This window comes from Pseudodesulfovibrio thermohalotolerans (genome assembly GCF_021353295.2).
Lineage (GTDB): Bacteria > Desulfobacterota > Desulfovibrionia > Desulfovibrionales > Desulfovibrionaceae > Pseudodesulfovibrio > Pseudodesulfovibrio thermohalotolerans.
Genome location: NZ_CP120635.1, coordinates 112,930 through 226,903 on the forward strand (window position 1 = coordinate 112,930; position 113,974 = coordinate 226,903).

Annotated in this window: 99 protein-coding genes (2 of these 99 running past the window's edge); 53 read left to right on the forward strand and 46 right to left on the reverse strand. The window is 62.9% G+C overall.

What is annotated here, in order from left to right; all coding sequences use genetic code 11:
* The 3 genes in view from LF599_RS00580 to LF599_RS00590 are tightly spaced (at most 35 nt apart) and all read right to left on the reverse strand, a layout consistent with a single transcriptional unit that may run on beyond the window.
* Nucleotides 1-616 carry the beginning of an aldehyde ferredoxin oxidoreductase N-terminal domain-containing protein gene (locus tag LF599_RS00580; protein WP_279521877.1) on the reverse strand. The gene continues 1,139 nt to the left of window position 1, outside the view, so 616 of the gene's 1,755 nt are visible here — the first part of the coding sequence; the start codon lies at nt 614-616; its stop codon lies beyond the left edge, outside the window.
* On the reverse strand, nt 609-1,043 hold the full coding sequence (locus tag LF599_RS00585) for a 4Fe-4S binding protein (RefSeq protein WP_279521878.1): 435 nt from the start codon (nt 1,041-1,043) through the stop codon (nt 609-611). The genes LF599_RS00580 and LF599_RS00585 overlap by 8 nt, the downstream gene beginning before the upstream one ends.
* A gap of 35 nt (nt 1,044-1,078) precedes the next feature.
* Nucleotides 1,079-2,701 carry a glycosyltransferase family 4 protein gene (locus LF599_RS00590; protein WP_279521879.1) on the reverse strand — a complete coding sequence of 541 codons (1,623 nt, stop codon included), beginning with the start codon at nt 2,699-2,701 and terminating at the stop codon, nt 1,079-1,081.
* A 250-nt stretch (nt 2,702-2,951) separates the two neighbouring features.
* Here LF599_RS00590 and LF599_RS00595 point away from each other — a divergent pair, with 250 nt between their 5' ends.
* From LF599_RS00595 to LF599_RS00615, 5 genes are all read left to right on the forward strand, one after another.
* Nucleotides 2,952-4,448 carry a sensor domain-containing diguanylate cyclase gene (locus tag LF599_RS00595; RefSeq protein ID WP_269940738.1) on the forward strand — a complete coding sequence of 499 codons (1,497 nt, stop codon included), beginning with the start codon at nt 2,952-2,954 and terminating at the stop codon, nt 4,446-4,448.
* Nucleotides 4,449-4,679: 231 nt separating this feature from the next.
* A complete protein-coding gene (locus LF599_RS00600; RefSeq protein WP_279521880.1) occupies nt 4,680-4,970 on the forward strand; it encodes a hypothetical protein in 291 nt (96 codons plus the stop codon).
* Between the two features lies 1 nt (nt 4,971).
* Nucleotides 4,972-6,702, forward strand: a complete 1,731-nt coding sequence (locus LF599_RS00605) for a portal protein (protein WP_279521881.1) — start codon at nt 4,972-4,974, stop codon at nt 6,700-6,702.
* Nucleotides 6,695-6,925, forward strand: coding sequence for a Bbp19 family protein (locus LF599_RS00610; protein WP_269940740.1), 231 nt, complete (start codon nt 6,695-6,697; stop codon nt 6,923-6,925). Before LF599_RS00605 ends, LF599_RS00610 begins: the two co-directional genes overlap by 8 nt.
* The gene (locus tag LF599_RS00615) at nt 6,922-7,758 is read left to right on the forward strand and encodes a hypothetical protein (protein WP_279521882.1); all 837 of its coding nucleotides are present in this window, start codon (nt 6,922-6,924) and stop codon (nt 7,756-7,758) included. Before LF599_RS00610 ends, LF599_RS00615 begins: the two co-directional genes overlap by 4 nt.
* Nucleotides 7,759-7,875: 117 nt before the next feature.
* Here the strand turns inward: LF599_RS00615 and LF599_RS00620 are convergent, their stop codons facing one another.
* The 7 genes from LF599_RS00620 to LF599_RS00650 form a co-directional block, all read right to left on the reverse strand.
* Nucleotides 7,876-8,091, reverse strand: a complete 216-nt coding sequence (locus tag LF599_RS00620; protein ID WP_269940743.1) for a hypothetical protein — start codon at nt 8,089-8,091, stop codon at nt 7,876-7,878.
* On the reverse strand, nt 8,088-8,951 hold the full coding sequence (locus tag LF599_RS00625; protein WP_269940744.1) for an NAD(P)H-hydrate dehydratase: 864 nt from the start codon (nt 8,949-8,951) through the stop codon (nt 8,088-8,090). The genes LF599_RS00620 and LF599_RS00625 overlap by 4 nt, the downstream gene beginning before the upstream one ends.
* Nucleotides 8,942-9,490: a DUF3343 domain-containing protein gene (locus LF599_RS00630; protein WP_279521883.1), complete on the reverse strand. Its 549-nt coding sequence runs from the start codon at nt 9,488-9,490 to the stop codon at nt 8,942-8,944. Before LF599_RS00630 ends, LF599_RS00625 begins: the two co-directional genes overlap by 10 nt.
* Before the next feature lie 2 nt (nt 9,491-9,492).
* The gene (locus LF599_RS00635) at nt 9,493-9,711 is read right to left on the reverse strand and encodes a sulfurtransferase TusA family protein (RefSeq protein ID WP_269940746.1); all 219 of its coding nucleotides are present in this window, start codon (nt 9,709-9,711) and stop codon (nt 9,493-9,495) included.
* 9 nt (nt 9,712-9,720) lie between these two features.
* Nucleotides 9,721-10,806 carry a YedE family putative selenium transporter gene (gene yedE, locus LF599_RS00640; RefSeq protein WP_279521884.1) on the reverse strand — a complete coding sequence of 362 codons (1,086 nt, stop codon included), beginning with the start codon at nt 10,804-10,806 and terminating at the stop codon, nt 9,721-9,723.
* 160 nt (nt 10,807-10,966) lie between these two features.
* Entirely contained in the window at nt 10,967-11,914 is a 948-nt protein-coding gene (locus LF599_RS00645; protein ID WP_279521885.1) for a PA2778 family cysteine peptidase, read from the reverse strand.
* A gap of 9 nt (nt 11,915-11,923) precedes the next feature.
* The gene (locus LF599_RS00650; RefSeq protein ID WP_269940748.1) at nt 11,924-12,325 is read right to left on the reverse strand and encodes a PA2779 family protein; all 402 of its coding nucleotides are present in this window, start codon (nt 12,323-12,325) and stop codon (nt 11,924-11,926) included.
* A gap of 141 nt (nt 12,326-12,466) precedes the next feature.
* Between LF599_RS00650 and rlmN the strand changes: the two genes are divergently transcribed.
* Nucleotides 12,467-13,507, forward strand: a complete 1,041-nt coding sequence (gene rlmN, locus LF599_RS00655; RefSeq protein WP_279521886.1) for a 23S rRNA (adenine(2503)-C(2))-methyltransferase RlmN — start codon at nt 12,467-12,469, stop codon at nt 13,505-13,507.
* A 9-nt stretch (nt 13,508-13,516) separates the two neighbouring features.
* On the opposite strand, the gene LF599_RS00660 is transcribed toward rlmN, so the two are convergent.
* A complete protein-coding gene (locus LF599_RS00660; RefSeq protein ID WP_279521887.1) occupies nt 13,517-14,332 on the reverse strand; it encodes a hypothetical protein in 816 nt (271 codons plus the stop codon).
* Between the two features lie 99 nt (nt 14,333-14,431).
* Here LF599_RS00660 and zupT point away from each other — a divergent pair, with 99 nt between their 5' ends.
* The 5 genes from zupT to LF599_RS00685 all read left to right on the forward strand — a co-directional run bounded on the left by zupT (nt 14,432) and on the right by LF599_RS00685 (nt 18,499).
* On the forward strand, nt 14,432-15,262 hold the full coding sequence (gene zupT, locus LF599_RS00665; protein WP_279521888.1) for a zinc transporter ZupT: 831 nt from the start codon (nt 14,432-14,434) through the stop codon (nt 15,260-15,262).
* A gap of 134 nt (nt 15,263-15,396) precedes the next feature.
* The gene (locus LF599_RS00670; RefSeq protein ID WP_269940751.1) at nt 15,397-15,678 is read left to right on the forward strand and encodes a hypothetical protein; all 282 of its coding nucleotides are present in this window, start codon (nt 15,397-15,399) and stop codon (nt 15,676-15,678) included.
* A 16-nt stretch (nt 15,679-15,694) separates the two neighbouring features.
* Complete coding sequence (locus LF599_RS00675; protein ID WP_269940752.1) at nt 15,695-16,540, forward strand: deoxyribonuclease IV; 846 nt, start codon at nt 15,695-15,697, stop codon at nt 16,538-16,540.
* 100 nt (nt 16,541-16,640) lie between these two features.
* Nucleotides 16,641-17,309 (forward strand): HAD family hydrolase, encoded by a 669-nt coding sequence (locus LF599_RS00680; RefSeq protein ID WP_279521889.1) that lies wholly within the window; start codon nt 16,641-16,643, stop codon nt 17,307-17,309.
* Between the two features lie 77 nt (nt 17,310-17,386).
* Nucleotides 17,387-18,499, forward strand: a complete 1,113-nt coding sequence (locus LF599_RS00685) for a DUF362 domain-containing protein (RefSeq protein ID WP_279521890.1) — start codon at nt 17,387-17,389, stop codon at nt 18,497-18,499.
* Nucleotides 18,500-18,573: 74 nt separating this feature from the next.
* On the opposite strand, the gene LF599_RS00690 is transcribed toward LF599_RS00685, so the two are convergent.
* From LF599_RS00690 to LF599_RS00705, 4 genes are all read right to left on the reverse strand, one after another.
* On the reverse strand, nt 18,574-19,479 hold the full coding sequence (locus LF599_RS00690) for a TIGR01777 family oxidoreductase (protein WP_279521891.1): 906 nt from the start codon (nt 19,477-19,479) through the stop codon (nt 18,574-18,576).
* A gap of 127 nt (nt 19,480-19,606) precedes the next feature.
* A complete protein-coding gene (locus tag LF599_RS00695) occupies nt 19,607-20,602 on the reverse strand; it encodes an ABC transporter substrate-binding protein (protein WP_279521892.1) in 996 nt (331 codons plus the stop codon).
* A gap of 146 nt (nt 20,603-20,748) precedes the next feature.
* Nucleotides 20,749-22,941 (reverse strand): sensor histidine kinase, encoded by a 2,193-nt coding sequence (locus LF599_RS00700; protein WP_279521893.1) that lies wholly within the window; start codon nt 22,939-22,941, stop codon nt 20,749-20,751.
* Between the two features lie 12 nt (nt 22,942-22,953).
* The gene (locus tag LF599_RS00705) at nt 22,954-23,529 is read right to left on the reverse strand and encodes a DUF4390 domain-containing protein (protein ID WP_279521894.1); all 576 of its coding nucleotides are present in this window, start codon (nt 23,527-23,529) and stop codon (nt 22,954-22,956) included.
* 114 nt (nt 23,530-23,643) lie between these two features.
* Here LF599_RS00705 and LF599_RS00710 point away from each other — a divergent pair, with 114 nt between their 5' ends.
* Nucleotides 23,644-24,528, forward strand: a complete 885-nt coding sequence (locus tag LF599_RS00710; RefSeq protein WP_279521895.1) for a universal stress protein — start codon at nt 23,644-23,646, stop codon at nt 24,526-24,528.
* A 114-nt stretch (nt 24,529-24,642) separates the two neighbouring features.
* Here LF599_RS00710 and LF599_RS00715 read toward each other — a convergent pair whose 3' ends face one another.
* Complete coding sequence (locus LF599_RS00715; RefSeq protein WP_269940759.1) at nt 24,643-25,281, reverse strand: peroxiredoxin; 639 nt, start codon at nt 25,279-25,281, stop codon at nt 24,643-24,645.
* Between the two features lie 216 nt (nt 25,282-25,497).
* On the opposite strand from LF599_RS00715, the gene LF599_RS00720 reads away from it, so the two are divergent.
* Complete coding sequence (locus tag LF599_RS00720; RefSeq protein ID WP_279521896.1) at nt 25,498-28,407, forward strand: insulinase family protein; 2,910 nt, start codon at nt 25,498-25,500, stop codon at nt 28,405-28,407.
* A 137-nt stretch (nt 28,408-28,544) separates the two neighbouring features.
* Here the strand turns inward: LF599_RS00720 and LF599_RS00725 are convergent, their stop codons facing one another.
* The 7 genes from LF599_RS00725 to LF599_RS00755 all read right to left on the reverse strand — a co-directional run bounded on the left by LF599_RS00725 (nt 28,545) and on the right by LF599_RS00755 (nt 35,115).
* Nucleotides 28,545-29,774: a glycosyltransferase family 2 protein gene (locus tag LF599_RS00725; RefSeq protein WP_279521897.1), complete on the reverse strand. Its 1,230-nt coding sequence runs from the start codon at nt 29,772-29,774 to the stop codon at nt 28,545-28,547.
* Nucleotides 29,775-29,781: 7 nt separating this feature from the next.
* Nucleotides 29,782-30,498, reverse strand: a complete 717-nt coding sequence (locus tag LF599_RS00730) for a class I SAM-dependent methyltransferase (RefSeq protein WP_279521898.1) — start codon at nt 30,496-30,498, stop codon at nt 29,782-29,784.
* 171 nt (nt 30,499-30,669) lie between these two features.
* Nucleotides 30,670-31,215, reverse strand: coding sequence for a MarR family winged helix-turn-helix transcriptional regulator (locus tag LF599_RS00735; protein ID WP_279521899.1), 546 nt, complete (start codon nt 31,213-31,215; stop codon nt 30,670-30,672).
* Between the two features lies 1 nt (nt 31,216).
* The gene (locus LF599_RS00740) at nt 31,217-31,732 is read right to left on the reverse strand and encodes a hypothetical protein (RefSeq protein ID WP_279521900.1); all 516 of its coding nucleotides are present in this window, start codon (nt 31,730-31,732) and stop codon (nt 31,217-31,219) included.
* A 216-nt stretch (nt 31,733-31,948) separates the two neighbouring features.
* A complete protein-coding gene (locus LF599_RS00745) occupies nt 31,949-33,352 on the reverse strand; it encodes a sigma-54-dependent transcriptional regulator (protein ID WP_279521901.1) in 1,404 nt (467 codons plus the stop codon).
* Nucleotides 33,353-33,440: 88 nt separating this feature from the next.
* Nucleotides 33,441-34,604, reverse strand: a complete 1,164-nt coding sequence (locus LF599_RS00750) for an NAD(P)/FAD-dependent oxidoreductase (protein ID WP_279521902.1) — start codon at nt 34,602-34,604, stop codon at nt 33,441-33,443.
* A 25-nt stretch (nt 34,605-34,629) separates the two neighbouring features.
* On the reverse strand, nt 34,630-35,115 hold the full coding sequence (locus LF599_RS00755) for a hypothetical protein (protein WP_279521903.1): 486 nt from the start codon (nt 35,113-35,115) through the stop codon (nt 34,630-34,632).
* A gap of 149 nt (nt 35,116-35,264) precedes the next feature.
* Between LF599_RS00755 and LF599_RS00760 the strand changes: the two genes are divergently transcribed.
* Nucleotides 35,265-37,046, forward strand: coding sequence for a motility associated factor glycosyltransferase family protein (locus LF599_RS00760; RefSeq protein WP_279521904.1), 1,782 nt, complete (start codon nt 35,265-35,267; stop codon nt 37,044-37,046).
* On the opposite strand, the gene LF599_RS00765 is transcribed toward LF599_RS00760, so the two are convergent.
* Nucleotides 37,043-38,701, reverse strand: coding sequence for an NAD+ synthase (locus LF599_RS00765; protein ID WP_269940771.1), 1,659 nt, complete (start codon nt 38,699-38,701; stop codon nt 37,043-37,045). The two genes, LF599_RS00760 and LF599_RS00765, sit on opposite strands and share 4 nt — an antisense overlap.
* Before the next feature lie 100 nt (nt 38,702-38,801).
* Between LF599_RS00765 and LF599_RS00770 the strand changes: the two genes are divergently transcribed.
* From LF599_RS00770 to LF599_RS00830, 13 genes are all read left to right on the forward strand, one after another.
* Nucleotides 38,802-39,830, forward strand: coding sequence for an elongator complex protein 3 (locus LF599_RS00770; RefSeq protein ID WP_279521905.1), 1,029 nt, complete (start codon nt 38,802-38,804; stop codon nt 39,828-39,830).
* 139 nt (nt 39,831-39,969) lie between these two features.
* The gene (locus tag LF599_RS00775; protein WP_269940772.1) at nt 39,970-40,779 is read left to right on the forward strand and encodes a glycosyltransferase family 2 protein; all 810 of its coding nucleotides are present in this window, start codon (nt 39,970-39,972) and stop codon (nt 40,777-40,779) included.
* Between the two features lie 369 nt (nt 40,780-41,148).
* A complete protein-coding gene (locus LF599_RS00780) occupies nt 41,149-42,762 on the forward strand; it encodes a Gfo/Idh/MocA family oxidoreductase (protein WP_279521906.1) in 1,614 nt (537 codons plus the stop codon).
* A 133-nt stretch (nt 42,763-42,895) separates the two neighbouring features.
* Entirely contained in the window at nt 42,896-43,894 is a 999-nt protein-coding gene (locus tag LF599_RS00785; RefSeq protein ID WP_279521907.1) for a glycosyltransferase family 2 protein, read from the forward strand.
* Nucleotides 43,887-44,693: a polysaccharide deacetylase family protein gene (locus LF599_RS00790; protein WP_279521908.1), complete on the forward strand. Its 807-nt coding sequence runs from the start codon at nt 43,887-43,889 to the stop codon at nt 44,691-44,693. The genes LF599_RS00785 and LF599_RS00790 overlap by 8 nt, the downstream gene beginning before the upstream one ends.
* On the forward strand, nt 44,680-45,759 hold the full coding sequence (locus tag LF599_RS00795; RefSeq protein ID WP_279521909.1) for a GNAT family N-acetyltransferase: 1,080 nt from the start codon (nt 44,680-44,682) through the stop codon (nt 45,757-45,759). Before LF599_RS00790 ends, LF599_RS00795 begins: the two co-directional genes overlap by 14 nt.
* A 79-nt stretch (nt 45,760-45,838) precedes the next feature.
* Nucleotides 45,839-46,534: a class I SAM-dependent methyltransferase gene (locus tag LF599_RS00800; protein ID WP_279521910.1), complete on the forward strand. Its 696-nt coding sequence runs from the start codon at nt 45,839-45,841 to the stop codon at nt 46,532-46,534.
* Nucleotides 46,531-47,562, forward strand: a complete 1,032-nt coding sequence (locus LF599_RS00805; protein ID WP_279521911.1) for a DUF354 domain-containing protein — start codon at nt 46,531-46,533, stop codon at nt 47,560-47,562. The genes LF599_RS00800 and LF599_RS00805 overlap by 4 nt, the downstream gene beginning before the upstream one ends.
* Nucleotides 47,559-48,416, forward strand: coding sequence for a polysaccharide deacetylase family protein (locus LF599_RS00810; protein WP_279521912.1), 858 nt, complete (start codon nt 47,559-47,561; stop codon nt 48,414-48,416). Before LF599_RS00805 ends, LF599_RS00810 begins: the two co-directional genes overlap by 4 nt.
* Complete coding sequence (locus tag LF599_RS00815) at nt 48,413-48,991, forward strand: class I SAM-dependent methyltransferase (protein ID WP_279521913.1); 579 nt, start codon at nt 48,413-48,415, stop codon at nt 48,989-48,991. The genes LF599_RS00810 and LF599_RS00815 overlap by 4 nt, the downstream gene beginning before the upstream one ends.
* Nucleotides 48,984-50,219 (forward strand): polysaccharide pyruvyl transferase family protein, encoded by a 1,236-nt coding sequence (locus tag LF599_RS00820; protein ID WP_279521914.1) that lies wholly within the window; start codon nt 48,984-48,986, stop codon nt 50,217-50,219. The genes LF599_RS00815 and LF599_RS00820 overlap by 8 nt, the downstream gene beginning before the upstream one ends.
* A gap of 300 nt (nt 50,220-50,519) precedes the next feature.
* Nucleotides 50,520-51,698 carry a Coenzyme F420 hydrogenase/dehydrogenase, beta subunit C-terminal domain gene (locus LF599_RS00825; RefSeq protein ID WP_279521915.1) on the forward strand — a complete coding sequence of 393 codons (1,179 nt, stop codon included), beginning with the start codon at nt 50,520-50,522 and terminating at the stop codon, nt 51,696-51,698.
* 23 nt (nt 51,699-51,721) lie between these two features.
* Nucleotides 51,722-53,713, forward strand: a complete 1,992-nt coding sequence (locus LF599_RS00830) for a hypothetical protein (protein ID WP_279521916.1) — start codon at nt 51,722-51,724, stop codon at nt 53,711-53,713.
* Nucleotides 53,714-53,736: 23 nt separating this feature from the next.
* Here LF599_RS00830 and LF599_RS00835 read toward each other — a convergent pair whose 3' ends face one another.
* From LF599_RS00835 to LF599_RS00850, 4 genes are all read right to left on the reverse strand, one after another.
* Nucleotides 53,737-54,537: a hypothetical protein gene (locus LF599_RS00835; RefSeq protein ID WP_279521917.1), complete on the reverse strand. Its 801-nt coding sequence runs from the start codon at nt 54,535-54,537 to the stop codon at nt 53,737-53,739.
* Entirely contained in the window at nt 54,534-55,304 is a 771-nt protein-coding gene (locus tag LF599_RS00840) for a cytidylyltransferase domain-containing protein (RefSeq protein ID WP_279521918.1), read from the reverse strand. The genes LF599_RS00835 and LF599_RS00840 overlap by 4 nt, the downstream gene beginning before the upstream one ends.
* Before the next feature lie 108 nt (nt 55,305-55,412).
* Entirely contained in the window at nt 55,413-56,552 is a 1,140-nt protein-coding gene (locus LF599_RS00845; protein ID WP_279521919.1) for a glycosyltransferase family 4 protein, read from the reverse strand.
* Complete coding sequence (locus LF599_RS00850; protein WP_279521920.1) at nt 56,549-56,995, reverse strand: Gfo/Idh/MocA family oxidoreductase; 447 nt, start codon at nt 56,993-56,995, stop codon at nt 56,549-56,551. The genes LF599_RS00845 and LF599_RS00850 overlap by 4 nt, the downstream gene beginning before the upstream one ends.
* Nucleotides 56,996-57,285: 290 nt before the next feature.
* Between LF599_RS00850 and LF599_RS00855 the strand changes: the two genes are divergently transcribed.
* From LF599_RS00855 to LF599_RS00870, 4 genes are all read left to right on the forward strand, one after another.
* Nucleotides 57,286-58,416: an amidohydrolase family protein gene (locus LF599_RS00855; RefSeq protein ID WP_279521921.1), complete on the forward strand. Its 1,131-nt coding sequence runs from the start codon at nt 57,286-57,288 to the stop codon at nt 58,414-58,416.
* A 22-nt stretch (nt 58,417-58,438) separates the two neighbouring features.
* Nucleotides 58,439-59,368: an aspartate carbamoyltransferase catalytic subunit gene (locus LF599_RS00860; RefSeq protein ID WP_279521922.1), complete on the forward strand. Its 930-nt coding sequence runs from the start codon at nt 58,439-58,441 to the stop codon at nt 59,366-59,368.
* A 172-nt stretch (nt 59,369-59,540) separates the two neighbouring features.
* Nucleotides 59,541-60,824: a dihydroorotase gene (locus tag LF599_RS00865; RefSeq protein WP_279521923.1), complete on the forward strand. Its 1,284-nt coding sequence runs from the start codon at nt 59,541-59,543 to the stop codon at nt 60,822-60,824.
* Between the two features lie 133 nt (nt 60,825-60,957).
* Nucleotides 60,958-62,292, forward strand: a complete 1,335-nt coding sequence (locus LF599_RS00870) for an HD domain-containing protein (RefSeq protein ID WP_279521924.1) — start codon at nt 60,958-60,960, stop codon at nt 62,290-62,292.
* Between the two features lie 266 nt (nt 62,293-62,558).
* Here the strand turns inward: LF599_RS00870 and LF599_RS00875 are convergent, their stop codons facing one another.
* The 9 genes from LF599_RS00875 to LF599_RS00915 form a co-directional block, all read right to left on the reverse strand.
* A complete protein-coding gene (locus LF599_RS00875; protein ID WP_279521925.1) occupies nt 62,559-63,410 on the reverse strand; it encodes a hypothetical protein in 852 nt (283 codons plus the stop codon).
* A gap of 202 nt (nt 63,411-63,612) precedes the next feature.
* The gene (locus LF599_RS00880; RefSeq protein WP_279521926.1) at nt 63,613-64,290 is read right to left on the reverse strand and encodes an ABC transporter ATP-binding protein; all 678 of its coding nucleotides are present in this window, start codon (nt 64,288-64,290) and stop codon (nt 63,613-63,615) included.
* Between the two features lie 8 nt (nt 64,291-64,298).
* Nucleotides 64,299-65,462, reverse strand: a complete 1,164-nt coding sequence (locus LF599_RS00885) for an ABC transporter permease (RefSeq protein ID WP_279521927.1) — start codon at nt 65,460-65,462, stop codon at nt 64,299-64,301.
* 8 nt (nt 65,463-65,470) lie between these two features.
* On the reverse strand, nt 65,471-65,944 hold the full coding sequence (locus tag LF599_RS00890) for a DUF2318 domain-containing protein (RefSeq protein ID WP_279521928.1): 474 nt from the start codon (nt 65,942-65,944) through the stop codon (nt 65,471-65,473).
* 146 nt (nt 65,945-66,090) lie between these two features.
* On the reverse strand, nt 66,091-66,549 hold the full coding sequence (locus LF599_RS00895; protein WP_279521929.1) for a hypothetical protein: 459 nt from the start codon (nt 66,547-66,549) through the stop codon (nt 66,091-66,093).
* Between the two features lie 187 nt (nt 66,550-66,736).
* Nucleotides 66,737-67,597, reverse strand: coding sequence for a bifunctional methylenetetrahydrofolate dehydrogenase/methenyltetrahydrofolate cyclohydrolase FolD (folD, locus tag LF599_RS00900; protein WP_269940806.1), 861 nt, complete (start codon nt 67,595-67,597; stop codon nt 66,737-66,739).
* A 258-nt stretch (nt 67,598-67,855) separates the two neighbouring features.
* Complete coding sequence (gene eno / locus LF599_RS00905; protein WP_279521930.1) at nt 67,856-69,142, reverse strand: phosphopyruvate hydratase; 1,287 nt, start codon at nt 69,140-69,142, stop codon at nt 67,856-67,858.
* A gap of 275 nt (nt 69,143-69,417) precedes the next feature.
* Complete coding sequence (locus tag LF599_RS00910; RefSeq protein ID WP_279521931.1) at nt 69,418-70,188, reverse strand: type III pantothenate kinase; 771 nt, start codon at nt 70,186-70,188, stop codon at nt 69,418-69,420.
* Nucleotides 70,189-70,285: 97 nt separating this feature from the next.
* Nucleotides 70,286-72,466 carry a methyl-accepting chemotaxis protein gene (locus LF599_RS00915; protein ID WP_279521932.1) on the reverse strand — a complete coding sequence of 727 codons (2,181 nt, stop codon included), beginning with the start codon at nt 72,464-72,466 and terminating at the stop codon, nt 70,286-70,288.
* Between the two features lie 187 nt (nt 72,467-72,653).
* On the opposite strand from LF599_RS00915, the gene LF599_RS00920 reads away from it, so the two are divergent.
* The gene (locus LF599_RS00920) at nt 72,654-73,697 is read left to right on the forward strand and encodes a hypothetical protein (RefSeq protein ID WP_279521933.1); all 1,044 of its coding nucleotides are present in this window, start codon (nt 72,654-72,656) and stop codon (nt 73,695-73,697) included.
* Between the two features lie 3 nt (nt 73,698-73,700).
* A complete protein-coding gene (locus LF599_RS00925; RefSeq protein ID WP_279521934.1) occupies nt 73,701-76,208 on the forward strand; it encodes a multiheme c-type cytochrome in 2,508 nt (835 codons plus the stop codon).
* Between the two features lie 118 nt (nt 76,209-76,326).
* Here the strand turns inward: LF599_RS00925 and rocD are convergent, their stop codons facing one another.
* Nucleotides 76,327-77,526, reverse strand: a complete 1,200-nt coding sequence (gene rocD, locus LF599_RS00930; RefSeq protein WP_279521935.1) for an ornithine--oxo-acid transaminase — start codon at nt 77,524-77,526, stop codon at nt 76,327-76,329.
* Between the two features lie 173 nt (nt 77,527-77,699).
* Between rocD and LF599_RS00935 the strand changes: the two genes are divergently transcribed.
* Nucleotides 77,700-80,795, forward strand: a complete 3,096-nt coding sequence (locus LF599_RS00935; RefSeq protein WP_279521936.1) for a PAS domain-containing hybrid sensor histidine kinase/response regulator — start codon at nt 77,700-77,702, stop codon at nt 80,793-80,795.
* On the opposite strand, the gene selD is transcribed toward LF599_RS00935, so the two are convergent.
* Nucleotides 80,792-81,841, reverse strand: coding sequence for a selenide, water dikinase SelD (gene selD, locus LF599_RS00940; protein ID WP_279521937.1), 1,050 nt, complete (start codon nt 81,839-81,841; stop codon nt 80,792-80,794). The two genes, LF599_RS00935 and selD, sit on opposite strands and share 4 nt — an antisense overlap.
* Nucleotides 81,842-81,894: 53 nt before the next feature.
* Nucleotides 81,895-82,140: a hypothetical protein gene (locus LF599_RS00945; protein ID WP_279521938.1), complete on the reverse strand. Its 246-nt coding sequence runs from the start codon at nt 82,138-82,140 to the stop codon at nt 81,895-81,897.
* Nucleotides 82,141-83,489: 1,349 nt separating this feature from the next.
* On the opposite strand from LF599_RS00945, the gene LF599_RS00950 reads away from it, so the two are divergent.
* From LF599_RS00950 to LF599_RS00965, 4 genes are all read left to right on the forward strand, one after another.
* Nucleotides 83,490-84,296, forward strand: a complete 807-nt coding sequence (locus tag LF599_RS00950) for a YkgJ family cysteine cluster protein (RefSeq protein WP_269940821.1) — start codon at nt 83,490-83,492, stop codon at nt 84,294-84,296.
* A 1-nt stretch (nt 84,297) separates the two neighbouring features.
* The gene (gene rfaE2, locus LF599_RS00955; protein WP_279521939.1) at nt 84,298-84,780 is read left to right on the forward strand and encodes a D-glycero-beta-D-manno-heptose 1-phosphate adenylyltransferase; all 483 of its coding nucleotides are present in this window, start codon (nt 84,298-84,300) and stop codon (nt 84,778-84,780) included.
* A 409-nt stretch (nt 84,781-85,189) separates the two neighbouring features.
* The gene (locus LF599_RS00960; RefSeq protein ID WP_279521940.1) at nt 85,190-91,249 is read left to right on the forward strand and encodes a PAS domain S-box protein; all 6,060 of its coding nucleotides are present in this window, start codon (nt 85,190-85,192) and stop codon (nt 91,247-91,249) included.
* Between the two features lie 2 nt (nt 91,250-91,251).
* Nucleotides 91,252-92,307, forward strand: a complete 1,056-nt coding sequence (locus LF599_RS00965) for a response regulator (protein ID WP_279521941.1) — start codon at nt 91,252-91,254, stop codon at nt 92,305-92,307.
* A 120-nt stretch (nt 92,308-92,427) separates the two neighbouring features.
* Here LF599_RS00965 and LF599_RS00970 read toward each other — a convergent pair whose 3' ends face one another.
* Entirely contained in the window at nt 92,428-94,857 is a 2,430-nt protein-coding gene (locus LF599_RS00970; protein WP_279521942.1) for a glycosyltransferase, read from the reverse strand.
* Nucleotides 94,858-94,905: 48 nt separating this feature from the next.
* Complete coding sequence (locus LF599_RS00975) at nt 94,906-95,256, reverse strand: TraR/DksA family transcriptional regulator (RefSeq protein ID WP_269940829.1); 351 nt, start codon at nt 95,254-95,256, stop codon at nt 94,906-94,908.
* A gap of 174 nt (nt 95,257-95,430) precedes the next feature.
* On the opposite strand from LF599_RS00975, the gene LF599_RS00980 reads away from it, so the two are divergent.
* The 9 genes from LF599_RS00980 (at nt 95,431) to metW (ending at nt 102,153) form a co-directional block, all read left to right on the forward strand.
* The gene (locus tag LF599_RS00980; RefSeq protein ID WP_279521943.1) at nt 95,431-95,916 is read left to right on the forward strand and encodes a DMT family transporter; all 486 of its coding nucleotides are present in this window, start codon (nt 95,431-95,433) and stop codon (nt 95,914-95,916) included.
* A 12-nt stretch (nt 95,917-95,928) separates the two neighbouring features.
* On the forward strand, nt 95,929-96,795 hold the full coding sequence (locus tag LF599_RS00985; RefSeq protein WP_279521944.1) for a UbiA-like polyprenyltransferase: 867 nt from the start codon (nt 95,929-95,931) through the stop codon (nt 96,793-96,795).
* Between the two features lie 19 nt (nt 96,796-96,814).
* The gene (locus tag LF599_RS00990; RefSeq protein ID WP_279521945.1) at nt 96,815-98,200 is read left to right on the forward strand and encodes a mechanosensitive ion channel family protein; all 1,386 of its coding nucleotides are present in this window, start codon (nt 96,815-96,817) and stop codon (nt 98,198-98,200) included.
* Nucleotides 98,201-98,202: 2 nt separating this feature from the next.
* On the forward strand, nt 98,203-98,604 hold the full coding sequence (locus tag LF599_RS00995) for a rhodanese-like domain-containing protein (protein WP_279521946.1): 402 nt from the start codon (nt 98,203-98,205) through the stop codon (nt 98,602-98,604).
* Nucleotides 98,601-99,008 (forward strand): FosX/FosE/FosI family fosfomycin resistance hydrolase, encoded by a 408-nt coding sequence (fosX, locus tag LF599_RS01000; RefSeq protein ID WP_279521947.1) that lies wholly within the window; start codon nt 98,601-98,603, stop codon nt 99,006-99,008. The genes LF599_RS00995 and fosX overlap by 4 nt, the downstream gene beginning before the upstream one ends.
* A gap of 103 nt (nt 99,009-99,111) precedes the next feature.
* The gene (locus tag LF599_RS01005; protein WP_279521948.1) at nt 99,112-99,867 is read left to right on the forward strand and encodes an urease accessory protein UreH domain-containing protein; all 756 of its coding nucleotides are present in this window, start codon (nt 99,112-99,114) and stop codon (nt 99,865-99,867) included.
* A gap of 16 nt (nt 99,868-99,883) precedes the next feature.
* On the forward strand, nt 99,884-100,294 hold the full coding sequence (locus LF599_RS01010) for a MarR family winged helix-turn-helix transcriptional regulator (RefSeq protein ID WP_279521949.1): 411 nt from the start codon (nt 99,884-99,886) through the stop codon (nt 100,292-100,294).
* Between the two features lie 79 nt (nt 100,295-100,373).
* Nucleotides 100,374-101,561, forward strand: coding sequence for a homoserine O-acetyltransferase MetX (gene metX, locus LF599_RS01015; protein ID WP_279523124.1), 1,188 nt, complete (start codon nt 100,374-100,376; stop codon nt 101,559-101,561).
* A complete protein-coding gene (metW, locus tag LF599_RS01020; RefSeq protein ID WP_269941101.1) occupies nt 101,551-102,153 on the forward strand; it encodes a methionine biosynthesis protein MetW in 603 nt (200 codons plus the stop codon). The genes metX and metW overlap by 11 nt, the downstream gene beginning before the upstream one ends.
* Before the next feature lie 185 nt (nt 102,154-102,338).
* On the opposite strand, the gene LF599_RS01025 is transcribed toward metW, so the two are convergent.
* The 3 genes from LF599_RS01025 to LF599_RS01035 form a co-directional block, all read right to left on the reverse strand.
* Nucleotides 102,339-103,610, reverse strand: a complete 1,272-nt coding sequence (locus tag LF599_RS01025) for a glycosyltransferase (protein WP_279521950.1) — start codon at nt 103,608-103,610, stop codon at nt 102,339-102,341.
* A 1-nt stretch (nt 103,611) separates the two neighbouring features.
* Nucleotides 103,612-104,775, reverse strand: a complete 1,164-nt coding sequence (locus tag LF599_RS01030) for a glycosyltransferase family protein (protein WP_279521951.1) — start codon at nt 104,773-104,775, stop codon at nt 103,612-103,614.
* A 122-nt stretch (nt 104,776-104,897) separates the two neighbouring features.
* Entirely contained in the window at nt 104,898-106,001 is a 1,104-nt protein-coding gene (locus LF599_RS01035; RefSeq protein ID WP_279521952.1) for a radical SAM protein, read from the reverse strand.
* A 99-nt stretch (nt 106,002-106,100) separates the two neighbouring features.
* On the opposite strand from LF599_RS01035, the gene LF599_RS01040 reads away from it, so the two are divergent.
* From LF599_RS01040 to LF599_RS01055, 4 genes are all read left to right on the forward strand, one after another.
* Nucleotides 106,101-106,880 carry a polysaccharide deacetylase family protein gene (locus LF599_RS01040; RefSeq protein ID WP_279521953.1) on the forward strand — a complete coding sequence of 260 codons (780 nt, stop codon included), beginning with the start codon at nt 106,101-106,103 and terminating at the stop codon, nt 106,878-106,880.
* A 116-nt stretch (nt 106,881-106,996) separates the two neighbouring features.
* Nucleotides 106,997-107,854: a GNAT family N-acetyltransferase gene (locus LF599_RS01045; protein WP_279521954.1), complete on the forward strand. Its 858-nt coding sequence runs from the start codon at nt 106,997-106,999 to the stop codon at nt 107,852-107,854.
* A 44-nt stretch (nt 107,855-107,898) separates the two neighbouring features.
* Nucleotides 107,899-108,477, forward strand: coding sequence for a WbuC family cupin fold metalloprotein (locus LF599_RS01050; protein WP_279521955.1), 579 nt, complete (start codon nt 107,899-107,901; stop codon nt 108,475-108,477).
* Between the two features lie 73 nt (nt 108,478-108,550).
* A complete protein-coding gene (locus tag LF599_RS01055) occupies nt 108,551-109,462 on the forward strand; it encodes a DMT family transporter (protein ID WP_279521956.1) in 912 nt (303 codons plus the stop codon).
* 680 nt (nt 109,463-110,142) lie between these two features.
* On the opposite strand, the gene LF599_RS01060 is transcribed toward LF599_RS01055, so the two are convergent.
* The gene (locus LF599_RS01060; protein ID WP_279521957.1) at nt 110,143-110,472 is read right to left on the reverse strand and encodes a hypothetical protein; all 330 of its coding nucleotides are present in this window, start codon (nt 110,470-110,472) and stop codon (nt 110,143-110,145) included.
* Between the two features lie 1,908 nt (nt 110,473-112,380).
* Between LF599_RS01060 and LF599_RS01065 the strand changes: the two genes are divergently transcribed.
* Together LF599_RS01065 and LF599_RS01070 are read left to right on the forward strand one after the other, a co-directional pair.
* Complete coding sequence (locus tag LF599_RS01065; RefSeq protein WP_279521958.1) at nt 112,381-113,367, forward strand: glycosyltransferase family protein; 987 nt, start codon at nt 112,381-112,383, stop codon at nt 113,365-113,367.
* A 10-nt stretch (nt 113,368-113,377) separates the two neighbouring features.
* On the forward strand, nt 113,378-113,974 hold the 5' portion of the coding sequence (locus LF599_RS01070) for a TatD family hydrolase (protein ID WP_279521959.1). It continues 222 nt past the right edge of the window; only the first 597 of its 819 coding nucleotides appear in the window; the start codon lies at nt 113,378-113,380; its stop codon lies beyond the right edge, outside the window.

The following is a 113,974-nucleotide window of genomic DNA, read 5'->3' on the forward strand; positions in this document are numbered from 1 at the left end:
CCCGGTCGCCCAGGATGCAGATGGCCTTCAGGTTCTTGACGCCCATGGCCGTGCCGCCGCCCATGCGGCCGAAGTGGCGGAAGGTGTCCACGTTGATGCAGGCGTAGGCGGAAAGGTTTTCCCCTGCCGGGCCGATGCGCATGATGGAGCGGCGTCCCGAGCCGGGAAATATCTTGCGCAGCACGCGGCCGGTCTGGAGGGCGTCGAAGCCCCGCAGGTATTCCACGTCGCGGGTCTCCACCCGCCGCGAGCCCACGCAAAGGGCGGTCAGCCGCTCGGCCCGGCCGATGACGACAAGGGCGTCCAGGTCGGCGAAGCGCAGGGACAGGGCGGATTTCCCGCCCGCGTAGCTCTCGGTGTACTGGTTGTGGTAGGGCGAGCGGAAGGCGCAGCAGGTCTTGCTCATGAGCGGGAAATAGCCGGTCAGCGGGCCGATGGTGAAGATCAGGGGCTGCTCGGGGTCGTCCCAGTCGCGGTCGATGAAGCCGTATATTTCGAACAGCCGGGCGGCCAGGCCGGAGCCGCCCAGGAATTCGTCTCGGCCGGGGATGTTTTCGATGTTGGTTCTGCCCGTGGTCAGGTTGACCACCATGACGCGGAAGAAGTCCCTAATCATCGTTTCCCTCCTCCTTCGCCGACGTGCGCGGCAGCTCGACCATTTCGAGACAGTCGTGAGGGCAATAGGCCACGCACTGGCCGCAGTGGATGCAGACGTACGGGTTGACCTGGTGGTCCAGGAAGATGGCGTCGACCGGGCACGCTTCGGCGCACTGGCCGCAGCGGATGCACAGGTCCTTTTTCTGGATCACGCCGCCGTCCCTGCGTTGGGAAAGCGAGCCCGTCGGGCAGGCCGCCGCGCAGGGGGCGGGGCGGCAGGCCAGGCAGACGCGCGCCTCGAAGCCCGTGGTCAGGCCGCCCGAGGACGAAATGCGGATACCCGCCTTGTTCCAGGAAAGGACCTTGTGGACCTGCCTCGCGCAGGCCAGCGAACAGGAATGGCAGCCGATGCATCGTTCCATGCGGGCTGCTCTGAGAGCTTTCATCGTCATGCCTCCGGGCGGGGAAAGTCGGGTTGGGATCACTCCGTGGTTTGCAGAATATCCTGTTTGAGCGCCCACAGAATATGATTTTCGATTCGGCCGGAATCCATGTGGGGCGTCGCCTCTGAAGCCTTGCGTATCAGGGTTGCGCTGTCAACCGGCTTGCGGGCGAAAAAGGCCAGCCTGCGGATCGTCTCCAGGTCTATGGCGTCCTTCAGCCCCGCATACACGTTGGGGAAATCACGGTTTCGGTAAAATGCCTCGCCCGTGCGCCCGATGACCAGTCTCACGCCTCCCTCCAGGGTGCGCGTGGGGTAGTGGGCGAAGAGGCGGCCGTATTCGGGGGCCAGGGGGTGGGCCAGATCGCGCAGGGGCGCGACGTCGACCGGTTCAGTCCACAAGTCGTCCCACAGGGCCGTGTATCGGGCGATGACGACAGGCCAGTCAAACAGGCGGCGCACCCGTTCACGCCCTGCTATTCCCATGGAACGCCTTAGCTCCGGGTCGCGGATGAGTCGGTTCAGCGCGTCGGCCAGGGCCGGAACGTCCACCGCCGTGGCCTGGGCCAGGGCCAGGTGGTAGTGGTTGTCGAAGGTGAGCGGTGCGGCCAGGTCCACGTCCGGGGTCAGCCCCGGTCCCATGGTCGGGATGAGCAGGCCGGTCACGCCGTGCTCCACGATGTCCCGGTAGCCGTCATAGTCGGAGGCCGCCACAGGCAGGCCGAAGGCTCCGGCCTCCACCAGAGTGATGCCGAAGGTCTCCTGCGGGTTGTCCGCGATGGATACGAAGATGTCCGCCTTGCGGAACAACTCCCGCTTGCGCGCCTCGCCGGGCCGGAGCACCACGCTCGTCGGGATGCCCGCGTTGGCGGCCAGGTTGGTCAGGGTGTCGAGGACATGGGTTTCCCGCTCGGCCCATCCCGCCAGGATCAGCTCCACGGATTGCGGGTCCAGCCCGTCTCCCACAAGGCGGTGCAGGGCGCGCACGAGCGGCACCAGGTCCATTTTGGAGTGGTGGGATATCCGCCCGAAGACCAGGATGCGCACCGGCCCCTCTTTCGGCCCGTCGCCCGGGGAGCAGTCCTCGGCGTCCACGCCCAGCGGGATGCGGGAGAGCGTCGGGCCGGGGTGCGTGGTCTCGTCGATGCCGAACCCCTCGCGCAACTGGCGGAAGAAGCCTTCCACGACCCGTTTACCCGCCTCGGAAGTGCAGACGATGGCGTCGCGGCGGGTGGCCCCGGGCCACAGGTGTTGCAGGAACGCCTTGGGATAGCCCGCGTAGCTCAACGAGTGGATGGGGCCGGTGATGGGGAATATCCGTTCGCTCAGCCGGTTGCGCATCCGCGCAAGGAACGGCTGGCTCGTGATGCAGTCCGACAGGTGAAAACAGTGGTAATGCGTACTTTCCAGCCTGCCGGGCAACTCGTCCCGGAGCATGAGCCGCACACGCGCGCTCTCCAGCAAACCGGGCGTGGTGGCTTCCAGGTGCTTTTTCAGCGGAGCCAGGGCGCGTTCGCCAGGCAGGAAGAAATGGTACTCGTCATAGGGATCGGCCCGGAGCAGGGCGTCCAGAAAGGCCGTGTTGGCCACGGTCCGGCCCAGGATCGGGCCGCCCTCGAAAAAGGGGTCGAGCGTTCCCCATATGCGTTTTGTTCCTGTCATATCTAGGTCAAAACCGTTCCCGGAAGGTTTGTCAATGGCCGGTCGCGTCCTTTGGCGGGCAGACTTTTCCGTCCAAATTCCGGCCCTTGGCAAAGTCCTGTAAATTTTAAGCTGTTATATCGTGTAGTTGTATTGCATGGCGGATACCTTTTCCTTTTCGACACGCGGCATGGCCCCGTTTTTGCTCAAACTTTTTGGCGGTGGAAAAAATCGCCAAAGTTTTGACGTCGTAAAGGAGCGTGATGCAGACATGCCTAGACAGTCCATGAAGCGCGGCAGACGGCCGGAACTCATGTGGGGCCTCGGGCTTCCCGAGTCGGTCGTCCGGCAGATCGAGGAGGGCGTGGGGCCCGGCTTTCACGTGCGCAATTTCGCGGACGGGGCCTATCCCGTGGCCCGCGAGCTGGAGCAGGAGGAAAAGCCCTCGGCGGCCTGGATTCCCTGGTCCGTCTGGTCCGGCTTTCCCGAGGCCCGCAGGCAGGAGTATCGTGACCAGGACGAGACCCAGCGCATTCTCATCCGCGACAACGGGGCGGAGCTTGAGATGGACGAGGTCCTGGCCGAAGGGTTTCTTACCGTGGTGGACCTGCCCCTGACCCGGCCCAAGGTCCAGGACGTCATGTTTCGCGCGCGCGAGGTCAAGAGCCTCTATTCCGATATTTACCGGATGACCGAGGAGATCATGCTTGAGCGCGAGCTTTTGGCCCGCAAGACCGACCAGCTCATGTTCCTCAACAAGCTCATGGCCTCGGCCACTGAAAGCCTTGAGGCGGGCACCATCCTGGCCAACGCCAAGGAATCCCTCGGTCTGATCCTGCCCGTGAAGATGCTCCACGCCGCCTTTTGGAGCGTCGGCGCGAACGAGGCCGCCGACGTGGAAATATTTCTCAACGGGAAAATGGCTCCGGCTGTGGAATCCGCCTGGATCGAGCAGATCATGGCCTCTGTCGGCTCCACGGGGGCGGGCGCGGTCAACGGCTTCCAGGTCTCCCATGTGGACCCGGCCCGCAGGCCCGAGTATTCGCTGGCTCCCGACCAGGGCAGGCTCGTGACCATGCCGCTCGCCGCCGGGCACCAGACCTTTGGTTGCCTCGCCCTGCTCTGTGAATCCGGCTACCGGCTCGGCAAGGACCAGGTCGAGACCCTGCGCTCCGCCGTCAACCACATCGGGCTCGCCCTGCGCAACGCGCTGGCCTTCAAGGAGGTCAAGCTCAAGGCCGACCGCGACGGCCTGACCCGGCTCTATAACCGCCGCTCCTTTGACGAGCGGCTGGTCTACGAGATCAAGCGCCGCTCGCGTTATCATCATGATCTTTCGCTGCTCATGGTCGACCTCGATCATTTCAAGGTCGTCAACGACACCTACGGCCACAAGGCCGGGGACATGGTCCTGCGCAAGGTCGGCGAAATTCTGTCCACCGAGTTCCGCACGACCGACCTCGCGGCCCGCTACGGCGGCGAGGAGTTCGTCGTTCTGCTTCCCCATACCAGCGAGGAGTGCGCCTGGAAGCTCGCCGAGCGCGTGCGCGCCGCCATCGAGAACTGTTCCTTCCGCTTCGAGGGCAGGGACTTCGCCATTACCGCCTCCATCGGCGTCGCTTCCGTGGAAGGCGTTTCCCTTTCCTCCACGGACGACGACCTCGTCCTCAAGGCCGACAAAGCCCTGTATCAGGCCAAGAACAACGGCCGGAACATGGTCGTCGTCTCCGGGCACAAGCAGCCGGCCGCCCGCAACGCCGTCCAGTAGGACGGCCCCATAACGCCATGACGGCCCCGCCCGGAGTTTTTCCGGGCGGGGCTTTTTCGTTGTTTGCCGCCGAAGAGGGGGAGTATGGCGCGGCCGCGATCCCCGTCCCCTGTCAAGTTGATTTTTTATACCTCTCAAGCGCTTTTCCCATACATTCGCCGACATTCCGAGGGTGCCGAAAAAAACGGACCTATACTCCTCCCAAACACTTCAACAGGAGGATTTATCGTCATGGGAGGAACCGTAAGTTTGATCGGAAGCATCCTGGGAGGGCTGAACAGCCTGGGGGGAAGCGACAGTTCCGACAGTTCGGACCAGTTGGAAGAGGAGCGTCGGGCGCGGGAGCGCGAGCAGCAGCAAAAGGAGGCCGATGAGCGTCGCCGCGACCGGGAAAAGATTCTGGAGGCGCGGGAGCTGGAGTCCCGGCGCAAGTCGGAGAGTTCGCTTTCCCTCGGCTCAGCGTCGTTGGCGGACGATCCCGAGGTGTCCGCAAAGACGCTGAAGACCAAGTTGGGGGAGTAGCATGGACAGAACAGAACTGGCCCGTTCCCTGCTGAAACGCTTCTCCGGCCTGGAGGAGGCCCGCCGTCCGTGGACCGGTGCTTGGCAGGAACTGTCGGAATACATGCTGCCCCGCAAGAACAGCTTTGTCCCGTCCGGGTCGGGCGCGGCGTGGCAGGGGCGGGCGGGGGACGAGCGCATCTTCGATTCCACGCCCATGCACGCCCTTGAGCTGCTGGCCTCGTCCCTGGGCGGGCTGCTGACCAACCCTTCGCTGCCCTGGTTCGACATCTCGGTGAAGGACCGGGAAACGGGCGATGCGGACGAGGTCCGTGCCTTCATGCAGGAGTCCCGTGAACGGATGGTGGCCTTGTTCAACAGCGAGGACACCGGATTCCAGGCGCACGTGCATGAGCTGTATCTGGATGTGGCCCTGCTCGGCACGGCGGTGATGTACGTGGAGGCGGACCCGACAACCGTGGTCCGTTTTTCGTCCAGGCCGCTCGGCGAGGTCTTCGTGGCCGAGTCGGCGCGCGGCCAGGTGGATACCGTGTACCGCCGCTACGAGCTTACGGCCCGGCAGGCGGTCCAGGAATGGGGCGCGGCCTGCTCGGACGAGACGCTGCGCAAGGGCGAGGACCGGCCCGAGGAGCCCGTGGAGATCCTGCACGCGGTCTTCCCGAGGATGGACCGCGATCCGGCAGGATTCGGCTCGGCCCATTTCCCCTATGCCAGCGTGTATTTGGAGGTGAAGGGCAGTCATGTGCTGGAGGAGAGCGGTTATCTGGAGATGCCGTACATGGTCCCGCGTTGGGCCAAGGCCGCCGGCGAGACCTACGGCCGGGGACCGGGACAGACGGCCTTGTCCGACACCAGGGTTCTCAACGCCATGGCCCGGACCGCGCTCATGGCCGCGGAAAAGATGTCTGATCCGCCGCTCATGGTTCCGGACGACGGCTTTCTCGGTCCGGTGCGTTCGGGGCCGGGCGGGCTGTCCTATTACCGGGCCGGGTCCACGGACCGCATCGAGGCGCTGCCCGTGAACGTGGACCTGCGGGCCGCCGAGGAGATGATGAACGGCCGCCGGGAGTCCATCCGCCGCATATTCCTGTCGGATCAGATAGCCCCGGAAGGCCCGGCGGTCACGGCCACTGAGGCCGTTATCCGCCAGGCGGAGAAGATGCGCGTGCTCGGCCCGGTGCTGGGCAGGCTTCAAACCGAGTTCCTCAGTCCGCTGATCCGGCGGGTCTTCCGCGTCATGTTGCGCGCCGGGGCTCTGCCGCCTTTCCCCGAGGGGCTGTCCCCGAACGATCTTGAAGTCCGCTACACCTCGCCCGTAACCCGTGCCCAGAAGCAGTACGAGGCCCAGGGCCTTTCCCAGGTCATGGAATACCTCGCCCCGCTCGTGGGCGGACAGGACGCCTTCGGCATCATGGACAACTTCGACACGGACCGGGTGGCCCGGCACGTCGCCGAGTTGTTCAACACCCCTTCCGACTACCTCAAGTCCGAGGAGCGCGTGACCGAGGGGCGGGCGCAGAAAGGCCAGGCCGCGAGTTCGGCCCGGCTCGCGGCCACCGTGGCCGATGTCGCGGCCATCGCCAAGACGCTGTCCGAGGTTCGCATGGACCATCCCAGCATCCTGACCGGGGTGTGGTCCCTGCTCACGGGCTCGGCCGGTGCAGGGGTTCCGCCTACAGCCGAATCCGGGGCCGAGTCCGGTCCCGTGGAGCAGGAGGTCCCCCATGCCTGAGGTCAGCCCGCTTGAGCTGCACCGGGCCTACAGGCGGCTTTTCGATTCCGCCGACGGGCGCGTGGTCATGACCGATCTGGAGCGGCGCGGCTGCTTCATGCGGCCCACCTATTCCACGGACCGGGGACGGACCGAATTCAACGAAGGCCGCAGGTCGTTGGTCCTGCACATGAAGCACATGCTTGAACCCGAAAACTTCATCGAGAAGGAGAACAACCGATGATCGAAAAGAACGTGAAGAAATGGCAGATGACCCTGCCCGAGGAATGGACCGTCCACCAGATGGGCGAGGACGGGGTCGAGACGGATATCCCTCTGCGCGACCACCCGGCACTCGCCAAATACGCCACCAAGGACGAGGCCGTTAAGGCTCTGGTCCATGCCCAGCGTATGCTCGGCAAGACCCCGGAAGGGTACGTGCGCGTGCCCGGCGAAGAGGATTCCCCCGAGGACCGGGCCGCCTTCTACGGGGCGTTGGGCAGGCCGGACAAGCCGGACGGCTACGAACTGCCGGACATGGAGCTGCCCGACGGCTTCGAGCTGCGCAAGGACCTTGTCGGCGGCCTGCGGGAGAAGGCCTTCGAGCTGGGGCTGACCCCCGGGCAGGTGACCGGGCTGTACCAATGGTTTCTGCCCCTGGTTCTGGACACCCACCACGCCATGGAGGCCGAGGCGGCCAAACTGCGCGAATCCGAGTTGCAGTCCCTGCGCAACGTGCACCGGGGGGACACTCCTTCCCTGCTCGATTCTGCCCTGCGCGCGGCCGAGGCCGTGGGCGGCGAGGAGTTGCTGGCCGCTTTGGACGCCACGGGCGCGGGCAATCGGGCGGCGGTCATCAGCGCTTTCGCCAAGATCGCGCCTTTGGTCCTGGAGAGCGGCCTGCGCGGTTCGGCCCGAGGCTGGGGCGAGGATCTGAGCATCGAGCGGCTGCGCGAGATGATGCAGGACCCGCGCTACAAGGACCCTGCCAAGCGTGACACCTCCTTCGTCAAAAAGGTGAACCAGGGCTTCGAGTTGCTGTACCCCGGCGACTACGTGCCGGGCAACAGGGTATAGGCGCGGCGGGCGATTCCCGATCGCGATGTGCTATAAAAATGACGGGCCGGGGGCTGTATGCCTCCGGCCCGGAAATATGGGAACTGTCGGAAAATGATCCGGTTCGGCCCCGCTGGATTATGTGTCCTTTTCGGCGGCCGTTTCCAGGTCGCGGAGCAGGGCGTCGAGGTCCAGCCCGTAGCGGGCCGCGGCTTTGGCCACGGTGTCGAACAGGGCCTGGCAGAGAAGGCATTCGCCCGCCTGTTCGTCGCGGGAGTGAAAGACCGCATCAGTGGAAGGATGATGCTGGACCACGTCCAGAAGGGTCATGTCCGGGGTTATGCGGCGGGTCACGGGAGTTCCTCCATGACGCGCTTGAGAGCGTTCGGGATGTGCGGGACCAGCTCCCCGATCTGGGAGGCCGGAGTGGGGCGGGCCGCTTCGCCCGCGTACCGATTGGCCTGGGCCGCCATCTGCGCGGCCTTGGGCGCGGGCAGACCGTATTCCATCAGGGCGCAGGCCATGCCCGTGACCGTGTCGCCCGTGCCGCCCATGGCCTCCATGGCCTCTACGGACGGGCCGGTGATTTCCGCCAGGACGCCGGTGCGGTCCGCGATCCGGTCCGTGCTTCCCTTGACCAGCAGGCAGGTCGCCGCGTTGTCGTGTTCGTAGGCGCGCCGGATCAGCTCGGGTGCGCGATTCTCGTCTTGAAGGATGAAGCCGCGCGTGTAGAACGGGTGCGGAGCCGTCTCGTCCGCGAGAAATGCCAATTCCCCGGCGTCCGGGGTGAACAGGGCGTATTCACCGGCCATGCCGCTCATCTTGGCCGCGTACATGAATCCGGCGTCGGCCACGAGGGCGGGCGGCCCGGCCATGGCCTGGGCGGCCATGAGCACCTTGTTGTGCCAGTCCACGTCGGGCTGGAGATAGTGAAAGGCCAGGGTGGTGCAGGTCCGCGAGGGCAGGACCTCGGTCAGGTGGCGGTAGAGCTCCCGGCTTCCCCGGCCGAGTCCTTCGTCCCCCACCAGCATGGCGTGGGGCGGCTCAATGCCGAGGAAGGCGCAGGCCGAGGCCGCGGCGGCCAGCAGTGCGGGCGTGCCCCGGTCGGGCGGCAGGGCGCGGTCGCCCACCGAGAGCGAGCCGTCGGCCAGGATGGCGGACGCGTCCAGCACGGGTACGGCCGGATCAGGCACTGTGCCGACTATTATGAGCATAGGCGCAGCATCTCCGCGTGTGCCAGCTCCAGGGCGTAGCCGCAAAGGGTGTGGCCGATCTCCCTGGGGGCCGGGGCATTGTCCAGGGTGCGGCCGATGAGTCGGGCCGCGATGTACGGCACGTCGGGGCAGCCGCCGCCGGACACGTTGACGATGGTTCGGGTGGATTTCTCCACGGTAAGTTTCATGTTGGCGGCGCGAACCATGAGGTGGTCGCCGAAATCCTTGATCTGGAACAGGTCCACAGGGGCGAGCAGCGGCCCGGTCACGGGCACGGTCTCCAGCGGTTCGGTCCCGGCCTCGGCCAGGGTGCGCAGGATGTCGAGCTTCTCCATGAGCGGGAACTCCACCACCAGGTCGCACCCCTTCTGAATCTCCGGGGGCGGACCCATGACGCGGATTTCCCGGCCCGACTCCTTGAGCAGCTTTTCGGCCCGGATGACTTCGCTGGTGTGCTCGAAAACGAGCAGGCCCCGGTCCGCGCGCGATTGGCGGCGCGGACCGGAACTCTTTTTCCTGAACAGATCGGTCAGGGCCAAATCTAGCTCCCGAGCAGTTTGAGGCGGTATTCGCCGCCGTCCTCGGTGATGGATTCAACCTTCCAGCCCTTGCCCTGAGCGGCGCGGGCCACGTTTTCCTTGGAAGCCTCGGTGTCCACCAGGACTTCGAGTTCGCCGGAGCCCATGGCCGCTATCTTGGCCAAGGTATCCAGTACCGGCTGGGGGCAGGAGAGGCCCCGTGCGTCGACTATTTCACTCATGATATCCCCCTATGCAGCTTTTTTGCGCATGGTGAAACCGATGAACAGGCAGACGGCCAGGCCGATGAACACGGCGGCGATGCCGTGCGGGCCCACGCCCTTGGGCGAGCTGGCCAGACCGAAGTTGTGGGCGAAACCGGCGCCCACGATCATGCCGAGCACGAACACGGCGGCGTCGCCGTCGCCCTCACCCGCCATGAACAGTTGTCTGCCGGGGCAGCCGCCGGCAAGGGCGAAGCACAGGCCCGCGAGGACCATGCCCATGAAGTTCCACAATCCCTGGGTGTGGGCCACGGGCTGGCCCGCAAAGCCCATGTGGAACTGGCCGAGGACCAGGTTGACCGCGAAGGCCGCCGCGAGCAGGGCCACGACGCCCAAGAGCAGGTGAACCTGTTTGAAGAGGATCAGATCGCGGAAGGCGCCCATGGTGCAGAACCGGCTGCGCTGAGCCAGTATGCCCACCAGCAGGCCGACTGCCAGAGAGATGATCAGGGGCGCGTGCATGGCCCCGGGACCCTTGAGGCTGTAGAAGAGAACCCCGGATTTGGGCTCACCGGAAACCTGCGGGTAGAGGAACATCAGGACAAGAAAACCGGCCATGACGAGGGGCATTATCAGCCCCACGGAGGCGTAGGTCTTTTGGCTGCGGCCCAGGTTGTATCCCTGACGGAAGAACAGAGTGCCGATGCCGATGCCGACAATGAGCCCGGCCAGACCGAGAAGCGCGTTCAGATCGCCGCCCGCCAGCCGCAGGATGGCGCGCCACGGGCAGCCCAGGAAGACCAGGGCTCCGATCATGGCGAACACACCGAGGATGAAGCGGACGATGGGCGCGGAACCGGCCCTGGGCCGGAAGTCTTTGCCCACAAGGGCCGCGCCCAGAGAGCCGAGCACGAAGCCGATGATTTCCGGACGCATGTACTGGACCACGCCCGCCCTGTGCAGCCCCACGGCTCCGGCGATGTCGCGCTCAAAGCAGGCCACGCAGATGCCCATGTTCCCCGGGTTGCCCAGGTATTGCAGCAGCGCGGCAAGAGCGCCGATTACGAGCCCGACGGAAATGATGCCTTTCCGCGAGGCAAAAAAGTTGGTCATACCTCCTCCTTGCGTAATGTAAACAAAAAAAGCCCCCCAATTTCGACATGAAACATAGAGGAATACTACGACTTGAACCAATTCTTTCTATGTGTGTAAAGAATTGGAGCTATAGATTTTATGGATAGTTGACAGGAGGAAGGACGGCGGAGGGGCTCGATCAGGGAGCCGCGCGTTCGATGTCGGACAGGGTCCGACGGAAGGTCTCGATCTGCGGCCCGCCCAGGGAGACGGCCTTGCGCGCGGCTTTGAGAGCCTCGTCGCGGCGGCCGAGTTCGTTGAGGACAAAGGCCAGGTTGTTGAAGGCGATGCCGCTGTCGGGCCTGGCTTCGGCGGCCCGGCGAAAGGCTTCGGCCGAGCCCTTGGCGTCACCTCCGGCGTAGCGGGTGTTGCCCAGTCCGATCCAGGCGTCGTGGCTGTTCGGCCAGCGGATCGCGGCCGAGGCATAGGCTTCCCTTGCGGCGGCGGGCTGTCCGGCCCGCTCCAGGCCCACGGCCCCTTCGAGCCACGGCTTTTCCTCGGCCACGGTGGGCAGGCGGGAAGGCGGCAGAACGAGCAGCCCCCAGAAGTCCGGCCCCCAGGTGTTCTCGAAGACCCTCCAGGGGGTGCGTTTCATCCGCGTCGGCCCGGAGTTGAGGATTACCTCGCCGGTTTCCCGGTCCAGGCCCACGACCACGGCGTAGTGCCAGACCGGATACCAGGAAAGGCCGAGATTCTGCAGCACGACCACCGGGACGCCTTCGGCGATTTCGGCGGAAAGGCTGTCCGCGCCATGGATGACGTAGGCCATGCGTCCGCGGCGTCGGGCGGCGGTAATCATGTCGGGCTGGATGCTGCCCTTGCGCGACGGTGTGTAGACCTGGGAAGTCAGCTCGTCGGGAAGTACGGGCAGGCCGCTCCAGGTCATGGCCATGGCCAGGGCGGCAGGGCCGCACTGGTATTCCTCCTGGGCATAGAAGGGCACGCCGTGGACGCGGTTCAGGGGGTCGCCAGAGGGCGAGGGAGGCATGACGCCTCCGTAGAGGCTGCATCCCGCTGCCAGGGCAAGGAGCAGCAATGCGAGACAGGCGGCGGCCTTTTGGCCGCCGCCCGAAATCTGGTCAGGCATGGGGACGGGCTAGTTCGCCTTTTTCACGAATGGGAAGACGTCCGTGGCCCCGGTCATGTCGGTGATGAGCAGGATGATGAAGACCAGGACCGCCGCGCCGATCAGAACGCCGAAGAATCCGCCGCCTGCGGGCATGTCGCCCACCTGTTCCACGATGCGGTTGATCTCGGCGTCGGACAGGGCGTCAACGCGCTGTTCGACCTCGGCAACGGTCAATCCCTTGTTCTCCAGGATGCGCCGCACGTCGTCACGCTGCAACTGCGCCTTGACGAAAGCTCGATTTTCCACGTTGTGGGTGGCCGACATGGATGCCTCGGTGGAGACGAGTCCCGCTCTGGCCGAGGCAACGTTCAAGGTGAGCAAGCAAAGAACTACCGTCAAACAGACTAATGATTTGAATTTACAGCGCATTTATTGTGTCCCTCCAGATTTTGACATGTCAACGCCTAGTAATAATATAGCTCAAGAGGGGAACCTTGGCAAACGGAAGCTGGTCGGCATCGGGCCACGCCGCTCTTGACACCGCTTGCCGATCTCCTGCAAGGAACGGCCATGCACAATCTTATAGAGCTGAACAAGAACGATCTTGAGGCCTTTGTGGCTGAGGACCTGAAGGAGCCGCGCTACCGGGCGGAACAGATATGGCAGTGGCTGTGGCAGAAACGCGTGCGCGACGTGGAAGCCATGACCAACCTGTCCAAGCCTCTCCGCGAGAAGCTCGCCTCTTTGGCGGTCATTGCCTGGCCCGAGATAGCCAGGGTGGCCGAGAGCAGCGACGGGACCATCAAATTTCTGCTCAGGCTCGGCGACGGCAAGCTCATTGAGACCGTGCTCATCCCCATGCAGGACCGCTACTCCCAGTGTCTGTCCACGCAGGTGGGCTGCGCCATGGCCTGCACCTTCTGCAACACCGGGCAGCTCGGCTTCGAGCGCAACCTGACCTACGGCGAGATCATGGGTCAGATCCTGGTGGGCCGCCAGTACCTTGAGGACCAGGGGATGAACCCTCTCAAAAATCTCGTGTTCATGGGCATGGGCGAGCCCCTGCTCAACCTGGACACCCTCATCAGGGTTCTGACCGACCTGCCGTGCGAGCGTGGGCTGTCCCTGTCCTGGCGGCGGTCCATGGTTTCCACCGTGGGCTTTCCCGACAAGCTCAAGATTCTGGGCGATCTGGAAATAGCCCTGCCCGCCATCTCCCTGCACGCCCCCACCCAGGAGCTGCGCGCCCGGATCATGCCCAAGGCGGCCAAGGTCCATCTCGACGACCTCATGGCCGCGCTCGAAGCCTATCCCATGCGGCCGCGCGAGCGGATCACCTTCGAATATCTGCTGCTCAAGGACGTCAACGACTCCATGGAGCACGCGGACCAGTTGGCGAAGCTCATCGACCGCAAGAAGGGGAAGATCAACCTCATTGCCTACAACGCCACCGAAGGGATGCCCTACGGCGCGCCGGATCGGGAAAGGGTCGAGGCGTTCGAGAAGCGGCTGTGGGGCCACGGCCTGACCGCCTTCATCCGCCGCTCCATGGGCGCGGACATCAAGGCGGCCTGCGGCCAGCTCAAGGCCGACACCGTCGGGAAGGGCTAGGCGGCCCGGTCAGCGGTCGATGCCGTGCTTCCGGCGGATGGAATCCACCAGCTCGGTGCGGGTCTTCATGAATTCGTCGAACTCCCTGAGGATCAGGGGGTGGTCGATGGTGGACAGGTGATAGTGCCCCGTAGCGTGCGGCAGGTCGGGGTCGAAGACCAGCTTGTCCTTGTACCCCCTCTCTTCGAGCAGATGGCTCGCCACCATGAGGTTGGTGTAGACGCCGTCCACCCGGTCTCTGATTCCCTTGCCCAGCAGGCCTGACACGGAGACGTTTTCCGAGACCTTCATGGCGTCCTTGTCCACGGGCGGGACGAGCAGCCACGGCTTGAGCCCGGCGATGACCCCCAGGGTCTTGATGGCCTCCATGCCCTTGCCCAGGTTCTCGGGCTTTACGAGAATGCCGTCGGTGTATTCGCAGACCGGGACGGAATAGAAAATCTTGATTCCCTTGCGTTTGGACCTGTTCCACTCCTCGCAGTCCGGGAATTTCAGGTCCAGCGTGCGGGTGTCCAGAAATTCCTGGTAGAGCCGCTTAACGGGCAGGGCCACGTAGACCATGGTGTAGCCGTGCTCGATGCCGAAAGAGTCCAGGAGGTCTCGGGCGAAGCCTTCGTAGCCGCCCTGTCGGAAGGAGCCGTACGGCGGATAGTCGATGCGCTCCACGCCCACGGTCAGGCAGGGGCGTTCGGCCAGCGCCGGTCCCGCGGGCTGGAGCAGAAGGCAGAGGAAAAGGCAAAGCAGGGCGATCCGTCCGAAGGAGGTTCTTCGGAACTGTTCCGACGCGGTACGCGGGGCGTGGCGATGGGCTGGACGGTTGGGCATTTTTTTCGGTCTTGTTGCTCGCTCGGGCAGAGGTTCGGTATGAGATACCCTTAAACCCGGCGGGTGACAATGCCTCCCGTTCTATTATATGTACCCGTCATGGATACGCAAACCATTGTCTACGCCTTCGGGCTGACGCTGTTCGCCGGATTGTCCACGGGCATCGGCTCGGCCATCGCCTTTTTCGCCCGCCGGACCAACACCAAGTTCCTCTCTCTGGCCCTGGGGTTCTCCGCCGGGGTCATGATCTACGTTTCCTTCGTGGAGATTCTGGTCAAGGCGCGGGACGCCCTGGCCACGGAGCTGGGCGACGTGAGCGCGGCCTGGGTGACGGCCCTGTCCTTTTTCGGGGGCATCGCGTTCATCGCGCTTATCGACAACTTCGTGCCGAGTTACGAGAACCCCCACGAGATGCACTCCATCGAGGAGATGGAGGAGGGGCTGGAGAATCTGCCCCGGAACGAGGCGCACGACTTCGACCGGCTGAAGCGTACGGGCGTGTTCGCGGCCGTGGCCATCGCCATCCACAACTTCCCCGAGGGGCTCGCCACCTTCACGGCGGCCCTGACCGATCCCGCGCTTGGCCTGGCCATCGCCGTGGCCATCGCCATCCACAACATTCCCGAGGGCATCGCGGTTTCCATTCCGCTGTATTACGCCACCGGCGACCGCCGGAAGGCGTTTTTCTATTCCTTCCTGTCCGGCTTGTCCGAACCCGTGGGCGCGCTTATCGGCTATTTGGTCCTGTTGCCGTTTTTCACCCCCGTGGTGTTCGGCGTGCTGTTCGCGGGCGTGGCCGGGATCATGGTCTTTATCTCCCTGGATGAGCTTCTTCCCGCCGCCGAGGAGTTCGGCGAGCACCATCATTCCATCTACGGCCTGGTGGGCGGGATGGCCGTCATGGCCCTGTCGCTCCTGCTTTTTCTGTAGGAACCGCGCGGCTTGCCCGCCCTGAACGGCATTCGGGAACGCCCGGAATGCGGGGGTTGCCATCCCTCAACTACATAGGTATGGGTAGCGCCAGCCGCCGAAAAGCAGCGGAAATCATATATCAGGAGTGCATCATGGCAGCCACCGTGGACGAAATCACCATCAATTATTCCGAGGACAACCAGCTCATCGTCAAGGAGCTGGACAAGGTCATCCTCTCCAAGGGCGCCTGGACCACCATCGTGTTCCGCTACCAGGAACTCAACCGGGCCAAGGGCGAATACGGTCCGGACAAGTATACCATCCGCCGCTACCAGAAGGTCGACGGCACCTACCGTCCCAAGTCCAAGTTCAACATCTCCTCCCAGGCTCAGGCGCAGAAGATCGTCGAGGCCCTGGGCGGCTGGATCGAATAGGGGAGCCTTCCGTTCCATGTTTCTGGGCGCGCATATGTCCATCGCCGGGGGCCTGCACATGGCCTTCGAGCGGATCATGCGGGTGGAGGGCACGGCCCTGCAGATATTCACCCGCAACCAGCGGCAGTGGAAGATTCCCGCGCTGACCGAGTACGACGCGAAACTGTTCGCGGCGGCCTGGTCGCGTTGGGGCGACTATCCCATTGCGGCCCACGACTCCTATCTCATCAATCTCGCCTCGGACAAGGAGGACCAGCTCAATCGTTCGGTCCTGGCCTTTGCCGAGGAACTCAAGCGTATCGAAATCCTGGCTGTTCCGTTCCTCGTGACCCATCCGGGTTCCCATCTGGGCGCGGGCGTCGAGGTCGGGGTACGTCGTTACGCGGCCAACCTGGACCGGGCCATCGAGCTTTCCGGTACGAAAAAGGGCCTGGTCCTGTTGGAGACAACGGCCGGGCAGGGCACCAACCTCGGGTCCACCTTCGAGGAGCTGGCGGCCGTCATCGAGGCCTCTGCCCATCCGGACCGGATCGGGGTCTGTTACGACACCTGCCATACCTTTGCCGCCGGGTACGACATTCGGACCCCGGAGACATATGCGGCCACCTTCGACGCCTTTGACCGCGTCATCGGCCTGGACCGTCTCAAATTCTTCCACCTGAACGACTCCAAGAACGGGCTCGGCTCCCGCAAGGACCGGCACGAGCACATCGGCCAGGGCGAGATCGGCGTGGAGGGGTTTCGCAATCTCATGCGCGACCCGCGTTTCGCGGACGTTCCCAAGACCCTGGAGACCCCCAAGGCGGAGGACCTTCAGGACGACGTCCGCAACCTGACCCTGTTGCGCGAACTGGCAAAATAGTCTTTCATACCCGGAACACCGGCCCCGGATATCGCTTCGCCGTGCGCGGAGCGGATCGGAAAAGTTGAGCAAGGGGCGGGACACAAGGGAGGCAATCCGTTTGCGCAGACTCGACGCCATCATATTCGACTTCGATGGAACGCTGGCCGACGTGCCGCTGGACTTCGACTTCATGAAGACCAAGATCGCGGCCCTGGGCGAGGTGTTCATGGACGAGCGCCCGGTGCCGGACGGCACGCCCGCCCTGGAGTGGCTGGATCGGCTTTCGGCGCAGGTCATGGAACGCGACCGCGACGAGGGCATGGAGTTCCTGTCGCGCGGGCGGCTGGTCATCGCGGCCATGGAGCTGGACGCGGCCCGTGACGGCTGCCTGTACGAGTTCACCCGGCCTGTGCTCGACGACCTCAAGGCGCGCGGCGTGGCTCCGGGCGTCATTTCCCGTAATATTTCAGCGGCCATCAGGAAGGTCTTTCCTGACATTGAGGAACACTTGCAGGTCTTCATCCCCAGGGAGAGCGCGGACCGGCTCAAGCCGGACCCGGCGCACCTGCTGCAAGCCCTGGAGCGCATCGGCGTGGAGCCCGGGCGGGCGCTCATGGTGGGCGACCACCCCATGGACGTCGAAACCGGCAAGCGGGCCGGGGCCATGGCCGCGGGCGTGACCACCGGCCGCATCGGCGCCGAAGGATTCGCTCACCTTGAGCCGGACTTCGTGGCCTCGGATGTCGCCGCGCTCATGAGCGAGCTGAAGCGGTCTGGGCTTATCTGATCTGATTCGGTCTTCCAAACAGCCGTACCCGCGTGCTAGAGTGCATGTTGTTGAACCTGCAACAAGGATGTCTTTCCATGGCTTCAAAGGTCTATTTCTGGAATTTGCGGGCCTCGTCCAAGGCCCCGTTCGGCAAGAGGATGCGCAGCGTGCTCAAGGCCGCCAAGGCCGACAAGATGATCGGCGAGGGCGATCTGGCCGCCGTCAAGCTGCATTTCGGCGAGGAGGGCGTGACCGGCTTCCTGCGTCCCCTGTGGGTCAAGCCGATCCTGGATTTCATCGCCGAGGCCGGGGGCAAGCCGTTTTTGACCGACGCCTCGACCCTGTACGTGGGCCAGCGCGGCGAGGCCGTGTCGCACTCCATGTGCGCGGCCCGGCACGGTTGGGACCCGCTGGTGCTCGGCGCGCCCGTGGTCATCGCCGACGGCCTGCGCGGCGAGTTCGAGACCGCCGTGCCCGTCAAGGGCAGGCATCTGGACGAGGTCTACATCGCCGGAGCCATTGCCGAGGCCGATTTCCTGGTTTCGGTCAATCACTTCAAGGGGCATGAGCTGGCCGGATACGGCGGCGCGCTCAAGAACATCGGCATGGGCGCGGCCTCCAAGAAGGGCAAGATGCAGCAGCATTTCTCCACCGGCCCGATCATCAATCCCGACAACTGTCAGGCCTGCGAGGCGTGCCTTCGCGCCTGCAAGACCGGCGCGCTCTACATGGACGAGGTCACGGGCAAGGTGGCCCTGGACCCGGAAAAGTGCGTGGGTTGCGGCGGCTGTTTCGTGGCCTGCCGCCATGGCGGACTCGCCGTGGACTGGAAGGTGGGCGTCCAGGACTTCCTGGAGCGGATGATGGAGTATTGCAAGGGCGTGTTTGCCACCAAGCGCACCCCGTGCCTGCATGTCAATTTCGTCATGGATGTGGTGCCGGACTGCGATTGCGTGGGCTTCACCGACGCTCCCATCTGTCCGGATATCGGCGTGCTGGTCAGCTTCGACCCCGTGGCCGTGGATCAGGCCTCCATGGACCTGGTCAGCGAGGCCCCGCCGCTCTACCCGAGCCAACTGCCTTTTGGCGTCACACCCGGACAGAACAAGTTCCTGGCCATTCATCAGCATGTGCCCGAGGACTTCGGCCTGGCCTATGCCGAGGAACTCGGCCTGGGCTCCCGCGAGTACGAGCTGATAAGCCTGTAGAAGACCGCTTATGAAAGGCCCCGGTCCGGCATTCTCGCCGGACCGGGGCCTTTTTGTGTTTTGGGCGGGAAAAACTAGCGAAGCACGTTGCGCAGGGCGTCCTCAAGCTCCGGGAACTCGAATTCGAATCCCGCCTGGGTCAGCCGCTCGGGGAGGACGAACTGGCCGGAGAGCAGCAGTTCGTCGGCCATTTCGCCGAAGAGGAGCCGCAGGGCAAAGGCGGGGACTGGGGTTTTGTACGGCTTGTTGAGGACGGTGCCGAGAATGTGGGCGAACTTGCGGAAGTTGACCGGCACCGGGGCGCAGAGATTGTAGGGGCCGCTCGCGTCGGGGTTTTCCATCAGGAAGCGGATGGCCCGGACCTCGTCGCGGAGATGTATCCAGGAGACACCTTGGAGGCCTGTGCCCGGATGGCCGCCGAGGTAGCGCCGGAAGGACGGGAGCATTTTCGGCAGCGCGCCGCCGTGGCCGAGCACCATGCCGGTGCGGATGACGCAGCGGCGGGTGCCTTTTTGCTCAAGGCCCGCCGTGGACGCCTCCCATTGGCGGGCCACGTCGGCCAGGAAGCCGGTGCCGGGCTCGGTGTATTCGTTCACGGGCGTGGAGCCGCGCGGTCCGTAATAGCCCACGGCCGAGGCCTGGATGAGCACGCCGGGCGCGGCGTTCGCCTGTTCCACGGCCTGATTGATGCGTTCACCGGCCTTGAGTCTGCTTTCGAGGATGCGCCGCTTGCGTTTGGCGGTCCAGCGTCCGGCGGCGATGTTCTCCCCAGCCAGATTGACGACGGCCGTGTCCGGGCCGAGCACGTCGGTCCAGCCCCCGTTGTCCCAGGGCATACCAATGACGCCGCCGTTTTCGAATACGGAGGCGACCTTGCCCGGATTGCGCGACAGGATGAGAATTTCCCAGCCGTGCTCTCGCAGTTCGCGGACCAGTTCCCTGCCGATGAAGCCGGTTCCCCCGGCGATGATAGCGCGCACGTGTTCCTCGCTTTGATGGCAATTGCCGTTAGTCGGACCTATCCGCAGAGCAGGTTAGCACGTGTCGGCTGTTTTTGCCAGACACTAAAAGAATATTAGGGAGTTGGAGGCGTCGGAGCGGCCGGGCTCAATCCACGAGCAGGATCGGCGTGTCGGTTTCCATGAGGCTTTCCGGCAGCTTGATGCCCCATCGTCGCAATTCGTGGCGGCTGAATATGAACTGTCCGGCCGTGGGGGTCACGGGATAGAGGCTGCTCGGTTTCGCGCCCGCGAGTATCTGCAGGACCAGGTCGGCCGCCGCTTCGCCCTGCGGCCTCGCGGAATTGACCAGTCCGCCCACGGTTTTGCCCCGGCCCACGGCGAAATCCCAGTACCCGAAGATCGGCAGCGGCGTGTGGGCTGATGTCCAGGCCATGACCTCCTCGCTCGGGACGTAGTTGCCGTCGTCGTCGGTCAGGTTGTGGTAGAGCCCCATCAGGATGATGTCGTACCCCCGTTCCTTGGACCGCAGGACCGCATCCCGCCACTGCGTGAATGTGCAGAGGAGCTTGACGTCCGCCACCGTGTCCCCGACGTGCAGCGAGGTCCTGTCCTTGAAGACCGAGTCCAGGATGACCCTCGCGGTCTGGCCGGAATCGAAGAGGAGCAGACTTTGTTTGAGGGACGGCCCCAGGATTTCCCTGAGGAACATGAGCGAGCGCTTGTACAGCGGGCGTTCCAGGACGCCTGTGACCGCTTCGAGCCCGCCGAGGTATTCCCTCGGGTTTTGGTTTACGCCCAGGAAGACCAGGGGAATGCCTTTGTCCATGGCCCGCCGCCCCAGAAGTTTGACCGCGTTGTCGTCGGCCAGGACCAGAACGTCCGGTGGATCGGAGAGGATTTTTCGCCAGACCTGTTCCGCGGCGGCCTGGTGCGTTTCGGGCGGCGTCCTTTTCGTGTCGAGATAGAAGAAGGCGAGCCGGGCCGTTTCCGCGAGCCTGTCCTGAAGGGCGTCGTTGTGTCCTTCAACCCAGAGGTATCCGGCGTGGTAGCTGTTGACCACCGCCACGAGAGGCTTGCCCGCCTCGGCCGGGCGCGACGTCAGGAGCAGTATGCAGCAAAAGGCAGCAAGGATGAAACGCACGGGTGATCCTTGTCGGTTTCCGAAGGGCGCGCATTATGCGGGCCTTCGGGTACTTCATTACCATACCTTGATTGGCTGAACAACATCGTCCCGGATGATCCTGCCAGCGCCTCGGGCGGTGAGACCGGCCGGGCGGGGAAAAGGGATCAGGCGTCGTGCAGCTCGATGATGAAGACCGTGCCTTTGGGGTGGTTGGAGGCGGCGCGGACCATGCCGCCGTGGTCCGAGATGATGGACCGGACGATGGTCAGTCCCAGGCCGGTGCCGCCCTTTTTCTCGGTGTAGTACGGCTCGAACATGCGCGAGGAATCCTTGGGCAGCCCCGGGCCGTTGTCGGCCACGGAGATGGTCACGGTGCCCGCGTCCTTGTCGTGGGTGGCGGTGATCTGGACTTCCGCGCCCCGGGTGTCCTTCAGGGCCTCCGCCGCGTTGGTGAACAGGTTGATGAGCACCTTGCGGATGCCTTCGCGGTCAAAGGGAAATTCGTCGATGGGCGTGGAGAAGGACAGATCCCACCGTATCTTGCGGTGGGTGTTGGCGAACATGGCCGTGACTTCCTCCAGGAGCGGGGCGAGCTGGTCGGGCCGGGGCTGGACTTCGGGCAATTGGGCGTAGGCCGAGAACTCGGTGACCATGTTCTGGAGCCGCTCCACCTGGTTGACGATCAGGCCGGTGCATTCGTCGAAGGTTCCCTCGCCGATGCGTTTGCCGTATTTGCGTTGCAGCCGTTGGGCCGACAGCTTGATGGGCGTGAGCGGGTTCTTGATCTCGTGGGCGATGCGCCGGGCCACCTCGCGCCAGGCGGCGAGCCGCTGAATCTTTTCAAGCTCGGTGATGTCCTCGAACACGGCAACGTGGCCCGCGTCGCGTCCGCCCACGTTTTTGAGCGAGACCACGCTGACCAGGACCTTGATGAGCTTGCCCCGCACGGGCAGGTCGAGCTGGCGCTGCCAGACCCCGCCGGGCTTGTTGGACAGTTGGGTCAGGGCCTCTTCGACCATGTTGGAGAAGTCGCCGGACAGGAGGCGGAACGGGACCTTGCCGATGAGATATTCGCCGGGGATGCCGAGAATGTCCTCGGCCGCGGTGTTCACCGTGCCGATGCGGCCTTCGGCGTCCATGGAGATGACGCCGGAAGTGATGTTGTTGAGCACGGCCTCGATGTACTGGCCGCGCCGCTCCAGCTCCTGGTTCTGCTGGGCCAGCCGCTCGTTGGCCTGCTGTACGGAGTTCTGGCTCTGCTCCAGGTCTTCGGCCATGCGGTTGAAGGACTGGACCAGGAAGCCGAGTTCGTCGTCCGAGCGGTCCTCCAGGCGCACGGACAGGTCGCCCCGCCCGATGCGCTCCGTGCCCGCGGCCAGGGCCTGGACCGGGGCGGAAAGTTCCTTGGCCAGCCGGAACCCGAACCAGATGGCCCCGAGGATGATGAGCAGGGCCATGACCCCGAGTGTCAGATAGAGGTTCATCTTCCACGGGTATTTGCGGGTCTTGAGCTTCTTGTATTCGTCGAGGCCGCGCACGATCTGGTCGAGGCGGTGCAGCAGTCCCTGGCCAACGGTTTCGCCGACGACCAGATAGCCGGTCCTGCCCTCGTCGACCGGGGTCACGCCCAGGACCAGGTCGGAGCCCGGCTTGGGGATGATGGTCGTCCAGGAGCGAGGGTCGGCGCGCAGGGACTGCCAGTCGATCTTCTCCTTGATCTCGGGCCAGGCCTGGCTCCATTGGGATGTGGCGTGGGTGTTCTGTTCGTTGCCCTCGGGGGTGATGACGCCCACCAGACTCAGGTCGTATTCGTCGAACTTCCGGCTCAGGTAGCGGTCCATGGCCTTGCCGCCCCAGGCGAACTGGGAGTCGATGATGTCCTTGATCATGACCGCGCCGCGCCGTTCGAGGCGGTCCTGGGCCGAGCCGTAAAAGGCCCGTCCGAGTTCCAGGGCCTGTTCCATGGATTCTTCCACTTGGCCCTTGAACCAGTAATCCACGGAGGTCTGTACGAACTTCACCGAGACCAGATAGATGAGCGCGGTGGGGATGAGCGAGAGGGAGATGAAGGCGAGCACCAGCCGCGTGCGCAGCTTGGAGCCCAGCACTCTGCGCCTGCGTTCAAGGATCAGCCGCACCGCGTTGCGGGCCACATAGAAGAGCATGGCCAGCAGGAAGACCACGTTCAGGATGAGCAGGTTGAGAATGAGATAGTAGTCGCCGCTCAGGTACTTGAGCTCGGCCCAGGTCAGCCCGGCGATGAGCACGATGAAGACCAGGGCGATGATGTACTCGCGCCGGTGCCGCCTCTGGTCCCTGCGGCTTGTGGAACTGATGCGGATCGGGTCGGGCGTCACGGGTCGGCCCTCCTAGAAGGTGAAGTCCAGCTGGAAGGCGTTGTCGGCCCCGGCGTCCCAGGACCAGAAATAGATGAAGCGCATGAACCCCTCGGGGGCTCCTTCCTCGTTCATGGAGGTATGCAGGCGTAGCGAGTATTTTTTCCCTTTGTCCAGCAATGCCCAGGACCCCAGGGATGCCTGGATGGTTCCCCATCCGTCGTCCAGCAGCTTGCCCAGGTCCCGGTTGCGCAGGGGGGTGTCCCTGGCGGGCAGGGTCATGACGAATTCCCTGGTCAGCGGGTCGAAACTCAACCGGCTCTTGAAATGGACTTCGGAAATCTTTCTGTCCAGCCAGTAGTCGCTCGGTTCCAGCAGGTTGACCTCGCACTTGAGGACCAGGACGGCTCCTTCCTCCAGCTCCCCTTTGAGGATCGGCTTTTCCTCGACCACGATGCCGAAGAGCGCGGTGAGCCGCCCGTGCACGTTGGCCAGGGTCGGGGCCACCAGGCTGAGGCTCTGGGCAAGGGCGTCGCCGGCCATGAGGAGGGCGGTCAGGAGGATGAAGGCCGGGAGCAATCCGGCCCGAAGGCTGTCATGGGTGCGCATTATCCTTGAGGATGTATCAGCACCCGTTTTAAAGAACAAGTGCCCAGGCCTTGTCTTTTCCCGCGCGGGCGCGTTATGGCTTGGACAGGAATCCATTCGCCAAAGGAGTTTCCCGTGCAGAAAGAATTGCTCCTCGCCATCGGCGACGACCGCGCCGCCTCCTACAACCTTCGGTTTATCAAGGACGTTTTCACTTCGTTTTGCGATCTCAAGCTGACCTTGTTCTATGCGGCCCCGCGTTCGGCGCTGTGGGACCGGCTGGACGCCGGGATGCCTCCTTCCGAGGCGGCCGTGGACGAGATCGTGGCTCACAAAAAGGGCAAGGGCAAGAAGGCGTTGCAGGACGCCGAGCGGTGGATCACGGACATCGCCGGGTGCGACGGGTCCAACGTGCGCACCAAGGTTGTCCATTCACGGAAGGGCACGGCCTGCGAACTCGTGGCCGAGGCCCGCGAAGGGCTGTACGACGCCCTCGTTCTCGGCCGCAAGGGATTCACCTGGTTCGAGGAGGTGTTCGAAAACTCCGTGTGCCACGAGCTTCTCTGGCAAGACATCGATTTTCCCATCTGGGTCTGCAAGCGGCCGTCCCAAAAATCGCGCAGCAATATTCTCCTTTGCCTGGACGGCTCGGACGCCTCCCTGCGCATGGCCGATCACGCGGGGTACATGCTTGCCGACGAGCCGCGCCACTCCTTCACGCTTTTTCATGTGGCCCAGAAGGGATACGGCGACGCCGGGGCCGCGCGCATTTTCGACGAGGCCCTGGCCATCCTGGCCGAGCACGGCGTGCCGGACGAGCGCATCGAGATCAAGATGGTCACCGGGCGTAATCCGGTCAAGGCCATCCTCAAGGAGGCCGGGGCGGGGCGGTATGCGGCCGTTGCCGTGGGCCGACGCGGCGTGGGCAGCCAGACCCGGATGGAGCATCTTTTCCCCAGCTCCGTGTGCGTCAATCTCTTGCGCCAGTTGCAGGAGACCGCGCTGTGGATCAGCAAATAGGGGAGTGAGACCGGGAACAGGTTCTTCCGCGCATGAAAAAATACGCCCCCGTCGGACCATCCGGCGGGGGCGTTTCATGCAACAGGCGAAGCGAGAGTGTGGGATCGCTGCCGTTTAGTCGATGTCGATAAGGGCTTCGTAGACCTTGCCGACCATTTCGTCGTTGGGGGTCAGGGTCTTGCCGCCGGGGGTCCACTTGGCCGGGCAAACCTCGGCGGGGTGGTCGATGAGGTAGGTGTTGGCCTCAACCTTGCGGACCAGCTCGTCGGCGTTGCGGCCCACGTTGTAGAAATTGATCTCGGAGGAGACGAGCACGCCCTCGGGGTTGATGACGAAGGTGCCGCGCAGGGCCAGTCCGGTCTCATAGTCCCAGACGTCGAAGAAGCGGGAGACCTCGCCGGTGGGATCGGCAGCCATCTTGAATTTGACGTTCTCCAGCATCCGTTCGTCGGCCCTCCAGGCCATGTGCGAGAATTTGGTGTCCGTGGACACGGAGACCACCTCCGCGCCGAGCTTTTTCAGGTCCTCGTGGCGCGAGGCCAGGTCGGCGAGTTCGGTGGGGCAGACAAAGGTGAAGTCCGCCGGATAGAAAAACAGGATGGTCCATTTGCCTTCCTTGCGCAGGGCGCCGAGGTCCACCTCGGTGAAGCCGCCCTCGGTCGGATCGAAGGCCTCCATCTTGAACTCGGGCACGGGCTGGCCCACTTTGGCGAAATCAGGCATGGTGTCGGCGGTATCAAATTCATTGCTCATATCGGGATTCCTCTTGTTTTTTGGGTGTCGTTATTGTTGTAGGAATGATTACCGTTTTCAATAAACTAAATTCGACCGGGCCCGGCGTCAAGATTTTTTTGCCTTTTTCTCCGCTTTGCCCGCCGGGGCGCGGTAGTGTATACCGGGGCTTCCCGCGGGGCCGTCCGGTTCGGACGTCCTGCGCATGAACGATAAAAAAAGGAAAAGAGAGCGCATATGACTTTCGGCTTCACCAAGATACGGGAAATGGAAATCGCGGAGCTGGCCAGCACGGCCGTGGTCTACCGCCACGACAAGACCGGGGCGCGCGTCCTGTCCATGATGAACGACGACGAGAACAAGGTCTTCGGCATTTCGTTCCGCACGCCGCCCGAGGATTCCACGGGCGTGGCTCACATCCTGGAGCATTCGGTGCTCTGCGGCTCGGACAGGTACCCGGTGAAGGAGCCGTTCGTCGAGCTGCTCAAGGGCTCGCTCCAGACCTTCCTGAACGCCCTGACCTTCCCGGACAAGACCTGCTATCCCGTGGCCTCGGCCAACGTGCAGGACTTCTACAACCTTATCGACGTCTATCTCGACGCGGTCTTCCACCCCCGGTTGACCGAGAACACCCTCAAGCAGGAGGGATGGCACTACGAGCTGGAGTCGTCCGAGCGGGACATGACCTACAGGGGCGTGGTCTTCAACGAGATGAAGGGCGCGTATTCCTCGCCCGACTCCCAGCTCTATGAGCATTCCCAGCAATCCCTTTTCCCGGACACCACCTACGGCCTGGATTCGGGCGGTGATCCGGCGGTCATCCCGGACCTGACCTTCGAGCGGTTCATGGCCTTCCACCGCGACCACTATCATCCGTCCAACGCCTACGCCTTCTTCTACGGCGACGACGACCCGGAAAAGCGGCTTGAGATTTTGGACAAGGTTTTCTCGGAATACGACCCCATCGACGTGGCCTCCACCCGCATCCCCCTGCAGGAGCGGTTCACCGAGGCCCGGGCGGTGCGCAAGGGGTACCCGGCTTCGGACAGGCTGGCCAAGGGCATGTTCACGGTGAACTGGCTGCTGGCCGAGACTGCGGACGCCAACCTGAACCTGGCTTTGCACATCCTTGAGCACATCCTCATCGGGCTTCCCAGCTCGCCCCTCAAAAAAGCCCTGACCGATTCGGGCCTGGGCGACGACCTCGCGGGCGTGGGGCTTGAGGCCGACATGCGCCAGATGTTCTTCTCCGTGGGTCTCAAGGGGATGCATCCGTCCAACGCCATCAAGGTGGAGTCCATCATCTTCCACACCATCAAGGAACTGGTGGAGAACGGCATCGACGCGCGCGACATAGAGGCCGCCGTCAACTCCGTGGAATTCTCCCTGCGCGAGAACAACACCGGCTCGTACCCGCGCGGCCTGTCCCTCATGTTCCAGGCCCTTTCCACCTGGCTTTACGACGATGGGGAGGGCGAGGGCGATCCCCTGGCCCTGCTGCCCTTCGAGAAGCCGCTTGAAAACATCAAGACGTGGATTGCCAACGGCGACAAGATATTCGAAGAGCTGCTGGCCCGGCTGTTCCTGCACAATCCGCATCGGACCACCGTGCTTCTGGAACCGGACCACAAGCTCGCCCGGTCCCAGGCCAAGGCCGAATCCGACCGGCTCAAGGCGGCCAAGGACGCCATGACCCCGGAGCAGGTCCAGGCGGTCATGGCCGAGGCCGCCGAGCTCAAGCGGCTCCAGGCCGCGCCCGATTCGCCCGAGGCTCTCAGGACCATTCCCCGCCTTTCCGTGGCCGATTTGCCCGCCGAAAACCGGCCCATTCCGTCCGAGGTTCGCGAGCTCAAGGGCCGCAAGCTGCTCTTCCACGGCCTGCCGACCAACGGCATCGCCTACCTCGACTTCGGCTTCGATCTGTCCGTCATTCCCGACGATCTGCTGCCCTACGCGGGTGTCTTCGGCCGAGCCCTGACCGAGTCCGGAACGGCCAAGCGCGACTATGTGGACCTCTCTCAGCGCATCGCCCGGACCTCCGGCGGCATCTGGGCCCAGCCCTTCGCCTCGCCCGTGCGTGATTCGGCTGAAGCCTCGGCATGGCTTTTCCTGCGCACCAAGGCCACGGGCGACCGCATCGCGCCCACCTGCGAAATCGTCGCCGAAATCCTGACCTCGGCGCAGCTCGACAACAAGGAGCGCATCTCCCGCATCGTGGCCGAGGCCCGTGCCAGGGCCGAGCAGCGGCTCGTGCCGTCCGGCCACATGGTCGTGGCCACCCGCCTGCGCGCCGGAACCCACGCGGCCCACGCCATGGACGAGGCCATGACCGGCCTGACCAACCTGCTGTTCCTTCGCGATTTGGAGAAGCGCGTCGAAGAGGATTTCCGCAAGGTGGCCAAGGACCTGGAACGGTTCCGCCGCCTGCTTCTCAACCGCGATACAGCGATCGTCAACGCTACCATGGACGCTGATCTCTTCGCCCTGGCCGAGCCCGAGGCGGCGGCCGTCTTAGAGGCCCTGCCCGGTGACGGCCCGGTCCGCGCCGAGCGCGCGCTTCCCGATCTTCCGGCCCGCGAAGGCCTCGCCATCCCCGCCCAGGTCAACTACGTGGGCAAGGGATGCGGCCTCGAAGGGAGCGGCATCGAACTTACCGGAGCGGCGCAGGTCGTCAACAAGCTCATCCGCACCGGCTATCTTTGGGAAAAGGTCCGGGTCCAGGGCGGAGCCTACGGCGCATTCTGCATCATGGACCGTCTCGCCGGGGCGTTGGCCTTTGTTTCCTACCGCGACCCCAACGTCGCCGACACGGTCAAGGCTTTCGACAACCTGGCCGGTTACCTTGAAACCGTGCATATCGACGCCGACGAACTGGAAAAGTCCATCATCGGCGCAATCGGCGAAATCGACGCCTATCAACTGCCCGACGCCAAGGGCTTCACCGCCCTCGGACGTTATCTGACCGGCCAGGATGACGAGTACCTGCAAACCGTCCGCGAACAGGCCCTGGCCACCACGGAAAAAGACTTCCGCCAACTCGCGGAAGCCGTGCGCGTCGTGGCGGAAAAGGGCCGCATCTGCGTGCTCGGCGACGCCCTGGCCATGGAGAACAGCGGTCTCGGGCTGGCTATCGAGCAGGTGTTGTAGCAGAGCCTTTAGCGGCCGGGGGAAGGGAAGGAAAACCCCTTCCCCCGGCACCGCATCCATTCTTTTCCCCGAACTTTTTGTGTGTCTTCGGCAGGGGGGAGAAAGTGAAAACGTCGCGTTTGCGGCGTTTTTTGTTTTTAGGCGAACCGGTTGCGCAACGCGGCCCGCATTGCCGGGTGTCGCGTGAACTCGGCCAGGGCTTGGGTTTTGCGGGCCAGGGCGTTCCGGTCGGCGAGGACGCGGCGGACGTTGGCGAGCAGGGCCTTGTAGCGGTCCGCCATGGAAGCGGACCCGGCCTGGCGCAGAACGCGCTCGCAGTCCCGGTAGGCGTCGGGGCCGGGGCAGAGGAGGGTGCGGAGGTAGGCCACGGGCGCGGCCTCGGCCGGTCTCGCCTGGGCTTCGAGACGGCGGACCAGGGCCTTGTAGCCGGTATCCCACAGCGGTTCGCGTTCGAGAAGATCGCGCAGGACGGTCTCGTCGGCATCGCTGAATTCCCGGTCAAGTTCGCGGGTCCGTGATTCGGGGAGGCGGACGATGAGATCCAGCCACGGGGTGAAGCCCGGTTCGAAACCGTCGGCCAGGATCAGGTCGCAGAGGTCCTCCCCGGCGTCGCGGCAGCGGGACCGGAGCAGGCGGAGGTTGGCCGATTCGTGGTCGAAGCGGCCTTCGGTGCCGTGGGCGCTGTGAATGACCACGCTTTCCGGGATGACCGAGAAGTGGCCGCCCCGCCGGTTGATGCGGCAGCAGAGGTCCACGTCCTCCATGCCGTTGACGAAGCCCTCGAAGAAACCGTTTTCGGCCTTGAAGAGCGCGGCGGGCATGAGCAGGGCCGCTGCGGTGACGACGCGGAGTTTGCGCTGTTTCATGACCGCCGGATGGGAGCGGGGAAAATATTCGTAGAGGTGGCGGAACTCCATGTTCGCGGAGGTGGCGATGCCCAGGTGCTGGACGCGGTCCGAGCGCACGGAGCGGTCGTCCGGGAATAGGAGCAGGGGGCCGACACCGGCCATGCGCGGGTCCGATTTGAGGGCGTCGAGCAGGGGCGGCAGCCAGTTTTCCGTGACCGTGGTGTCGTTGTTCAAAAAGAGGAGCAGGTCGGCGGAGCTGGCCCTTGCGCCCGCGTTGCAGGCCTTGGCAAAGCCGAGGTTTTGTTCGAGCCGGTGGTGGACGAAGCGGTCGCCGAACAGCGACCGGCCCAGGGCGGGCGCAGCCTCGGCCGTGCCGTCGGTGGAGCCGTTGTCGGCCAGGATCACCTGGAACCCGTCGCCGGGGGTATGCTCGGCCAGTGAGCGGAGACAGCATTCGGTCAGTTGCCAGCCGTTCCAGGCCGGGATGACGATGGACAGGGAAAAACGGGGTTCGGTCATGTGCGGGTCAGCCCATTTCGGGCTCGGACTTCCAGGCGAAGAGCGGGGTGAGCGGCTTCATGTTGACGAAATCAACGCGCACGGCCACGAACGCACCCAGGGCCGGGGGCAGGAAGCGGGCGTTGATCTGATTGGAGATGCCGGTGGACTTCCAGGTCTTCATGGGACCGGCCAGGGCCGAGCGGGCCACGGTGGGCCGGAAGTCAGTGGTTTCGTGGATGAGGTCCTGCATCTCGCACCATGTGAACCAGCGGGCTTTGCTCAGGGAGGAGCCGGTGCCGCGCACGTTCATGCAGTAGTACAGGGAGTTCTTGTTCAGGAAACCGATGAGCAGCCCCTTTTCGGCCACGCGGGCGGCCTCGGCCAGCATGGCTTCGGGGTCTTCGGTGAATTCGAGCACGGACCAGAGCAGGGCGTAGTCGAACTCGTTGTCGGAGTAGCCCGTATGCTCGCCGTTCCCCACGCTCAACTCGGCCCGGCTGCCGAAGCGCTTGCGCGCGGCCAGGATCATCTCCTGCGACTTGTCGATGCCGGTCACGTCCAGGCCCATCTGATACAGCGGCTCCAAGAACAGGCCGGTGCCGCAGCCGATATCCAGGAGCTTGTGCTTGCGCCGTGGCCATCCGGCCAGCATCGCCTGCAACAGTTGCACCTCCCGGTCCAGGGCGTAGCGCCCCTCGGGGGTGTCGAACCATGCTTCGTATCTGTCCGGGTCCCAGGTCATATCGGCGTCCTTGCTTGTTTCGTCCTTTCCCCAAAAGTATGACCATCATGGCCCCCTCTGTAAATAGGGGGTTGGGGAAAGTTGGACGAAACAAACGAGAGCCCGTCCGCGTCCCGCATGGGAACCGGGTCGGGACGTCCGCTCGATGACTGTGTGAATGGATCGGCTCGCCTAGCCTCTTCCGCGCCGTCCGCCCGGGCCGTTGCCGAATCCGCGCCCGCGTCCGAAGCCGTTTCCGCGCCCGCCTCGTCCGCCGCGCCCACCCGGGCCGAAGCCGCGTCCGGGGCCGCCGCTCATGGGGTCTTCCCTGAGGGAGGCCACGAGCTTGCCGAGGATGGTGCGCAACTGTTCGCGCTCCTCGTCGTCCAGGCAGTCGAATTGGCCGTCCGCGCCGCCGTCGTCCCGGGCGAGGGCTCTGGCCTCGTCCGTGGGGGAAATAATGAAACTGCGCCGATCATCCTCGTTGCGTTCCCGGAGAATCAGCCCCCGGTCTTCGAGTTTGCGCAGCAGTTCGCTCAGGGACGAGGAACGCACGTCGAGGATTTCCAGAAGCTCCCCCTGGGGCATGGGGCCATTTTCGAGCAGGAGGGACAGAACCCGCTGCTGGGCGTGGTGCGCCTGGTCGAGACCGTGACAGACGCGGGCCATGAGCCGGGAGGCCAGGCGGAAAAGCCCGGCCAGCTCGGCGTTGTTCACAGGTTTGGCGGGAGAGGTCATGCTAGCCCATCCTCGCCGCGTAGGCCTGGCCGCGAGGGCAGGCCGGGGCACTCAGGGGGCAGTGCTGGTCGCACAGGGGGCAGACTCCGGCATCCGGCCCTAAGCCGTCGGCGGGCCCGGTGTTCATGGAGGACTGAAACGCGCCGCCCCTGCCGGGCTGGAATTTGTTCATTCCCATGCCGCACGGTCCGCGCCCCATCCGGCCCTGGCCGAAATCGTTGAACCGGCCACCGGCCTGTCCGAATCTCTGGCCGTAGCCCTGCCCGGCAAAACCCTGTCCTGCGCCCTGACCAAAGCCCTGCCTCGCGCCCTGACCAAAGCCCTGCCTCGCGCTCTGGCCAAAGCCCTGTCCGCCGCCACCTTGTCCGGACCGTCTGAAGCCTTTGCCCCGCCGGTTGCCGAATCCTCCGCCGAAGCCGCCGCCGGGTCCGGCGCATCCGCGTTGGCCCCGGCCTTGTCCACGGTTGCCTCGTCCGTTGCCTCTGCCGAAATCGAAATCATTGTTCCAACCAAACATGGTGTTTCTCCTTTGTTTGCAGGTAGGTCGCAAACTTTGTAGGTACCTTCCCTTTAACGCCGAGTATAGCGACCCGTTTCGGTCTGTCAAGATGAAAAGGTACCTTCCTATTTGAAAGGCGCGGATGCGGGCGGGCTTTGTCAGTAATATGAAGATGATGTCCCGGCGAAAAAAAAGTGGGGCGGCACAAGTCACCCTGAGGCGAAAGCGGGCGGCTCAGTCCGTCTGGATGTTGTAAGCCTTGAGTTTTCGGTAAAGGGAACTGCGTTCGAGTCCGATGGCCTTGGCGAGCTGCGAGATGTTGCCGTCGAACTCCCTGAGCTTGGCTTCCAGGAAGCGGGCCTCGAAGTCGGCGCGGGCCTGTTTGAGATCGGCCGGGCCCTGGTTGATGAGGTCGTCCAGGCCGCCGTTTTCTGTGGCGGGCCGCGCATTCCGCGCCGGTGCGTTCGGGGCGGGCTTGAATTCCGGGGGCAGCCGGTCCGGGGTGACGGTTTCCCCCGCGTACATGATGAACATGCGTTCCACAAAATTTTTGAGTTCGCGGACATTGCCCGGCCACGAGTACTGCTTGAGCACGGCGACGGCTTTGGGCGCGAACGCGATGGGCTTGAAGCCGTGCTGGCGGACCAGGGTGTTCACGAAGTCGTTGATGAGCAGGGGGATGTCTTCGGTGCGGTCGCGCAAAGGCGGCAGCTCCAGGGGGAAGACCTTGAGTCGGTAGTAGAGGTCCTCGCGGAAATTCCCGGCCTCGATCTCTCTGGCCAGGTCCTTGTTGGTGGCCGCGATGACGCGCACGTCCACCTTGATGGTCTTGCGTCCGCCCACGTGTTCGAAGGCCTGTTCCTGAAGAATGCGCAGTATCTTGGCCTGGGTCTTGAGGCTCATGTCGCCGATCTCGTCCAGGAACAGGGTGGACCCGTCGGCCAATTCGAACTTGCCCTCCTGGGCCTTGTTCGCGCCGGTGAAGGCCCCTTTTTCGTGGCCGAAAAGTTCCGATTCGATGAGATCCTCGGGGATGGCCGCGCAGTTGACCGCCACCATGGGGCGTTCGGCCCGCGACGACTGCTCGTGGATGGACCGGGCCACGATCTCCTTGCCAGTGCCGTTCTCGCCGGTGATGAGCACCCAGGATTCGGTGGGGGCGACGCGGCCGATGACCTCCCTGAGGGAGGAGATGGGCGAGGACTCGCCGGTCAGGGTGACGGGCTGCTCCGAGGAAATGCGCGTCTTGAGGGCCTGGTTTTCCTGGCGCAGACGGGAGAATTCCAGGCCGTTGCGAGCCGAGACCACGACCTTTTCCAGGGAGAGCGGCTTTTCGATGAAGTCGAAGGCTCCCTCCTTCAACGCCTTGACCGCGGTTTCGATGGTCCCGTGGCCCGAGATCATTATCACGGGCAGTCCCTCGTAATCGCGGGAGATGATTCCCAGGCACTCCAGACCGTCCATGCCGGGCAGCCAGATGTCGAGAAAGACCAGGTCCGGGATGTCGATGCCGAGCAGTTCCAGGCCCTGCTCGCCGGATTCGGCCTCCTCCACGGAGAAGCCCTCGTCCTCAAGGATGCCGCGCAGGGAGAGGCGGATGGACTCTTCGTCGTCGATAATCAGGATTTTTGCGGCCATGGCTGCTCCCTTGCAAGGTGGTGGGGATACGGTTGCGCCTTCCCCTAGTATAGATGACCCGGCCCGATGATTCAAGCCGGTCCCGGCGTTACGCGCGCGATGTCGGGAAATCCCAGGTCTTTTTTCGGAGCCAGTTGTAGGACCGCTTGCCGTGGACCATGTCGCCGAGCGGTCCCGCGCCGAGGTTGATGAACCGGCGGATGGTCCCGGCGCCGAACCATCGCATGGCCCGGAAGAGGATCCAGCGCAGCCTGTCCGATCCGTTGAGCTCGGGGAGGATCATGCGGTGGAGCCTCTCGGTGTAGGCGGCGCAGGCGTCGTCGCCACCGGCGAGCGCGTCGGCCACGGCCTGGCCCGCGTACATGCCCGTGCACATGGCGAAGAAGATGCCTTCTCCGAAGAGCGGTTCCACGAATCCGCCCGCGTCACCCGCGAGCAGGGCGCGGCCGTGCACCGGATCGTGCAGGTAGCTGCCGTAGGGCAGGGGGTGGCCCCGCTGACAGGAGAGCGCGTCCGGTGCCACGCCGAGCGCGTCGAGATAGGCCCGGAACAGTTTGGCGAAGTGGGTGTCCCGGTCGCGCAGTCCGCAGATGCCCAGAAGCACGTTTACTCCGTTGGGAAAGACCCAGCCGTAGCCCGCGTCCAGAAAGCCGATGTAGAGGATCGGAGCGTTCACCGGGACAGGGAAGTCCCGGGCCGGAATCTTGACCTCGATGGTCGCGGCCGTGAGCCGCCGCATACGGTGCGGGTCCACCTCCGGGAAGGAGGCGCGCACCACCGAGTGCGCCCCGTCCGCGCCGATGACGTATTTCCCCCGGAAGGTGTCGCCGCTTTTGAGGAGCACCTCGCCGCTGTCCGGGTCGCAGCCCGCCACTTCGGCATTCTCGAAGATCGTGGCCCCGGCGCGGCGCGCGTGTTCCAGCAGTCTGGAATCCAGCTCGGTTCGGTCGACGAAGTGGAAGGGGTAGGAAAGCTTTCCGTCGGCCAGGTCGGCGGAGAAGGTGCGGATGGAGTAGCGGTCCGACATGTCCCGGACGATCCCGGCTTCGCCCAGCGACCGGGGCGTTTCGCCGAACAGGGCGTCCAGGAGCTGCACGGATTTCCACGTGAGCAGCCCGCCGCAGAGCTTGGTGCGGGGAAAGGAGGCCTTGTCGAGAACCGCCACGGAGCGGCCCTGCCGGGCCAGAGTCAGGGCGGCTGCGCTGCCCGCCAGCGATCCGCCGCAGACGATGGTGTCGAAGGTCTTGTTCATGTCGTTCGCGTACCCGGGGAGGCGATCACATGGTGTTAATCATGGATGAGGGGTTGCGCCCCTCTTTCTTCATCTTCTGGTAGGCGCGCAGGTCCTTGTCCAGCTTGTTCAGCAGGCCGGCCACCAGATCGCGTCTGGCGGCGCGCCGCGCCGGGGTGGAAAAGGTGAACCCGTCGGCCAGGGCCACGTGAAGCTCATAGACGATATCCGTGGAGGGCGTGACCTCGCGGTAGCTGTCCTGGGGCGAGGCATTGATCTTGACCTCCCGGAAGAGGGTATTGCGCGCGCCGATGTATTTCAGGATGCGCGCGATCTCCCGGTCGGTGTAGTCCCTTTGCCCCAAGGCGCCGGCGAATTTGAGCTTCTTGGCAGCGGTGTTGGAGAACACGGATTCGCCCTTGCGGACGATGTCGAGGTTGAAGAAGACATAGACGACGGCCGCCGCTGCCAGGATCAGGAGAATGTTCCTGGCCCATTCGGTCGATTTGTCGCGCCGTCGCTTCCCGTTCATGCGTTTCCCCCTGAAAAGCCGTGTTTCGCGTGGAACCGTATACTATGAAATTCCGGAAGAAAAAAGCCTCGCCTGCCGTCAATGGCCGGAGAAGCCCGGTCGCCTTGACAAAAATATGGGCCGGGGCCAAGTTCCACAGTGGTGAAACCATGACCGAACCTATGGAGAACAGCCAGATAGCCGCCCTGGTGGAGTTGGGCATCCTGTGCCGGGGGGAGCAGGTGGACCCGGTGGGGCCCGGCCATGCCGATCCCGGCCCGCACCGCTTTTCTGACCACGCCCAGTTGTGCCGTTTCGAGAATCCGGCCTTCCGCCGCCCGTTCGGCGACCGTTCGAAGGAGGCCTTTGCGCCTCTGCCGCCGGATACGACCATGGAGTCGGCCATCATGGCCACTCGTCTTGTGATTCTGCTCGGCGCGGCCGATTCTCCCGAGCTGCGCCTGGCGCTGGCCTCCCGGGCCACGGTGGTGGTCGTCTTCGAGCCGGACGAGCGCGTGCTCATTCAATTCCTGGAACGGTTCAAGCTGGCCGGGCTGAACCGGCCCAATCTGTTCTGTTTCACCGGCGACCCGCGCTCCTTCAATCCGCCGCTTCAGGAACTGCTGCCCGCCGACATGTTCCGCATGGGCGTTCCGGCCTTCTTCCTGACGGAACGGGTCCGAACCCTTTACGGCGAATGGGCCGGACGGGTTGTCGAGTATCTGGAGACCCTTCATTACCGTCACGCCATCTACGGGCTGTCCGGTCAGGCCCTGTCTCGCTCCCGCCCCCTGCGGAACATCCATCGGGGGCTGTTGTACGACCAGCAGGTTCATGCCTACGAGAACGTGCCCGACTATCTGAACGCGCCGCCCGTCTCGGCGTTGCGCAAGACGCTTTGCGGGACCGACGCCGTGCTGGTGGCCGCCGGGCCGGATCTGCCCGCCCGGTTCGACTATCTACGGCGGGTCCGGGACCGGGTCGCGATCATCTGCGTGAACAACGCGGTCAAACCGCTGGTCGAGGCCGGGATCAAGCCGCATTTCGTCGTCATCAACGACACCTCCATCGCCTCGGGCCAGGTCTTCAAGCATATCCCGAAGCTGCCCGAGACCATCCTGGTGGGCCACTGCCTTTCCGATCTGGGCGGCGACAGGTTCCGCCGGAAATACCTGTTCGGCTCGTTGCTGCCGCAATTATTCGGCCCCCGGGACGACCTGCGCCTGCACGGCTCGGTCATCTCCACGGCCTTTTCCCTGGCCCGGCTGCTCGGTTGTTCGCGCTGCGTGTTCATCGGCGCCCAGCTCGCTTCGGACAACCCCTGGAGCCTTGGTTATTCCAAGGGAACGCTGAAAAATTCGGCCGAGGCCGTCGAGCGGCCGCTGACCGATGCGTTCCCCCAGCTCGCGCCGGTGGACACGCCCTTCGGGGAACGGCTTTACACCACCCTCAACTTCCTGGACGCGGCCCTGTGGCTGACCGAGGAAATCCGGGTGTCCGGGGTGCGCTGCGTGAACACCTCCAGGGCAAGCATCCTCTATGGCGAGGGCATCGAATACGAGGACGAGCCGGAACCGCAGGGCGCGCCGCCGCTCATGAAGGATTTGTATCGGCCCGAGCCACCGAGGGTGGACCGCGCGGGCGCGGCCCGCTGGCTGCGCGGCGAAATCCGGCTGTGGTCCAGCGTGCGGGATGCGGCCCGGACCTTGCTGGCCGACGACAGCCCGGCCATGACGGCCAAGGGCATGGCCATCCTCGATCAGCTGGACGCCAACAACGTCACTTACCTGACGGAACGCCGCGAAGGGTTCTGGAACGAGCAGTTCTATAGGCTGGTCTTCGAGGGGGACGAAGCGGACCGCAGAAAAGGGCTGCGTCTTTATTTCCGCAACGTCTTCGCCATGAGCGGCGAGTTCCTCGGCCTGCTGAAGCGGGCTCTCGAATCCGTCTAGAGGTTGCGGCGGCAGGCCAGCGGCATACGCCAGCCCGTGCCGAACGAGCGCGGGGTGAGCTTGATGCCGGGCGCGGCCTGGCGGCGTTTGAACTCGGCGATCCGCACCAGGTTGAGGACCTTTCCGACCGTCTCCGCGTCAAAACCTTCCGCGATGATTTCCCGCCGGGATTTCTGGTGCTCCACGTGCAGGGCCAGGATGGCGTCCAGCACCGCGTAGTCGGGCAGGGAATCCTGATCCTTCTGGTCGGGCCTGAGCTCGGCGGACGGCGGCTTGGTGATGATCGCCTCGGGAATGTGCGGGGCCACCTCGGCATTGTACCACCTGGCCAGGTTGAAAACCCCGGTCTTGTCCACATCCGAGATGACCGCGAACCCGCCGGACATGTCTCCGTAAATGGTGCAGTAGCCCACGGCCAGCTCCGACTTGTTGCCCGTTGTCAGGAGCAGCGCGCCGTATTTGTTGGACAGGGCCATGAGCAGGTTGCCCCGGATGCGCGACTGGATGTTCTCCTCGGTCGTGTCCTCGGCATACCCCGCGAACGGTTCGGCAAGGGCCTCGTCGAACGCCCGCATGATCGGCTCGATGGGCAGGGTCAGGGTTTTCACCCCGAGATTTTTCGCCAACTCCAGGGAATCGTCGATTGAGCCCCGGCTTGAATAGGGCGAGGGCATGAGCACGCAGGTCACGTTCTCCGCGCCCAATGCTTCGGCGGCCACCACGGCGGTCACGGCCGAGTCGATGCCTCCCGAAAGCCCCACCAGGGCCGTGGAGAAGCCGCTCTTGCGTACATAGTCGCGGGTGCCCGCGACCAAGGCGTGCCATGTTTCGGATTCGCGGCTGAAATTGTCATTGGAAACGGTATTGGCCGCCGGATCGGCGGTGTCCACGATGAGCACATCCTCCTCGAATCCGGCGGCCCGCGCCAGGAGCTCGCCGTTCGGGGCGAAGGCGCAGGACCGGCCGTCGAAGACCAGATCGTCGTTGCCGCCCGTCTGGTTGGCGTAGACCAGGGGCACGGCGTATTTGCGGGCCACGGCCCCGAGCATGTCCTCGCGGAGCTGCTGCTTGCCCAGGAAGAGGGGCGAGGCGGACAGGTTGAGGATGATGTCCGGCGCGCCCGCGGCGGCCTCCTCAAGCGGATCGCGGGCATAGGTCCGGGCGTCCCAGTAGTCCTTGTCGTTCCAGGCGTCTTCGCAGATGGTCACGGCCAGGGTGTGGCCGTTGTGCCGGATGAGGTTGGCCTCCGGGTCCCCTGCCGGGGCGGGCTCGAAATAGCGCGCCTCGTCGAACACGTCGTAGGTGGGCAGGAGGGTCTTACGCACGGTCCGCCCGATCTCGCCGCCTTCGCACCACAAGGCGCAGTTGAAGACCGGCTTGCCCTGGCCCGTGCGGTTGCGTTCCACCGCCCCGAGGAGCAGGGGAGGGCAGTCGGCCAGCTCCCGGGCCAGCGTTTCGGCCCGCTCGCGGGCGCGGTCCACGAATCCGCCGTAGAGCAGGAGGTCGCGCGGCGGATAGCCGGTCAGGGCGAGTTCCGAGGTCAGGCAGAGTTCCGCGCCGAGGTCCTTGGCCCGGCGCGCGGCGGCCAGGATTCTGGCCGCGTTGCCGTCGAGATCGCCGACAATGGGATTGAGTTGCAGGACGCCTATTTTCATGGGGCCGTGATACGCCAAAGCCGGACGCCGGGCAACCGTTTCCCGGTCGGGTGACGGGGAATCTGTGGTCTGCCGGAGGGTTGTGGTGTAGGGTGCGGCCATGCCCGCACCGCTTGTCTTCGCCCATCCCGAACCCGCCCCCGCCTCCACGCGGGTCTGGCCCGTGTTCCTGCCTTTCGCGGGTTGTCCGCACCGCTGTTTGTTCTGCGCCCAGGACCGCCAGACCGGCCGGGACGGCGCGGCCCTGTCCCGTGTCCTGTCCGAACTCGACCACGATCTGGACGGGGCCCTGTCCGCTGGTCGCGGCCCGTACGAACTGGCCTTCTACGGCGGCACCTTCACGGCCCTGCCCGAGCCGTGGCCCGAAACCTTTCTCGCCCTGGCCGCCCGGTACAGGGAACGCGGCCTGATTACCCGCGTGCGTTGCTCCACCCGGCCCGACTGCACGGCTCCCGACGTCCTCGACCGTTGCCGCGCCCTGGGGCTGGACCTGGTGGAGCTGGGCATCCAGTCCTTTGACGACGCGGCGCTTGCCGCTTCCGGCCGGGGCTATGACGGAGACGCGGCCAGGCGCGGGTGCGAGCGGGTCGCGGAGAGCGGGCTCGCCCTTGGCGTGCAGCTCCTGCCCGGCCTGCCCGGCGACCGCGAGGGGCTTTTCCTTCAGGATGTGTGGGAGGCCGCCGCGTTCCGGCCCGAGACCGCCCGCCTCTATCCTTGTCTGGTCATCGAGGGCACGGCCCTGGCCGAGGCCTGGCGGCGGGGCGGATACGTTCCCTGGACCGTGGACCGTGCCAAGGCCGAGTTGGCCGAGGCGTTGCCGGTCCTGTGGGCGCGGGGCGTGCGGGTCATCCGCCTCGGGCTCGCGCCGGAGGGGACTTTGGCGGAATCCATTCTGGCCGGGCCGTGGCACCCGGCACTGGGCCAGTCGGCCCGCTCCCTGGCGCTTTTCGGGATCATCCGGGAACAGGTCGCCGCCCTGGGCCGTCCGCCCGTTTCCCTTATCGCGCCACGCCGCTACCAGGGAGAGTTCTTCGGCCAGGCCAACGAGCTGGCCCCGGCCTACGCCGCGCTCGGACTGCCCCGAAATGCGGTGCGCTTTGCCGACACGGCGAATTTTACCCTGGCATGAGTGTTGCGCGCAGGGCCGTGCCAGGACCACGGCGGGCGGGATTTATTGACAGCAAAGAAGCAAATCAACTACCCAAATGGAACACTTCGGCATGGTGCGGCGTATCCGTCCGGGCCGTCGACGAACCTTGGAGGGAACCATGGAAAAGATATCCGTCATCGTTCCGAGCTACAATCATGCCCAATACATAGAGGCGTGCCTGGACTCCATTCTCTTCCAGGACTACGGCGACATCGAGCTGATTATCGTGGACGATTGCTCCACCGATGATTCGCGCCGGGTCATTACAAACTACCTGGACGGGCTTGTCTGCGAGACCGCTTCCCATGCCGCGCGGTACAATGAACGGACGCGGACGGTGGAGCGGGACAGTTATGCCCGCTACCCCCAGGAAGGCCGCACCGTCAAAGCCATCTTCAACGAAAAGAACATGGGGTCCACATGGACCTATAACCGGGGATTCCGTGAGGCGACGGGAAAGTTCTGCACCTTTGTCGTCTCGGACGACATCTGCCATCCGCAGATGTTTTCCACCCTGGCGGCGCCGCTGGAGGCCGACGAGGCTGATTTTGTTTATGCGGATATGTTCGTGATCGACGACGCCCATCGAATCCTGCGCGAATTCAAATTGCCGGATTACGACTTCAAACGCAGCTTCGCGGATTGGTACCTTTGCGGCGTGGCCACCCTCTACAAACGCTCGCTGCATGAACGGTTCGGGTTTTACGACGAAAAAGCCAAAGCCGACGACCACGAATGCTATCTCCGCTTCGCCATGAACGGCGCGCGGTTCATGCACATCCCCAAGACCCTGTACAGCGTGCGTTCCCACCATGATCGAGAGGTTGGTCTGCATGCCCCCTCCGCCTTCAACAGCTTGCTGGCCTGCTCGGTCGAGCTGACCCTGAAAGCTCGCGCCTGGCTTAAGCGGCAAGCTCCTGTTCGCTGATCCGGCCATTGGTCGCCGTTTCCCCTCCCGGGGCAAAAAAATCAATAGGTGAGTGAACATTGGATCGTTTTTTGCAATTTTGTCTCCGCAGTACAATTTTCCGTCGCCGAGGCCGGAACGGGCAATAGAACGGGAAGTCTGCCGGGACGGGCATGCAACGCTGCTTTTCTCGCCTCCGGCCCGTACGGTACCCCCCCTTTCCAATCACCTGGGGCCCGGCTTTTGCGAAAAGCATTAAGTCAGTGGGTGAATGGTCGATAAGGAGTAGGTCGGGAGCGAGAGGTGAGATGCTGTTTTGTGGCGTAAGGGTTTTTATGACATAACATTTTGATATATTATGATAAAAATGTGACAACAACGAGTTGAACGATGGGAAAAACAAATGTTGGCGTTATTGGCGCGGGGTACTGGGGCAAAAATCTTATTCGCAACCTGAATGATTTGGGGGTGCTCAAGTGCATCTGCGACACCAATGCGGCCGCCCTTGACACCTTCCGGTCCGAGTACCCCGGCGTTTCCTGCCACTCGGAGTTTTCCGACCTGCTCAATTGCAAGGATGTCGAGGCCATAGTCATCGCCACGCCTGCGGTCGCCCACTTCGGCCAGGCGCGTCAGGCCCTGCTCGCGGGCAAGCATGTTTTCGTTGAAAAACCCATCGTCCTCGACGAAGGCGAGGCCGAGACGCTCATTGAGCTCGCCGACTCCCGTGGGCTTGTGCTCATGGTGGGGCATCTGCTCCAGTATCATCCCGCCTTTCTGGAACTGAAGCGGCTTGTTGGCGAAGGGGAGTTGGGCAAGATCAACTATATCTGTTCCCACCGCCTGAACCTGGGCAAAATACGAAGGGAAGAGAACATCCTGTGGTCGTTCGCCCCCCACGACATTTCCATGATCCTTTCTCTGGCCGACTCCAGGCTGGAGTCCGTCATCGCAACGGGAGCCAACTACCTTCACCAGCAGATTGCCGATGTGACGACGACCCACCTGGAATTCACCTCCGGGATGAGGGCACACATATTCGTTTCCTGGCTGCATCCGTTCAAGGAGCAGAAGCTCGTCGTCGTCGGGGAAAAGAAGATGGCCGTTTTCGACGACACTTTGCCCTGGGACGAGAAGTTGCTGCTGTATCCTCACGAGATACGGTGGGAAAATGGCATTCCCGTACCCTCCAAGGCGGAAGGCTATCGACTGGAGCTGGGCCACGCTGAACCCCTCAAGCTCGAATGCCAGCATTTTCTTGATTGCATAGCCGAAGGGAATCGGCCGAGGACCGACGGCAAGGAAGGACTCGCCGTCCTCAAGGTGCTCAATGCGAGCCAACAGTCATTGAATGGCGACGGGAAGCGGGTTTTCCTGTTGGACAAGGCCAAGACAGCGGCAAAGCCGCCCTATTTTGCGCATGAGACCGCCGTGATCGACAAGGGTGCGACGATCGGCCAGGGCACCAAAATTTGGCATTTCACCCACATCATGAATGGGGTGACCATCGGCGAGAATGTCAACATGGGACAAAATGTGTTTGTGGGTGCAGGCGTGTCCATCGGGAACGGCTGCAAAATCCAGAACAACGTTTCCGTCTATCCGGGCGTGACGCTTGAGGAAAACGTCTTCTGCGGCCCGTCCATGGTGTTCACCAACGTGTTCAATCCCCGGGCCAACATCCGGCGCATGGACGAGATGCGGGAAACCCATGTCGGTAGAGGGGCCACCCTGGGGGCCAATTGCACCATCGTCTGCGGGAACAACGTTGGCTCGTTTGCCTTTGTCGGGGCTGGTGCCGTGGTGACTTCGGATGTGCCGGACCATGCCCTGGTGATGGGGGCTCCGGCCCGCATTTACGGGTGGATGTGCGAGTGCGGCAACAAGCTGGACGACGACGGGCAATGCCCGGCTTGCCGGAAACAGTACGATCACCTTCCCCCGCAGGGTAGCGAGGCGTCCTCCGGCTTGTCCACGGCCGCCGGTGCAGGGGACGTCCAGTGATTCCGAGCATCGAGTGCTGTCCGGCACCCTTGCGCAGCGGATTGCTCGTGCGGCCCGATCGGCCGATGTTGGATTGAAATTATTGCCGTAAAAACCTGTCGGGCATGTTTGATGCGGGCGGGCTGGAGCTGTTATGTACAAAGAAAAAAAAGTCGCGGTCGTTGTGCCCTGCTACAACGAAGAAAGCAAAATCGGCCCCATGCTGGAAGAAGTGCCCGAGTACATTGATAAAATATATGTCGTGGACGATTGCAGCACCGATGGATCGGCTGAGGTGGTCCGCAGGCGGGCGCGGGAGGATTGCCGGTTCGTTCTGATAGAGCACGAGAAGAACCGCGGCGTCGGTGCGGCCATTTCTACAGGGTACAAAACAGTGCTCAAGAGCGGGGAGGATATCGCTGTGGTCATGGCCGGGGATGGCCAGATGGACCCGGCGGATCTGCCCGAGCTGTTGAACCCGCTGGTCGATGACTCCGCCGACTACATCAAGGGGAACCGCTTCTTTCATCGGGTGGGCGTTGGCGCTATCCCGCCGGTCCGGCTTGTGGGCAATATGGCCCTTTCGGCCTTGACGAAGATTGTGTCCGGTTACTGGCATATTTCCGACACCCAATGCGGGTATACCGCCATCAACAGGAAGTTTCTCGATTATGTGGACTGGGACGAAGTGTACCCCCGTTACGGGTGTCCCAACGACATTCTGACTCGCCTGAACATTGTCAACGCCAGGGTGGCGGAGGTTCCCGTGTGCGCTCGTTACGGCCAGAGCTGGGCTTCCAAGATGAAAGTCTGGAAAATCGCCGGGCCGCTCCTGGCCCTGCTTTTTTCCCTGTTCATGACGCGCATATACCGTAAGCATATTTATTTGGATGGCCATCCGCTGATTTATTGCTACGGTTGCGGGATCATGAGCTCCATTCTTGCCGTTTTAACATTTGCATATTTGGTTGTTGTGGCTTGTGTCTCCGGGAACTTGTCCATCGCCGCATTAATCATATTGAGCACGTTTAGTATATTGGCGAACCAATTGCTGCTGAATGCTTTTGCGATGGACTACGAAGAAAACAAGCATTTGTATATCAGATTGCCGTACAAGCGCGTCAAGTTGTATGGTGGAGCGGTGGATGCGTGATTTCTCCTGCCAGATGTACGCTCGGTTCCTGCTGGCGATGCGGCAGGCGGGGTATCAGGCGCTTGCGCTCGAAGACTGGTGCTCCGGGATTCGGCCCCCCAAGGCCGTGATCCTGCGCCACGACGTCGACCGCTTTCCCGGCCGCGCGTTGAAGCTTGCGAGGATAGAAAGCCATCATGGGGTTCGTTCAACGTATTATTTCCGGTACAAGCGCAGGGTGTTCATTCCGGAGATGGCGGCGGAGATCCATGCTTTGGGGCATGAGGTCGGATACCATTACGAGGTCCTGGCAGACAGCGCGGGGGACATCGACGCGGCCAAAGCCCTTTTCGCCGCCAACATCGTCGCGATGCGGCGGGTGGTCCCGGTCGCCACGGCCGCCATGCACGGCCGTCCGTTGTCGTCGTATTGCGAGCTGGATTTTTGGAACCATGCCTCGCTGGAGGACTTTGGCTTGGCCGGGGAGGCCTATCTGTTCTTTCGCGAAACAGGTATCCCCTATCTGAACGATACCGGACGGACATGGTGTGACGGGGCCTGCAACTTGCGCGACAGAATGGTTCCGGGCCATGTCTGTACCTCCGAAGCCGGTGCCGCCCCTTTCGGGGCAAGAGAAATCCGGACGACCGAGCAGCTTGTGGCGGAAATGGCGGACGGCGGGCATCCCGTCCTGTATTTGTCTTTTCACCCGGAGCGATGGCCGGAAGGGGTGGCGGCGCAGCGTATGGGTGCCATGCAGGACGCCGTGTGCAATCTCATCAAATTTATGTTGAAAAAGGTGCGCCATGCCCAGTCTTGAGATATGGGACTCCCTTGACCGCGCTCGTGTCGAGGCATGGGAAGGGCTGTTGGCGGGCCGTCCGGCCCAGTCGCCTTATCTGCATCCCGATTGGAGCGTTCTTCTGGCCGAGGTGTACGGATGGCGGCCGTGCCATGTGGCGGCCTGGGAGGAAGACCGTCTGGTTGGTCTCCTGCCCGCCATGCGGGGGCGCACCCTGGCGGGGCGCGTGAAAATTCATGCGTTGCCGTTGAGCCATCTGACGCCTCCGTTGGTGGAGTCGTCGGAAATCGCGCCCTTGCTCGCCATGAAATTGGCGGTCGAGGCCAGCCGGACCGGCGCGGCCAAGGCGGCTTTTCACGCCCCGGCTGATGACCTGGGGCTGGCCGGGAAGGCGCGTTCGGACGGCGTGGCCGGGCATTGGCACCGGCGCGGCGGGCAATATGTGTCCGTCCTGGACTTGGATCGTTACCGGGCCGAGGGCGAACGGCTGTTCAAGTCCACGGCCCGAAGGAACGCTCGGAAAGCCGGCAGGCTGGGGGTGGCCGCTGTGGAGCGCACGGGGCCCGACGCCTACATGGGCGCTTATCGGATTTTGTTGGAAACCCGGCGGAGGCAGGGCGTTCCGTCCTATCCGGCGTCCCTGTTCGCGGCTTTGTCCCGGCATCCCGGGGCGCGTCTCTTTTTCGCCGAGTACAAGGGGGAGGCCGTTTCGGTCGTGGTTTTGCTGACGCTGGGCGGGCACAGCATATATATGTACGGCGGCTCCACAGCGCAGGCATATGCGCTCAGGGGTGCCGATAGACTCTTCTCTTATGTGATCGGCCGACTTGCCGAGGAGGATGCCGCTGTTTTGGATTTCGGATTGACGCCCGCCTGGCATACCGATCTTCTTCGTTTCAAGGAGAAGTGGGGGTGTCTTTCCGAACCATTGGAGCATGTCGTCTGGAGCCGCCGTCCCGTGTCCTCCTTGAGGAACGATCCGCGAACGACGGTTGCGGGGCGCGCGGCTTCCGCCTGCATCCGCAGGATGCCGCTTTCCGTGTTGGCCTGGTGCAGCGGCCGTCTCTTTAAATATCTTGCGTGAGGTCCGGTTGCGCCCGCAGGGAGCCGGTTCGGCCCGGCGGACGGCATCGGATAGTAAACAAAACGAGAAGGTGGATTTCATGGAAGGCGCTTCGCCATATGCGTGGGACGATGCGTGCATGTCCGCAACCAGCCATTATCTGACTTCCCGGGAGATCGAGTTTTTTCATCGGGTTTTGCGGCCCGTGCGCGGCGGGTTGGCGTTGGATATCGGCTGCGGCGCGGGGAAGTTCGTCCACGTGTTGGAGGGGCTGGGGTATTCGGCGGTCGGACTGGAATACGACCGGACCCCGCTTTCGATTTTCCTTCAGCGCGACCCTGCGGCGAAGGTGGTCCAGAGCGACGGCCAGCACCTGCCTTTCCAAAGCGAGGCGTTTGACGTGGTCTCGGCCGTGCAGGTTCAGGACTACTTCCAGGATCGGGCGGCCTTTTTCGGGGATGTGTGGCGCGTTCTGCGGCCTGGCGGTCTGTTTTTGGTGACCATGACCAACAGGAACAGTCTCAAGGGACTGATATACAAACGCTATCTGGCTTACAAGAATCGCCGGGCCGTGGCCCGTTTTTATGAAAGGACCCTTTCCGAGTGTTTGGATGAATTGCTGGCGTTTCCCTTTGCTGTGGACCATGTGTGGGGCTACAATTGGAACATGCTTCCCCGTGATTGCGACAATGCGCCGTTGGTAAGGATGTGCGGGACCGTTGAAAGAGGGTTGCGGCTGGAACGCCTGCCGCAATACAGCCCGCTGGTTTTCGTGGCGGCCAGGAAGGTGGCATGAGGCTTCTCATCGACGTGAATCACCCCGGTCAGGTCCATCTGTTCACTCCCTTGGCGCAAAGGATTATCGGCGAGGACGGGGCGGTGTTTATCACTGCGCGGGACAAGGATGTGACCCGCAAGCTGCTTGAGGCCGGGAAGCTTCCCTTCGCCATGTGCTCAACGCGTAAGGGCGGGATGGTTTCCCTGCTGTGGGAATTGCTCGTCAAGACCCGGGCGATAGTCAAGCGGGCGCGGGAGTTCAGGCCGGAGGCGATCGTCAGCCTCGGTTCCCCTCCGGCGGCGTGGGCTTCGAGGATACTCGGCGTGCCTCATATCGCCTTGGAGGACACGGAGCATTCCACGGAGCAGGCTCTGCTCTATCTTCCGTTCACCCGGTATGTGTTGACCTCGACGGCTTTTCGACGGGACTTGGGGAAAAAGCAACTGCGCTACAAGGGCTTTCATGAACTCGCCTACCTTCATCCGAGCGTGTTTGCCCCGGATGAAGCGGTCATATCTTCGCTGGGGCTTTCCGCCACCCGCCCCTTCAGTGTTGCCCGTTTCGTTTCCTGGCAGGCAACGCACGATTTGGGACGCCGGGGCATGTCAAACAGCGAGAAAGTGGCCCTGGTGGACCGGCTGTCCTCCTTTGGCAAGGTCGTGCTGACCAGCGAGGCCCCGCTCTCCAGGGAACTGCGCTCCAAGTGCGTGGTTGTGCCTCCCGAAAGCATACATCACGTCCTGGCATTCGCCCGCCTGTACGTCGGGGAAGGGGCGACCATGGCCTCTGAATCCGCGATGCTGGGGGTGCCCGCAATCTATACCAACCCGTTGTCAGCGGGGACGCTTGAGGCGCAGGAACGCTATGGGCTGCTGTACAGGCAATCCGATTTCGGGTCGGCCTTGGAGCTGATCGACTTCGTCATGCATGAGGAGAACAACCAAAAGTACCAGGGCCTTCGGCGGGAAATGCTGTCCGACATGGACGATTTGACCAGTATCATCCATGACGCCACGCTGCGCGCCATACGGGAGAACGCCGGATGACCGCATGGCCAGACAACGCTCCCTACGCCCTGTGCCTCACGCATGACGTGGACCATGTGACGCGCTGTCTTTATCAGCGGCTCTGGCGTGGCGCCCGGTGCGGCCCGGCCGTGGCCCTTAGGGAATTCCGTGACGCGGCAGCGACCTTGGGGAGGCGAAGCTCGGCCTGGAATTTTGAGCGGCTAGCCGAGCTGGAAGAGGCGTACCAGGTGCGCTCCACCTTCCTGTTCCTGGATGAGACCGCTAAGGGGTTCGGCCCCAAGTATTGGGGGCGGTACCGCTTCGCCGACCCGTCGGTCGCCTCCGTGATCCGGGAGCTCGACGCCGGGGGCTGGGAAATAGGATTGCATGGCTCGCTTTTCTCCTACAACTCCCCGGCATTGCTGGAACAGGAAAAAGATCGGCTGGAGCGGATCGTGGGGCATCCCGTGGTCAGCGGCAGGCAGCACTATCTTCGCCTGGAGGAAGGCGTCACGTTTGCTCTGTATGACCGGGTGGGGCTTACGGTTGATTCGACGCGGGGCTATTCGCATAAACCGTATGACGGGCGATACGGCGTCATGCCGTATACCCTTGAGGGAAGCGGGGTGGTCGAGCTGCCGATCACCCTGATGGATACCATCGGGCTTGAAAACCCGGCGATCCGCAAACGGAGTGAAGAGGTTGTTGCAGATATAGCCGGGCGGGGTGGGGTCGTCACCTTGGATTGGCATCAATGCGTTTGCAACGCCACGCTGTTTCCCGAGCGGCTGGGATTTTACAAGGACGTTTTGTGCGAGGCGCGTCGGCAAGGAGCTTGGATAAGCACCATGGGCAAGATAGCGTCGCATTGGAGGAAGGGGGATTTGTCATGACTTCCGGAATCAGGAACGAAAGCTTGCATAAGTCCGTTCTCAGCCCCTGCCGCATCGCCGCGGCCGGAAGTCTGCGGGGAAGAATTCTGGATTGCGGCGGCGGGCTGGGCGAATATCTCCCGTATTTCGTCGACAGCAGGCCCGTGGTCTTCGATATTTCTCTCCCGGCCCTTGCCGGTTTGCGCCATGGGGAAAAGGTGTGCGGCGACGGTAGCGCCTTGCCCTTCGCGGACAACAGTTTCGACGGTGTCTGGGCATGTGCCGTCGCCCAATACCTGCATCTGGATTCCTTCGTGGCGGAGTTGAAAAGAGTGACCCGTCCGGGCGGAAGAATCCTGCTGCTGGTCCCGAACGGGCGTTCTCCGTGGGATTGGTTGAAAAAGCTGGCGGGCATGGACGGCTGGTGGGATCAGGAAAATATCGTAACCCAATACTCCGTGGACGAGTTGGCGGCGTATGGCAAGGTCACCGGGGAAATACGGTTCTTGCCCATGGAACGGCTGTTCCGCAGGTTCCCCCGGCTTTGCCACACGTTGTTGTTGGAGATTGGAATCCAGGATGGGGAAAATGCGTAAGGACAATCGGGAAATCGTGCTTTGCGGCGCCTGCATGTCGGGCAATATCGGCGGACCGGCCCTGTATATTTCCTTTGCCGAGGAGGCGCAAAAACATCTTCCCGGCGTTCGGTTCACCGTTTTGTCCAAGTACCCGCAGGGCGATGAGGCCTTCTGCCGGGAGCGCGGCTGGGAGATGAAAAATATGCGGACCGTGCGCCAACTGCTCCCCGGAGTGCCCATCGGCCTCGCGGGATGGCTGCTCCGGCTGATGAAGCTGCCCTACCGCTGGGTGTTTCGCGGCGATTTCGCGCCCTACGCGACGGGAGACGTGCTCGTCGACATGTCCGGGATTTCCTTTACGGATTACCGTCCCGGCTTGGGGCTGCTCATCAATTGCCTCTGGTTCGTTCCCGCGCTGGGCGCGGGGATACCGATTGTCAAAGCCTCCCAGGCGATGGGACCGTTCGAAACGGGCTATATCCGTCGCGTTTCGAAATTCTTTCTGTCCCGTATGCGCCTGCTGATAGCCAGGGGCGCGGCCAGCGAATCGTATGTGAAAGAGCTTCTGCCCGGCCGGGACGTCAGGCAACTGCCGGATTCCGCCTTTGGGCTGGCCCCCGCGGAACACGCGGAAGTGCGGGCGCTGCTCGCGCGGATAGGTTTGCCCGAGGACGCCAGGTACTGCATATTGGGCCCGAGCCACATCGTGAACAGCTACATAGACGCCTCCGAAAGGAATCTCTACGTCGAAAGTCTTGTCCAGGCCGCTAAATGGGTCTTGGAAAAGGAGGGCATACACGTCGTCCTGCTGTCGCACGAACTAAAGAACGACGCTGAGGATGACTATGCCGTGTGTGAAGCCGTGGCGGCGGCCCTGGCCGATTCGTCGCGCTGCCACCTGGTGCCGCCCGTGAGTGATCCGAAGCTCGCCAAGGGCATATGCGCCGGGGCGGAGATCGCCGTGGGCTCCCGTTTCCATTTTCTGGTGGCGACCTTGTCGTCGGGCGTTCCTTCCCTGGCCATAGCCTGGAGCCACAAGTATCACGAGATGATGCGGATGGTGGGACAGGAAGACATGGTCATTTCCCATGAGAGCATGTCCCGGGACGGCCTGGCGCATTCGGTCGCGCAACTGTGGGAGCAGCGCGAAGTCCGCCGGAAGGCGATCGGGGAACGCCTTCCCGAGGTCATCGGCAAGGCCAGGATGAACGCCGTGTTGGTCGCGGAACTGCTGGGGTCGCTTTGACGCGCAAGGAGTGTGTGCGGTGTTTTCGATAAAAAGAGCTATCAAGTCTGCGCTGGGCATGGGAGAGACGCATCGGGAGCGCGGTGTGGCCTTTTGTCCATGCGCGCCTGAACCCGTATCAAGGCGCAAAGGACGCCCTGCAATACGCCTATCCTCGTATTGCGCTGGCGGCGGGCCATTTTATTGAGGAGTACGGGCTTGTTTCATGCCTCGGCGTCAAAGAAGCCGCTGACGAATTTGGCGAGTACAATGCGTGTAGGATCATTTCCTTACCGTCAGGACAGGGGGTCATCATAAAAAATGAATATTAATGCCCAAGGTAAGCGCGCGTGTTGCGGTTGTATGGTCTGCGCCATCGTGTGCCCCACATCGTGCATATCGATCCAAAGGGATCAAGACGGCTATCCCGTAGCCGTCGCTGACGGCGATTTTTGCGTTGATTGCGGCAAGTGCGTCGACGTTTGCTATAAGTTTCAGGAGCGCTCGACGCCGCCCCCCGCATTGAAAAGTTATGTCGGGTACAACTTGGACGAATCGATCAGGTTTTCCAGTTCCTCCGGAGGCGTCGCCAGCGCTTTGGTCCTGACCGCGCTGGAGGAAGGCTACACCGTTGTCGGCGCGGAAATGAATTATGACACGATGCGGGTCGAGCACGTGTTTATCACGGACTCGGGCGAGATCGGACGCATCATGGGATCAAAGTATTTCCCCAGCTACACGCTGGACGCGTTCTCGGCTTTGCAGGATGTCGACAAGGCGTTGGTCATCGCAACCCCATGCCAGATCAGTGCGCTGCGAAAGGCTTACAAGAGCAAGAATTTCGTCTACGCGGATCTGAAATGCTTCGGGCCGATGGGATATTTGGCTTTGGAGAAGTATGTGCGGTATCTTGAAGGGATCAATCCGTCCGGGATAAAGTCCCTCAACTTCCGGGGCAAGGATATCAGCTGGAAGGCGTGGGGGCCCAGAGTCGAGTTCAAGGACGGGGGCGTCTACGCGAAAACGAGCTATAAGGACCTGCTCGGTCGCATATTCAACGTCTACGGCTGTGTGCACCAGACATGCCATTCCTGCGTGTATTTCAAGAATGCCTCCGAAGCCGACATCAGGCTCGAAGATGCGTGGCACAAGATGACCCTGGTTACCAGCGACAGTTGGAAGCGTGGTTTGTCGCAAATCACCGCGTTTACGGAAAAGGGCCTTGATTTCGTCTCAAAAGCCTCTTCTCGGCTGAAATTGGCGGAAACGACGCCTTCCGTCGTCATCGCGAAGCGGAAAACCGCACCGGAAAAGTTGCTGGCGATGTTTCGCGACAAGGATGTTTCTCTCCAGGAAATAGCGAGAGAATACGATCGCTCCCAACCCGTCAAAAGAAGGGTGATGAACAGGCTTGAATACTATCTGACGTTGAATCGGCCACTTTATCTCTTGGTCTACAGGGCCTTCCATCTGTTGAAGAGAATGAAGGTCTTTCATTGAGCCGGTCGCAACCCGGTTCTGTCATGGAAAAGATCAATCGCATGGCGTCCGCTCATGGCGGATGCACCAATGTATTGAGGGCTGAGCACGTTAGAAAGCTTATGAATCCCAAAGTGAATTGCTATTTCTTTATCGGCTATATGACGCTGCTGGCCGCGAACTTCGGAGCCGTCCTGAGTTCCCTGTCGGCGACGTTGCACATTTCCTCCGTCGTCCTGTTCCTCGTCGGCGCGGCGTTGACGCCCACAGTGCTGGGCTTTTGGACGCTGCTCCTCACCGAAATCCGCCCGAAGTGGACGCCGTGGCTGTTGACCGCCGTTCCGCTTCTGGTCGCGGGACTTTGGGGAGGGGGACGGCTCTATGCAGGTGTTGTTCATTTTCAGATGCCGAGGTTGACCTTCGGCGATTACGCGGGGCTCTGCGCCGTGGGCATCGTCTTCCTCCTCGGATGCCGGATGTTCTTTGCCTACGCAAGGACCAACAATATCCATCATGACGCGAATGCGTACATGGATATGGCCATATACATCAGTGAAAATCGCGAGGTGCGGTCGCTCTGCAATCTCACCTCGATATTCCCGAACTTTGTGAGCGAGCCCCATGGCGCATCGTATCCGGCCTATCTCGCGTTTGCCCAGAATTTCATGACGGAAGGGACTATGTTAGAGAGGCAATGCACCATCAACAGCGCATTGCAACTCAACAATATATTTTATTTTCTTTCGGCGTTTGCGGCCGGACTCGTCATCTCGGGGTCGGTCTGGGCCGCTTGCGGAGTGGCCATGCTGGCCTTTGTCCCGCGCAGCTTCCACTACGCGGTCCAGTCGTTTAGCCGGGACGCCTACCGCCTCAACATGGCCGCCTGCCTGCTGGTTTTTCTCGCGAGCGCGCCCACGCTCATGGCCGTGGACAATGCCGTTCCTTATGTGATCGCCCTGTTTGTTTTTTGCTACCTTGTGGGCGACGCTCATGCGTTGAACGTGCTGCTCCTGGGCTGTGCCGCTCTGGGGTGGATCGTTACGCTTGTCTTCAGCGGGGACTCTCTCGCCTCCACGCCCATGCTTGTGCTGGCTTCCTTGAGCTGTGGAGCGGGAATGCTCCTGTCGTTGAGGAAGTACATCCATGCATATCTGAAGACCGGGCAGTTCATGGGCAATATATGGCGCAGATGCGCCTTCAAGGGAACGCCGCATGAAACGTACATGAAAACAGCCTTCAATTGCCGCCTGCCTTCCGATTCGACCAGTTGGAAAAGGAAGCTGTTCCATGTGTTCAAGGGAAATCTGCCGATGACCGCACTGGGCGTCCTCGCCTCTGCCGGCATCTGCGCCTTTTCCCTCCATCACGCCGTTCCTTTCGGAGTCATGTTCACGGCGGCGACTTCCTTGATCCTGTTGTTGCCGTTCACCGGTGTCCTGGACATCGGGCCATACCAGTTCTCCGATTTCTTCGTTTCCAACATCCGGTATCCCCTCCACTGGTACCCCATAGCCATGATAACGGCTTTCTCGGCCGCCTCCCTGCTGACGCCTCCCGGCAATGGGCCGGTCTTGCGGGAGGGCGTTGCCGCGCTTGTCGTGATTTTGGCGTTTTGGACGGCGATGAGGGCGTTCAAGCGATGGGGGGCGCTCTTTTGCGATTTCAAGGATCCCTTTTCAAAGGGAATGAAACTGTTTGAAGGGATGGAGAAGGATGCTCCTTGGGACGGCTCCATCGCGGTTTCGAATACCGGCTTCCCCTCTCCGTTCCTGTCGCATCGGGTCGCGTACCTCTTTTCGGAAGCGTATTTCCCATTGCTTCGAGCCGATACCATAGAGCATGTGGAGACGTTGATACGGGAAAACAACATCTCTTTTTTTGTTTTTTGGAAATTTGATATCGAGCAGTTTAAACTGAAGGCGATACCCTTGTACCAGGCGTTGCAGCGCAACCATGTCGAAGTGTACCAGGACCGCGACTATGAGATTTGGGGTGAACTCAGGCAGCAGGAAGAGGCTGGCCCCCCGGCGGGATGACACAGCCTCGCCCGGCGGGGCGGTTATAGTTGATTCCCGCCGTTTTCCCGGTTTTTGATGAGCAGGGCCTCAAGGGTGGAAATGTTGATGACCGTCTCCCGGCTCATCTGGAAAACGGGTAGCCGGAGCAGCAGGTTTTCCTTGGCCCCTCCGGATTCGGGGCACGGCACTGGGTGCATTTCGGGCATGGTTCCGTCCATGTTGTCCATGCTCCGGAGCGAGATTCCGTAAAGCGCACCGTCGTATCGGTACAGGGGGTCCAGGTGTTGGGAACCCGTGGGCCGGTCGCCTGTTTGTTTGCCCACGGCCTCCCATAGCTCCGGGCAGACTGTGCTCAGGGGTTGGACGAAGTTCGTGCCGCTGCGGGGATGACGCACCGCGGTCCTGGAAAAGAAGCGCCGGTCCGCCACCCTGAGATTCCACATGGGATGCACCGTGGAGGTGCATTGGATAGTGGAGACGATCAGCGGCTCGCCGCGTCCCTGCACGGCCTCATGAAAATGGTGCACCCGAGAGCGGAAAAGGGCCCCCTGGCCCGGGCGCAGGACGAGCACGCGGTCCGTGTCGTCCGAATCGGCCGTGAGGGCGCGCATGGCCTCGAATTCTGCGCGAAAGCGATCGCAGGGCCGGATGTCGTGGCAGGGGATGTCCTCGTCATCCGGCAAATCCAGGGCGTGAGGCGTCAGAATCCCGCTCATTTCAAGCCCCGGGCATTGGGCCACGGCGTCACGGGCCACTTCGACAAGGTGCTTCAGAATCACGGCCGAGGAGACAAGCTGCTGCTCCCGGATATCGTAGAAACCGAAGGAGAGGAACGCCTTCATATGGACACCCCGAAATCGTAGAGTTCATGTTCAATGATGTATTCGGCCAGCGCAAAATCCTCGTCCTCGTCGATGTCGATGAGCTCGACGGGGTTGTCGATGAGCTCATAGTGGAGCCAGCGCATTTCCCGGTTGAGGACTCTCGCCCCGACGAAATTTCCAAGGAGTCGGCAATACAGGTTGAGTTCGTCCCGGCGTGTGCAGGGCGGCAGCTCGATCCTGTCGTTTTCCGTGAACAGCCTGTTGAGGTCCACATCCGGCATGACGGCGGTGGAGCAGCAGCCCGCCTTGCGGGTCATCTCGACGTAGCGAGTCATGGTTTTGACGTTGCGGAAGAGCGAGGTGGGATACAGATCGATAAAGACCCCGAGAGGATATCCCTCGGTGAGCAGGAAGTGCTTTGCGTAATAGGAGGCCAGGCCCGGTGACGCGTCGTCGCTGGCCAGTTCCGCAGGGCGGATGAAGGGCGCCTCGGCGCCGTACTGTTCGGCTATCCTGGCGTATTCCCGGCTGTCCGTATTGACGATGACACGATCGACCGGCAACGCTTTGGCGATGGCGATGGTGTAGGCGATGAGGGGGACGCCGCATATTTCCCGGATGTTCTTGTGGGCGATGCGGGTGGAGCCTGCCCGGGCGGGGATGTGCACCACGGTCTTGTCGTGGGGGCCGGACATGTATTCCCCGTACTGCTCCGCCCTGATCCGATCGTGTTTGAAATATGTCTGTGAGATGTGGCGTTGCGAGTCCTCGAGTGTATATGCCATGAGGAATTGCTCCTTGTCTTTGTTCGTTGCCCGGCCGCCGTCAGCTCAAGAATAAAGTGATGCCGCGCGCGTTAGCGAAACCGGGCCGCGTCCCGCCGATGAAGCGGGCTATTCCGCCTGTCCGGCCACCAGCCGCAGGCAGTCTATGGTTTTCCCGATGTTTATCCCGGGATCGAGGTTCCTGCGGGCGAAGTCAAAGGCGGCCTCGCTCATTTCCCGCAACACGCGGCGGTTCGCCAACCGGACCAGGGCGCGCGCCAGGGCGTCCACGTCCCTGGGCGGAACAAGTATCCCGTTTTCACCGGAACGGATGAAGGTCTGCCTGCTTCCGGTGGCCAGAACCGGGCGTCCCATGCTCAGCGATTCGATGACGTCCCTGCCCCATGGCTGGCCCGCCGCGTCCGGGCGCACGATCAAGTGGCATTTTTTCATCTCTTCTTCCGGTTGGTCCGTGAAGCCTTTGAACACGACGGTTTCCCTGAGGCCGTTCTGTTCGATTTCCTCGGCCACGGCGTCATGGTAGCCTTGGTGGATTCCCACGGCTCCTCCCCAGATGCGGACCTGGACATTCGCTGCGCGCAACTCCCCGGCTGCCGCCGCGCACGCTTTTACCAGCTCCATCTGCCCCTTGATGGGGGTGATGTGGGAAAAGGCTCCGTAGACCAGCGAGTGGTCCTCTGGCAGGGGCGCGTAGCGCAACGGCCCCAACGGAGGGTTGAATACCATGCTGACCGGCAGGGAGAAAAGGCGGCTTGCCTGTTCTCTTTCCTCGGGAGAGATGGCGATCACCCTCGCCACCCTGGACTTCATGATAAGCCTTGTCAGCGGGAGCGATGCCGCTGGTTCCACAAGGACCTCCCTGGCGTGCAGGACGGCCTTGTAGCCTTTCAGCAAGGACGCTATGTGCAGCGTCGTGTAGCTGTTGTAGTGGATCACGTCCGGATTGAACGCTCGAACCTCCGCCGCCAGCCTTTTGAATTCGCCCAGTCTGGCGAGGGCCCGACCGACGTTCTTCCAGAATGGTATGGGGCAGGCGATCAGCCTTATGGGGAAATAGGGGATGTTGAAGAACCGGACGTCAACGCCCATGGCTGTGAGTTCTTCCACCTTACGCTTGGTCCTGGAAGGTTTTGCGATACTCATGATGCACAGGGAATGGCCTTGTTCAGCCAACGCCCTGGCAAGGACGAACAGGCTTTTAGCCGCGCCCCCGCTGTCGATATCCGGCGTGATGGATATGATCCTCATGCATGCCTCGCGCGCCGGGCCGTGGCGGGGTGCCGGGGGGAGGCCCCATGGAGGGCGGTCGGCCTGTCGGTTGCCTGCTCGATACCGTTGACCAAATGTTCCGGGCAGGCGGCAGGGGCGAGGCCCGAGACGTGCAGGGGATTGGCGCGGTAGCGGGGCCACGCCTTCCTATCCCCGGGAAGGCGCGCCTCGAAATTCCTGACCGTTCTTTCGTTGACGGCGAATCCGCCGATCTCCGCCTCGAAATCGACCGGCGCGGTGCGCATCATCTCGTGTGCGTCTGTAAACAGAGGCAGGGCATATGAATCACCGAGCGTTCGCACCCGCTCCTTTACCGTGTCGCATATCGCCGCGATCGCGGCGTTGCTCACATCCCGGTTGGCCGGAATCAGGGCGTATTTTTGGGCGATGCGGTTATACCCCATCGAGGCGAATCTCTGCACTCCATCCTCCTGCTGATCATTTTGTGACGGTGACCAGATGTTCGTGCAAACATTGTTCCTCTTTGCCTCGAACCGTCATGGCCGTTTAACCGCGCAGGTAAAAAAGGTTTGTCGGTCAGGGCATGGCGCAACCTCTACAGTCATTGGCGTGTTTGCGCAACGCGCCGCCGCCGGAACCCGTTTGATATGTGTGGACCTTCACCGCAAAACATACTACGAGATATTTTCAGTCCGTGCGCGGACACATCACCGAAGACATGAAACCGAAGCAGGGGAGCACGCGAAACCGGATGGTTGAACTCGTTCGTGCGGCCAAAGCCGCGACCATGATACCCGGCGCGCCCGTCATCAAGGACGCGGCCATTCTCGTCGATCAGGGGATAATCAGGGAGGTCGGCACGTTCGCGTCCCTGGGCAAGGTCCACACTGGCGACGTTCTCGATCTCGGGGACGTTTTCCTTTGTCCCGGCCTGGTCAACGCCCATTCCCATCTGGAACTGGCGCACCTGCGGGGCAAGTGCCCTTCGGGCCGTGGATTCGTCGTCTGGGTGGAGGATCTGCTCAAGCAGCCCATATTCGATCTCGAACCGGACGCCCTGGACGAAGCCGTCAAGGAATTGAAGCGGACCGGGACCGTTATGGTAGGGGACATCGCCACCCGTTTCGCCAAGGAGATGGCCGGAATGCTCGCCGCATCCGGCCTTTTTTTCGCGGTTTTCTGCGAAGCCATCGGCGAGACCGTTCCGAAGCGGACGTTCATTCCCTCGGGCGAGTTCGAGGCCGGGTTCCTGTCCGTGGCCGGGCATTCCCTGTACACCACCCACAGGAACGTGCTCCGGGCCGCCAAGAAGGAGAGCCGGGAACGGGGGCTGCCCTTTTCCCTGCACCTGGCCGAGCATGACGACGAGGTCGCCATCATGGCGGGCGAGCCGAGCGCCTTCCTGGACCTGCTCCAGGCGCGCGGCCGTCTGCTCGACTTCGAGCCGCCGAGGAAGCGGCCGGTCCGGCAGGCCCTTGATCTCGGCCTGCTCGACGAGACCACCCTGGCCGTGCACTGCGTGAAGGTCACGGACGAGGACATCGTCGCCGTGCGCGAAACCGGGGCCACGGTATGCCTGTGCCCGCGCTCCAACGAGTTCATCGGCGTGGGCCGCGCCCCGTGGGAGAAGTGGTTTGCCTCGGGCACGCCCCTTTGCCTGGGAACGGACTCTCTGGCCTCCAACCATGACCTCGATCTGTGGAACGAGGCTCTGTATATCAAGAAAAATTTCGACGGCGAGCTGTCCCTGGAGGATGTGCTTGCCATGGTGACCCGCAACCCGGCGCGCATTCTGGGCGCGGGCGACACCCTTGGCACGCTGGAACCGGGCAAGGTCGCTTCCTTTGCCCTGGTGCCGGATACCCTACAAGCGTTATTCTAGGATTGTCGGAGGCAGAAACGACATGAAATGGTTACACAAGGACCTGCTGGACGTGTCCCGGCTCTCCAAGGCGGAGGTCATGGCGATCTTCGAGACGGCGGGGCGTTTTCAGGAATTGCAGGAACGGCCGGTCAAAAAGGTGCCCACCCTCAAGGGCCGCAGCGTGGTGCTTTTCTTCGCCGAGCCGAGCACGCGCACCAAGACGAGCTTCGACGTGGCCGGGAAGCGGCTGTCCGCCGATACGTTCTCGCTGGCCAAGAGTTCATCCAGCCTGACCAAGGGCGAGTCCCTCAAGGACACCGCCCTGACCCTCCAGGCCATGGCCCCGGACGCCATCGTCATCCGGCACTGGTGCTCGGGCGCGGCCCGGTTCATGGCGGACCGGCTGGACTGCTCGGTCATCAACGCGGGCGACGGACGGCACGCCCATCCCACCCAGGCCCTCTTGGACTCCTTCACCCTGCACCAGGAGTGGGGCGACCTGAGCGGCAGGACCATTCTTATTCTCGGCGACATCGCCCACAGCCGCGTGGCCCGCTCCAACGTCATCCTGCTCAACATGCTCGGCGCGAAGGTCCGGCTTTGCGGCCCGCGTACCCTCCTGCCTCCGGCGGTGAGGAATTGGCCGGTCGAGGTCTACTCGGACCTGGACGAGGCGGTCAGGGGCGTGGACGCGGTCATGTGCCTGCGTTTGCAGCTCGAACGCCAGAAGGACGGTCTGCTGCCCGACCTGCGCGAATACGCCAGGACCTACGGGCTGGGCATGAAGCATGTCGAGCTGGCCAATCCGGACGTGCGCATCATGCACCCCGGGCCCCTGAACAGGGGGGTGGAAATCAGCTCCGAGCTGGCCGACACCGCCAATTCCCTCATTCTCGATCAGGTGGCCAGCGGCGTGGTCGTGCGCATGGCCCTGCTGTTCCTGTACATGACCAGGAAGGGCGAAGAGTAGAATACCGCCTCCGGCGAAGTCGTTCATTGGAAAAGCAATCCCTTCGCGGGCGGCAGACCCCGCGAAGCGGCACAAAAAGTTTTGGAGATTCCCGAGAACCTTTTCCAAAAGGTTCTTGGGCCCCCGGAGGGGCCCCCGGCAGGGCCGCCGGAGGCATATACAGGAGGCAGACATGGCCAAGATAGATTTGATTGTCAGACGAGCCAAATTGGACGGACAGGATGTGGACGTCTTTGTTTCCGAAGGCAAGATCGCGGAAGTGAAACCCTCGGCCGAGACCCTCGAAGCGGGCGACGCCGTGGTGGAGGAGGCCTTCGGGCTGACTCTTTTGCCGTCCATGACCGATGTGCATGTGCATCTGCGCGAGCCGGGGTTCGAATACAAGGAGGACGTCGAGTCCGGCCTGCGGGCCGCCGCCTGGGGCGGGTTCTCCAACATCATGTGCATGGCCAACACCAAGCCGGTGAACGACAACGGCGCGGTCACCGAGTTCATGCTCGACAAGGCGCGCAAACATTGGCCCGACGGCCCGAGGCTGTTCCCCATCGGCGCGCTGACCAAGGGGTTGCAGGGCAAGGAGCTTGCGCCCATGGGCGAGCTGGCCGAGGCCGGATGCGCTGCTTTTTCCAATGACGGCGTGCCTGTGGAGTCCACCAAGATATTCCGTCTGGCCGTGGAATACGCCTCTGACTGGGACCGCGTGGTCATCGACCATTGCGAGGACCCGTATCTGGGCGTCGCCGCGGGCGTCAACGAGGGCGAGGTGTCCAGCCGCCTGGGCCTGCCCGGCCAGCCCGACGTGGCCGAGGCCATGCAGGTGGCGCGCGACATTCTGCTCGCCGAATATTTGGACCTGCCCATTCATCTGGCGCATATCTCCTGCCGCCGGTCCGCGGACCTCATCCGCTTCGCCAAGTCGCGCGGCGTGAAGATTTCCGCCGAGACCACGCCGCATTACCTGACCATGACCGAGAACATCCTCGAAGCCGAGGCCACGGAATTCGACGCGCTGGCCAAGGTCAATCCGCCCTTGCGCACCGAGGACGACCGGCAGGCCATGATCGAGGCCCTGAACGACGGGACCATCGACTGCCTGGCCACGGACCACGCGCCCCACGCGGGCTACGAGAAGGAGACCGAGTTCGACGTGGCTCCCTGCGGCATCACCGGACTGGACACGGCGCTTTCCGTGACCTGGGGGCTGGTTCGCGACGGCGTGCTCACGCGCGAGGCCTTTCTCCGCGCCTGGACCACGGCCCCGTGCGGGATATTCAAGCTGCCGGTGAACGCGTTCAAGCCCGGCGACCCGGCGGACTTCTTCCTGTTCGACGAGGACGAGGACTGGACCGTCTCTCCGGCCACCCTGCATTCCAAGGGCAAGAACACTCCCTTGCTCGGCTCCGTTCTGAAGGGACGGGTAAAAACCCATTTCATTGCGGGCAAAAAGGTTGTATAGCAGGATTTCCCGGTAACCTATAAGGCCCGGGAGCCGCGTCGGGGCGATGCCTTTTTTTGCGGCGCGGCCAGCCAACGATTCAAAGTGAGGCCGTCCGTTTCGAGCCTGTCGGGACGGCCGAGAGAGGAATGATATGAGCCAGCCTTTCAAAGATGCTGTCGGCTTTTGCAAAACCATCATGCGCAACGGGTTTGACGCATATATCATCAATGCCCGACTCCAGGCGCTTACCCTGGACGAAACGGGCAGCGAGCAGGAATTGGACATTTGCACCGAGGCCACGTTCGACGAGTTGAAGAAATACTTCCCCACCATGGAGGAGTCCGGCGACAAGGGAATCCTCGGCACCCTCGTGGAAGGGGGCGTGACCTACTACTTCTACCCCGCGTCCACCGAAGTGGCAGCCTACACGGACGAGGAGGTCTCCACCATGACCCCCCGGCTGATGAAGCGGCTTGAGCGGCGCGGCGACATTCCCCTGTCCGCCGTCTGCCCGTTCATTCCCCGGGCCAAGGAGACCTACGCCGATTTCGCGGACTTCACCGAGGGACAGATCCGCTTCAAGGGAATGCCCGACCAGGCCCTGAAAAAGGACTACTCCCTGGCCTACCGCGCCATGCGTTTCGCGGCCAATTTCGACAAGGAAATCGAGGCCAACTCCTGGATCGCCATTGTGCGCAACTCCCGCCGCGTGCTCGACTACGTGCCCATGTCCGACTTCCTGGACGAATGGCGCAAGGTCGAGGCCGAATCCATGCACAAGTTCTTCGGCCTGCTTTTCGACTCCATGCTCCTGCACGGGCTTATCCCGGAGATCGCGGCCCTGTCCCGCGTCCGGCAGATCAAGAATGCCGAGGAGGGCGTCGAGGAGACTGTTCTGGAACACACCCTGGACGTCATGAAGGCCTATCCCGAGGAGCTTCCCTTTGACTGGTTCGGCACCGTGGCCTGTCTGTTCCACGACATCGGCAAGCTCTACACCGCCGAATTCTACGAAGACCGCTGGAATTTCCTCCAGCATCACCGCGTGGGCGCCAAGGTCACCCGCAAGGTCCTCAAGCGTCTCCGCTTCGAGGAGCAGGATATCGATCTCATCTGCGAGCTTGTTCAGAACCACATGCGCCCCCATTTCATGCTCACCGACAAGGGCATTCGGCGGCTGCGCTCCCTGGACGAATACCCGCGCATCATGGAGATGGTCCGCGCCGACATCAAGGCACGCAACGGCTCCTGGCGCGAATTCAACCACAACCTCAAGATGGCCGAGCGCGCCGATATCCCGGATCTCGAACTCGAACCGCTGCTCGACGGCAATCGGATCATGGAGCTGGCCAAGCTCAAGCCCGGTCCGGCCATCGGCAAGATCCGCGATCAGCTCCTTGAGGCTCAGGTCCGCGACGACGTGGCCACCCTTGAGGAGGCCGAACGGTTTGTCCTGGATTACGTGGACGAACACCGCCTGTACTAGGCCCGTACCAAGCCCAATGAAAAACGCCCCGCCGCATCGTCGGCCGGGGCGTTTTTTTGTGGGCAAGGGCGGACGTTGGAGCCGCCTTCGGGATGCCAGGTGATTTTGTCTCCGGCGGACAGAGGTGGGACCGCTTGCGTCTTCATTGCCGCTCTGTCGGGCGGAAGGGGCGGGGCGCGGAGGAATGTTGTATTGATACGGAATTCGGGCGGAGCAGGAAAAAGCCGACCCTTTCGAGTCGGCTTGCAAAAAGCGCGGGGTGGGGTCTAGACCGTTATGCTGGCCAGCTGCGGGGCGGCGTCACCGGGCACTGCCTGATAGGCTTCCAGGGCTTGGTTCATGCTCGCCTTGGCTGGATTGAACCGCGCTTCAAGCCGGGTGGTCAGGTCCTGAAGCTGGGCCACGTTGTCGAGTTCGCCCTTGAGCTGCTCCAGAAGATTGTTGAGTTCTTCCAGGGGGTCGGCGTCGGCTTCGTTCGAGTCTTGCGCCGCCTTGAGGAAGAATCTGGCGTTGACGTCCTGGGTGGCTGAGTCGCCGCCGGAAGATTCGGCGACGTGGAAAATCTCGTTTTGGCCGTTGTCGAAGAACTCGTTCAGGGCCGTGTTGATGCCGGAATTGAACTGGGAGATGGCCGCGTCGCCAGCGGCAACGCCGAAATTGCGGTCGATGAACTTGAGGACGTTGAGCAGGCCGTTGCCCAGGGTGTCCTCGTTCACGCCGGAGGAGGTGGCCTGAACGATCATTCCGGCGGCCGCGGCGGCGGTGTCGTCGCCGAACCGTTCGCGCAGCCAGTCCATGGTGGAGGCGAGCTGGTCGCGCAGCCCGTCGGTGTCCTTGGCCTCGCCGTTTTCGTCCGTGACATCGCCCATGCGGCGGATGATCTCGTTGGCGAAGGTCTCACCCAGCGTGCGGGGGAAATCTCCCGACTGCTTGTCCGCCTGTCCGGGGGCATGGGCCAAAGCCCTGGCCGCCGGAGTCAGTCCGTCCTTGGCCGGGTTGGACACGGCGATCTGTCCCAGGCGCAGCCCATGGCTGTCGTCCAGCAGCTTGGACGCGTTCCCCAGGTCCTCGCCCTGGTCGGCCCGCGTCTTGAGCTGATGCATGAACCCATAGTTCATATGTGCGCCGGAGATAATCATGCACCTCTTATCGGTGTCCCCGACGAATTCTTTATACCTTCATTATCAAAAAAACGGTTCATCGCGTTTTACGGCGGTCGGCCCCTGCCCGGAAGACCGGGCAGGGGCCGCTTGTCGGACAGGCTTCGTCCTTTTTTGATGGGGTCGCGCGGCAGGTGAAACCGCCCGCCTTGACGGCGTCCTACTGTTTGGCCATGCGCCTGATTGAGCCGTCTTCCATTTCGATGACGGTGTCCGCATAGGCCGCGTATTGCTGGTCGTGGGTCACCATCACCACCGCCAGTCCCTCGTCGTTGAGTTCCTTCAGGAGGGTCAGGATTTCCTCGCCCGTTCGCTTGTCCAGGCTGCCGGTGGGTTCGTCCGCGAAGAGGCAACGCGCTTGTTTGACAAGCGCCCGCGCAATGGCGGCCCGCTGCTGCTCTCCACCCGAGAGCATGGAAGGCAGGCGGTCCCATTTGCCGCCCAGGCCGACGCGCTCAAGGCATAGTTTGGCTTCCTCTACATGACGCCGGGCCACTGGGCGCAGTCCGTTCATGAAGGGGAGCAGCGCGTTTTCCAGCACCGAGAGGTAGGGGAGCAGGTGGTGGAACTGGAAGATCACGGCAAAGTCCTTGTGCCGGATAGTGTTCAGTTTTCCGTCCCCGATCCGCACGATGTCGGCGTCGTTGTAGAACACGCTGCCGGAGTCGGGCTTTTGCAGGGTGGAGAGGATGTGCAGCAGGGTTGTTTTTCCGGAGCCGGATCTTCCGACAATGGAAACGAACGCTCCTTCTTCCACGGTGAGGGAGACGTTCGCCAGAGCCTTTGTCGGGGTCCCTTCGCCATAAAACGTCTTGGATATGTTTTCAGCTTTGAGCATGTCGCCTCCTACAGGCTGAGCAGGGCTTCGGAAGGTTCCACCTTGGCAGCCTTCCATGCGGGGATGAGGGCCGCGGTCACGGACAGGCCGGCCATGACGGCGCAGACGCCGCCGTATCGCAGCCAGTCGAAGGCGATGTCCGCATCGGCGGCCACGTCCAGGACATCCAGTATGCGGAAGGAGACGGCGTAGCCCGCGACATAGCCCGCGGCCCCCGCCAGCACCCCAATGAAAAAGGCCTCCACGCAGAAGATGGCGAAGACCTGTCCCCTGGCATAGCCGAGGGAACGCAGGATGCCGATTTCCTTCTTTCGCTCGTTCACGGCGGAAAGCATGGAGACGCCGACCATGGCCGAGGCCGTCAGGAGGATGACGAGACTGACGATCATGGCGAGATCCTTGACAAAGGTGACGGAATACATGCGCTGCTTGACCACGCTCTGGAGGGCGTTGACGCGCATGTCCGGCAGGGCTTCCCGTATCTGGGCGACGATGTCCTCGATGGGGCAGCCCGAGCAGAGGGCGGACACCTCCACGAAGTGGATGCGGTCCGGCGTGCCCATGGTCTGCTGCAACGAGGCGAGGTCCGTGATGAGCATCTTGTCGTCGTCACCGCCGGTTTGGTGCAGGATGCCGGTGACCGTGTAGGCGTCGGGGCCGAGCCGCACCACGTCGCCGATGCCGAGCCCCAGCCGCGCGGCCGCCACCGATCCAGCGAGCATCTGCCTTTCCGCTTCGGGATACGCGCCGTCGATAGCCCAGTAGCTCTTTATGCCGAGCTCCTCCTGCCAATGGACGCCCACGACGCCCACGCGGTGATCCCGGATCACCGTTGAGGTGATGAACTTGGGCGCGATTGCCGCGATGCGGTCCTTCAGACCGATGGATCGGATGGCCTCCACCGTTTCCGCGCCGGGCAGGGAGTGCTCTCCCATGTTCATGGCGCCCAGGGTGAAGCCTCCGTAGGACACGGCCAGGGTCTCCACCTTGGGGGCCACCAGGATGTTGGCGCCATAGGCCGTCAGTTTCTTTTCCAGGCTGTCTCCTATGACGCGCGACACGTCGTCCAGGGAGACCACGCTCATCACACCCAGGGTGAAGACGAGCGCCAACAGCCCTGTACGCCATGGCTTGCGCCGGGAATTCCTCAAGGGAATGGTCAGTATGTTCATGACCGCCCCTAGAAGAAACGGGCGCCGGACAGGATGTCCGCCGTCTGGATGCGCACGGAGCCGTCATCCCGGGTTCGTTTCAGCGGGGCCGGGTTGCAGCCGCCTTCGGCCACGTTTATGCGGCTTGAGTGAAAGCGCATACCGCAATTGTTGCACCGCACGAAATCGCCTTCCAGGCTGTATCCCTTGCGGGATTCGTAGCACACGTCGCAGGCGTCGAAGGCCGCGCGAACCACGCCGTCGTTGCTTTGCAGCAGGAAGAACCGGATGTCCTTGCCGTTGTCGGCGAGTTTGTAGAAGTGGATGTCGCCGTCATCGACCTTGTCGACGGGAATGATGACGGCCCCGTCTTTGGGGGTGACGCTCTCGTAGCCGTCGCTGAACAGGCTGAAGGCCAAGGAGTTGTTGGAAGTCCAAAGGATCGCGGCCATGAAGACGGCCAGGCAACAGACGATATTTCGAGTGAATCGGTAAGTTTGCATTGTAGCTCCTCGCATGTCTGCGCGCAGTGGTTTGCCTGCGCGAAAACGGTCGGTCCCGATTGGGAATCAAGTGTTTCCCATCATGTTCGTACGGGAAACGGGCAATGAATCGGAAAGGAAAGTGGTGGCGTCGGAACGCGGGGAGTCTAAATCCGGAAGGACATGATGCGAAGGAAGAGGAAAAGACGCGGCAAGGGGGTGCCTCGCGCGGGCCTGACGGTGTCCTGGTGGGCAGGGGCGTCCGCACGGCGGGCGTTTCGGGCGTCGGCCGCCCCGTGGTGGGCGACGAGCTGCTTCGTCGTGGGCGCGGGCACTAACCCGTCCGTGTTCGTCAGGGGCGTCCCCGGGGTGTGCGAACAGATGCAATCCCCGTCAACGTCGACCGGCTCCATGACAGGCACGGGGCAACAGGACCCGGCCGGGGCCGGGGCTTTCCCATGCATGGGCATGGGGCGGGGCGAATCTCCCTTGGCGCAATGGGCGCATCCGGCCTGACCGGAGCAGACCGTGTCCCCGGCCTGGACGGTCTTCGCGAACGCGGCGGGATACGCAAGCAACCCGGCGATGAGGAGAAGGCACAGCGCCATTTTCGGAACGATTCGCATTACTGTTTTCTATACCGTGATTTCCGAAAAGTCAAAAAAACAGACTTCCAAGGTCGGGTATGGCCCAACCCATCGGATGTCCATGTTTAATTGCGCCGCAACATGGCGGGAAGCTGCAATGCGGAGGCAAAAAAAAGAGGCCGGATTTCTCCGGCCTTCCGATGATTCAATGCGCTTGGGACCGCGTCTATTCCGCGCCCACGTGCATCCTGAAAGCCTGGAGGGTGTTGACCATGAGCTGGGCGATGGTCATGGGGCCGACGCCGCCCGGGACCGGGGTGATGGCGTGAACCTTGTCCTTGAGCCCTTCGAAGTCGCAGTCGCCCGCCAGTCCCTCGTCGGTGCGGTTGATGCCCACGTCGACCACGACCGCGCCTTCCTTGACCATATCGGCGGTCACGAAGTTGGGCTGGCCGATGGCGGCGAAGACGTAGTCGGCTTCGAGGCATTCGGCCTTGAGGTTGGCGGTGCGGGAGTGGCACAGGGTCACGGTGGCGTTGGCACAGGGGCCGCTCTGGGAGAGCATCATGGCCAGGGGCTTGCCCACGATGTTGGACCGGCCGATGACCACGGCCTTCTTGCAGGCGGGGTCGAGGCCGTAGCGTTTGAGCAGGTTGATGACGCCCGCCGGGGTGCAGGGCTTGAAGCCGGGCAGGCCCAGGGACATCTTGCCCACGTTGACCGGGTGGAAGCCGTCCACGTCCTTGTCCGGGTCGATCAGGTCGAGGATCTTCTGGGAGTCGAGCCCCTTGGGCAGGGGCAGCTGGACCAGGATGCCGTCCACCGAGACGTCGCGGTTGAGTTCCTGGATGAGCCCTTCCAGCTCGTGCTGGCTGGCTGTTTCGAGCCGATGGGGAATGGACCGGATGCCGCAGTCCGCGCAGGCGCGTTCCTTGTTGCGCACGTAGACCTGGCTGGCCGGGTCTTCGCCCACCAACACCACGGCCAGTCCGGGTTTGCGGCCGTACTTGGCCTCAAGCTGTTCAACTTCTTCCCTGATTTCGGCGCGAATGGTCGCGGCCGTTTCCTTTCCGTCAAGCAGAATCATGTCTCTCTCCGCGTTTGAAATATTGGAATGCCGTACTAGCGCTGGTCGCTACGTAGAGAAAAAGGGCGCGGAAGGCAAGCCGCGGGCATGATATTCCGGGACCGCCGGGGACCGGCCGGATGTGGAAACGCCCCGGCTATCCATCGGAGCGGCGGCAAAAAAACTGGAGGGGAGAGGAGATGGGAGCACAAGAAAGGGGAAGAGGGAGCGCCTTGTTGAAAAGGCTTCCCTCTTCCCCTCGTTTATTCGTGGAGACGGCTACTCTTCGAAGAAGCTGCTCGCCAGGACGGGACCGTAGTAGATGCCATCCTCGTCGAGTTCTTCCTCGATGCGCAGGAGCTGGTTGTACTTTTCGAGCCTGTCGGAGCGGCACAGGGAGCCGGTCTTGATCTGGCCCGCGTTCACGGCCACGGCCAGGTCGGCGATGAAGTGGTCGCCGGTTTCGCCGGAGCGGTGGGAAACCACGTTGGTGTAACCGGCGGTCTTGGCCAGCTCGATGGTGTCCAGGGTCTCGGAGACCGTGCCGATCTGGTTGAGCTTGATGAGGATCGAGTTGCAGATGCCCCGGTCGATGCCTTCGGCAAGGATGTCCGGGTTGGTGACGAAGATGTCGTCGCCCACAAGCTGGAGGCGGTCGCCGAGCTTGTCGGTCAGGGCCTCCCAGCCGTCCCAGTCGCTTTCGGCCAGGCCATCCTCGATGGAGATGAGCGGGAAGCGGGAGGCGAGGTCGTCGTAGAAGTCGATAAGCTCGGCGGCGGTCAGGATCTTGTCCTCGCCTGCCAGGACGTACTTGCCGTCCTTGTAGAACTCGGACGCGGCCGCGTCGATGGCCAGGGCGACGTCGCGGCCGGGTTCGTACCCGGCGGCCTCGCAGGCGCGCATGATGTACTGGAACGCCTCGGCGTGGGAAGCGAGGTTCGGGGCGAAGCCGCCCTCGTCGCCGACGGAGGTGACGTGCTTGTCCTTGGCCAGGATGGACTTCAGGTTGTGGAAGATTTCCGCGCCCATGCGCAGGGCTTCGGCAAAGGTCTCCGCGCCCACGGGCATAATCATGAACTCCTGGATGTCCAGGTTGTTGGGCGCGTGCTCGCCGCCGTTGATGATGTTCATCATCGGCGTGGGCAGCACTTTGGCGTTGGTTCCGCCGAGGTACTGGTAGAGCGGCATTCCCATGAAGCTGGCGGCGGCGCGGGCCGCGGCCATGGACACGCCGAGGATGGCGTTGGCGCCCAGGCGGTCCTTGTTCTCGGTGCCGTCGAGGTCGATGAGCGCGTTGTCCAGGGTCACCTGGCGCACGGCGTCCATGCCGATGACCGCGCCGGCGATTTCGCCGCGCACGTTTTCAACGGCCTGGAGCACGCCCTTGCCGTTGTAGCGTTCTTCCTTGTCGCGCAGTTCCAGGGCCTCGCGGGACCCGGTGGATGCGCCCGAAGGCACGGCTGCCCGGCCGATGTCGCCGGATTCCAGAACCACTTCGCACTCCACGGTGGGGTTGCCGCGCGAGTCCAGAATCTCTCGCGCCCAGACGCCGGTGATGATGCTCATATCGATCTCCTTGAAATCAGGGTTGTACACGTTGCAAACAGTGAAAAACGGGCGGAGTCTAGAGGATTTTCCCCCGATGCTCAATTCCTTACTACGGATGCGCGGTAATGGGCAGTTATTTTTCGGCGGGGGTGAAGACTGACACGGAAACGGCACAGGGCCGCTCCCCGGCATCGTCCGCCGTTGCGCGCCAAGCGGGCTTTTCGCTTTCGGCGACGGGCGTTTCGTTCAGGCCTCGGACGCCTGTTCCGCTCCGCTGCCGGGAGCCGGGCGGCCTATCGGTTGTAGTAGGCCATCCACAGCCCTTCCATGACGAGATCGGGGCGCAGCTCGTTGATGGTTTCGGAGACCTGGGCGATGGTCGGGGCCAGACCGCCGGTGGCGACCACAAAGGGGTCTTCGAGTTTGGCGGAGAGTTTCTTGACCAGGCCGTCCACCATGGACGCGAAGCCGAAGACGAAGCCCTGATTGAGGCATTCGGCAGTGCTTTGGCCCCAGGAGAGGGCATCGCTCTTGACCGTGAGATCCACTTTGGGGAGTTTGGCCGTGCCCGAGGCCAGGGCCGAGGCCGAGGAGAGCAGGCCGGGGCAGATGAGGCCGCCCTTGAAGGCGTTATCCTGAACACAGGCGCAGGTGGTGGCCGTGCCGAAGTCCACGATGATGAGGTTCCTGTCGTCGTAGGTCATGCGCGCGGAGTAGCAGCCCACCAGGACGTCCGCCCCCACCTGTTCGGGGTGGGCGTACTCGTTGTCGATGTCGAGCGGGAGGTCGCGGCCCGCGAACAGGCATTCGCAATCCAGGAAGCGGGCGGCCATTTTGCGGAAGAGCGGGTCCAGGGGCGGGACCACCGAGGAGATCACGCACGCCTCGATGTCCGAGGGGACGACCCCCTCGCGCAGGAGGATGGATTCGATCTTGAGACCCCAGTCGTCGTCGGTGTTGGCCGGACGGGTGGGGAGGGTGTAGCTCTCGTTCAGTCCCTGGTCGTCGGCCAGACAGAGCTTGGTGTTGGTATTGCCCGCGTCGAACAGCAGCGTTTTGCCCATGTCGGTGTCTCCTCTGCGGGCTGTTCTATCCTTTTTGGAGCAAAAAACAAGGCCCGCGCCCGGGAGGGAGGGCGCGGGCCTGCGGCTGTGCGGGCCGCTAGAACCGTTCGAAGTCGTTGTCGTCGTCCATGTTCAGGTCAACGCCGCCGTTGGAGGGGGCGGGACTGACAGGCGCTGGAGCGGGCGCTGGGCGGCGGGGCAGGGGCTTGGCCTCGGGCCGGACCGCCTTGACCGTGACCCTGGCCAGCGGCTGTCCGGCGGCATCGCTGAGGCGGAAGTAACCGATGATCCGCTGCAACTGCATGGCGTGTCCCGACAGGGTTTGTGAAGCGGCGGCCACGTGTTCGGATTCGGCCGCGTTTTGCTGGACCACCCGGTCCAGCTCCAGGACCGCGTCCTTGATCTGCGTCGCGCCCGCGTTCTGTTCGTCGGAGCTGGCCGAGATTTCCCGGATGAGTTCGGCGGTGCGGGTGATGTCCGGGACCATCTTGTCGAGCATGGACCCCGCCTGTTCGGCGATGGCCACGGAGTTGGCCGACAGCTCGCTTATCTCGGCGGCGGCCACGCCGCTTCGTTCCGCCAGCTTGCGTACCTCGGCGGCGACCACGGCGAATCCCCTGCCGTGATCGCCCGCGCGGGCGGCTTCGATGGCCGCGTTGAGCGCCAGGAGATTGGTCTGGCGCGCGATGTCTTCGATGATGGCTATCTTGTCCGCGATCTGGCGCATGGCCGTCACGGTCTGGGTCACGGACCGTCCGCCCTCCTTGGCGTCGTCGGCCGCCTGGCGGGCGATGCGCTCGGTCTGCTGGGCGTTGGCCGAGTTCTGCTCGATGTTGGCGGTCATCTGCTCCATGGAGGCGGATACCTCTTCGACCGAGCTGGCCTGGCTGGACGCGCCCTCGGCCAGGGCCTGGGAGGTGTTGGTCAGCTCGGCGCTGCCCATGGTCACGGACTCGGCGGCGGCCTGGACCTGGGAGACCACTTCGCGCAGCCGTTCGCCCATGGCGTTGACCGCTTCGCCGAGGTCGTCCATCTCGTCGCGCATACGTCCCTTGCGCACGTCGAGCCTGGGCACGTCGAGGCTGCCCTCGTTGATGTCGGCCATGACCGTCACGGTGCTTCCGATGGCCGCGCTCATCTTTCGGGCGAAGAGAATGAAGGCGAGGACGCCCAGAAGGAGCATGACCACGCCGATGCCCACGGTCCACCATTTGGTGGACGCCAGCGCGCTTTCGGTGGCCCTTTGTCCTTCCATGAATTCGTCGAGATAGCCGGTGCCGAGGATGACCCAGTCCCAGGGCTCGAAGTACACGGCGCTGAGGATGGCCGTGCGCGGTCCGCCGTCAGAGGGCAGGCCGGTCTCGATGGTGACCACCTTGCCGTTGGCCTGCTTGGCCTTTGCGGCCAGATCCCTGTACACGGCCTCGCCCGAGGCGTTGGTCCGCGACAGGATGTCGGTCCCTTCGGCCTTGTTGTCCTTGTGCATCTTGATGACGCCCGCGGACGGCCCGGACCCGGCGAACACGGTCAGGAAGCCGGTGTCGCCGAGTCGGACTTCCTTGAAGGCGCGGCGCAGTTGCTCCACGCCCTCCTGGAGGATGCCGACGTACAGGCAGCCGATGACCTTGCCCGAGTAGTCGCGGATGGGCCGGTACTGCGTGAGGTACCAGGCGTTGACCACAAAGGCCGTGCCCCGGAACGTCTCGCCGGACTTGATGGCTCGGGCCACCGGCGAGGAGTCGGGGATATAGGTCCCCACTGCCCGCGTGCCGTCGGTTTTGAGAATGTTGGTGGCCACGCGCAGGAGGTCGCCGTTGTCGTTCATGGTCTGGAAAACGGTGCAGGTGGTTCCGGTCAGTTTCATTATGCCGTCCACCAGGGGGGTGGGAACTCCCGGGGCGCTGTTCTGTCCCAGCCAGGTGGAGCCGAGGGCGAGCTTGGGAAGGGACACGGTCGAGGTCGTCTTGCTGATCTGGTTGACCGCCTTCCATTCCACTGTCTCGGGGAGGATGTTGAGCCCGCCGCCGCGCCGTTCCAGGTCAAGAACCACGCGCATGTCGTTTTCGAGCTGCTTGACCAGGGTGGCGTGCTGGGTGTCCAGCAGGTTGCGGGCATCGTCCACGGCCAGGGTCATCTGCGCCTGGGCCTGGAGGTCGAAATGCGTGGAAAGGGTTTCCGAGACCTTGGAACTCTGCCACAGGAGAATGCCGAGAATGCACGCCACTGTCGTGCCCACGAGGGCGGTTCCGAGCAAGGTCAGCTTGGGGCCTATTTTCATTGGTATTCCTTTGGTTGCGAGAATGAGTAATGATGGGAAAAAACGTAGCAAGGGCGATGCGGCGGTCAATTATAATGTGGCGGACGATCTTGGCGCGGAACCGGGGAAGAGATCGGTTGAGTTGTGTCCGTTGGGGAAATCACCTATAACGGCGAAGTCATATAAGCCCTTCACAAGGAGTGACGTCGTGAATCCCGCTTCCCTCATACCATTGGCCGAACCCATACCCGTGCATTGGGCCTGGTTCGACGTTTTGCTCATCGTGACCTTCACGGCCCATGTGCTGTTCATGAACGCCATGCTCGGCTCGGCCGTCATCGGCCTGGCGCAGGCGGCGCGCGGCCGGGATTCCCTCATTCGCGCCGTGGGCATGAAACTGCCCCCGCTGCTCGCCCTGACCATCAACCTGGGCGTGGCCCCGCTCCTCTTCCTCCAGGTCAACTACGGCAACTTCGACTACGTCAGCTCCGTGCTCATGGGCGGCTGGTGGCTGGCCGTGGTCTTCGTGCTGCTTTATTCCTACTACGGATTCTACCTGTACAAGTTCAAATACGAGGCCATGGGCAAGACCCTGCGCCTGGCCCTGTTCGGCTCGTCCGTGCTCGGCCTGCTCTACGTGGCCTTCATGTTCTCCAACAACATGACCCTCATGCTACGGCCCGACGGCTGGCAGCCGTATTTCGACGGCCACGGCGGCTTCCTGAACTGGCGCGATCCGGCCATCTATCCCCGCTTTCTGCACATGATGGTCGGGACCGTGGCCGTGGGCGGCCTGTTCGCAGCCCTGCTCGGACGGCACAAGGGGAACGAAGAGTTCGTCGAGACCGGCATGTGGTGGTTCACCCGGGCGACCATCGTCAATCTGGCAGTGGGCGTCTGGTTCCTGGTCGCGCTGCCGACCCGGGTGCTTCTCGCCTTCATGGGCGGTTCCCTCCCTGCCACCCTGACCCTGGCCGCCGGAGTCCTCTCGGCGGGCGTCATGCTCGTGGCGGGCTTCCGGGCCGATCCCCGGCGCACCGCGGCCTGGGCCGTCATTACCGTGTTTTTCATGGCCTGCGCCCGCCACTGGGTGCGGACGCTGTACCTGGAGCCGTGGTTCAAGATCGAGACCGTGCCCGTGACCAACCAGTACGGCTCCTTCTATCTCTTTCTCGGATTCGTCGTTGCGGGCGGGGGGCTCGTCGCCTACATGCTCAAGCTTTATTTCAAATCGCGGCAGGGGAGGGCGTAAGTCATGGAATATCCCATCTGGCAACTGACCACTCTGGGCGGCGGCTTCTGGATCGCCGTCATCGCCACCCTGCATGTCTACGTGGCCCACTTCGCGGTGGGCGGCGGCCTGTTCCTGGTCCTGACCGAGCGGGCGGCCTACAAGTCCAATAACCCTCATCTGTTGCAGTATGCCAAGAAGCACACCCGCTTCTTCCTGCTCCTGACCATGGCCTTCGGCGGCGTGTCCGGCGTGGCCATCTGGCTGACCGTGGCCCTGCTCGCGCCGGAGGCGACCATCACCCTCATCCATCAGTTCGTGTTCGGATGGGCCGCCGAGTGGGTCTGTTTCCTGGGCGAGATCGTCGCTCTTATCATCTACTATTACGCCTGGGATTCCATGGACCGCCGCGACCATATGGCCGTGGGCTGGCTCTATTTCCTGTTCGGCTGGCTGTCCCTCTTCCTCATCAACGGGATCGTCGGCTTCATGCTCACCCCGGGCCGGTGGATCGAGACCAAGAGCTTCTGGGACGGCTTCTTCAACCCGTCGTTCTGGCCCTCGCTGGTCTTCCGCTCCTTCTTCTCCGCCGTGTGCGCGGGGCTGTTCGGCTTTGTCACGGCCACCCGCATCAAGGACGAGGCCACCCGGCTGCGCACCGTCCGGGTCTGCTCGGCCTGGACCGTGTTCGGCGTGCTGGCCGTGTTTCTGTCCGGCTGGTGGTACGTGGCCGCCATGCCGCCCGAGCAGTATGAGATGATCGTGTTCAAGTCGAACCGCGTGTCCGACTTCATGCGGTATTTCTGGATATTCGGCGCGGCCACCCTGGTCGGCGGTCTGCTCCTGGCCGTGAAGACGCCCCGGCGCATGTCTTTTGCCCTGGCCCTGGTGGTCCTGGTGGTCGGCCAGGGGCTGTTCGGCTCCTTCGAGTTCATCCGCGAGGCGGGGCGCAAGCCGTACCTCATCTGGGATACGGTCTATTCCTCCTCCATCCTCAAGGCCCGCGTGCCGGTAATCAACCAGCAGGGGGCCATCGCCTCGGCCAAGTGGGCTCCGCCCGAGCTGGCCGACGGCATCACCGAGGAGAACGCCAAGATCGCGGGCGCGTTCCTTTTCCAGCTCGAATGTTCGGCCTGTCACTCGATTCACGGCCCCATGAACGAGATCACGGCGCGCACCGCCCAGTATAACGTGGACGGCATGGACGCCTTCCTGACCGGCATGGGCAAGCTCAACAAATACATGCCGCCTTTCATCGGCAATTCCGAGGAGCGTATGCTCCTGGCCCGGTACATCGCCGAGGACCTGAACGGCCACGCCCCAGAGGAACCCGTTGCGATGCCCGAGATGGCCGAGCCGCCGTCCGCACCCTTTGATCCCGATACCTCGGAATACGTCCTGGTGGGTTGGTGCGCGCGCGGCATGGGCTTCTTCTCGCAGAACGACAAGTGGACCCTGTTGCCGCCGTCCAACGTCATCCGCGCCCAACTGGTGTTGCGCGACCCCGCGCCCGAGCGGGTCATGGACGGCGTGACCATCACCTATTCCATCGAGGCGGACCAGGATTCCCCGGCCCTGACCGGCACGCTTGAGGCCGACGCGGACGCGGGCCGTTTCGAGGCAAGGGTGTCCATCCCGCCTTACGCCAAGGGCGAATACAATCCGCTCCCCGTGGTCACCCTGACCGCGAAGGACGGCTCCGGCGCGGTTCTGGCCACAACCATGGTCGCCGCGCCCACCTCCGACCAGATGGGCTGCTTCAACTGCCACAGCGGCGGAATGATGCAGGACGGGTCCGGCATGGCCTCCGCCACGGTGGAGAACATTCTGGCCACCCATGACCGCATGAATTCCACCAAGCTGGCGCAGACCAAGGGCGTGGTGGAGTGCGTCTCCTGCCACGACGATTCCATCCAGGGAGTGGAGAACAACGCCGACAAGCCCAATCTGTCCGCAGCCATACACGGTGTGCACGCCGTCTACATGGCCGGGCGCGAGGCCGAAGGCTCCTGCCTCAAGTGCCATCCCCAGTCCACCCTGCGGGGCCAGCACGAGCTGCTCGGTTTCACCTGTACCGACTGCCACGGCGAGATCGAGGACCTGGCCGTTTCCCTGCTCAGGGCGGAACAGGAACGGGGCGTCCCCGGCGCGGACCGTCTTCTGGCCCGGATCACGCCGCGGACCATGACCAACAGCGAGGCCATCAAGCCGCGCCGTCCCTGGGTCAACCAGCCCGACTGCCTGACCTGTCATGTGGACTTCGCGCCGCCCGAGACCGATTCGGCCTTCAACGTCTGGACCGAGGACGCGGACGGACTCTTCGCCGCCCGGCGCGACGACATGGACGCCATGAACTGCGGCGCGTGCCACGGTTCGCCCCATGCCGTTTATCCGGCTTCGCCGCGCGACAACATGCAGCCCATGCAGTACATGGGCGAGGCTCAGGCGCTCGGCGCGGGCGGAACCTGCACCGTCTGTCACGTGGAGAGCATGGAGGACCCGGTTCACCATCCGGGCATGGGACTGGATTAGGGCGGCCCGGACCGCCCGCGCGGGGCTTGTGCCCGCATGAAGCCGGACCGGTTCCCGGCGGCCGTCGGCCGCCCGGTTCCCGGTCCGGATTTTTTCGGGGGAGCGGCCAGGGGCCGCGCTATTCGGACAGCACGGGCGCGATCCGTTCCAGCGCCCAGTCGATGTCCTCCTTGGCGATGACCAGGGGCGGGGCGAAGCGGATGATCGTCTCGTGGGTCTCCTTGCAGAGGAGCCCGGTTTCCTTGAGCCGTTCGCAGTAGCGGCGCGCGCCGCCCGCGTCGGCATGGAATTCCACTCCTATCAGCAGGCCCCGGCCTCGAACTTCCTTGATCTTGGGATTGTCGATTCGCCGGAGGCCTTCCATGAAGTATTCGCCCATGACGCGGGCGTTATCGATGAGCCCCTCTTCGGTGAGCGTCCTGAGGGCCGCCCGGGCCACGGCGCATGCCAGGGGATTGCCGCCGAAGGTGGACCCGTGCTCGCCCGGCTTGAGCACCCCGAGAACCTCGGTATTGGAGAGGACTGCCGAGACCGGGTAGAATCCGCCGGACAGAGCCTTGCCGATAAGCGTCAGGTCGGCCTCGATCCCTTCGTGCTCCTCGGCCAAAAGCTTGCCGGTTCGGCCCAGCCCGGTCTGGATCTCGTCCAGGATGAGCACGACGCCCGTTTCGCTGCATATGCGCCGCACATCCCCGAGATAGCCGTCCGGCGGAATGACGACCCCGGCTTCTCCCTGGATGGGCTCCACGAGAAAAGCCACGGTATTTGGGGTGATCGCCTTTTCGAGGGCTTCGGCGTCGCCGAAGTCGATGATCTTGAAGCCCGGCGTGAACGGGCCGAAGCCGGTTGTGGACACCGGATCGGTGGAGAAGGAGATGATCGAGATGGTCCGGCCGTGGAAGTTGTTGCGGCAGACGATGATTTCGGCCTTGTTTTCGGGCACGCCCTTGACCTGGTAGCCCCATTTGCGGACGGCCTTGATGGCGGTCTCCACCGCTTCGGCCCCGGAGTTCATGGGCAGAACCTTGTGGGATCTGGTCAGGTCGCAAAGCTCTTTGTAGAACGGGCCGAGCTGGTCGTTGCGGAAGGCGCGTGACGTCAGGGTGAGCCTCTCGGCCTGGTCCGTCAGGGCCTGCATGATTTTCGGGTGGCAGTGCCCCTGGTTCACGGCGGAATAGGCGGACAGGCAGTCCATGTACTTTTTTCCGTCCACGTCCCATACCCAAATGCCCCGTCCGCGTTCGAGGACCACGTCGAGCGGTTTGTAGTTGTGTGCGCCGAATTCGTCTTCGAGCAGGATGAAGCGGTCTGATTGCATGGCGTTCCTCGCGGGTTGAGGTTCTCGGGAGCCCCGCTGCGAAGAGAAGGGCTCTTGAAACGTACCGTTCATTTCCCGCGCGTTCAACCAGGATTGGAAGAAATACGTTGTTTCAAGTGGAAAAAAGCGGTGGTTTCCGGTAAATGCTAAATACTGTCAAATGGAACGAGCCTATGATCGATCCTGAAACGAGCGAATGGGCCGCCGAGCCCTCCAAGGATTCGTCTTATCCCGGCGCGCGGGATGAGCCGTTCGTCGATTCCGCATGCTTTGTGGGGTTGTGCGGCGCCTTGGGCGACGGCGTGGTCGGCACCGATCTCTGCGGCGTTATCCACGAGGCCAATGCCGCTTTCTGCTCCCTGATAGGCTATGATCGGAGCGAAGTGATAGGTCGGACCGTGCTCGATTTCACCCCTGAGAACGAACGGGCGGGCGAGGAGGAGATGATCCTCGGTATGCTTGAGTCCGACGGCGAGTCCCGGGAGTTCGAGAAGGGGCTGATCTCCCGCGACGGCAGGAAGCTGCTGGTCCGGGTCAGTTGCCGGCCGCAGCGCGATCGGTCCGGAAAGGCCGTGGCCCTGTGGGGACTTTTCCGCGATATCACCGACCTCCGTCCGGCCGGGGGCGTGAGCAACGAGAGCCTGGAGATGTATCGTTTCCTGGCGGAAAATGCCGCCGACATCATCTGGACCATGGACAACGAGGGCCGGTACACCTATGTCAGCCCGTCCGTGGAGCGTATTCGGGGATACAAGCCCGACGAGATGATCGGGATGCGGGCCGAGGAGGCCGTATGCTCCGAGTCTCTGGACAAGAGTTGGGCGCTCTGGGAGGAAGCCGACGAAGCCATGCAGCGCCTTCCCGGCTCGTCGCCGACCATTCGGCTCGAATTGCGCTTCCTGAAGAAGGACGGCGTCAGAATCTGGGGCGAGTCCATGTCCCGGAGGCTTTTGAGGCCGGACGGCATTCCCGAAGGCTACATCGGCATTACGCGGGACATTACCGAGCGCAAGCGGATCGAGGAGCGGCTTCGCACCAGCGAGCATTTCCTCCAGGCCATGATAAACGCCACCGAGGATTCGGTGGGGCTGTTCCAGGTGGACGGCACGGTCCTGGCCATGAACAAGAACATGGCCAGGTTTTTCGGCCTGTCCGGCAAGGCTGCCGGGCAGAGCGTCTTCGACTTCATCCCCCAGATCCTCCAACCCCTTATCCGCCGTTTTTTTCAACAGGTAGTGGAGACGCGCAAGCCGTTGACCGAGCAGGTGGTCTGGTCCGGCAAGATTCTCGACGGGGTTATTTATCCCGTGATGGACGGCGGCGAGATCACGGCCATCGCCGTGTACGGCCGGGACGTGACCGAGGCGCGGTTCGCCGAGGAGGCGCGCAAGAAGACCCAGGAGCAGTACAGGCTCATCGTGGAAACGGCCAACGAGGGCATCCTCGGTCTGGACGCGAACCAGATGGTCACTTACGCCAACAAGATCGTGGCCGACTTTTTGGGCTGCAAGGTGGAGAATCTCATCGGCCGGAACCTCCTTGATTTCGTGGCCCCGGCCGAGCTGGAGGACAGCGAAAAGCGTTTGAAGCTGCGCCTGTCGGGCAAGCGCGAGCGATATGAGCGGCGTTTCCTGCGGCGGGACGGGGCCGAGGTTTGGGGCATGGTCTCGTCCACGCCGCTCATGGCCGAGGACGGCAGACTGCTCGGGGTGTTCGCCATGATCGCGGACATCACCGAGGTCAAGCGGGCCCATGAGCGGCTGTTGACCATTCTGGACGGGATCAGCGCGGACGTGTACGTGACCGACTTCGCGACCGACGAGATATTGTTCATGAACGCGAGGATGGGCAGGCATTACGGTCCCATCAAGAACGGAATGCTTTGCCACAAGCTCGTTCGGAATTTGGACAGCCGTTGTCCTCACTGCCCCAAGCCCAGACTGGTGGACGAAAACGGTGTGCCAGTGGGTACTCTGGTCACGGAGCGGTACTACGAACGGCAGAAGTGCTGGAACCTCAACCATGACCGGGCCATCCGCTGGCTTGAGGGCAGGCTCGTGCACATGCACATGGCCGCGGACATCACCGAGCTCAAGACCATGGCCTCCGAACTGAAGGAAGCCATGGCCAAGGCCGAGGCGGCCAGCCTGGCCAAGAACGAGTTCCTGGCGAACATGAGCCACGAGATCCGCACGCCCCTTCATGGGTTGCTCGGCATGTTGCAGCTCATGCAGCTCAGCAGCCTCGAACCCCTGCAACGCGATTATCTGGAAACGGCCCTCAACTCCGGGCGCAGTCTGCTCCAGGTGCTCAACGACATCCTCGATCTTTCCAAGGTGGAGTCGGGCAAGCTGGAGTTGGAGCCGGCCCCCTTCGAACTGGGGGAGGTGCTGGATCAGGTGGTCTCCACCTTCCGCCACGAGGTGGAGGAGCGCGGCGTGTCCATGACATGGGAGATCGACGAGACGTTGCCCCGGCATTTCATGGCCGACAAGGGGCGGCTACGCCAGATTCTCTTCAATCTGGTGGGCAATGCGGTCAAGTTCACCCCGGCCGGGTCCATCGAGGTCCGCGCCTATCCGCTTCAGCCGGTCGCGGACACCGAGACCGGCCGGCTGCTTTTCGAAGTCTCGGACACGGGCATCGGCATTCCGGCCGACAAGGTGAGCACCGTGTTCGATCCGTTCACCCAGGTGGACGGATCCTCGACCCGCAAGTATCAGGGGACGGGCCTGGGACTCGGCATCGTCCGGCGGCTGGTCCATCTTATGGGCGGGTATATCAGCGTGGACACCGAGGAGGAAGTGGGAACCACAGTCTACTTCACCATCGACAGCCGAAGCGTGGAGCCGATGTTCGGCGCGGGCGATTCCGAATGCCGGACATCCGCCGAGGACGGACTGTCCATTCTGGTCGCCGAGGACGAGCGGGTCAACCGCGTGGTCATTCAGCGCATTCTGGAAAAGCTCGGTCATCGGGTCGAGTGCGTGGGAAGCGGCGAGGAGGCCCTCAAAATTCTGAGAGGGCGGTCTTTCGACCTTTTCCTTACGGACATACAGATGCCCGGCCTGGACGGGGTGGCCACCACACAGGTCATTCGCAACGAGTTGGGGTTGGATATCCCGGTTATCGCCCTGACCGCGCACGCCATGCAGGGAGACCGGGACCGTTTCATCGAAGCGGGCATGAACGGCTACGTGGCCAAGCCCTTCGAAATTGACGGCCTGAAACTGGAAATCGAGCGGGTCCTGGGCCGGACCGAATCCTAGATCACGGAAAGGGGATGGGCTCCCGGAAGCGCGGCTAGCGCGCGGCCCACAACGGCTCCGGTTTCTCCGGCGGCTTCGAGCATGGACAGTGCTCGATCCACGAGCTTTGGCGGCACGGCCAGCAGGAGGCCACCCGAGGTTTGGGCGTCGAACATGAGATCGAAATGGATGGGGTCGAGGCCGTCGTCGGCGTTGACCTTCGGCAGGTAGTGCCTGCGGTTGCAGATGGACCCGGCGGGCAAAAGGCCCATGGACGCCATGTCCAGTGCGCCGGGCAGCAGCGGCACGTCTTTCATGCGCAGTTCCAGCGTCACGCCGCTCGCTTCGGCCAGCTCGATCATGTGGCCGCCCAGGCCGAACCCGGTGATGTCCGTGGCTCCCGTCAGGCCGAGCTTGCGGATAATCATGCCGCCGGTCTTGTTCAGCTTGCCGCAGGTTTGGAAGAGCAGGTCCTCCATTTCCTCACAGCCGGGCATCTCGCCCTTGACCGCCGTGGCCAGCACCCCTGTTCCGACGGGTTTGGTCAGGATCAGCACGTCGTCGGGCCTGACGCCCCGGTTGGAGGCGAAACGGCCGGGGTCCACGGCCCCGGATACGGCCAGGCCGTACTTGATCTCGGGGTCGTCCACGCTGTGCCCGCCGCTGGGCACCGCGCCCGCTTCCTCGACGGCGTCGTTGCCCCCGCGCAGGACTTCGGCCAGCACGGACATGGGCAGTTTGTCAGCCGGGAAGCAGACGATGTTCATGGTCGCCCACGGTTCGCCGCCCATGGCGTAGACGTCGGACAGGGCGTTGGCCGCCGCGATGCGGCCGAACTTGTAGGGATCGTTGACCACGGGAGTGAAGAAATCCACGGTCTGGACCAGGGCCTTGCCCGGGGGAAAAGACAATATGGCAGCGTCCTCGTTGTCGCCGGGGCCACCGGCGAGTACGCGGTCGTCAGGTCGGACCTTGAGGCCCGAAAGTGCTGTCTCCAGGTCCCCCGGAGTGATCTTCGCCGCTCAGCCCGCGGCTTTGACCATCTGGACCAGTTTCAACTTTTCCATGTCTTCTCCTTGCGTTCCCTACCTATCAGAGCGTGGCGGCAAGGGGAAGGGCGCTAAGCGGCCGCCTTCCCTTTTTTTGCAATGTTTGTTGCGGAATGGGGGTGGGTTTGAGGGGATTTTTTGCGGGATGGTGCGCCAGCTTGATAAGGCAGGCGCGCCTTTGGCGCGAGAGCCAGTGGGGTCGGCTTTGCCTCCCCAGCTTCCATGCCCTGCGCGGGCGGCGGATCTTTTTTGCTTGCCCAAAAAAGAACCAAAAAAGGGCCTTTCGCCAGCCCGGCCGCCCGCAGGATCTTCGGCAAGAATCCGATCCGCTCGGGTCGGCTCCACCCGATCAAAAGTATAAGTCCTTCTCTGGTGGCCCGCTCCCCACTATCGATAGCACTTTCTTGATCGTCACAGGAGCCGCCGCCTCTTCGCGGTCGGCTTCTAGGCCGCTGATCCAGGGCTAGTGCTAGTAGGACCTTTAAGGGGGGCGGTCGCCTTTGGGTGTTTTTAGGAGAACGAAGAGCCTGAAATAGGCCCTTCCCGCGTTGGAAGACATGGCCTCGCTTGCGCAGGAGACGTTCGAAAGCCGGGGCCTAGAGCCTGTCTGAAGCGGCGAAGCGTAGGCCGACTGCGTCTGCCAAAGGCAGACATCCTGTCGGGCAGCGAAAGCCGCTACAGGCTCTTGGCCACTGCTTTCGGGAGTACGCAGGGCCGAAAAGCGCAGTTTTTGCTTCCTTTTTTCTGCGCCAGCAAAAAAGGAAGTCGCCGTAAAGGCGAAATAAAACGTAAGGATGACGCGCGCCGTCGAACGCGAAGCGCGCTAATATCCACGCGCTACATCACCTTGCCTTTGGGAGGGTTTTCGTCTCGTTTATGGAAGCTCTTTCCGAGAACGAAGAACCTCAAATAAGCCTTCTCGCGCCAGAAGGCAGAACCTCGCTTGCGCGGGAGACGTTCGAAAGCCGGGGCCTAGAGCCTGTCTGAAGCGGCGAAGCGTAGGCCGACTGCGTCTGCCAAAGGCAGACATCCTGTCGGGCAGCGAAAGCCGCTACAGGCTCTTGGCCACTGCTTTCGGGAGTGCGCAGGGCCAAAAAGCGCAGTTTTTGCTTCCTTTTTTCTGCGCCAGCAAAAAAGGAAGTCGCCGTAAAGGCGAAATAATACGTGATGAAGACGCGCACCGTCGAACGCGAAGCGCGCTAATATTCTCGCGCTACATCATACTCGCCTTTGCGAGGGTTTTCGTCTCGTTTATGGAAGCTCTTTCCGAGAACGAAGAACCTCAAATAAGCCTTCTCGCGCCAGAAGGCAGAAAACCTCGCTTGCGCGGAAGATCATTCGAAAGCCGTTACAGGCTCTTGGCCACTGCTTTCGGGAGTACGCAGGGCCAAAAAGCGCAGTTTTTGCTTCCTTTTTTCTGCGCCAGCAAAAAAAGAAGTCGCCGTAAAGGCGAAATAAAGCGTAAGGATGACGCGCACCGTCGAACGCGAAGCGCGGCAACCCCAACCGCGCTACCCCTCCCCCCCCCAAAAATGCAAAGGAAGGACGGCCTCCACCATGTAGCGGAAGCCCGCCCTTCCTTTGCGTTTCCTCCCCTCAAGTGCTAGGAGGACTCACGCCCGCCGCCGCTCGGCGGACGAAAATGGGAACATCCCCGGAGAACAACATGGAAAGCGACGAGACCAAGGAATTTCTGGACTCTCTTCCTGAACTGGAAGAGGGCAAGACATACTGTTTCAAGTGCTACCCGGGCATCGAGTGCTTCAACGCGTGCTGCTCGGACCTGGACATGGTTCTGACCCCCTATGACATCCTGCGTATGCGGGCCGCGCTGGGCATGTCGTCCCTCGACTTCCTGCGCGTCCACGCCGTGGGGCACCATGCGCCGGACACCAATTTCCCCGTGTTCAAGTTCAAGATGCTGGACAACGCCAAACGCTCCTGCGCCTTCGTCACTCCCGAGGGATGCCGCATTTACGAGGACCGGCCCGGCGCATGTCGCATGTATCCGCTTGGCCGGGCCACCCGGCCCGACGGCAAGGGCGGCGTGCTGGAACAGTTCTTTATCGTGCGCGAGGACCATTGCAGGGGATTCCTCGAAAAGGACGAATGGACCGGCGAATCCTGGAAACAGGACCAGGGCTTCAAGGACTACACCGCCTTCAACGACAGGTACATGAACATCCTGTCCCGTACCCGTCAGCTCGGCCATCCCATTTCGGACAAGCTCAGCCAGATGGCCATTCTTGCCTTCTACAAGATCGACGAATTCCAAGGCTTCATCCAGAAGATGCAGCTTTTCGAACGCGTGGAGGTGGACGAGAAGCGGCAGAAGGCCATTCTCGAAAACGAGAACGTGGCCCTGTCCTTCGCCATGGACTGGTTCGAGCTTGTGCTCTTTCAGGATATGACCAAGCTCAAGCCCAAGAACGTGCCCCTGCGTCGCAAGGGCGTCCGTCCCGGAGGAGAATAACATGGCCCTGCCCGAAAATGCCAAGCTCATGAGCATCCGGACCTTCCTCAAGCGGAAGGCGGAGTTCGCTCCCGGCCATCGGCTCGTCTTCACCAACGGGTGCTTCGACGTGCTTCATCCCGGTCACGTGGACCTGCTTCGGCGCGCCCGCGCCCTGGGCGACTCCCTGATCCTCGGGCTCAACTCCGACGAGTCCGTCAGGATGCTCGGCAAGGGCGACGACCGCCCGCTCAACACGGCCGAGGAGCGCGCCTTCGTGCTCGCCGGTCTGGACTGCGTGGACTTCATCGTCATCTTCCACGAATCCACTCCGCTGGAACTCATCAAGGCGTGCCGACCGAAGGTCCTGGTCAAGGGCGGCGACTGGCCCGTGGACCAGATCGTCGGCGCGGACGTGGTCGCCAAGGCGGGCGGCGAGGTGCACAGCCTGCCGCTGCTTGAGGGATACTCCACCACCGCCTTCCTGGAGAAGGTGCGGGGATAATCGTCCCGGCGTCCTCGGGACGCCGGAGCGTTGCAATTGTTTTTGCGGGACGGTTCGCGCCGTCCCGCCGTGCATTCATGGCGCGTGACGCGGGGGCTCCGTCCGGGGCTCCCGCTTTCGTTTCGAGGGGGATTCGACCCTACTCGCGGTTTGACTTTTCTCCTTTTCCAATCCAATATAATCAATACGATGTATCGTTCCGGACGTTGCTCGTCGATCGGGTGATCGGACGACCTTTTCGCCGTTGGCGAGCCGGGGCCAATGCGTCCGTTCGGCGCGAGCCGCCTGTTTTGGGCAGGCTCCTTGCCGGGTGTCCATGAACCCTATCGCCAGGGGGACCATGCCGCTTAGCCGATTGCTCTGCATTGTCTGCTGTCTGCTCTCTCTTCTCGTTTCACCGGGAAGGGCTTTGTCCGATGACGCTGTTCCGGCGTCTCCCCAACTCACCGCTCTTGAGCGGCAATGGCTCGACGCGCATCCGGTCGTCCGCCTCGGCGGCGATCCCGGGTTCGCTCCGTTCGAGTATTTGGACGCCGACGGCAATTATCGCGGTATCGTCATGGAGTATCTGGAACTTCTCGGGAAGATGCTTGGCGTGAAATTTCAGGTCGAGTCGGGCGGCGAATGGCGGGATACGGTGCGCAAGGCCAAGGCCGGGGACCTGGACGGGCTCGCCTGCGTGGGCGTCAGCGAGGAGCGGCGGCAGTTTTTCCTTTTCACCCGGCCGTATCTGACCGCTCCGCAGGTGGTTTTTTCCCGCAAGGGAGGCAAGCGTCCCGCTTCCGAGGAGGAGATGGGCAATCTCCTCGTGGGCGTCCAGGACTCCTCGCTGAATCACATTTGGGTCAGCTCCATGAAGGACAGCTACCCCATTCTCTATCCATCGGCCCAGGAAGCCTTTCTCGCCCTGAGCGCGGGCGAGATCGACGTGGTGGTGGACAACCTTTCCACGGCTACATGGATCGTCGACCAGTACAATCTGGGCAACGTGGAAGTGGCCTTTCCCCTGGCCGACGCGCCGCAGGGGCTGGCCATTGGCGTGAGCAAGAATCTGCCCGAGCTGGCCACCATCCTGGACAAGGCGCTCGCGGCCATTCCGCGCGACGTGGCGCTGGAAATCCAGAATCGGGGACGGCGGGAGGCCGGGGCCGGGAGCGGCCAGGCCCGCGTGGAACTGACGACCGAGGAAGAGGCGTGGATCGCGGCCCATCCCGAAATAGACATCGCGGTCATGGCCGCCTGGCCGCCGTTGAATTTCGTGGACAACGAAGGTCGTCCCGCCGGTATAGGGGTGGACGTCATCCGCTTGCTGGCCGAGCGCGTCGGGTTGGATGTGAAGCTTCAGGGCGGCGCGTTCGGCGACAATCTGAACGCGGTGCGGGAAGGACGGCTGGACGGCCTCATGGATGTGACGCCCAAGCCGGAGCGGGCGGTCTACCTCAACTTCACGGAACCGTATCTCAATATTCCGCACGTCATCATCGGCCGGGCCGGGGACGACTATTTTTATGACGAGTCCTTGCTCGACGGGAATGTGCTGGCGTTGGAAAAAGGGTTCGGCAATGTGGCCTATTTCCGCGAGCGTCATCCCCGGGTGAAGATTCTGGAGCTCGAAGACACCAGCGCGTGCCTTGCCGCCGTTTCAACAGGCAGGGCGGACGCCTATGCGGGAAACAGGGCGGTCGCCACCTACCTGATCGCCAAGGAACTGCTGACGAATCTACAGGTTCAGGGCAAGCTCAGGAAACCCGGATCGATTCTCTCCATCGGCCTCCGCAAGGACGAGCCGCTTCTGGTTTCCATTCTCGACAAGGCACTGGATTCGATGACCCCGGCCGACTGGCTGCTTATCCAGAGGCGGTGGACCGGAGCGGACGCGAACTTTCGCAAGTTCGTTCCGACCGCGGAGCAGGCCAAGTGGCTGGAAAGCCACGGCGACATCAGGGTTGGCGTGGAACCCGGCTGGATGCCTTACTCCGACGTCGCGGGCGAACGGTTTGAAGGAGTCCTTGCCGAATACGTTTCGGCCCTGTCCGGGAAGTTGGGCGTTTCGATGACCGCCGCCACCGGCATTAGCTGGCAAACGGCCATGGACATGGCCGCCAAGGGGCAGCTCGACGTCGTGGCGGGAGTGACGCCCACTCCTGAGCGGCAGCGGTATCTGCGTTTTACCAAGCCTTTTCTTCAGGTCCCGGTCGTGCTCGTGACCAGGGATGAGGCCTTGTTCATCCGCAGCCTGGACGATCTGCGCGGCAAGCGCGTGGCCGTGGTCCGAGGCCGGGTGACGGAGGAGTATCTTCGGACGGGACATCCAAAGATATCGGTTCTGCCCCGGGAAACCCTGAAGGAGGCGTTGGGGGCCGTGCGGGAGGGCGACGCGGACGCCATGATGGACGATATGGGAGCCATCACCTACGCCATCAAGCTCAACGACATGAAGGGGCTCATCGTCGCCGCGACCACCGAGTACGAGCTGAACCTCGCTTTCGGCGTGCGCAAGGACTGGCCGGAGCTGGTGAGCATTTTGAACGAGGCGTTGAAGACCATCCCCGAAGCCGAGCGGCGCAGTTTCTTCGACCGCTGGGTGAATGTGCACGTGGAGACCCAGGTGGACTGGCTGCGGGTATGGCTCATCGTGCTCGGCGTGGCGGCCGTGGGCGGAGCCGTCCTGTGGGCCGTCCTGGCCTGGAACCGCAGGCTGGCCCGCGAGGTGGCCGAGCGCACAGCGGCTGAGCGCAAGCTGCAGGCCATGAGCGGGGCGGTGCACGACGCCATGGTCATGATAAACGGCCAGGCCGAGGTCAAATACTGGAACTTGGCGGCGGAGCAGATGTTCGGCATCACGGCCGAAGAGGCCCTGGGCGGCGATCTGCATGATCTCGTCGGCCCCGAATGGAGCCGCGAGGCCGCCCGGGAAGGGTTGGCCGGTTTCCGCGAGACCGGACAGGGGGCGGTTGTGGGCAGCCTCCGGGAAATAGTCGCTATCCGGGGGGACGGCACGGAATTCCCGGCCGAGCTGGCGGTGTCGTCCTTCCGCCTGGACGACGGCTGGTATGCGGTGGGCACCATCCGGGACCTGACCCGGCGCAAGGAGGCCGAAAGGCAGTTGACCCGGCTCTACAACGCCGTGGAGCAGAGCCCGGTGTCCATCCTCATTACCGACACCTCCGGCAAAATCGAATACGTGAATCCTTATTTCACCCGGCTTACCGGCTACGCCGCCGAGGAAGTGATCGGCCGCAACCCTCGCATTTTGAAATCCGGCGGGCACGACGCCGAATTCTACGGCAAGATGTGGGAGACCATCACTCGCGGCGAGATATGGACCGGCGAGATCGTCAACCGGAAGAAAAACGGCGAATTGCATTGGGAGAACGCCACCATTTCCCCGCTCAAGGACGAGGATGGAAACATCGCCAGCTTCCTGGCCGTGAAGCAGGACGTCACCGACCGAAAGCTCGCCGAGCAGGCGCTCGCCGAGGCCCAGGAGGACAGCCGGCTCATTCTCGAAAGCGTGGGAGAGGGCGTCATGGGAGTGGACGCCGAGGGCCGGATCATCTTCGTGAACCCGACCGGGCTCAAGCTGCTCGGATACGGGCAGGACGAGCTCATGGGGGCCGACCTGCACCGGACGATCCATCATTCGCGCCCTGACGGCAGCCCGTACCCGGCGGAACTCTGTCCCGTGCGGGAAGCCTATTCCCAGGGACGCAATTGCCGGGTGGCCGACGAATGCCTGTGGCGCAAGGACGGCACCGGGTTCGCCGCGGAGTACACCGCCGTGCCCATGCGGCGGGGCGGCATGACCATCGGGGCGGTCCTGGTCTTCCAGGACATCACGGCGCGCAGGCAGGCTGAAGAGGCGCTCCGCGAGAAGCAGCGTCAGCTTAGGGCCATTATCGACAACCTGCCGAGCATGGTCGCCCTCAAGGACCGGGAGGGCCGGTATCTGATGGTCAACGAATTCTTCGAGGAGGCCGTCGGCGTCCCGGTGGAGGCGGTGCTGGGCAAGACCGACGCCGAGAGCCTGCCCCCCGAAGCGGCCGGTCCGCTCATGGCCGTGGACCGGGAGGTCCTGGAGAGCGGACGGATGCGCGTTTGCGAGGAGGAGGTGCCGCACCCGGACGGCACGGTTCACACCTATCTGACCACCAAGGTTCCGTTGCAGGACGAGACCGGCGAGGTGGACAAGCTGGTGGTCCTCGCCACGGACATCACCGGCCGCCGCAGGATGGAGCGGGAGCTCGTCGAAGCCAAGAATCTCGCCGAGGAGGCCACCCGGGCCAAGTCCGACTTCCTGGCCAACATGTCCCACGAAATCCGCACGCCCATGAACGCCATCCTGGGTATGAGCCACCTCGCCATGCAGACGGAGCTGTCGCCCAAGCAGGTGGATTATTTAGGCAAGATCGATTCCTCGGCCAAGGCGCTTTTGCGGATCATCAACGATATCCTGGATTTTTCCAAGATTGAGGCGGGCAGACTGGAGGTCGAGAAAACCGGATTCCATCTGGAGGAGGTGCTCGACAGCCTGGTGAATCTGGTCGGCGTCCCGGCCCAGGAAAAGGGACTGGAGCTGTTGGTCTCCGTGGCTCCGGGCGTGCACGAGAACCTGGTGGGCGATCCCCTCCGCCTCGGCCAGATTCTCACCAACCTGGCGGGCAACGCCGTCAAGTTCACGGAGAGCGGGGAAATCCACATCAGTGTGGAGGAAGTGGAATCGTCCGATGACGATGTCCTGCTCAGTTTCGAGGTCCGGGATACCGGCATGGGCATGACCGGCCCGCAGATGGAGAAGCTGTTCACGGCGTTTACCCAGGCCGATGTCTCGACCACTCGCAAGTTCGGCGGCACCGGGCTCGGTCTGACCATCTCGAAGCAGCTCGTGGCCATGATGGGGGGCGAGATCGGGGTGACGTCGGAAAAGGGCGTGGGATCGACGTTCCGGTTCACGGTGCGCTTCGGCCTGCTCGACAAGCCGCTCAGGCGGTTCAAGGTCAGGGATTCCCTCAAGGGCATGAAGATTCTGGTGGTCGACGACAACCTGACCTCTCGGGAGATTCTGTCGGGCATTCTCAGGTCCTTCGACTTCAAGGTGGACACCGTGTCCGGCGCGGCCGAGGCCCTGGATCGGCTGGAGGCGGCCGAACCGCCCTACAGGCTGGTGCTCATGGATTGGCGGATGCCCGGCATGGACGGCATCGAGGCGTCCCGGCGGATCAAGGAGAACCGGCATCTCAAGGACACGCCCACGATCATCATGATTACGGCCTACGGACGGGAGGAGGTCATGCAGCAGGCGGACAATCTCGGCCTGGAAGGCATCCTGCTCAAGCCGGTCAGCCAGTCCGTGCTGTTCAACACCATCATGGAAGTGTTCGGCGAATCCTTCCAGGTGGAGTCGCGCGCGAAAAGGGGCGGGGGAATGCTGGCCGAGGCAAGGGAAAAGGCCGGCGGTGCGCGGGTCCTGCTGGCGGAGGACAACTCCGTCAACCGGCAGGTGGCCACCGAGATACTGGAGCAGGCGGGCCTTTTCGTGTCCGTTGCGGAGAACGGCGGAAAGGCTGTGGAGCTGGCCGGGCGCGAGGATTTCGACATCATCCTCATGGATATCCAGATGCCCGAGATGGACGGCTTCGAGGCGACCCGTATCATTCGCGAGTCCGCGCGGAACAGCGGCACGCCGATTCTGGCCATGACCGCTCACGCCATGAGCGGCGACGAGGAGAAGAGCCTCAGGGCGGGAATGGACGGGCACCTGACGAAACCCATCGACGTGGACAAGCTGTACGGCGCGCTCATCCGGTGGGTGCGCGGCAAGGGCGGGCCGGAACAGGCCTTGCCCGAAGCTGGCTCGGACGAAAGCGGGGCCGGTCTGCCCGAGAGCCTGCCGGGCTTCGATCTCGACGCAGGGCTGGCGCGGGTCGGCGGCAACGAGAAATTATACAGGAAATTGCTGCTCGAATTGCGTAATGATTATGTCGGAACCCCTGGCGAGCTTCGGCAGGCTCTGGCGAACCGCGACTTCCCGGAAGCGTCGCACCTGGCGCACGCTCTCAAGGGTGTTGCCGGAAACCTGGGGGCCGAAAGGCTTCAGGAGACGGCCAGGGCCGTGGAGGCGGCAGCCACGGCGGGAACGGATTTCACCGCCGAGTTGGACGCCTTTGACGAGGTCTTTGGCGAGGCCGTGCGGGCTCTCGCCGCGATCCCGGACGCGGGGGACGAGGCGGACAAGGGCGCGCTTCCGGCCTCCTTCGAGATGTTGATCGAGGCCCTTGAGGAGATGCGGCAGGCCTTGCGCACTCGGAAGCCGAAACTGTGCCGCGAGGCGTTGGAGAGGATGAAGGCGCTCCAGTGGCCGGAGTCCCTCCGAAAGGAGTTCTCCCGAGTCGGGATGCTCGTCGGGAAATACGATTTCAAGGCGGCGCTTTCGCTGGTGGAAAGCATGGACGACAAGCTCAAGGAGTAGACATGCCCCTGGATGACAAGCCTCTGAACGACAAGCCGACCGTTCTGATCGTGGACGACATCTCGACCAACATCGACGTGTTGGTCGAGACCCTGGAGGACCAGTACGAGATACTGGTGGCCCTGGACGGGGAGACCGCCCTTGAAACGGCCTTGGAGGACCTCCCGGACATCATCCTGCTCGACATCATGATGCCCGAAATGGACGGCTACGAGGTGTGCAGGCGGCTCAAGGCCGATGCCCGCACGGCGGACATCCCGGTCATATTCGTGACGGCCATGGACGATGTGGGCAACGAGACCAAGGGGCTCTCCCTCGGGGCCATCGACTACATTACCAAACCCATCTCGCCGGACATGGTCCGGGTCCGGGTGGCCAACCACCTGCATCTCGCTCAGCAGCACCGCATGTGCCGCAATCAGGTGGAGGAGCAGGTTCACGAGATCCGCCGGGGCCAGACGGACGCCATCCACATGCTCGGTCTGGCCGGGCACTACAACGACGACGACACGGGCGTTCATATCTGGCGGATGGCGAATTACGCCAAGCGACTGGCCAAGGAGATAGGCTGGTCCGTGGACATGCAGGAAATGCTCGTTCTGGCGGCTCCCATGCACGACACGGGCAAGATCGGCATTCCGGACAGCATCCTCAAGAAGCCCGGCAAGCTGGACGAGAGCGAGTGGGTCATCATGAAGAAGCACACGGTATACGGGCACAAGATTCTGTCCGTGGCCACCTCGCCCCTCTTCGATATGGCCGGGGCGATCGCCCTGTACCATCACGAGCGGTGGGCTGGCGGCGGCTATCCCGAGAATCTGGAGGGCGAGGCCATTCCCGAGGCGGCCAGGATCGTGGCCGTGGCCGACGTGTTCGACGCGCTGACCATGAAGCGGCCCTACAAGGAAGAGTGGCCCGTGGCGCGGGCCTTGGAATACATCCGCGACAGCGGCGGTCATTTCGAGCCGAGGCTGGCCGAGGCGTTCTGCGCCGCCGAAAAGGACATCGTGGACATCAAGACGCACTGGTCGGACAGGGAAAAGGGACTGTCTTCCTGATCCGCCCGGCATTTCGCAGCCCCCTGCCGCGCCCCATGGGCGAAGCGGGGGGCTTCGTTTTTTTCGACGGGTTGCCCTGTAAGGCGGATGGCTCCCGGGCTATTTCCGGTCCGCGTAGGCCTAGGCGGCCACGTGGGAGCCGAAGATTTCCCAGGTCTTGAGGAACGTGGCGTCGAAGGTGCGCTTCTCCACGTGGGAGCGGGCCTTGCGGCGCATGTATTGGATGCGCTCGGGGCTGTCGACCATGTGGAGGATGGCCCGGAGCAGGGAGTCGGGGTCCCCTGCCGGGACGATGAGCCCTGTTTCGTTGGCCAGGACGTTTTCGGCCGGGCCGCCCTTGTCGGTGACGATGACGGGCAGTCCGGAGGCCTGCGCTTCGAGGACCACGTTGCCGAAGGTGTCCGTGGCCGAGGGGAAGACGAAGAGGTCCGCGCTGGCATACGCCTGGGCCAGGGCCTCCCCTTTGAGCACGCCGGTGAAGGTCGTGGGCGTGGAGCGCAGGGCGCGCTGCATTTCGGGCAGGTACGGACCGTCGCCTACCACGATCAGTTGGATGGCGTCGCGCATACGGGACGCCTTGCGGAACGCCTCGGTAAGCACGTCGAGGCCCTTTTCCTTGGACACTCGGCCCACGTAGAGGAGCTTGACGCCGCCGCCCACTTCGAACTGGTTGAAGAATCCGTTGCGCTTGGAGGGGTGGAACCGCTCTGTGTCCACGCCGCGCGGATAGGTGACGATTTTGCCGGGATCGATGCCTCGGTCGATGAGCTCGAACTTGGTGGCTTCACTCGGCGCGTAGATGATCTGCATCTGGTTGTAGAACCAGGACATGTAGCGCCAGCAGCCGTCTTCCAGGGCCGCGTCCTCGGTGAACGCCCCGACGTACTCGGGGAAGGCCGTGTGATAGGTGCCGTGGAACGGGAGCTTGAGAATCTTGGAGATGGCCAGGGCCGCCAGGCCGACCGGGCCGGGCGTGGCCGCCAGGATGCAGTCGTATTCCTGCTCGAAGCAGTGGGTGAGCATGTCGAGGAAGGGCGGGTAGGCCAGGGAAATTTCGGGGTATTCCGGGATGTCGAAGCGCCCCACTGGTTCGAAGGACACCGCGCCGGGCACGTCGGCCTTGGCGCCGCAGGTGATGACGGTCATGTCCTTGCCGTGGCGGGCGACCATCTTCAACTGCTGGCGGATGGTCCGGGCGACGCCGTTGATTTCGTCGAAGGTGTCGGTGAAGTGGGCGATTTTGAGGTCGTCGTTGGTTCGCGTGTTTTTCTTGCGGAACCTGTCGCTGCACGAGTTGGAGAAGGCCCGCTCGGTGGAGAAGAGGTCGTAGCCCACGAAATAGGGGGCGAGCAGGGTGTAGAGGGAGCCTGCGGAGCCGATGGAGTGAAAGACGTCGAAGAGGTTGGCCCCGAGGACCGAGTTGAGGGTCCGGTCCGCGAACTGGGCGAGGACGCGGTTGGCGGCCAGGGAGACGAAACGGGCCCATTCGCGTTCCAGGGTGACGACGTCGTCGACTTTGCCCCTGGCGATGCGCAGGAGGGACGGGTCGTGGGCGATGATGTCGGCGGCCTCTTTGAGGAGCAGGCCCTGGACCGAGTCGGTGGGGCCGTATTCCCTGTGAAGGGTGGCCTTGCCCCGGCCGATGATGCGCTGGAGCAGGGAGGAGAGAGACGGCTTGGGGTCCACGCCGGGGGCCAGGGCGGACTTGATGAACCGGAAGCAGAGGTGCTCCGAGACCTCGGGGGCGAGTGAGCCCGTGCGCGACCTGTAGAACTGGTAGGCGATGCCGTAAAGGTTGTGGGCCATGGTCCGGGGATTGGCCGGGGTCCCGGCGGGTCTGGAGGTGTTGTCGCGCAGCCCGGTCAGGATGTTGTTCAGGGTGGGACGGCCGGGAAATAACGTGTGCATCCGGGCGATGTTCAGCGAGCTGTGGTCGTCGGAGCCGCCGGTGAGGCCCTTCTCCCACGGTTCGTCGCCCCAGGGCTCGATGCCGTGCAGGTTGGCCAGCCGGTCGATGTCGAGCGGGGTCAGCCGGGTGACTATGTCTCGCAGGTTTTTGTTCTGCCGGGCGTCGCGCGTGCCGTTCTCCTCCAGGATGTTGAAGAGGAGCAGGGCCTGTTCGAAGTGCGCCGGGGTCAGGCGGTCGTTGACGGCGAAAAGGGGATGGGCCAGGACGTGGACGATGCCCTGTTCGCGAAGGTAGGGAACCAGCTCGAAGACGTTCTCCCGGCAACGCTGGATGTCCTCGTGCTGGGCCTCGGTGATGTCGTAGGCGAGTACGTGGAGCTTGCAGCGGTCCTCGGGAAAGTAGGTGGTGATCTCCTCGCTGATGAAGGTCTTCGGCAGATGCGCGATCTCCAGCGCCCCGGCAATGGTGTTGTGGTCGGTGACGGTAACCATGTCCATGCCGCGGGCAATGGCGATGTCGTAGAGTCGGCGCGGCTCGGTGAAGCTCTCGGGGCAGCCGATCTTTTGCAGAATCCACTGCGACGGGCGCGTGGAATAGCGGGAGTGGACATGCATGTCCACCTTGAACATGGGGTCAGCCATGGGTCTCTCCGTTGCGGCTCGGGGCCGCGTGGTAATGCGTTCGGCGGCCTAGGCGCAACGGCGACTCAGGCCGTCCTCCTCCGCGGATTGGCAAGCCACGCAGAGGCGGGCCGATGGGTTTGCTTTGAGCCGGGCCACTCCGATCTCCTCGCCGCATTCCTCGCAGATGCCGTAGTCGGAATGGGAAAGGCGTTTGAGGGCCGCTTCGAGCTCGCGGATGCGGGTCACGTGGCGCCGCTGCATGGCCACGTTGAGCCCGTGCTGGGCGAGTTGTGCTGCGAAGTCGGTGTCGTCCGGGCAGTTCTCGAGAACGGTGCTGCCGCTGTCCAATTGGCCGTTGATGCTGTGCAGTCCCTGAATAAGATGGGACCGTATTTCCCTGATCTGGTTTCGGGTCATGATTTCCTCCGGCTGTTGGAGTTCGAGTTGATCTTTCCTAGACCCTCCGCCAATTCCATGGGTGGCGTTCCGGTGACGGGCTTTCGACATTTACGTGCATTCAATACTTGTGAAATCGTGGACGCCGTTGGCAAAGACCGATACCATTCAGATTCGGTTCGGCGATATTCCAGAATGACTCTCGAAAAACTCCAGATGAAGAAAGGGATTATTGCTATGAAGTGGATATTCGTACTGTTTGCCCTGCTCGCCGGGGCATTGATGCCGGTACAGGCGGGCATCAATCTTCGTCTTCGCGGTTCCCTGGGCGACCCGGTTTGGGCCGCGGCGGTTTCCTTTGGCGTCGGCACCCTGGTCCTGTTGGGCTATCTGCTGGCCGTGCGCGCGCCAGCGCCTTCCCTCGCCATGGCCGGGACGGCTCCGGTCTGGTCCTGGACGGGCGGTGCGTTGGGGGCGTTCTTCGTCTTCGCGACCATTGTTCTGGCCGGAAAGATAGGAGCGACCTCCATGATGGCGTGGCTCCTGGCGGGTCAGCTTTCGGCCGCCCTGGTGCTGGACCATTACGGGCTGCTCAGTTATCAGGTGCATACCGTGTCCTGGCCCCGCATCCTGGGAGTCGTTCTGCTCCTGGCCGGTGCCATGCTGGTCAACAAGTATTAGAGAGGAAAGACGATGAGTTTCGCCAAGAATCTGGCCACGGTCTGCCGGATGATAAAGATCGAGCATTCGGTTTTCGCCCTGCCGTTCGCCTACATGGGCGCGTTTCTGGCCGCCGGGGGATGGCCGGGGCTGTACAACATGGTCGTTTTGACCGTGGCCATGGTGGCCGTGCGTTCCTTCGCCATGGCCTTCAACCGCTACGCCGACCTGGACATCGACCGCGAGAATCCGCGCACGCAGAAGCGCGAGCTGGTCACGGGCGAACTGTCCACCCGCTTCACCCTGGTCTTTATCGGGGGTACGGCCCTGGTTTTCGTGGTCGCCTGTGGGCTGATGAATTCGCTGTGCCTCAAGCTGTCGCCTGTGGCCCTGGTCATGGCCGCGTCCTATAGCTTCTGCAAGCGGTTTACCTACTGGTGCCATTTTGTGCTCGGCACGGTGCTCGGGTTCGCCCCGGTAGCGGGCTGGATTTGCGTGGAGCCGGTCATCTCCCTGCCCTCGGTGCTGCTCTTCTGCGGCGTGACCCTGTGGGTGGCCGGGTTCGATCTGCTTTACGCCAGCCAGGACGCGGACTTCGACCGCAAGCGCGGGCTTCACTCCATCCCGGCACGGCTGGGCATCCCGGCGGCCCTGGGCATCTCGACCCTGAGCCACGCCGCCGCTGCCGCCTTCTTTCTGCTTGCGGGCTGGGCGGCCGGTCTGGGCGGAATTTATTTTACGGTGGCCGCCCTGATGGGTGTGACCCTCATGGCCGAGCATCTGCTGGTCAAGCCTGACGACATGAGCCGCGTGAACGTGGCCTTCTTCACCATGAACGGGGTCATTTCCGTGGTCCTGTTCGTTGCCACGGCGGTTGATCTGGCTGTCGGGAGCTGGTGAACGACGGCCTGGAGGCGCGATGAAGGAACAGCTTGAGCCGGTTTTAAACAAGCTTTCGGAAGCTTACCGATTCCTGGAAGGATGGTTTCGCGCCAATGTCCTGACCTGGCAGACCGCCGTTCAGTGGGCCGCCGCTGTCGCGGCCCTGCTCCTGTCCCTGGCCGTGTGGCGGCTCGTCCGGCCGGGCCTCGCCCGGTGGCGGGAGAGGCCCGGCGGCAATGCGCTGGGCCGAGCCGTGCTCACGGGCCTGGAGAGCACGGGCTGGATGTTCCTGTTCATCGCGCTGGTCCAGGCAGGCGGCGGGGCGTTCGAGCTGTTGGGGTATTCACCCTGGGTGCTGGACGCCGTGAGCCAGCTCGCCGCGGCCGGGATCGCGCTCCGGCTGCTGTCTTTCACCATGCCCAACAAGGTCCTGGCGCGGGGCACGGCCACCGTGGTCTGGGTATTCGTCTCCCTGCAAATCCTCGGCCTGCTCACTCCCCTGACCAATTTTCTGGAAAAGCTCTCCTTCTCCCTGGGCGACACCCGGTTCACCGCCCTTGGCGCGCTCAAAGGGCTGGTCCTGGCCGTGGTTTTGCTCCAGGCCGCGTCCATGCTGTCGCGCTTTGCGGCGAACCGCATCTCCAGTCTGAAGGGCGTTTCGCCCTCGGGCCAGGAGCTGCTCGGCAAAACGGTCAAGGTGGTCCTGTTCACCCTGGCCGTGCTGTTGGCCATGTCCGGGGTGGGCATCGATCTGACCAGTCTGGCCATCTTTTCCAGCGCGCTCGGCGTGGGCATCGGCTTTGGCCTTCAGACCATCATTTCCAACTACGTGGCCGGGGTCATTCTGCTCACGGACCGATCCATCAAGCCGGGCGACACCATTGAGGTCGGCGGGGTGTACGGCGTGGTCAGCGGGGTTTACGGCCGGTTCTCCTCGGTCAAGACCCGAGACGGCAAGGAATATCTCATCCCCAACGAGCACTTCGTGACCAACGAGGTCATCAATTGGACCTACTCGGACACGGACGTGCGGCTGCGCATTCCGGTGGGCATCTCCTATGGTTCGGACGTGAACAAGGCCATGCGCCTCATGGAGGAATCCACCCATGGGCTCAAGCGCGTCCTGACTTCGCCCGAGCCGCGCGCCTTGCTTATTGAGTTCGGGGACAGTTCGGTCAACCTGGAGCTGCGCGCCTGGATAGCGGACGCCAACGACGGGGTGTCCAACATCAAGAGCGAGGTCCTGCTGCGCATCTGGAATTCTTTCCACGAGAACGGCATCGAATTTCCTTTCCCGCAACGCGACGTGCTGCTTAAGGCCGGTTCCGCCCTGGCCGTGACCGTGGCCCGGGAAGGGGAGGGCTCCCCCGAGCCCGGGACATCCGACGATTCGCCTGACGGGGCCGTTAAAAGCGGGGAATAGCCATGCGCCTCCTGGCCGCCATCCTCATCGCCTTCGCCGTTCTGGTTCTGTGGGATGTGGGCTGGCTGCTGCTTCGTGGCGTGCGCCCCATGAGTCCCTGGGGGTTGCGCCGGGCCTTGCGCAAAGACCCCGCCCCGACCGTCCTGGATGTGCGCACCCCGGCGGAATACCGCCTCTTCCACATTCCCGGTGCGGTCAACCTGCCGTACCCCTTCACCTCGGAAGCCCTGTCCAACGCCCTCGACGATCCGGCGCGGCCCGTGGTCGTGGTCTGCATGACCGGGCACCGCTCCCAGCCCGCCGCGGTCCACCTGCAACGCGACGGCTTCAGCGACGTCAAGAACCTCACCTGGGGCATGTCCGCCTGGAAGCTCATCGGCGGCGGCACGGAGTCGGGTGAATGATCGAGGGACTGAGCCATATCACCTTCATCGTGAGTGATCTGGATCGCATGGAGGCGTTCCTTCGGGCGATCTTCGATGCCGAGCGGGTCTATGACAGCGGGGCGGACACGCACTCCCTGTCCCGCGAGCGGTTCTTCCTCATCGGCGGGGTCTGGGTGGCGACCATGGAGGGCGATCCGCTGGAGAGCCGGAGTTACAACCACGTGGCCTTCAAGATTCCGGACAGCGAGTTCGACGCCTATGAACGGCGCGTGCGCGAACAGGGCGTATCCGTCCGAGTGGGCCGTTCCCGGATCGCCGGGGAGGGCCGTTCCCTCTACTTCCACGATCACGACAATCATCTTTTCGAGTTGCATACCGGCACCTTGGACGAGCGGCTGGCCGTCTATTCCCCCTCGGAGTGAGCCGCGCTTCGTCCGTCCGGCATTTTATCTTGACAATCAAACTATGCCGTCGATAGAAAGTTTGAAAGTCAAACAATAATGCCATCGGCAAGCAGGACGGACAATGCAAATCGATTCCATATTTCAGGTGGCCCTGCAATCGAGCGTGTTTCTCGGGCTGGTGCACGGGATCAATCCGTGCGGCCATTCCTGGCTGGTTCTGGCCCCGTTCGTGTATGGCGAAAAACGCGGGGGGCGGGTCCTGTCCCTGACCCTCTCCTTCATCACCGGCACCACCCTGGCCTGTCTGCTCATCGGGCTGACGCTCGGCTCGGTCTCTCTGGCCATCCCCGAGTCGTTCGCCCTGTACGTGGACGTGGCCACCTTCGCGGTTCTGCTCGTCCTGGGGCTGATTCTGATCGTCCGGCCGCACCTGTTGCACAGTCATGACCACGATCACGATCACAACCATGACCGCGACGATCACGGCGGGCACGGGCACGATCACGATCATCATCACCATGACCACGATGATCGCGGCCGCGCCTGCTCCGGCCGGGCTTGTATGCCGTCGGCCCGGTCCGTGACCGCCTGGGGGCTGTTCGCCATCGGCTTCGTGAATATGATCGTGCCGTGCCCGACCGTGGCGCTCATGTACACCTACGCGCTCGATTCGGGCAGCGTGCTCAAGGGCACGGCGGTCTTCGCCGTCTACGCCGTGAGCACCGGGCTGACGCTGGGTGCGGTCATCTACGCCATCTACAAGGCGGCGGGGCTGATGCGCGCCCTGACCCGGGACTGGGTGGAACCGGCGGTCATGCGCGCCGCCGGGGTCATGACCATCGCCTTCGGGGCCTACAGCCTGTATGTGTCCATCTAAAAAGGGGGGGGACGGAATGGTCGACGGAATCAATCACGCCATAGTTGAGTTCTTCGAGAAGCTTTCATCCTGGGAGCACGACGTGGTCCGGGAAAAGGGCATGACCCTGCCGCAGATGCACACCCTGGAAGTGCTGGGCATACACGGGTCCATGCGCATGAAGGAGCTGGCCGAGGCCATGGGCGTCACCACCGGCACCCTGACCGTGCTGGTGGACCGTCTCGAAGACAAGGGGTGCGTTCGCCGGGTTCCGCACGACACGGACCGCCGGTCCATCAACGTGGAACTCGCCGATCAGGGCCGCATCCTGTTCGAGGAGCATGACCGCCTTCATCTCCGTCTCACCGAGGAGCTGCTGGCGGGCTGTTCCCCCGAGGACCGCGAGGTCCTCCTGCGCTGCCTGGTCTCCATGAACGCCCAGTTCTAAGCCTTGTCCATCCCTCCCATAAGGCATCCCGATGAGTGCGCCATTGACCGCACCCGTTCCCTGCCTTATTTTCTCCGCCATGAGTGAATATGTCGATCAGATCGAGACCGGCGAGTCCGTGGGGCTGGTGGAGAAGCGGTTCTTCACCTTCGGCGGCGACGAGCCGTTGGAGCTTGAGTCCGGGCGCAGGCTCGGGCCGGTGACGCTGGCCTACGAGACCTGCGGAACCCTCAACGCGGACAAGACCAACGCCATTCTGGTCTGTCACGCCCTGACCGGCGACTCCCACGTGGCCGGGGTCTACTCCGGGAACGAGCCCAAGCCCGGCTGGTGGAACATCATGGTCGGGCCGGGCAAGCCCATCGACACCGACAAGTATTTCGTCATCTGCTCCAACGTCATCGGCGGCTGCATGGGCTCCACCGGCCCCACGTCCGCCAACCCCGAGACCGGGCAACCCTACGGCGCGTCCTTCCCTGTGGTCACCATCGGCGACATGGTCCGCGCGCAACGGCATCTCGTCGACTCCTTCGGCATCGATACGCTGCTCGCCGTGGTCGGCGGCTCCGTGGGCGGTATGCAGGTTCTGGAATGGTCCGTGCGCTACCCGCACCGCGTCCATGCGGCCATACCCCTGGCCACGACCACCAAACACTCGGCGCAGGCCATCGCCTTCAACGAGGTCGCCCGCCAGGCCATCATGGCCGATCCCAAATGGAACCGGGGCGACTACTACGAAACCGGCAGGCCCGAGCACGGGCTGGCCGTGGCCCGGATGGTCGGACACATCACCTACCTGTCCGACGAATCCATGCGCCACAAGTTCGACCGCAGGCTCCAGGATCGCGTGGAACTCTCCTTCGACTTCGAGGCCGACTTCCAGGTGGAGTCCTACCTGCGCTATCAGGGCAACAAGTTCGTGGACAGGTTCGACGCCAATTCCTTCCTCTACCTGACCAAGGCCGCCGATTACTTCAATCTCGAAAACCATTACGGCGACGGCTCGCTGGTGGCTGCGTTCTCCCGCGCCTCCTGCCGCTATCTCGTGGTCTCCTTTACCTCGGACTGGCTCTACCCAACCTACCAGTCCAAGAACATGGTCAAGGCCATGAAAAAGAACGGCCTCGACGTTTCCTTCTGCGAGATCGAAGCCCCCTGGGGACACGACGCCTTCCTGTTGCCCAACAAACGCCTCAGCGACCTGCTTTCCGGCTTTCTCCACAAAATCTGCCTGCACTGCCGCATCGGAGCCCATGATGAGATATGATCTTCAAGTCATCGCCTCCTGGATCGAGCCGGGCAGCCGCGTTCTTGACCTCGGCTGCCGGACGGGCTCGCTGCTCGCTCACCTCGCCGAAAGGAAATCCATCATCGGCACCGGCATCGAGATCGACGAGGACGCCGCGGGCCGCGCCATCGCCAAGGGCCTCTCCGTCATTCACGGCGACATTTACGAGGAAATCGAGGATTATCCGGACAACGCCTTCGATTACGTCATCCTCTCCCAGGCCCTCATGCAGGTTCTCGATCCCGAGATTCTCATCCGCGAGATGCTCCGCGTCGGAAAGCTCGGCATCGTCTCGTTTCCGAATTTCACCCACTACAAGAACCGCTTCCAGATGTTCTTTACCGGACGCGCCCCCATGTCCAAGGAACTTCCCTACGAGTGGTACAACACCCCCAATATCCGGGTTATCCCCATCATCGACTTCCGACGTTTCTGCAAGCACCTCGGCGTGCCCATAGTCAAGGAACTCGCCCTTTCCACGCATCACCACGACGAACAGGGCAAGGTCATCAACTTCCTTCCCAATCTGTTCGCCACCTTCGGCGTCTTCATGCTCGGCCAGGCCCGATAGGGGGCGTGGTCGAAGTAGGGGCCTCGCTGGCCGGGCGTCTTCGACGGCCGGTGCGCTGCCCTGGATCCGCTAAAGAACCCTTTGAAAAGGGGTCTCTGGACTCTTCTGAATTTTATGGCGCCGTTGCACGGGTGGGGGATGGCGGAAGGTTGGGTTGTTTGCGCGGTCTGAGACCCGTCCGGGGGTTATCGGCCGCAGGGCACGTCGTGGCTTTTGTGGATTTCGCCGAGGTTGCGGATGAGCACCTTGTTATTGAAGAGCGCGTGCGCCTGTTTCACGGCGGCGGGGATGATGGCTCGCCGCAGGCCGTTGTCGGTGAGCGCGCGCTGGATAATGTCGGCCAGGGCCTTGGGGTCGTTGGACGGGCAGAGGAGTCCGGTTTGCTCGTGGGTGACCAGCTCGGGCACGCCGGAAACGTCGGTGGCGGCCACGGGCACGCCTGTGGCCATGGCTTCGGCTACCACGTTGGGGATGCCGTCCCGGTCGCCGTCCTTGGCCGTGCGGCAGCCGAGGGTGAAGCAGTCGGCGGCCCCGAGGAGCTTGATGACTTCGTCGTGAGTGATGGTGCCGGGGAGCGTGGTGACGTCGTCGAGGCCGAGGCTGTGGACGAGGTCCTTGATCTTGCGGTTGAATTTCGCCTTGCCTTCGCCGACCAGGGTGTACCGGAACTCGACGCCTCGCGCGCGCAGCTCGGCCAGCGCCTTGAGCACGGTGTCGAGGCCTTTCTTTTCCACGAACCGGGCCACGGTGAGGATGTGATAGGGCGGCTTGATTTCGGGCGAGCGTCCGTTGGGGGAAAAAAGGTCGAGGTTGATGCCGTGGTAGACGCAGTGGATGGGGTTGCCGTTGGCCACGTGCTCGCGGAGGTACTGTTCGTTGTACCGGGTGCAGGTGACGACGAATTTGGCGCGTTGCACCTTGTCCTGTATGCGGCGCGGGTCCTGGGTGTAGATGTCCTTGGCGTGGGCGGTGAAGGAGAAGGGAACTCCAGCGAGGCAGGCGGCGTACATGGTCACGGTGGTCGGGGTGTGGGCGAAGTGCCCGTGCAGGTGGGCCAGGTCCACGCCGTCGTCGATGACGGATTTCTGCATGATATACCCGGCCTGGAGCATGTGCTTGACCCAGGTGTGCTTTTTGGGGGCGAGCCGGAATCGTTTTTTCATCAAACCGAGGCATTCGCGGTATCTCTTGGGCATCCGCAGGAAGAGGCGGATGTTGTGATAGAGCAGGGTCGGCAGTCCCCAGATCATGGACGAGGGCAGGTAGGTGACGCCCGCCTTGATCTGTTTGATGGACTCGTGGGAGAAATTTTCGCGCGGGGCGCGCATGGAATAGATGTGGATCTTGAAGCCCATCTCTTCGAGCAGGCGGATCTCGTTGGAGATGAAGGTTTCGGAAATGCGGGGGTAGCCCTTGAGCACCATGCCCAAGGTCTTGTTGGCGGGATGTTCGGTCATGTCAGCAGTTCTCGCGGAAGAATTGGAGGCGTTCGCGCATGACGTCCAGTCCGGTCATGGCGAAGGAGTTCAGGGCGGCGGTGCAGGATGACGGATCGTCGAGCAGGGCATTGATCTTTTCGCGCATGGTTTCGGGCGAGATCTTGTCCCATTCGATGAATTCGCAAAGCCCCTGATCCTTGAAGACCTGCGCGCGGATGAGCTGCTCCTGGCGCGGAGTGTCGCGCGGGATGATGAGCGAGGGCTTCTTGAGGGAGAGAATTTCGCACATGGTGTTGTAGCCGCCCATGGAGACCACGAGGTCGGACTTGGCCATGCGTTTTTCCATGTTGCGCACGAAGGGTTTGATCTGGACCTTGAGGGACCGGGCGCGGTCGGCCAGTTCATCGAGCCTTTCGGGGGAGAGGAACGGGCCGGTTATCATGAGGGTCTTGAAATCCACGGAGCCGTTTGTTTCGAGCATCTTGAGGTAGGTGTCGAGGACCACGTATCCGTCGCCGCCCCCGCCGATGGTGACGATGACCTGCTTGTGCTTGCGCTTGGCTTTGCGGGTGCTGGGCACGAAGCGCGGGATGTAGCCCGTGAATACGGTCTTGGCGGCGATGTCGTCGGGGAAGGCGTATTCGGTGATCGGGTCGTACATGGATTTTGCGCCGTAGACCCATATCTCCGAGTAGAGGTCGCGCAGTACCTCGGGGAATTTTTTTCGTTTCCAGTCGGCGCGGGTGGACTCGGCGTCATCGAGGATGTCGCGCAGGCCGAGGACCACCCGGGAGCAGGGCCGGTGCTTGCGCATCCACTTGAGGGTGGGCAGCACCTCGCGCTTGAGCCCGGTGGGGACCTTGTCCACGATGAGCAGGTCCGGTTTGAAGCTTTTGGCGGTGGCTGAAATGATTTGGGTGCGGATGGAAATGGCGATCTTGGGGTCGACCTTGATGGAGTGGGGCACGTAGACGACGTTGGTTTTCTTTATCATCCCGGGGATGCGCACGAAGTCGATGCCCTTCGGCATGGAGTAGCGGCCGACGATGGGGGAGCCGGTGATGATGAGGATGTTCACCTCCGGTCCGACCAGGTTCCGGGCGATGGCCATTGTGCGGCGGATGTGTCCCAGACCGTAAGTGTCATGGGAGTACATGAGGATGTTGTAGGCTTTTGATTTCATGGGCCTTCGTTCGTCACAACACGCCGAACGGGTCGTTGTTTTCTATAACGCCTTCACCGTATAGGGTTGCAGGGATTATGTCCAGAATCGGTCCAGCCCGATGATATGTCTTTGAAAACTCGTCATGACGCGGCGTTGACATCCAGGCAGATGCCGGGGTCGAAGCCGGGCGCGTCGGGGCGGGCGGCGTTCAGGTTTTCGGTGTAGAGCCCGTTGCCTGGCCTGGCCTGCGCAGCGCGTTTAAAGTGCCGGACGGCCTCGTCCCTGTCGCCGTTACGCCAGGCCAGTACGCCGAGGTTGTTCTCTCCGCACGGGTTGCCTGGAGCCGTTTCGTTGGCCCGCAGGAAAGCGGTTTTGGCGGCATCGTTCTCGGCCACCACGGCGAATTGGACGCCTTCCACCAGAGCCGCCTGGGCGGCGGTCAGCCGAACGTGGTCCAGGCCTCGGCAGGGGCAGCGTTTCTTGGTGCAGGGCGGATATCCCTCGTAGAGGCGTACCTCGTCCATGACGTTGCCGAGGACCGTCTTGTCGCCGGGGCATCGGAAGATGGTTCCGTCCGGCTCCATCCGCAGGAGGGTTCGGCCCGCCGAGCAGGGCAGCCCTTCGAAATTGAAGGCCACCTTTTTGCCCTGTTCCGGGTGGTCGGCGAAGATGGACCGGGCCCGGTTCCCATATGCCTCGGGGTAGCGGCGTCCGTCGAAGGTGCCCCGGAAGGGGCGCGGGGTGATCTTGATGCCGTGGCCGCCGAAGAATGCGACGTCCGCGTGGAATCGTTTTTCCAGGGTGGGGTGGACCACGTAGTTGACGATGATCTCGAAGCCCTTGTCCAGAAGCAGACGGGCGTTTCGGATGAAGGCGTCCACGCCCTTGACCCGCTCGCGCTCTTCGATATGCAGGGCGACGTAGAGGTTGTGGACCCGTGCGGGATCGACGCGTTCCGCGAACTCGCGCACCTTGGAGGATGCCGACAGGTTGGTGTCGATACCGATGATGTGGCTCTCGGTCAGGATTTCGCAGACGTCGACGATGCCTGGATAGATGAACGGCTCGCCGCCGGTCAGGCCGACCTTCCAGGTCTTGCCTGTGGCGTCGAGAAAGTCCTTGATGCGCCGGGCGTCCAAGGTCTCCGTCACCGGGGAGTTGTCGTGTGGGAAGTAACAATATTCACAACGGAAATTGCATTTCCGCGTCATATTCCAGATGATGGAATTGCTGGGAACGATCATGGCAATGAGTCCTCTGTGGAAGGTCCTGCCACAATGTCGATAAAAATGCCAGTGGGGGTAGTGGCTTTTATTTACAAGCTCTGTTACAACCATCGTCCCATGACAGTTGACTCTATGAACATGCTGCTGCGCGAGCTGGACGCCTGGAAGGACGCGGGTAAGACCGCCGAGTTCTGGTGGCGCGACGACGACGTGGCCGAACCGACCGTGGCCCTGGACCGTCTCATCGCCCTGAGCGATCGGTTCAGCGTACCCTGCGGCCTGGCCACCGTTCCGGCCAAGGCTGGCGAACCTTTGCGCAAGAGCGTGTCCCACGCCCACAATCTGTGGGTGCTGCAGCACGGCTTCGCCCATGTGAACCACGCCCCGTCCGGCGCGGGCGCATGGGAGCTTGGCCATCATCGGCCCAAGTCCGTGATCCTCGACGAACTCAAGCAGGGCATGGTCAAGCTCACCCAACTGTTCAAGACCCGGTTCGTGCCCGTTTTGGTGCCGCCGTGGAATCGTATCGATCCCGAACTGCTCCCCTATCTGCCGGTGATGGGTTACCGGGGGCTGTCCGCCAGCTACAAGAAGCACCGGCCTGCGCCGCCCGCCGAATTGCGCGTTGCGGACGCCTGCTGCGATGTGCTTCACTGGAAGGACAAGCCGCATGTGCGTTTTGCCGGAACGGAAAAGTGCCTGAAATCGTTGGTGGAGCACTTGAAGGACAAGCGCACGGGCGAAATTTCCCCGGCTGAACCCACCTGTTTGCTGACCCACCATATGGTCATGGACGCCGATGCATGGGCTTTTGTGGAGTCGCTGTTCGAGGCGACCACGGCGCATTCGGCGGCCGAGTGGGTCTCCCCAGCCTCGATTTGGCCTGCCGGAGCCTGATTCCGGCCCCGAGGACATTCGGTTTTCGCAGTCCGGCACCTGAACGGTAGGTTTTTGCTTGCACACGGCGGGCGAACGATCTACCGTCCCTTCGAACCATTTCCCAGAGGACTGCCATGACCGCTACACTGCGCCGGATGATGCCTGAGGATGTCGATGCCGTCTGCACTTTGCTGCACGACCACATGAACCCGAATTTCACCCTGAAGCGATGGAAGGCTCTTTTCGCCCCCTCATGGTGCGGGGCGGATCACGATATGGGCATTGTCGCCGAGGACAATGGACGCATTGTGGGCGTGCATGGGCATGTCTGTTCCTACCGCGTCATCGACGGCCAGCGGGAGCGGTTCCGGAATTTTTCTTCCTGGTACATTCTCAAGGAATACCGCAAGCAAGGTCTTGGCTCGGCCATGGTGGAAATGGCCACCTCCGACCCCGATGTGACCTGCACGGTCTTTTCCCTATCCCCCAAACGAATCGACTTCTTCAGCAAGCTGGGCATGAACGTGCTTGAGGAAGAGCGGCTCCTGTGGCGCAAGACCGGCAAGCCCTACGAGAATCTCGAACTGGTCAGCGACCCCGTGAAGATTCGGCAATGCTGCGACCTGGGCGATATCCGCGTCTTCGACGACCATCGCGAGCTGCCGGTCATTCCGGTTCTGGTCATGACCCGGTGCACCCAGTGCCTGCTTTTCCTGTCCCGGGCGGTCAAGCACGACGGCGTGGTCTACTACGACGTGCTCTACCGCTCCAATCCGGCCATGTTCACCAAGCGTGTCCAGGATATCGCCGAGGCCCTGCTGCCGGACGACGAATGCGTGTTGGCTGCGGACCGGAGATTCGTGGACGGCGATGCCGAGGGCGAGGTGGAAGTCATCAAGTGCCCGAGATTCTACAAGTCCAAGCGGGTGCAGCCCGAGGACATTGATCTGGCCTATTCCGAGATATCCCTGCTGGGACTCAAGCTCGACTAGCCGCCGCTCTTGCCCTGAACGGCCCGGCAGGGTACGAACGGGGCATGAGTGAAGAAAAAAGCCATCCCACGGCCCTGGAAGCGCCTTCGGGCGACGTCGTCTCCCTGACCCTCAGCCTGGTGGGGAAGCTCCTTGCGCGTTCGCGGCAAAACCCGCGCAAGCGGATGCTCCAGAAGCTGCACAAGTCCCTGGACGCTCCGGCGCACCGCATGTTCAACGCCATGCAGCCCGGCACCTACATCATGCCGCATAGGCATCTCGAACCGGCCAAGGACGAAACCATTCTGGTCATGGCCGGGTCCATGCTTTTCATTCAATTCACTGACGACGGCGAAGTCGCCGACCAGATTCTTCTTCAGCCCGGCACCGAAACCTTCGGGGTGGACGTGGCCCCGCATGTCTATCATACGTTCGTTCCCCTCAAGCCTGACACCCTGGTCTTCGAATGCAAGACCGGGCCTTACGCCGAAGAGTCGGACAAGAACGTGCCTGACTGGGCGCCGCGGGAAGGGACCCCGGAAGCCGAGGAGTACCTTCTGGGGCTGCTCAAGAAGCTGGCGGCCAAGGCCAACGCCGAGGCTGAGGCTGTCAAGGCGGAGCGGGGCGACGAGCCCGATCAATAGTGGGTTGCCGGTCTTGCCGCCCGGCACCGAATACAGTACACGGGGTAAGTTTTTCCCGTAAGGAGACTTCCCCGTGAACACTCGCGCATTTCGCGCCGACGTCCTGCTTTTCATCACCGCCGCCATCTGGGGCCTGGCCTTCGTGGCCCAGCGCGTCGGCATGGAGCACGTCGGCCCCCTGACTTTCAACGGCATCCGTTTCGCCTTGGGCGCGGTGGCCCTGATTCCTCTCGCCATGACCATGGAGCGCAGGCGCGTTCCCGGAACCGCCGTGGCCGATCGCAAGCGCATGGCCGTGGGCGGAATATTCCTCGGTCTGGCGTTGTTCATTGGTGCCTCTTTGCAACAGATCGGGCTGGCCGGTCCGCAGTTGGCCGAGTTCGGCCTGGAGGCGTCCACCGCGGGCAAGGCCGGGTTCATCACCGGTCTGTATGTGGTCCTGGTGCCTATCTTCGGCCTGCTCCTGGCCCAGCGGCCCGGCTGGGGCACCTGGGTGGGCGCGAGCCTGGCCGTGGTCGGCATGTATCTTCTTTCCGTCTCCGCCGATTTGACCATCTCCTTCGGCGACATGCTCGTTCTCGTGGGTGCGTTTTTCTGGGCGGGGCACGTTCTGCTCGTGGGCAAGCTTTCGCCCGGCCTGGACGGGGTGGACGCCATCAAGCTGTCCACTATCCAGTTCGCCGCCTGTGCGATTTTGTCTCTCATCGGGGCGGTCGCCACCGAGGAAATCACCCTTGCGGGCATCTTCGGCGCGGGCCCGGCCATCCTGTACGGCGGCCTCATGTCCGTGGGCGTGGCCTATACCCTTCAAGTGGTCGCCCAACGCGACGCCCAGCCCGCCCATGCTGCCATTATCCTCAGCCTGGAATCGGTGTTCGCCGCCGTGGGCGGGTGGATGATGCTCGGCGAGGTGCTCACCACCCGAGGGATGGTTGGTTGCGCTCTCATGCTCGGCGGCATGGTGTTGAGTCAGTTGAAGCCGTAGGCGGCGTCTTCATCGCCTTTTGGAAAGCGGAAGGCCGTCCCTCGGGGCGGCTTTTTTGTTTGGGACAGGCTGTTTCTTTTATTGATGACAGGTTGGTTTAGCGGGAAGGTGCGCCAGTTTGATAGGGCAGGCGTGCCTTTGGCGCGAGAGCCAGTGGGGGCGGCTTTGCCTTCCCCAGCTTCCATGCCCTCCCGGCGGGGTCCATTTCTTTTGCTGGCCCAAAAGAAATAGACGAAAGAAAAGGGCCTTGCGCGATCTTGGCCGCCCGCAGGATCTTCAGCAAGAATCCGATCCGCTCGGGTCGGCTCCACCCGATCAAAAGTATAGGGCCTTCTCTGGTGTACAGCTCCCCATTTTCGATAGCACTTTCTTGCTCGTAACAGGAGCCGCCGTCCCTTCGCGGTCGGTTTCTAGGCCGCTGATCCAGGGCTGGGGTTGGGTGATTCTTCGCAGGAGCTTGGTTGTGGGGGAGGGAGTGTTTTCGCGGGATGGTGCGCCAGCTTGTTGAGGCTGTGAGAGCCAGTGGGGTCGGCTTCGCCTTCCCCCAGCTTCCATGCCCTGCGCGGGCGGCGGATCTTTTTTGCTTGCCCAAAAAAGAACCAAAAAAGGGCCTTGCGCCAGCTCGGCCGCCCGCAGGATCTTCGGCGAGAATCCGATCCGCTCGGGTCGGCTCCACCCGATCAAAAGTATAGGGCCTTCTCTGGTGTAAAGCTCCCCACTATCGATAGCACTTTCTTGATCGTCACAGGAGCCGCCGCCCCTTCGCGGTCGGCTTCTACGCCGCTGATCCAGGGCTGGGGTTGGGTGATTCTCCACAGGAGCTTGGTTGCGGGGGAGGGGGCTTTTTGCGGGATGGTGTGCCAGCTTGTTAGGGCTGTGAGAGCCAGTGTGGAGGCTTCGCCTTCCCCAGCTTCCATGCCCTGCGCGGGCGGCGGATCTTTTTTGCTTGCCCAAAAAAGAACCAAAAAAGGGCCTTGCGCCAGCTCGGCCGCCCGCAGGATCTTCGGCAAGAATCCGATCCGCTCGGGTCGGCTCCACCCGATCAAAAGTATAAGTTCTTCTCTGGTGGCCCGCTCTCCACTATCGATAGCACTTCCTCGATTGTCACAGGAGCCGCCGTCCCTTCGCGGTCGGCTTCTACGCCGCTGATCCAGGGCTAGTGCTAGTAGGACCTTTAAGGGGGGGGCGGTCGCCTTTGGGTGTTTTTAGGAGAACGAAGAGCCTGAAATAGGTCCTTCCCGCGTTGGAAGACAGGGCCTCGCTTGCGCGGAAGACATTCGAAAGCCGGGGCCTAGAGCCTGTCTGAAGCGGCGAAGCGTGGGCCGACTGCGTCTGCCAAAGGCAGACATCCTGTCGGGCAGCGAAAGCCGCTACAGGCTCTTGGCCACTGCTTTCGGGAGCACGCAGGGCCAAAAAGCGCAGTTTTTGCTTCCTTTTTTCTGCGCCAGCTTGGCCGCCCGCAGGATCTTCGGCAAGAATCCGATCCGCTTGGGTCGGCTCCATCCCAGCAAAAGTATAGGGCCTTCTCTTGTGTACAGCTCCCCACTCCCGATAGCACTTTCTTGCTCGTCACAGGAGCCGCCGTCCCTTCGTGGTCGGCTTCTAGGCCGCTGATCCAGGGCTGGGGTTGGGTAATTCCCCACAGGCGTTTGGTTGCGGAGGAGGGGTGTTTTTGCGGGATGGTGCGCCAGCTTGTTAGAGCTGTGAGAGCCAGTGGGGTCGGCTTCGCCTTCCCCCAGCTTCCATGCCCTGCGCGGGCGGCGGATCTTTTTTGCTTGCCCAAAAAAGAACCAAAAAAGGGCCTTGCGCCAGCTCGGCCGCCCGCAGGATCTTCGGCGAGAATCCGATCCGCTCGGGTCGGCTCCACCCGATCAAAAGTATAGGGCCTTCTCTGGTGTAAAGCTCCCCACTTTCGATAGCACTTTCTTGATCGTCACAGGAGCCGCCGCCCCTTCGCGGTCGGCTTCTACGCCGCTGATCCAGGGCTAGTGCTAGTAGGACCTTTAAGGGGGGCGGTCGCCTTTGGGTGTTTTTAGGAGAACGAAGAGCCTGAAATAGGTTTTCCCGCGTCCGAAAACAGAACCTCGCTTGCGCGGGAGACGTTCGAAAGCCGGGGCCTAGAGCCTGTCTGAAGCGGCGAAGCGTGGGCCGACTGCGTCTGCCAAAGGCAGACATCCTGTCGGGCAGCGAAAGCCGCTACAGGCTCTTGGCCACTGCTTTCGGGAGTACGCAGGGCCGAAAAGCGCAGTTTTTGCTTCCTTTTTTCTGCGCCAGCAAAAAAGGAAGTCGCCGTAAAGGCGAAACAAAACGTAAGGATAACCTACACCGTCGAACGCGAAGCGCGCTAATATCCACGCGCTACATCACACTTGCCTTTGGGAGGGTTTTCATTTCGCTTATGGAAGCTCCTTCGAGAACGAAGAACCCAAATGAGCCTTCCCGCGTTGGAAGACAGAACCTCGCTTGCGCGGAAGACATTCGAAAGCCGGGGCCTAGAGCCTGTCTGAAGCGGCGAAGCGTGGGCCGACTGCGTCTGCCAAAGGCAGACATCCTGTCGGGCAGCGAAAGCCGCTACAGGCTCTTGGCCACTGCTTTCGGGAGCACGCAGGGCCAAAAAGCGCAGTTTTTGCTTCCTTTTTTCTGCGCCAGCAAAAAAGGAAGTCGCCGTAAAGGCGAAACAAAACGTAACGATGACGTGCATCGTCCGCCGCGAAGCGCGGTGTTATCCCCGCGCGTGACTTGATTGTCGCCAACTCGTGATGGGGCTGAAAGGCTTGTCACCCTGGCATAGGGTAAAAACCATTCAGCCAGCACGGAAGAGAACTCCTTCCCTCCTCTGCGGGGCGGGCCTCCCACACAGCCCGCCCCGCAGCCTCTGCTTGCCAAACATGCCTGTTTGTGATTCACAGAAAGCGATCATGCGTACATTTATTTTTCTGCCGCCGGTATCCAAACCCACCGGAGGCGTCACCGTGCTTCGACGGATAGCCGACATCCTCCATCAGGCCGGTCACGAGGCTTACCTCGTGGCCAGGGAGAAGGGGAGTTGGCGTCCTGATGGACTGGCCGACGCCGCGCCGGTGCTGGAGTGGGAAGCTTTGAAGCTGACCGGGTCGGACGCCTGGGTGGTCCCCGAGGGGTGGATCAACGCCCTGGCTCCCGGCCTGTACGCGAGTGCCCAGTGCTTCAGCTACGTCCAGAATTGGGCCTATCTTTTTTCCTCCATGCCCGACGGCGTCGACTGGCACAGCCTGCCCGTGGAATTTCTGGCCGTGTCCGATCCGGTCTCGCGGTTCATCAAGGAGACCACCTGCAAGGATGCCCCGATCCTGCGGCCCGGCATAGACCTGTCTGTCTTCCGTATGCCCGACGCCAAGCCCGGCGGGCGGGTGCGGGTGGCCTACATGCCGCGCAAGAACAAGGCGCTGGTGGAGCAGATCAAGGCCATTCATCAGCATCGCTGTGGCGGGAGCCAGGTCGATTGGGTGCCCATAGACGGCATGGACGCGAACGGCGTGGCCGAGACCCTGCGCGCGTCCCACATATTTCTGGTTACGGGGTTCCCCGAGGGGTGTCCCCTGCCGCCGCTGGAGGCCATGGCCTGCGGCTGTCTGCCAGTAGGTTTCACCGGATTCGGCGGGTGGGACTACATGCGTCAGATCCAGGCCGCGCCGCGTCATACCCCGTGGATTCCCCTGCGCGAGGTCCCTTGGGGCGGCAACGGGTTGTGGTGCGCCGACAGCGACGTGCTCGACGCCGCGCTCTGCCTGGACGACGCCGTGCGCATGTTCCAGGACAAGGACCCGGCCCTCGTGGCCGCCCTGGCCGCAGGCCAGAAAACCGCCAACGCCTATTCCCTTGAGGCTCAGAGGACGGCCGTTCTCGACCTTTGGGAACAACTGTGAGTCGATACTGATGGGAAAGACCAATCGTCCCGAACCCGAATCGCTGGAGCTGCCCCCGGTAGGGGTGGATTCCCACGCCCACCTGGATCTTGAGGATTTTGACGAGGACCGGGAAATCCTTATTCGCCGCGCCCTGGATTCCGGTGTGAGCCGGATCATCAATGTTTTTCTCGGGCCCGACGCCTACGAGCGCGGGCGCGGGCTTTTCGACGCCCACCCGGAGATCAGTTTCCTGATGGGCGTGCACCCAAACGACGCGGACCAGCTTACCGACGAGATCGAGGAGCGGATGCGCGGTCATTTCAAGACGGACCCGCGCCTCAAGGGAGTGGGCGAAATCGGCCTGGACTATTACTGGGACCGCGTGCCGCCCGAGGTGCAGAAGACCGCCTTTGTCCGGCAACTGCATATGGCCCGCGAGCTTTCCCTGCCCGTGATAATCCATTCGCGGGACGCCAACGGCGACACCATGGAGATTCTGGAGGCCGAGGGCTTTCGGGAATATCCGCTGCTGTGGCATTGCTTCGGCGCGGGTATCGAACTGGCCGAGCGGATTGTGGCGAACGGTTGGCATATCTCCATCCCGGGTCCGGTGACGTTCCGCAAG

Excerpts from the sequence above, each read along its gene's own strand:
- LF599_RS00585 (WP_279521878.1), bottom strand. The coding sequence starts at position 1,043 with ATGAAAGCTCTCAGAGCAGCCCGCATGGAACGATGCATCGGCTGCCAT.
- LF599_RS00590 (WP_279521879.1), bottom strand. The coding sequence starts at position 2,701 with ATGACAGGAACAAAACGCATATGGGGAACGCTCGACCCCTTTTTCGAG.
- LF599_RS00595 (WP_269940738.1), top strand. The coding sequence starts at position 2,952 with ATGCCTAGACAGTCCATGAAGCGCGGCAGACGGCCGGAACTCATGTGG.
- LF599_RS00600 (WP_279521880.1), top strand. The coding sequence starts at position 4,680 with ATGGGAGGAACCGTAAGTTTGATCGGAAGCATCCTGGGAGGGCTGAAC.
- LF599_RS00605 (WP_279521881.1), top strand. The coding sequence starts at position 4,972 with ATGGACAGAACAGAACTGGCCCGTTCCCTGCTGAAACGCTTCTCCGGC.
- LF599_RS00610 (WP_269940740.1), top strand. The coding sequence starts at position 6,695 with ATGCCTGAGGTCAGCCCGCTTGAGCTGCACCGGGCCTACAGGCGGCTT.
- LF599_RS00615 (WP_279521882.1), top strand. The coding sequence starts at position 6,922 with ATGATCGAAAAGAACGTGAAGAAATGGCAGATGACCCTGCCCGAGGAA.
- LF599_RS00625 (WP_269940744.1), bottom strand. The coding sequence starts at position 8,951 with ATGCTCATAATAGTCGGCACAGTGCCTGATCCGGCCGTACCCGTGCTG.
- LF599_RS00635 (WP_269940746.1), bottom strand. The coding sequence starts at position 9,711 with ATGAGTGAAATAGTCGACGCACGGGGCCTCTCCTGCCCCCAGCCGGTA.
- yedE (WP_279521884.1), bottom strand. The coding sequence starts at position 10,806 with ATGACCAACTTTTTTGCCTCGCGGAAAGGCATCATTTCCGTCGGGCTC.
- LF599_RS00645 (WP_279521885.1), bottom strand. The coding sequence starts at position 11,914 with ATGCCTGACCAGATTTCGGGCGGCGGCCAAAAGGCCGCCGCCTGTCTC.
- LF599_RS00650 (WP_269940748.1), bottom strand. The coding sequence starts at position 12,325 with ATGCGCTGTAAATTCAAATCATTAGTCTGTTTGACGGTAGTTCTTTGC.
- rlmN (WP_279521886.1), top strand. The coding sequence starts at position 12,467 with ATGCACAATCTTATAGAGCTGAACAAGAACGATCTTGAGGCCTTTGTG.
- LF599_RS00660 (WP_279521887.1), bottom strand. The coding sequence starts at position 14,332 with ATGCCCAACCGTCCAGCCCATCGCCACGCCCCGCGTACCGCGTCGGAA.
- zupT (WP_279521888.1), top strand. The coding sequence starts at position 14,432 with ATGGATACGCAAACCATTGTCTACGCCTTCGGGCTGACGCTGTTCGCC.
- LF599_RS00670 (WP_269940751.1), top strand. The coding sequence starts at position 15,397 with ATGGCAGCCACCGTGGACGAAATCACCATCAATTATTCCGAGGACAAC.
- LF599_RS00675 (WP_269940752.1), top strand. The coding sequence starts at position 15,695 with ATGTTTCTGGGCGCGCATATGTCCATCGCCGGGGGCCTGCACATGGCC.
- LF599_RS00685 (WP_279521890.1), top strand. The coding sequence starts at position 17,387 with ATGGCTTCAAAGGTCTATTTCTGGAATTTGCGGGCCTCGTCCAAGGCC.
- LF599_RS00705 (WP_279521894.1), bottom strand. The coding sequence starts at position 23,529 with ATGCGCACCCATGACAGCCTTCGGGCCGGATTGCTCCCGGCCTTCATC.
- LF599_RS00715 (WP_269940759.1), bottom strand. The coding sequence starts at position 25,281 with ATGAGCAATGAATTTGATACCGCCGACACCATGCCTGATTTCGCCAAA.
- LF599_RS00720 (WP_279521896.1), top strand. The coding sequence starts at position 25,498 with ATGACTTTCGGCTTCACCAAGATACGGGAAATGGAAATCGCGGAGCTG.
- LF599_RS00725 (WP_279521897.1), bottom strand. The coding sequence starts at position 29,774 with ATGACCGAACCCCGTTTTTCCCTGTCCATCGTCATCCCGGCCTGGAAC.
- LF599_RS00730 (WP_279521898.1), bottom strand. The coding sequence starts at position 30,498 with ATGACCTGGGACCCGGACAGATACGAAGCATGGTTCGACACCCCCGAG.
- LF599_RS00735 (WP_279521899.1), bottom strand. The coding sequence starts at position 31,215 with ATGACCTCTCCCGCCAAACCTGTGAACAACGCCGAGCTGGCCGGGCTT.
- LF599_RS00740 (WP_279521900.1), bottom strand. The coding sequence starts at position 31,732 with ATGTTTGGTTGGAACAATGATTTCGATTTCGGCAGAGGCAACGGACGA.
- LF599_RS00745 (WP_279521901.1), bottom strand. The coding sequence starts at position 33,352 with ATGGCCGCAAAAATCCTGATTATCGACGACGAAGAGTCCATCCGCCTC.
- LF599_RS00750 (WP_279521902.1), bottom strand. The coding sequence starts at position 34,604 with ATGAACAAGACCTTCGACACCATCGTCTGCGGCGGATCGCTGGCGGGC.
- LF599_RS00755 (WP_279521903.1), bottom strand. The coding sequence starts at position 35,115 with ATGAACGGGAAGCGACGGCGCGACAAATCGACCGAATGGGCCAGGAAC.
- LF599_RS00760 (WP_279521904.1), top strand. The coding sequence starts at position 35,265 with ATGACCGAACCTATGGAGAACAGCCAGATAGCCGCCCTGGTGGAGTTG.
- LF599_RS00765 (WP_269940771.1), bottom strand. The coding sequence starts at position 38,701 with ATGAAAATAGGCGTCCTGCAACTCAATCCCATTGTCGGCGATCTCGAC.
- LF599_RS00770 (WP_279521905.1), top strand. The coding sequence starts at position 38,802 with ATGCCCGCACCGCTTGTCTTCGCCCATCCCGAACCCGCCCCCGCCTCC.
- LF599_RS00775 (WP_269940772.1), top strand. The coding sequence starts at position 39,970 with ATGGAAAAGATATCCGTCATCGTTCCGAGCTACAATCATGCCCAATAC.
- LF599_RS00780 (WP_279521906.1), top strand. The coding sequence starts at position 41,149 with ATGGGAAAAACAAATGTTGGCGTTATTGGCGCGGGGTACTGGGGCAAA.
- LF599_RS00785 (WP_279521907.1), top strand. The coding sequence starts at position 42,896 with ATGTACAAAGAAAAAAAAGTCGCGGTCGTTGTGCCCTGCTACAACGAA.
- LF599_RS00790 (WP_279521908.1), top strand. The coding sequence starts at position 43,887 with ATGCGTGATTTCTCCTGCCAGATGTACGCTCGGTTCCTGCTGGCGATG.
- LF599_RS00795 (WP_279521909.1), top strand. The coding sequence starts at position 44,680 with ATGCCCAGTCTTGAGATATGGGACTCCCTTGACCGCGCTCGTGTCGAG.
- LF599_RS00800 (WP_279521910.1), top strand. The coding sequence starts at position 45,839 with ATGGAAGGCGCTTCGCCATATGCGTGGGACGATGCGTGCATGTCCGCA.
- LF599_RS00805 (WP_279521911.1), top strand. The coding sequence starts at position 46,531 with ATGAGGCTTCTCATCGACGTGAATCACCCCGGTCAGGTCCATCTGTTC.
- LF599_RS00810 (WP_279521912.1), top strand. The coding sequence starts at position 47,559 with ATGACCGCATGGCCAGACAACGCTCCCTACGCCCTGTGCCTCACGCAT.
- LF599_RS00815 (WP_279521913.1), top strand. The coding sequence starts at position 48,413 with ATGACTTCCGGAATCAGGAACGAAAGCTTGCATAAGTCCGTTCTCAGC.
- LF599_RS00820 (WP_279521914.1), top strand. The coding sequence starts at position 48,984 with ATGCGTAAGGACAATCGGGAAATCGTGCTTTGCGGCGCCTGCATGTCG.
- LF599_RS00825 (WP_279521915.1), top strand. The coding sequence starts at position 50,520 with ATGAATATTAATGCCCAAGGTAAGCGCGCGTGTTGCGGTTGTATGGTC.
- LF599_RS00830 (WP_279521916.1), top strand. The coding sequence starts at position 51,722 with ATGGAAAAGATCAATCGCATGGCGTCCGCTCATGGCGGATGCACCAAT.
- LF599_RS00835 (WP_279521917.1), bottom strand. The coding sequence starts at position 54,537 with ATGAAGGCGTTCCTCTCCTTCGGTTTCTACGATATCCGGGAGCAGCAG.
- LF599_RS00840 (WP_279521918.1), bottom strand. The coding sequence starts at position 55,304 with ATGGCATATACACTCGAGGACTCGCAACGCCACATCTCACAGACATAT.
- LF599_RS00845 (WP_279521919.1), bottom strand. The coding sequence starts at position 56,552 with ATGAGGATCATATCCATCACGCCGGATATCGACAGCGGGGGCGCGGCT.
- LF599_RS00855 (WP_279521921.1), top strand. The coding sequence starts at position 57,286 with ATGGTTGAACTCGTTCGTGCGGCCAAAGCCGCGACCATGATACCCGGC.
- LF599_RS00860 (WP_279521922.1), top strand. The coding sequence starts at position 58,439 with ATGAAATGGTTACACAAGGACCTGCTGGACGTGTCCCGGCTCTCCAAG.
- LF599_RS00865 (WP_279521923.1), top strand. The coding sequence starts at position 59,541 with ATGGCCAAGATAGATTTGATTGTCAGACGAGCCAAATTGGACGGACAG.
- LF599_RS00870 (WP_279521924.1), top strand. The coding sequence starts at position 60,958 with ATGAGCCAGCCTTTCAAAGATGCTGTCGGCTTTTGCAAAACCATCATG.
- LF599_RS00875 (WP_279521925.1), bottom strand. The coding sequence starts at position 63,410 with ATGAACTATGGGTTCATGCATCAGCTCAAGACGCGGGCCGACCAGGGC.
- LF599_RS00880 (WP_279521926.1), bottom strand. The coding sequence starts at position 64,290 with ATGCTCAAAGCTGAAAACATATCCAAGACGTTTTATGGCGAAGGGACC.
- LF599_RS00885 (WP_279521927.1), bottom strand. The coding sequence starts at position 65,462 with ATGAACATACTGACCATTCCCTTGAGGAATTCCCGGCGCAAGCCATGG.
- LF599_RS00890 (WP_279521928.1), bottom strand. The coding sequence starts at position 65,944 with ATGCAAACTTACCGATTCACTCGAAATATCGTCTGTTGCCTGGCCGTC.
- LF599_RS00895 (WP_279521929.1), bottom strand. The coding sequence starts at position 66,549 with ATGCGAATCGTTCCGAAAATGGCGCTGTGCCTTCTCCTCATCGCCGGG.
- folD (WP_269940806.1), bottom strand. The coding sequence starts at position 67,597 with ATGATTCTGCTTGACGGAAAGGAAACGGCCGCGACCATTCGCGCCGAA.
- eno (WP_279521930.1), bottom strand. The coding sequence starts at position 69,142 with ATGAGCATCATCACCGGCGTCTGGGCGCGAGAGATTCTGGACTCGCGC.
- LF599_RS00910 (WP_279521931.1), bottom strand. The coding sequence starts at position 70,188 with ATGGGCAAAACGCTGCTGTTCGACGCGGGCAATACCAACACCAAGCTC.
- LF599_RS00915 (WP_279521932.1), bottom strand. The coding sequence starts at position 72,466 with ATGAAAATAGGCCCCAAGCTGACCTTGCTCGGAACCGCCCTCGTGGGC.
- LF599_RS00925 (WP_279521934.1), top strand. The coding sequence starts at position 73,701 with ATGGAATATCCCATCTGGCAACTGACCACTCTGGGCGGCGGCTTCTGG.
- rocD (WP_279521935.1), bottom strand. The coding sequence starts at position 77,526 with ATGCAATCAGACCGCTTCATCCTGCTCGAAGACGAATTCGGCGCACAC.
- LF599_RS00935 (WP_279521936.1), top strand. The coding sequence starts at position 77,700 with ATGATCGATCCTGAAACGAGCGAATGGGCCGCCGAGCCCTCCAAGGAT.
- LF599_RS00950 (WP_269940821.1), top strand. The coding sequence starts at position 83,490 with ATGGAAAGCGACGAGACCAAGGAATTTCTGGACTCTCTTCCTGAACTG.
- rfaE2 (WP_279521939.1), top strand. The coding sequence starts at position 84,298 with ATGGCCCTGCCCGAAAATGCCAAGCTCATGAGCATCCGGACCTTCCTC.
- LF599_RS00965 (WP_279521941.1), top strand. The coding sequence starts at position 91,252 with ATGCCCCTGGATGACAAGCCTCTGAACGACAAGCCGACCGTTCTGATC.
- LF599_RS00970 (WP_279521942.1), bottom strand. The coding sequence starts at position 94,857 with ATGGCTGACCCCATGTTCAAGGTGGACATGCATGTCCACTCCCGCTAT.
- LF599_RS00975 (WP_269940829.1), bottom strand. The coding sequence starts at position 95,256 with ATGACCCGAAACCAGATCAGGGAAATACGGTCCCATCTTATTCAGGGA.
- LF599_RS00980 (WP_279521943.1), top strand. The coding sequence starts at position 95,431 with ATGACTCTCGAAAAACTCCAGATGAAGAAAGGGATTATTGCTATGAAG.
- LF599_RS00985 (WP_279521944.1), top strand. The coding sequence starts at position 95,929 with ATGAGTTTCGCCAAGAATCTGGCCACGGTCTGCCGGATGATAAAGATC.
- LF599_RS00990 (WP_279521945.1), top strand. The coding sequence starts at position 96,815 with ATGAAGGAACAGCTTGAGCCGGTTTTAAACAAGCTTTCGGAAGCTTAC.
- LF599_RS00995 (WP_279521946.1), top strand. The coding sequence starts at position 98,203 with ATGCGCCTCCTGGCCGCCATCCTCATCGCCTTCGCCGTTCTGGTTCTG.
- fosX (WP_279521947.1), top strand. The coding sequence starts at position 98,601 with ATGATCGAGGGACTGAGCCATATCACCTTCATCGTGAGTGATCTGGAT.
- LF599_RS01005 (WP_279521948.1), top strand. The coding sequence starts at position 99,112 with ATGCAAATCGATTCCATATTTCAGGTGGCCCTGCAATCGAGCGTGTTT.
- LF599_RS01010 (WP_279521949.1), top strand. The coding sequence starts at position 99,884 with ATGGTCGACGGAATCAATCACGCCATAGTTGAGTTCTTCGAGAAGCTT.
- metX (WP_279523124.1), top strand. The coding sequence starts at position 100,374 with ATGAGTGAATATGTCGATCAGATCGAGACCGGCGAGTCCGTGGGGCTG.
- metW (WP_269941101.1), top strand. The coding sequence starts at position 101,551 with ATGAGATATGATCTTCAAGTCATCGCCTCCTGGATCGAGCCGGGCAGC.
- LF599_RS01025 (WP_279521950.1), bottom strand. The coding sequence starts at position 103,610 with ATGACCGAACATCCCGCCAACAAGACCTTGGGCATGGTGCTCAAGGGC.
- LF599_RS01030 (WP_279521951.1), bottom strand. The coding sequence starts at position 104,775 with ATGAAATCAAAAGCCTACAACATCCTCATGTACTCCCATGACACTTAC.
- LF599_RS01035 (WP_279521952.1), bottom strand. The coding sequence starts at position 106,001 with ATGATCGTTCCCAGCAATTCCATCATCTGGAATATGACGCGGAAATGC.
- LF599_RS01040 (WP_279521953.1), top strand. The coding sequence starts at position 106,101 with ATGACAGTTGACTCTATGAACATGCTGCTGCGCGAGCTGGACGCCTGG.
- LF599_RS01045 (WP_279521954.1), top strand. The coding sequence starts at position 106,997 with ATGACCGCTACACTGCGCCGGATGATGCCTGAGGATGTCGATGCCGTC.
- LF599_RS01050 (WP_279521955.1), top strand. The coding sequence starts at position 107,899 with ATGAGTGAAGAAAAAAGCCATCCCACGGCCCTGGAAGCGCCTTCGGGC.
- LF599_RS01065 (WP_279521958.1), top strand. The coding sequence starts at position 112,381 with ATGCGTACATTTATTTTTCTGCCGCCGGTATCCAAACCCACCGGAGGC.